General features: G+C 40.4%; 108 protein-coding genes and 2 tRNA genes (2 of these 110 only partly in view). 48 read left to right on the top strand and 62 right to left on the bottom strand.

Annotated elements, in window-relative coordinates; all coding sequences use genetic code 11:
- Positions 1-389, top strand: the 3' portion of a protein-coding gene (locus ACOV1Q_RS03535) for a polysaccharide deacetylase family protein (protein ID WP_424493055.1). 241 nt of this gene lie to the left of the window's left edge; the window shows 389 of its 630 coding nt (coding positions 242-630); its start codon lies off the left edge, out of view; it ends in the stop codon at positions 387-389.
- Positions 390-394: 5 nt separating this feature from the next.
- Here ACOV1Q_RS03535 and ACOV1Q_RS03530 read toward each other — a convergent pair whose 3' ends face one another.
- Together ACOV1Q_RS03530 and ACOV1Q_RS03525 are read right to left on the bottom strand one after the other, a co-directional pair.
- A complete protein-coding gene (locus ACOV1Q_RS03530; protein ID WP_424493054.1) occupies positions 395-691 on the bottom strand; it encodes a thioredoxin family protein in 297 nt (98 codons plus the stop codon).
- A gap of 86 nt (positions 692-777) precedes the next feature.
- Complete coding sequence (locus tag ACOV1Q_RS03525) at positions 778-2,007, bottom strand: metallophosphoesterase (protein WP_424493391.1); 1,230 nt, start codon at positions 2,005-2,007, stop codon at positions 778-780.
- A 166-nt stretch (positions 2,008-2,173) separates the two neighbouring features.
- Between ACOV1Q_RS03525 and ACOV1Q_RS03520 the strand changes: the two genes are divergently transcribed.
- The 3 genes from ACOV1Q_RS03520 (at position 2,174) to polA (ending at position 7,384) form a co-directional block, all read left to right on the top strand.
- Positions 2,174-3,145, top strand: coding sequence for an isoaspartyl peptidase/L-asparaginase family protein (locus ACOV1Q_RS03520; protein ID WP_424493053.1), 972 nt, complete (start codon positions 2,174-2,176; stop codon positions 3,143-3,145).
- Between the two features lie 6 nt (positions 3,146-3,151).
- The gene (locus tag ACOV1Q_RS03515; RefSeq protein ID WP_424493052.1) at positions 3,152-4,462 is read left to right on the top strand and encodes a sugar MFS transporter; all 1,311 of its coding nucleotides are present in this window, start codon (positions 3,152-3,154) and stop codon (positions 4,460-4,462) included.
- Positions 4,463-4,558: 96 nt separating this feature from the next.
- Positions 4,559-7,384: a DNA polymerase I gene (polA, locus tag ACOV1Q_RS03510; RefSeq protein WP_424493051.1), complete on the top strand. Its 2,826-nt coding sequence runs from the start codon at positions 4,559-4,561 to the stop codon at positions 7,382-7,384.
- A gap of 141 nt (positions 7,385-7,525) precedes the next feature.
- Here polA and ACOV1Q_RS03505 read toward each other — a convergent pair whose 3' ends face one another.
- A complete protein-coding gene (locus tag ACOV1Q_RS03505) occupies positions 7,526-8,140 on the bottom strand; it encodes a lipocalin-like domain-containing protein (RefSeq protein WP_424493050.1) in 615 nt (204 codons plus the stop codon).
- A gap of 398 nt (positions 8,141-8,538) precedes the next feature.
- Here ACOV1Q_RS03505 and rplM point away from each other — a divergent pair, with 398 nt between their 5' ends.
- The 4 genes from rplM (at position 8,539) to tsf (ending at position 11,374) form a co-directional block, all read left to right on the top strand.
- Positions 8,539-8,994, top strand: a complete 456-nt coding sequence (gene rplM, locus ACOV1Q_RS03500) for a 50S ribosomal protein L13 (RefSeq protein WP_424493049.1) — start codon at positions 8,539-8,541, stop codon at positions 8,992-8,994.
- Entirely contained in the window at positions 8,994-9,380 is a 387-nt protein-coding gene (rpsI, locus tag ACOV1Q_RS03495) for a 30S ribosomal protein S9 (protein WP_424493048.1), read from the top strand. Before rplM ends, rpsI begins: the two co-directional genes overlap by 1 nt.
- Positions 9,381-9,566: 186 nt before the next feature.
- Positions 9,567-10,457 carry a 30S ribosomal protein S2 gene (rpsB, locus tag ACOV1Q_RS03490; RefSeq protein WP_424493047.1) on the top strand — a complete coding sequence of 297 codons (891 nt, stop codon included), beginning with the start codon at positions 9,567-9,569 and terminating at the stop codon, positions 10,455-10,457.
- 92 nt (positions 10,458-10,549) lie between these two features.
- Complete coding sequence (gene tsf / locus ACOV1Q_RS03485; RefSeq protein ID WP_424493046.1) at positions 10,550-11,374, top strand: translation elongation factor Ts; 825 nt, start codon at positions 10,550-10,552, stop codon at positions 11,372-11,374.
- A gap of 103 nt (positions 11,375-11,477) precedes the next feature.
- Here the strand turns inward: tsf and ACOV1Q_RS03480 are convergent, their stop codons facing one another.
- Positions 11,478-11,876 carry a hypothetical protein gene (locus tag ACOV1Q_RS03480; protein WP_424493045.1) on the bottom strand — a complete coding sequence of 133 codons (399 nt, stop codon included), beginning with the start codon at positions 11,874-11,876 and terminating at the stop codon, positions 11,478-11,480.
- Positions 11,877-12,037: 161 nt separating this feature from the next.
- Between ACOV1Q_RS03480 and pyrH the strand changes: the two genes are divergently transcribed.
- The 6 genes from pyrH to ACOV1Q_RS03450 all read left to right on the top strand — a co-directional run bounded on the left by pyrH (position 12,038) and on the right by ACOV1Q_RS03450 (position 19,615).
- The gene (gene pyrH, locus ACOV1Q_RS03475) at positions 12,038-12,742 is read left to right on the top strand and encodes a UMP kinase (RefSeq protein ID WP_424493044.1); all 705 of its coding nucleotides are present in this window, start codon (positions 12,038-12,040) and stop codon (positions 12,740-12,742) included.
- A 50-nt stretch (positions 12,743-12,792) separates the two neighbouring features.
- Positions 12,793-13,347, top strand: coding sequence for a ribosome recycling factor (frr, locus tag ACOV1Q_RS03470; protein ID WP_424493043.1), 555 nt, complete (start codon positions 12,793-12,795; stop codon positions 13,345-13,347).
- Positions 13,348-13,498: 151 nt separating this feature from the next.
- Complete coding sequence (locus ACOV1Q_RS03465) at positions 13,499-15,913, top strand: efflux RND transporter permease subunit (RefSeq protein WP_424493042.1); 2,415 nt, start codon at positions 13,499-13,501, stop codon at positions 15,911-15,913.
- 105 nt (positions 15,914-16,018) lie between these two features.
- The gene (asnS, locus tag ACOV1Q_RS03460) at positions 16,019-17,461 is read left to right on the top strand and encodes an asparagine--tRNA ligase (protein WP_424493041.1); all 1,443 of its coding nucleotides are present in this window, start codon (positions 16,019-16,021) and stop codon (positions 17,459-17,461) included.
- 88 nt (positions 17,462-17,549) lie between these two features.
- Positions 17,550-19,010, top strand: coding sequence for an RNA polymerase factor sigma-54 (gene rpoN / locus ACOV1Q_RS03455; protein WP_424493040.1), 1,461 nt, complete (start codon positions 17,550-17,552; stop codon positions 19,008-19,010).
- A 125-nt stretch (positions 19,011-19,135) separates the two neighbouring features.
- Positions 19,136-19,615, top strand: a complete 480-nt coding sequence (locus ACOV1Q_RS03450; protein ID WP_424493039.1) for a hypothetical protein — start codon at positions 19,136-19,138, stop codon at positions 19,613-19,615.
- Here ACOV1Q_RS03450 and ACOV1Q_RS03445 read toward each other — a convergent pair.
- The 9 genes from ACOV1Q_RS03445 to ACOV1Q_RS03405 form a co-directional block, all read right to left on the bottom strand.
- Positions 19,610-20,323 (bottom strand): porin family protein, encoded by a 714-nt coding sequence (locus tag ACOV1Q_RS03445; protein ID WP_424493038.1) that lies wholly within the window; start codon positions 20,321-20,323, stop codon positions 19,610-19,612. The two genes, ACOV1Q_RS03450 and ACOV1Q_RS03445, sit on opposite strands and share 6 nt — an antisense overlap.
- 105 nt (positions 20,324-20,428) lie before the next feature.
- A complete protein-coding gene (locus ACOV1Q_RS03440) occupies positions 20,429-20,911 on the bottom strand; it encodes an ExbD/TolR family protein (RefSeq protein WP_424493037.1) in 483 nt (160 codons plus the stop codon).
- A 20-nt stretch (positions 20,912-20,931) separates the two neighbouring features.
- Positions 20,932-21,543: an ExbD/TolR family protein gene (locus ACOV1Q_RS03435; protein WP_424493036.1), complete on the bottom strand. Its 612-nt coding sequence runs from the start codon at positions 21,541-21,543 to the stop codon at positions 20,932-20,934.
- Positions 21,544-21,552: 9 nt separating this feature from the next.
- Positions 21,553-21,990, bottom strand: a complete 438-nt coding sequence (locus ACOV1Q_RS03430; RefSeq protein WP_424493035.1) for a hypothetical protein — start codon at positions 21,988-21,990, stop codon at positions 21,553-21,555.
- Between the two features lie 22 nt (positions 21,991-22,012).
- Positions 22,013-22,807: a MotA/TolQ/ExbB proton channel family protein gene (locus tag ACOV1Q_RS03425; RefSeq protein WP_424493034.1), complete on the bottom strand. Its 795-nt coding sequence runs from the start codon at positions 22,805-22,807 to the stop codon at positions 22,013-22,015.
- Positions 22,808-22,876: 69 nt separating this feature from the next.
- Positions 22,877-22,964 (bottom strand) — tRNA-Ser (locus ACOV1Q_RS03420).
- 83 nt (positions 22,965-23,047) lie between these two features.
- Positions 23,048-24,076, bottom strand: a complete 1,029-nt coding sequence (locus tag ACOV1Q_RS03415) for an asparaginase (RefSeq protein WP_424493033.1) — start codon at positions 24,074-24,076, stop codon at positions 23,048-23,050.
- Positions 24,060-25,202 carry a 1-acyl-sn-glycerol-3-phosphate acyltransferase gene (locus ACOV1Q_RS03410; RefSeq protein ID WP_424493390.1) on the bottom strand — a complete coding sequence of 381 codons (1,143 nt, stop codon included), beginning with the start codon at positions 25,200-25,202 and terminating at the stop codon, positions 24,060-24,062. Before ACOV1Q_RS03410 ends, ACOV1Q_RS03415 begins: the two co-directional genes overlap by 17 nt.
- A 55-nt stretch (positions 25,203-25,257) precedes the next feature.
- Positions 25,258-26,025 (bottom strand): TatD family hydrolase, encoded by a 768-nt coding sequence (locus ACOV1Q_RS03405; protein WP_424493032.1) that lies wholly within the window; start codon positions 26,023-26,025, stop codon positions 25,258-25,260.
- A 52-nt stretch (positions 26,026-26,077) separates the two neighbouring features.
- Here ACOV1Q_RS03405 and ACOV1Q_RS03400 point away from each other — a divergent pair, with 52 nt between their 5' ends.
- Complete coding sequence (locus tag ACOV1Q_RS03400; RefSeq protein WP_424493031.1) at positions 26,078-26,515, top strand: retropepsin-like aspartic protease; 438 nt, start codon at positions 26,078-26,080, stop codon at positions 26,513-26,515.
- A 266-nt stretch (positions 26,516-26,781) separates the two neighbouring features.
- Here the strand turns inward: ACOV1Q_RS03400 and odhB are convergent, their stop codons facing one another.
- A complete protein-coding gene (odhB, locus tag ACOV1Q_RS03395) occupies positions 26,782-28,077 on the bottom strand; it encodes a 2-oxoglutarate dehydrogenase complex dihydrolipoyllysine-residue succinyltransferase (protein ID WP_424493030.1) in 1,296 nt (431 codons plus the stop codon).
- Positions 28,078-28,151: 74 nt separating this feature from the next.
- Positions 28,152-30,923 carry a 2-oxoglutarate dehydrogenase E1 component gene (locus ACOV1Q_RS03390; RefSeq protein ID WP_424493029.1) on the bottom strand — a complete coding sequence of 924 codons (2,772 nt, stop codon included), beginning with the start codon at positions 30,921-30,923 and terminating at the stop codon, positions 28,152-28,154.
- Between the two features lie 110 nt (positions 30,924-31,033).
- Between ACOV1Q_RS03390 and ACOV1Q_RS03385 the strand changes: the two genes are divergently transcribed.
- Entirely contained in the window at positions 31,034-31,573 is a 540-nt protein-coding gene (locus ACOV1Q_RS03385; protein ID WP_424493028.1) for an alpha-ketoglutarate decarboxylase, read from the top strand.
- Positions 31,574-31,575: 2 nt separating this feature from the next.
- Here the strand turns inward: ACOV1Q_RS03385 and ACOV1Q_RS03380 are convergent, their stop codons facing one another.
- Complete coding sequence (locus tag ACOV1Q_RS03380; protein WP_424493027.1) at positions 31,576-32,550, bottom strand: polyprenyl synthetase family protein; 975 nt, start codon at positions 32,548-32,550, stop codon at positions 31,576-31,578.
- A gap of 143 nt (positions 32,551-32,693) precedes the next feature.
- On the opposite strand from ACOV1Q_RS03380, the gene ACOV1Q_RS03375 reads away from it, so the two are divergent.
- The 10 genes from ACOV1Q_RS03375 (at position 32,694) to ACOV1Q_RS03330 (ending at position 45,833) form a co-directional block, all read left to right on the top strand.
- Positions 32,694-33,296, top strand: a complete 603-nt coding sequence (locus tag ACOV1Q_RS03375; protein ID WP_424493026.1) for a TetR/AcrR family transcriptional regulator — start codon at positions 32,694-32,696, stop codon at positions 33,294-33,296.
- Entirely contained in the window at positions 33,289-34,668 is a 1,380-nt protein-coding gene (locus ACOV1Q_RS03370; RefSeq protein WP_424493025.1) for a TolC family protein, read from the top strand. The genes ACOV1Q_RS03375 and ACOV1Q_RS03370 overlap by 8 nt, the downstream gene beginning before the upstream one ends.
- Before the next feature lie 43 nt (positions 34,669-34,711).
- Positions 34,712-35,869, top strand: coding sequence for an efflux RND transporter periplasmic adaptor subunit (locus tag ACOV1Q_RS03365; RefSeq protein ID WP_424493024.1), 1,158 nt, complete (start codon positions 34,712-34,714; stop codon positions 35,867-35,869).
- A 24-nt stretch (positions 35,870-35,893) separates the two neighbouring features.
- Positions 35,894-39,364: an efflux RND transporter permease subunit gene (locus ACOV1Q_RS03360; protein WP_424493023.1), complete on the top strand. Its 3,471-nt coding sequence runs from the start codon at positions 35,894-35,896 to the stop codon at positions 39,362-39,364.
- Between the two features lie 110 nt (positions 39,365-39,474).
- Entirely contained in the window at positions 39,475-40,671 is a 1,197-nt protein-coding gene (locus tag ACOV1Q_RS03355; protein WP_424493022.1) for a glutamate-5-semialdehyde dehydrogenase, read from the top strand.
- Positions 40,672-40,696: 25 nt separating this feature from the next.
- Positions 40,697-41,476, top strand: coding sequence for a glutamate 5-kinase (gene proB / locus ACOV1Q_RS03350; RefSeq protein ID WP_424493389.1), 780 nt, complete (start codon positions 40,697-40,699; stop codon positions 41,474-41,476).
- A 220-nt stretch (positions 41,477-41,696) separates the two neighbouring features.
- The gene (gene aspS, locus ACOV1Q_RS03345; protein ID WP_424493021.1) at positions 41,697-43,448 is read left to right on the top strand and encodes an aspartate--tRNA ligase; all 1,752 of its coding nucleotides are present in this window, start codon (positions 41,697-41,699) and stop codon (positions 43,446-43,448) included.
- Between the two features lie 48 nt (positions 43,449-43,496).
- Complete coding sequence (locus ACOV1Q_RS03340) at positions 43,497-45,290, top strand: chloride channel protein (RefSeq protein ID WP_424493020.1); 1,794 nt, start codon at positions 43,497-43,499, stop codon at positions 45,288-45,290.
- 3 nt (positions 45,291-45,293) lie between these two features.
- The gene (locus tag ACOV1Q_RS03335; RefSeq protein WP_424493019.1) at positions 45,294-45,533 is read left to right on the top strand and encodes a hypothetical protein; all 240 of its coding nucleotides are present in this window, start codon (positions 45,294-45,296) and stop codon (positions 45,531-45,533) included.
- A 102-nt stretch (positions 45,534-45,635) separates the two neighbouring features.
- Positions 45,636-45,833 carry a cold-shock protein gene (locus ACOV1Q_RS03330; RefSeq protein WP_189602655.1) on the top strand — a complete coding sequence of 66 codons (198 nt, stop codon included), beginning with the start codon at positions 45,636-45,638 and terminating at the stop codon, positions 45,831-45,833.
- A gap of 71 nt (positions 45,834-45,904) precedes the next feature.
- Here ACOV1Q_RS03330 and ACOV1Q_RS03325 read toward each other — a convergent pair whose 3' ends face one another.
- Complete coding sequence (locus ACOV1Q_RS03325; protein WP_424493018.1) at positions 45,905-46,870, bottom strand: NAD-dependent epimerase/dehydratase family protein; 966 nt, start codon at positions 46,868-46,870, stop codon at positions 45,905-45,907.
- Positions 46,871-47,031: 161 nt separating this feature from the next.
- Here ACOV1Q_RS03325 and ACOV1Q_RS03320 point away from each other — a divergent pair, with 161 nt between their 5' ends.
- Positions 47,032-47,613 (top strand): hypothetical protein, encoded by a 582-nt coding sequence (locus tag ACOV1Q_RS03320; protein ID WP_424493017.1) that lies wholly within the window; start codon positions 47,032-47,034, stop codon positions 47,611-47,613.
- A 5-nt stretch (positions 47,614-47,618) separates the two neighbouring features.
- Here the strand turns inward: ACOV1Q_RS03320 and ACOV1Q_RS03315 are convergent, their stop codons facing one another.
- A complete protein-coding gene (locus ACOV1Q_RS03315) occupies positions 47,619-48,833 on the bottom strand; it encodes a cytochrome P450 (RefSeq protein ID WP_424493016.1) in 1,215 nt (404 codons plus the stop codon).
- Between the two features lie 111 nt (positions 48,834-48,944).
- Positions 48,945-49,310, bottom strand: coding sequence for a methylglyoxal synthase (locus ACOV1Q_RS03310; RefSeq protein ID WP_424493015.1), 366 nt, complete (start codon positions 49,308-49,310; stop codon positions 48,945-48,947).
- Positions 49,311-49,475: 165 nt separating this feature from the next.
- Between ACOV1Q_RS03310 and ACOV1Q_RS03305 the strand changes: the two genes are divergently transcribed.
- The 3 genes from ACOV1Q_RS03305 (at position 49,476) to ACOV1Q_RS03295 (ending at position 54,974) form a co-directional block, all read left to right on the top strand.
- The gene (locus ACOV1Q_RS03305) at positions 49,476-50,012 is read left to right on the top strand and encodes a nuclear transport factor 2 family protein (RefSeq protein WP_424493014.1); all 537 of its coding nucleotides are present in this window, start codon (positions 49,476-49,478) and stop codon (positions 50,010-50,012) included.
- A complete protein-coding gene (locus ACOV1Q_RS03300) occupies positions 50,013-52,838 on the top strand; it encodes a S9 family peptidase (RefSeq protein WP_424493013.1) in 2,826 nt (941 codons plus the stop codon).
- A 72-nt stretch (positions 52,839-52,910) separates the two neighbouring features.
- Positions 52,911-54,974, top strand: coding sequence for a M13 family metallopeptidase (locus ACOV1Q_RS03295; RefSeq protein WP_424493012.1), 2,064 nt, complete (start codon positions 52,911-52,913; stop codon positions 54,972-54,974).
- Between the two features lie 114 nt (positions 54,975-55,088).
- On the opposite strand, the gene ACOV1Q_RS03290 is transcribed toward ACOV1Q_RS03295, so the two are convergent.
- The 4 genes from ACOV1Q_RS03290 to ACOV1Q_RS03275 all read right to left on the bottom strand — a co-directional run bounded on the left by ACOV1Q_RS03290 (position 55,089) and on the right by ACOV1Q_RS03275 (position 59,402).
- On the bottom strand, positions 55,089-55,892 hold the full coding sequence (locus ACOV1Q_RS03290; protein WP_424493011.1) for an NAD(P)-binding domain-containing protein: 804 nt from the start codon (positions 55,890-55,892) through the stop codon (positions 55,089-55,091).
- Between the two features lie 99 nt (positions 55,893-55,991).
- Positions 55,992-56,381 carry a VOC family protein gene (locus ACOV1Q_RS03285; protein WP_424493010.1) on the bottom strand — a complete coding sequence of 130 codons (390 nt, stop codon included), beginning with the start codon at positions 56,379-56,381 and terminating at the stop codon, positions 55,992-55,994.
- A 78-nt stretch (positions 56,382-56,459) separates the two neighbouring features.
- On the bottom strand, positions 56,460-57,038 hold the full coding sequence (locus ACOV1Q_RS03280) for a Crp/Fnr family transcriptional regulator (RefSeq protein WP_424493009.1): 579 nt from the start codon (positions 57,036-57,038) through the stop codon (positions 56,460-56,462).
- 51 nt (positions 57,039-57,089) lie between these two features.
- Entirely contained in the window at positions 57,090-59,402 is a 2,313-nt protein-coding gene (locus ACOV1Q_RS03275; protein ID WP_424493008.1) for a M20/M25/M40 family metallo-hydrolase, read from the bottom strand.
- 138 nt (positions 59,403-59,540) lie between these two features.
- Between ACOV1Q_RS03275 and ACOV1Q_RS03270 the strand changes: the two genes are divergently transcribed.
- Complete coding sequence (locus ACOV1Q_RS03270) at positions 59,541-60,011, top strand: CBS domain-containing protein (protein ID WP_424493007.1); 471 nt, start codon at positions 59,541-59,543, stop codon at positions 60,009-60,011.
- 2 nt (positions 60,012-60,013) lie between these two features.
- Here ACOV1Q_RS03270 and ACOV1Q_RS03265 read toward each other — a convergent pair whose 3' ends face one another.
- The 5 genes from ACOV1Q_RS03265 to ACOV1Q_RS03245 form a co-directional block, all read right to left on the bottom strand.
- A complete protein-coding gene (locus tag ACOV1Q_RS03265) occupies positions 60,014-60,361 on the bottom strand; it encodes a hypothetical protein (protein ID WP_424493006.1) in 348 nt (115 codons plus the stop codon).
- A 17-nt stretch (positions 60,362-60,378) separates the two neighbouring features.
- Positions 60,379-60,906, bottom strand: a complete 528-nt coding sequence (locus ACOV1Q_RS03260; RefSeq protein ID WP_424493005.1) for a GNAT family N-acetyltransferase — start codon at positions 60,904-60,906, stop codon at positions 60,379-60,381.
- 4 nt (positions 60,907-60,910) lie between these two features.
- Complete coding sequence (locus ACOV1Q_RS03255; RefSeq protein WP_424493004.1) at positions 60,911-61,387, bottom strand: hypothetical protein; 477 nt, start codon at positions 61,385-61,387, stop codon at positions 60,911-60,913.
- Between the two features lie 101 nt (positions 61,388-61,488).
- Positions 61,489-62,757 carry a DUF389 domain-containing protein gene (locus tag ACOV1Q_RS03250; protein WP_424493003.1) on the bottom strand — a complete coding sequence of 423 codons (1,269 nt, stop codon included), beginning with the start codon at positions 62,755-62,757 and terminating at the stop codon, positions 61,489-61,491.
- A 283-nt stretch (positions 62,758-63,040) separates the two neighbouring features.
- On the bottom strand, positions 63,041-63,655 hold the full coding sequence (locus ACOV1Q_RS03245) for a DEAD/DEAH box helicase (protein WP_424493002.1): 615 nt from the start codon (positions 63,653-63,655) through the stop codon (positions 63,041-63,043).
- A gap of 246 nt (positions 63,656-63,901) precedes the next feature.
- Here ACOV1Q_RS03245 and ACOV1Q_RS03240 point away from each other — a divergent pair, with 246 nt between their 5' ends.
- Positions 63,902-64,234, top strand: coding sequence for a single-stranded DNA-binding protein (locus ACOV1Q_RS03240; RefSeq protein WP_424493001.1), 333 nt, complete (start codon positions 63,902-63,904; stop codon positions 64,232-64,234).
- Between the two features lie 116 nt (positions 64,235-64,350).
- Here ACOV1Q_RS03240 and ACOV1Q_RS03235 read toward each other — a convergent pair whose 3' ends face one another.
- From ACOV1Q_RS03235 to metG, 3 genes are all read right to left on the bottom strand, one after another.
- Complete coding sequence (locus ACOV1Q_RS03235) at positions 64,351-66,129, bottom strand: glycoside hydrolase family 9 protein (RefSeq protein WP_424493000.1); 1,779 nt, start codon at positions 66,127-66,129, stop codon at positions 64,351-64,353.
- A gap of 128 nt (positions 66,130-66,257) precedes the next feature.
- Complete coding sequence (locus ACOV1Q_RS03230) at positions 66,258-67,160, bottom strand: histone deacetylase family protein (RefSeq protein WP_424492999.1); 903 nt, start codon at positions 67,158-67,160, stop codon at positions 66,258-66,260.
- A gap of 49 nt (positions 67,161-67,209) precedes the next feature.
- Positions 67,210-69,276 (bottom strand): methionine--tRNA ligase, encoded by a 2,067-nt coding sequence (gene metG, locus ACOV1Q_RS03225; RefSeq protein WP_424492998.1) that lies wholly within the window; start codon positions 69,274-69,276, stop codon positions 67,210-67,212.
- Positions 69,277-69,398: 122 nt separating this feature from the next.
- On the opposite strand from metG, the gene ACOV1Q_RS03220 reads away from it, so the two are divergent.
- Together ACOV1Q_RS03220 and ACOV1Q_RS03215 are read left to right on the top strand one after the other, a co-directional pair.
- Complete coding sequence (locus ACOV1Q_RS03220; protein ID WP_424492997.1) at positions 69,399-69,980, top strand: hypothetical protein; 582 nt, start codon at positions 69,399-69,401, stop codon at positions 69,978-69,980.
- Positions 69,981-70,041: 61 nt separating this feature from the next.
- Positions 70,042-70,401, top strand: a complete 360-nt coding sequence (locus ACOV1Q_RS03215; protein WP_424492996.1) for a YraN family protein — start codon at positions 70,042-70,044, stop codon at positions 70,399-70,401.
- Positions 70,402-70,597: 196 nt separating this feature from the next.
- Here ACOV1Q_RS03215 and asnB read toward each other — a convergent pair whose 3' ends face one another.
- On the bottom strand, positions 70,598-72,292 hold the full coding sequence (asnB, locus tag ACOV1Q_RS03210; RefSeq protein WP_424492995.1) for an asparagine synthase B: 1,695 nt from the start codon (positions 72,290-72,292) through the stop codon (positions 70,598-70,600).
- 370 nt (positions 72,293-72,662) lie between these two features.
- On the opposite strand from asnB, the gene ACOV1Q_RS03205 reads away from it, so the two are divergent.
- Both ACOV1Q_RS03205 and ACOV1Q_RS03200 read left to right on the top strand, forming a co-directional pair.
- Positions 72,663-72,848: a hypothetical protein gene (locus ACOV1Q_RS03205; RefSeq protein WP_424492994.1), complete on the top strand. Its 186-nt coding sequence runs from the start codon at positions 72,663-72,665 to the stop codon at positions 72,846-72,848.
- A gap of 414 nt (positions 72,849-73,262) precedes the next feature.
- A complete protein-coding gene (locus ACOV1Q_RS03200) occupies positions 73,263-73,802 on the top strand; it encodes a hypothetical protein (protein WP_424492993.1) in 540 nt (179 codons plus the stop codon).
- A 93-nt stretch (positions 73,803-73,895) separates the two neighbouring features.
- Here ACOV1Q_RS03200 and mfd read toward each other — a convergent pair whose 3' ends face one another.
- From mfd to ACOV1Q_RS03175, 5 genes are all read right to left on the bottom strand, one after another.
- Entirely contained in the window at positions 73,896-77,279 is a 3,384-nt protein-coding gene (mfd, locus tag ACOV1Q_RS03195; protein WP_424492992.1) for a transcription-repair coupling factor, read from the bottom strand.
- Positions 77,280-77,406: 127 nt separating this feature from the next.
- Positions 77,407-78,045, bottom strand: a complete 639-nt coding sequence (gene pdeM, locus ACOV1Q_RS03190) for a ligase-associated DNA damage response endonuclease PdeM (protein ID WP_424492991.1) — start codon at positions 78,043-78,045, stop codon at positions 77,407-77,409.
- Between the two features lie 8 nt (positions 78,046-78,053).
- Positions 78,054-80,525 (bottom strand): ligase-associated DNA damage response DEXH box helicase, encoded by a 2,472-nt coding sequence (locus ACOV1Q_RS03185; RefSeq protein WP_424492990.1) that lies wholly within the window; start codon positions 80,523-80,525, stop codon positions 78,054-78,056.
- A 43-nt stretch (positions 80,526-80,568) separates the two neighbouring features.
- Positions 80,569-82,158, bottom strand: a complete 1,590-nt coding sequence (locus ACOV1Q_RS03180) for an ATP-dependent DNA ligase (RefSeq protein ID WP_424492989.1) — start codon at positions 82,156-82,158, stop codon at positions 80,569-80,571.
- Positions 82,159-82,280: 122 nt separating this feature from the next.
- Positions 82,281-83,300: a ligase-associated DNA damage response exonuclease gene (locus tag ACOV1Q_RS03175; protein WP_424492988.1), complete on the bottom strand. Its 1,020-nt coding sequence runs from the start codon at positions 83,298-83,300 to the stop codon at positions 82,281-82,283.
- A 248-nt stretch (positions 83,301-83,548) separates the two neighbouring features.
- Between ACOV1Q_RS03175 and ACOV1Q_RS03170 the strand changes: the two genes are divergently transcribed.
- A complete protein-coding gene (locus tag ACOV1Q_RS03170) occupies positions 83,549-83,977 on the top strand; it encodes a tellurite resistance TerB family protein (RefSeq protein WP_424492987.1) in 429 nt (142 codons plus the stop codon).
- 94 nt (positions 83,978-84,071) lie between these two features.
- Here ACOV1Q_RS03170 and fbp read toward each other — a convergent pair whose 3' ends face one another.
- Positions 84,072-85,073 (bottom strand): class 1 fructose-bisphosphatase, encoded by a 1,002-nt coding sequence (gene fbp / locus ACOV1Q_RS03165; protein ID WP_424492986.1) that lies wholly within the window; start codon positions 85,071-85,073, stop codon positions 84,072-84,074.
- Between the two features lie 117 nt (positions 85,074-85,190).
- Here fbp and ACOV1Q_RS03160 point away from each other — a divergent pair, with 117 nt between their 5' ends.
- The 5 genes from ACOV1Q_RS03160 (at position 85,191) to ACOV1Q_RS03140 (ending at position 89,734) form a co-directional block, all read left to right on the top strand.
- Positions 85,191-85,673 carry a GNAT family N-acetyltransferase gene (locus tag ACOV1Q_RS03160; RefSeq protein WP_424492985.1) on the top strand — a complete coding sequence of 161 codons (483 nt, stop codon included), beginning with the start codon at positions 85,191-85,193 and terminating at the stop codon, positions 85,671-85,673.
- Complete coding sequence (locus tag ACOV1Q_RS03155; protein WP_424492984.1) at positions 85,670-86,920, top strand: aspartate kinase; 1,251 nt, start codon at positions 85,670-85,672, stop codon at positions 86,918-86,920. The genes ACOV1Q_RS03160 and ACOV1Q_RS03155 overlap by 4 nt, the downstream gene beginning before the upstream one ends.
- A gap of 40 nt (positions 86,921-86,960) precedes the next feature.
- Positions 86,961-88,772, top strand: a complete 1,812-nt coding sequence (locus ACOV1Q_RS03150; protein ID WP_424492983.1) for a GNAT family N-acyltransferase — start codon at positions 86,961-86,963, stop codon at positions 88,770-88,772.
- Between the two features lie 100 nt (positions 88,773-88,872).
- Entirely contained in the window at positions 88,873-89,520 is a 648-nt protein-coding gene (locus tag ACOV1Q_RS03145) for an SDR family oxidoreductase (RefSeq protein WP_424492982.1), read from the top strand.
- Complete coding sequence (locus ACOV1Q_RS03140) at positions 89,501-89,734, top strand: YwbE family protein (protein ID WP_489686608.1); 234 nt, start codon at positions 89,501-89,503, stop codon at positions 89,732-89,734. The genes ACOV1Q_RS03145 and ACOV1Q_RS03140 overlap by 20 nt, the downstream gene beginning before the upstream one ends.
- A gap of 77 nt (positions 89,735-89,811) precedes the next feature.
- Here ACOV1Q_RS03140 and ACOV1Q_RS03135 read toward each other — a convergent pair whose 3' ends face one another.
- The 14 genes from ACOV1Q_RS03135 to ACOV1Q_RS03070 form a co-directional block, all read right to left on the bottom strand.
- Complete coding sequence (locus ACOV1Q_RS03135; RefSeq protein ID WP_424492981.1) at positions 89,812-91,005, bottom strand: MFS transporter; 1,194 nt, start codon at positions 91,003-91,005, stop codon at positions 89,812-89,814.
- A 132-nt stretch (positions 91,006-91,137) separates the two neighbouring features.
- Complete coding sequence (locus ACOV1Q_RS03130) at positions 91,138-91,524, bottom strand: VOC family protein (protein ID WP_424492980.1); 387 nt, start codon at positions 91,522-91,524, stop codon at positions 91,138-91,140.
- Between the two features lie 52 nt (positions 91,525-91,576).
- Positions 91,577-92,539, bottom strand: coding sequence for a 2-hydroxyacid dehydrogenase (locus ACOV1Q_RS03125; protein ID WP_424492979.1), 963 nt, complete (start codon positions 92,537-92,539; stop codon positions 91,577-91,579).
- A gap of 6 nt (positions 92,540-92,545) precedes the next feature.
- Positions 92,546-92,911, bottom strand: coding sequence for a cupin domain-containing protein (locus ACOV1Q_RS03120; RefSeq protein ID WP_424492978.1), 366 nt, complete (start codon positions 92,909-92,911; stop codon positions 92,546-92,548).
- A gap of 244 nt (positions 92,912-93,155) precedes the next feature.
- Positions 93,156-94,508 carry a magnesium transporter gene (gene mgtE, locus ACOV1Q_RS03115; RefSeq protein WP_424492977.1) on the bottom strand — a complete coding sequence of 451 codons (1,353 nt, stop codon included), beginning with the start codon at positions 94,506-94,508 and terminating at the stop codon, positions 93,156-93,158.
- The gene (gene rsmA, locus ACOV1Q_RS03110) at positions 94,489-95,325 is read right to left on the bottom strand and encodes a 16S rRNA (adenine(1518)-N(6)/adenine(1519)-N(6))-dimethyltransferase RsmA (protein ID WP_424492976.1); all 837 of its coding nucleotides are present in this window, start codon (positions 95,323-95,325) and stop codon (positions 94,489-94,491) included. The genes mgtE and rsmA overlap by 20 nt, the downstream gene beginning before the upstream one ends.
- Before the next feature lie 49 nt (positions 95,326-95,374).
- On the bottom strand, positions 95,375-95,683 hold the full coding sequence (locus tag ACOV1Q_RS03105) for a DUF4286 family protein (RefSeq protein ID WP_424492975.1): 309 nt from the start codon (positions 95,681-95,683) through the stop codon (positions 95,375-95,377).
- A 39-nt stretch (positions 95,684-95,722) separates the two neighbouring features.
- Positions 95,723-97,444: a tetratricopeptide repeat protein gene (locus ACOV1Q_RS03100; protein ID WP_424492974.1), complete on the bottom strand. Its 1,722-nt coding sequence runs from the start codon at positions 97,442-97,444 to the stop codon at positions 95,723-95,725.
- A gap of 218 nt (positions 97,445-97,662) precedes the next feature.
- Positions 97,663-98,934, bottom strand: coding sequence for a serine--tRNA ligase (serS, locus tag ACOV1Q_RS03095; RefSeq protein WP_424492973.1), 1,272 nt, complete (start codon positions 98,932-98,934; stop codon positions 97,663-97,665).
- Between the two features lie 78 nt (positions 98,935-99,012).
- Positions 99,013-100,329, bottom strand: a complete 1,317-nt coding sequence (locus ACOV1Q_RS03090; protein WP_424492972.1) for an HTTM domain-containing protein — start codon at positions 100,327-100,329, stop codon at positions 99,013-99,015.
- Positions 100,319-101,257, bottom strand: coding sequence for a bifunctional riboflavin kinase/FAD synthetase (locus ACOV1Q_RS03085; protein ID WP_424492971.1), 939 nt, complete (start codon positions 101,255-101,257; stop codon positions 100,319-100,321). The genes ACOV1Q_RS03090 and ACOV1Q_RS03085 overlap by 11 nt, the downstream gene beginning before the upstream one ends.
- 9 nt (positions 101,258-101,266) lie before the next feature.
- A complete protein-coding gene (gene pth / locus ACOV1Q_RS03080; RefSeq protein WP_424492970.1) occupies positions 101,267-101,893 on the bottom strand; it encodes an aminoacyl-tRNA hydrolase in 627 nt (208 codons plus the stop codon).
- Positions 101,894-101,968: 75 nt separating this feature from the next.
- Positions 101,969-102,604 (bottom strand): 50S ribosomal protein L25/general stress protein Ctc, encoded by a 636-nt coding sequence (locus ACOV1Q_RS03075; RefSeq protein WP_424492969.1) that lies wholly within the window; start codon positions 102,602-102,604, stop codon positions 101,969-101,971.
- A gap of 29 nt (positions 102,605-102,633) precedes the next feature.
- Positions 102,634-103,575 carry a ribose-phosphate pyrophosphokinase gene (locus ACOV1Q_RS03070; RefSeq protein ID WP_424492968.1) on the bottom strand — a complete coding sequence of 314 codons (942 nt, stop codon included), beginning with the start codon at positions 103,573-103,575 and terminating at the stop codon, positions 102,634-102,636.
- 143 nt (positions 103,576-103,718) lie between these two features.
- Between ACOV1Q_RS03070 and ACOV1Q_RS03065 the strand changes: the two genes are divergently transcribed.
- Positions 103,719-103,800: transfer RNA gene (locus tag ACOV1Q_RS03065), tRNA-Leu, on the top strand.
- Between the two features lie 234 nt (positions 103,801-104,034).
- Here the strand turns inward: ACOV1Q_RS03065 and ACOV1Q_RS03060 are convergent.
- Complete coding sequence (locus tag ACOV1Q_RS03060) at positions 104,035-104,751, bottom strand: TSUP family transporter (protein WP_424492967.1); 717 nt, start codon at positions 104,749-104,751, stop codon at positions 104,035-104,037.
- Positions 104,752-104,850: 99 nt separating this feature from the next.
- On the opposite strand from ACOV1Q_RS03060, the gene ACOV1Q_RS03055 reads away from it, so the two are divergent.
- On the top strand, positions 104,851-105,294 hold the full coding sequence (locus tag ACOV1Q_RS03055) for an Lrp/AsnC family transcriptional regulator (protein WP_424492966.1): 444 nt from the start codon (positions 104,851-104,853) through the stop codon (positions 105,292-105,294).
- A gap of 139 nt (positions 105,295-105,433) precedes the next feature.
- Here the strand turns inward: ACOV1Q_RS03055 and ACOV1Q_RS03050 are convergent, their stop codons facing one another.
- From ACOV1Q_RS03050 to ACOV1Q_RS03010, 9 genes are all read right to left on the bottom strand, one after another.
- Entirely contained in the window at positions 105,434-105,586 is a 153-nt protein-coding gene (locus ACOV1Q_RS03050; protein WP_424492965.1) for a hypothetical protein, read from the bottom strand.
- A 197-nt stretch (positions 105,587-105,783) separates the two neighbouring features.
- Positions 105,784-106,542, bottom strand: a complete 759-nt coding sequence (locus ACOV1Q_RS03045; protein ID WP_424492964.1) for an anti-sigma factor — start codon at positions 106,540-106,542, stop codon at positions 105,784-105,786.
- Positions 106,543-106,574: 32 nt separating this feature from the next.
- A complete protein-coding gene (locus ACOV1Q_RS03040; RefSeq protein ID WP_424492963.1) occupies positions 106,575-107,105 on the bottom strand; it encodes an RNA polymerase sigma factor in 531 nt (176 codons plus the stop codon).
- A 388-nt stretch (positions 107,106-107,493) separates the two neighbouring features.
- Entirely contained in the window at positions 107,494-107,775 is a 282-nt protein-coding gene (locus ACOV1Q_RS03035) for a Sec-independent protein translocase subunit TatA/TatB (RefSeq protein WP_424492962.1), read from the bottom strand.
- 88 nt (positions 107,776-107,863) lie between these two features.
- Positions 107,864-108,700 carry a twin-arginine translocase subunit TatC gene (tatC, locus tag ACOV1Q_RS03030; RefSeq protein WP_424492961.1) on the bottom strand — a complete coding sequence of 279 codons (837 nt, stop codon included), beginning with the start codon at positions 108,698-108,700 and terminating at the stop codon, positions 107,864-107,866.
- Positions 108,701-108,834: 134 nt separating this feature from the next.
- Positions 108,835-109,032 (bottom strand): Sec-independent protein translocase subunit TatA/TatB, encoded by a 198-nt coding sequence (locus tag ACOV1Q_RS03025; RefSeq protein ID WP_424492960.1) that lies wholly within the window; start codon positions 109,030-109,032, stop codon positions 108,835-108,837.
- A 112-nt stretch (positions 109,033-109,144) separates the two neighbouring features.
- On the bottom strand, positions 109,145-109,984 hold the full coding sequence (locus tag ACOV1Q_RS03020; protein WP_424492959.1) for a ferritin-like domain-containing protein: 840 nt from the start codon (positions 109,982-109,984) through the stop codon (positions 109,145-109,147).
- Between the two features lie 28 nt (positions 109,985-110,012).
- Positions 110,013-110,759: a ferritin-like domain-containing protein gene (locus tag ACOV1Q_RS03015; protein WP_424492958.1), complete on the bottom strand. Its 747-nt coding sequence runs from the start codon at positions 110,757-110,759 to the stop codon at positions 110,013-110,015.
- 1,735 nt (positions 110,760-112,494) lie between these two features.
- Positions 112,495-112,728, bottom strand: a complete 234-nt coding sequence (locus tag ACOV1Q_RS03010; RefSeq protein ID WP_424492957.1) for a hypothetical protein — start codon at positions 112,726-112,728, stop codon at positions 112,495-112,497.
- Positions 112,729-112,928: 200 nt separating this feature from the next.
- Between ACOV1Q_RS03010 and ACOV1Q_RS03005 the strand changes: the two genes are divergently transcribed.
- From ACOV1Q_RS03005 to ACOV1Q_RS02990, 4 genes are all read left to right on the top strand, one after another.
- The gene (locus ACOV1Q_RS03005) at positions 112,929-113,834 is read left to right on the top strand and encodes a hypothetical protein (protein WP_424492956.1); all 906 of its coding nucleotides are present in this window, start codon (positions 112,929-112,931) and stop codon (positions 113,832-113,834) included.
- Between the two features lie 86 nt (positions 113,835-113,920).
- The gene (locus ACOV1Q_RS03000) at positions 113,921-114,505 is read left to right on the top strand and encodes a HupE/UreJ family protein (RefSeq protein ID WP_424492955.1); all 585 of its coding nucleotides are present in this window, start codon (positions 113,921-113,923) and stop codon (positions 114,503-114,505) included.
- 96 nt (positions 114,506-114,601) lie between these two features.
- Positions 114,602-115,033: a deoxycytidylate deaminase gene (locus ACOV1Q_RS02995; protein WP_424492954.1), complete on the top strand. Its 432-nt coding sequence runs from the start codon at positions 114,602-114,604 to the stop codon at positions 115,031-115,033.
- Positions 115,030-115,343, top strand: the 5' end (the start) of a protein-coding gene (locus tag ACOV1Q_RS02990; protein WP_424492953.1) for a S41 family peptidase. 1,291 nt of this gene lie beyond the right edge of the window; the window shows 314 of its 1,605 coding nt (coding positions 1-314); the start codon lies at positions 115,030-115,032; its stop codon lies beyond the right edge, outside the window. Before ACOV1Q_RS02995 ends, ACOV1Q_RS02990 begins: the two co-directional genes overlap by 4 nt.

The raw sequence follows: 115,343 nt of genomic DNA, 5'->3' as shown, positions 1-115,343 counted from the left end.
GAAATCATACGCACAATCATTTGAACGGCTGGAAAACTTCAACAAACTACTATGTCAAAAATGTGCTTTTAGGAGAGGATTTCATTTCTGAAAAACGAGAACAGGAAGCTCCCCGATTATTTCGCCCGCCTTACGGCCGACTCACCAGAAAACAGTCAAAAATACTTCAGAAAAAAAATTTTAAGATCGTGATGTGGGATGTTTTGACTAAGGACTACGATCGTTCCTTAAGTGCCGAAAAATGCCTGAAAAACACCATCAAACATTCTCGTCCAGGGAGCATCATCGTATTCCATGACAGCATAAAGGCATCTGGGAACCTGAAGATTGTTTTACCCAAAGTGCTGGCGCATTTCAGCACGCAGGGTTATCGTTTTGAAAAGCTTTAAAGAGATCAAATATATTCCTGCATGAGGCCGATGAGCGTATTGGCATCCTGTTCGCCACTTTGCCTCCACTTCATTTCGCCTTCTTTGTAGATCATAAGCGTGGGAAGGCCCTTAACACGAAGGGCTTCGGCAAGTTCAGAGTTTTTATCAACATCAATTTTTATGACTTTTGCTTTATCTCCAAGAGCTGCCGCTACATCCTTCAAAACAGGATGCATGGCGATAGACGCATCATTCCATTCGGTATAGAAATCCAGTAAAACGGGAATGCGCAGGTCAATTAATTCACCAAATTTTGACATAGTCCGCGTTGATTATTTGCTTAGCATTTGCACAGAAAAAAACGTTCTTCTGCAACCTCTAAATCAAATATAGTGAATTTGCCGAATTACGCCGGCTTAGGACCTTTTCTTAGTTCAATAACAGATACTTCGGGCCAAATACCCACTCTTCCCGGGTAAGCAAGATATCCAAAGCCACGGTTCACATTGATGTAACGGCCAAATTCCTCGTAAATGCCCGCCCAGTTTTCATACCGGTACTGCACCGGACTCCATTTGAACCAGCCGGGAATTTCAATTCCAAACTGCATTCCATGGGTATGGCCGCTTAGGGTAAGGTGATAGTGCTTAGGGTCATTCTTAATTTTTTGCTGCCAGTAAGAAGGGTCATGAGAAAGAAGCACCTTAAAATCTTTATCATCAACTGCGGCTGCAGCAAGATCAAGATCCCCTGCCTGCTTGAAGCCACCCACTCCCCAGTTCTCTACTCCCACCAACGCAATTCGATCATTTTCTCGTTCCAAAAAAGCGTGTTCGTTAAGCATAAGATTCCAGCCCATTTCTGCGTGCACTTTTTTAAGTGCTTCCAGATTTGCCTTTTTTGCCTCTGGAGATTCCCAATTTACATAGTCGCCGTAATCATGATTCCCAAGCACAGAATAAACACCGTCTTCAGCTTCAATTTTCCCAAAAACTTCTTTCCAGGAATCCATTTCTGAAGCTTTATTATTCACAAGATCACCGGTAAAGAGAACGACATCGCTTTTTTGTTCATTCAAAAGGTCGATCCCATATTTGATTTTTTCAGGATTATCAAAACTCCCGCTATGTATATCGCTAATCTGAGCAATTCTGTACCCGTCAAAAGCTTTCGGCAAATCGTCAAAATAGAGCGTATATTTCAGTACTCTAAAGTTATACCTCCCCTGTACCATTCCGTATAAAAGTGAAGCAAAAGGTATGGCTGCAATTCCCAGCGCCAGCTGACTAATAAATTTTCTTCGTGAAGGAATTGCATCTTCCGAAGCATTATATGAGAAAAGCTTTCTCGCGCCACCAATAATGAGCCGCACGATATCTTCTCCAAAGAGTAGGAAAAAGAAAATAAGTTTAGGCACGAACAGCGCAAGAAAAAAGCCTACAGAGTAACTTCTTGCTCCGGCCCAGCCTTCTTTTTCCGGCACCATATTGAACTGGTAAAGCATAAAAGCCAAGGCGCCAAGGGAAAGTAAAAGGTAGATGTAATAAATCCAGTTATGCCTGCTAACCGTTTTAAAGGCCTGGAAAGCATAAATATCCAGCACCACGTAAATGATCACTAAAATAATCCAACGCATGTTTTCTATAAAATTAAAGGCCGAAGATAATTCATTTGCAGCCCTGTCTGATTTTTCTTTAAGTTTAATTCCAAAAATAAGTCGTAACAAACATTATTCCTTTCAATGCTTTTTTAACTTTACAGCCTAGACTGGCTCACCTAATTTTTTTTTATAACCAGAGCACATGAAAAGACGAAACTTTATCAAGAATACAACCCTTTCTGGGGTGGGGATTATGGCTATTCCTCCCCTTACAGGTTTCCAACTCTACAATCCTGATTTTATGCAAGAAAATTTTCCGTTGACCATCGCCACCTGGAACTTTCCAAACGCGAGTCTTCGTGCCGGTGAAATGTTAGAAAATGGAGCTACCGCACTTGATGCCGTAGAACAAGGCGTGATGATTGAAGAAGCCAATCTTAAAAACACTACTGTAGGTAAGGGTGGCGCACCAGATCGTGAAGGAAATGTCACTTTAGATGCCTGCATTATGTCGCCAAATGGCAATGCCGGTTCTGTGGTTTACCTTAAAAATAACACCCATGCAGTTTCTGTGGCGCGCAAGGTGATGGAAGAAACCCCACATGTTATGCTGGCAGGAGAGGGAGCCGATCAATTTGCACGGGAACATGGTTTTGAAAAAGAGAACCTCTTAACCCCTTCTTCCGAAGAAGCTTATAAAGAGTGGCTGAAAAAAAAGGAATATAAACCCATAATTAATATAGAAAACCACGACACGATTGGCATGTTGTGCATTGACAAAAATGGTGATTTGGCAGGTGCCTGCACCACTTCGGGCTTGTCCTATAAAATGAATGGCCGCGTGGGAGACTCTCCCATAATAGGTTCGGGATTATTTCTTGACAATGAAGTTGGAGGTGCCGTGGCCACGGGTATGGGCGAGGCGATCTTGAAAAACGTGAGCAGCTTTCTGGTCGTGGAATTAATGCGACAAGGCAAATCCCCTCAGGAAGCTTGCGAAACAGCCATTAAACGAATTATCGCCAATAGCCCAAATTATAAAGACTTCCAGGCGGCAATCATTGCCGTGAACAAAAAGGGGGAAGTTGGCTCCTATTGCATCCAGAAAGGTTTTTCATACATGAAATACCAGAACAATGAAAACACGAACATCAGCAGTAAATATTACATATAAATTCAAATGAACCAGAAAAAATCCTACCGTACCGCATTTATCTTTGTAACCATCCTTTTCTTCTTATGGGGTTTACTCACCGTTTTAGTAGATTCACTCATTCCGAGGCTTCGGGAAGTATTCACGCTTACCTACTTCCAGGCAGGAATGGTACAGTTCGCATTTTTTGGTGCTTATTTCCTGCTATCCATTCCTGCAGGTTATATCCTCTCGAAAATAGGATATAAGAAAGGAATTATTTTAGGGCTTTTCACCATGGCCGCGGGTTGCCTTTTATTCTGGCCTGCCGCCTCCTACAGGATCTTCGGAATTTTCATGCTGGGATATTTTATACTTGCAGGGGGAATTACCATTTTACAGGTAGCTGCGAATCCTTACGTAACGATCCTGGGTTCAGAAGAAACTGCCTCCAGCCGACTCAACCTTTCCCAGGCATTTAATTCCCTCGGAACTGCGATAGCACCGTTGCTGGGTGCGCTTTTCATTTTGAGCGATAAAGTAATGACTTCGGAAGAGATCGCTTTCATGACAGAAGCAGAACAAAGAGCATATTATGTTTCTGAAGCTTCTGCTGTCCAAATCCCATTTCTCGGGATTGCACTTTTTATCATTTTGATTGCAATGGTATTCATGTTTGTAAAACTTCCTACGGTGACAGATAAAGAAGCTTCCAACAACTACGGGGAAGTTCTGAAAAATAAAAATCTCGTTTTGGGTGCAATCGGACTCTTCTTTTACGTGGGAGCCGAAGTGGCGCTGGGAAGTTATATGGTAAACTACTTCCTAAGCCTTGATCTTGCCGCGACTATAAGGGAAACAGGATTTATGCGTACAATAGCCGGGTGGCTGCTCAATACAGGAGTTTCAGTCTCTACAGATATGGCCCTGGTGGGAGTATTCGTGACCTTTTACTGGACAGGAGCCATGATTGGAAGATTTATCGGTTCTTATCTCACTAAAATTATTAATCCGGCGAAAGTCCTTAGCTTTTTCGCTGTGTGTGCCATCGGTTTGATCGTTATTTCCAATTTATCCACCGGCTTAATTGCTATGTGGACGATCTTAGCTGTAGGTCTATTCAATTCGATTATGTTTCCAACGATTTTCAGTCTGGCACTGGACGGATTGGGCGATAACAAACCGCAGGGATCGGGAATTTTATGTACAATGATCGTAGGTGGCGCTATTATTCCACCGGCTTTTGGTTTTCTTACAGACAGCTTTAATTTCAACATCGCGCTTATTCTAGTAATGGGTTGTTATGCCTATATCCTCTTTTACGGGTACAGGCATAAGAAAACTGAAGTAAGTATCTAAAAATGCCATTTTTGAAACCTTTTTCAGAAGAAAAAAATGCAAAACATTTTTGATTAAAAACTTTGTAGCTTTATATTTTATACCAAACAATTACCCATGGCAGAACAAAAACGATTATTCCTTCTGGATGCTTACGCATTAATTTTCCGCGGATATTACGCCTTTATTAAAAACCCGCGAATAAATTCAAAAGGGCTGGATACTTCTGCCATTATGGGTTTTACTAATTCTCTTTTTGATGTCATTCGGCGGGAAAAACCAGATCATCTTGCCGTTTGTTTTGACAAAGAAGGAAGTGAAGCGAGAACAGAAATGTTTGAAGCTTACAAAGCGCATCGAGATGCGACGCCAGAACCTATTTTACAGGCAATCCCATATATCCAGAAGATTTTGGAGGCCATGCACATTCCGGTGGTGGTTTTGCCGGGCTGCGAAGCAGATGATATTATAGGAACCCTTGCAAAACAAGCTGAAAAAGAGGGTTACAAGGTTTTTATGGTCACTCCCGATAAAGATTTTGCGCAACTCGTGTCAGAAAACATTTTTATGTACCGCCCGGCAAGAATGGGTAACGGTATAGAGATTTGGGGGATTCCCGAAGTACAGAAGAAATTTGAAGTAGAGCGCCCAGAGCAGGTCATCGATTTCCTGGGAATGATGGGCGATGCCGTAGATAATATCCCGGGATTACCCGGCGTGGGAGAAAAAACCGCAAAAAAATTCCTGAAGCAGTTTGGCAGCATGGAAGCTTTGCTGGCAAATACAGACCAGCTTAAGGGAAAAATGAGGGAAAAAGTAGAAGCCAATGCAGAACTGGGTTTACTTTCAAAAAAACTGGCGGCTATCATGACAGATTGCAGCGTTACTTTTAACGCTGAAGATTATGAACTTTCAATGCCAGACGGAGAAAAAGTTCAGGAAATATTTGAAGAACTGGAATTCCGAAGATTAAAAGAGCAATTCTTAAAATTATTTTCGGGTGAAGAACAGGCCGGGCCGGCACCTACTGCTTATCCAAAAAAGGAAACCGGGGAAACTCCAACGGCAGGAGCCGGACAATTCTCCCTTTTTGGCGGGGAAGCCAAAGAAGGTGTAGAAGCTACCAGCGGCCGCAAAACCATAAAAGATGTGCCGCACGTTTACCAAAGCCTTTCCAGCGGGATGGCGATGGAGCTTTTCTTCAAGAACCTAATGAACCAGAAATGCGTATGCTTCGATATCATTTCTAACAGCAACAATCCTATTACCGCTGAGATTATTGGGATCTCCTTCTCCTGGGAATTAGGAAAAGGTTTCTATCTTCCGGTGCCTGAAGATGCTTCGGAAGCACAAGAGATAATGGAGGACGTAAAGCCCTTTTTTGAATCTTCAGAAATTGAAAAAGTAAGTCAGAATCTAAAGAGCGATATCAAAGTTCTGGCAAAATATGATGTGCAGGTAAACGCGCCGTTGTTCGACACGATGATTGCGCATTACCTTATCAATCCCGACATGCGTCATAGCCTTGATGTACTTTCGGAAACTTACCTCAATTACACGCCGGTTTTTGCAGAAGAAGTGCTGGGAAAAGGAAAGAACCAAAAATCTATGCGCAGCCTTCCGGTAATGGAACAGGCCGAATTTGGTGTGGAAGATGCCGATGTGATTCTGCAGCTAAAACAACATTTTTCGCCGGAACTAAAAGAGGCAAAGACAGAGAAACTGTTCAATGAAATTGAAATTCCGCTATTGCGGGTTCTGGCAGATATGGAACTGGAAGGAATAAAGCTGGATGTAGATTTCCTGAAGAGCCTTTCCGAAGAACTTAATAATGATATTGCCGCCCTGGAGATCGAGATATACAAAACCGCCGGCGAAGAATTCAATATAGGCTCTCCAAAACAGCTTGGAATCATCCTTTTTGAGAAACTTAAACTTGTAGATAAGCCGAAGAAAACGAAAACCGGCCAGTATACAACCAGTGAAGAAGTACTTTCCAACTTGGCACAGGACCATGAGATCGTGCGGCAGGTACTCGATTACCGCGGACTCGTAAAACTGAAAAATACTTACATAGATGCGCTCCCGCTGCAGGTAGAGATAACAACCGGTCGCGTGCATACAGATTATATGCAAACCGTTGCCGCCACAGGAAGGCTGAGCTCCAACAATCCTAACCTGCAGAACATACCAATTCGTACAGAACGCGGGAGACAGGTCAGAAAAGCATTTGTACCCCGCAATGAGGATTACATATTAATGGCTGCAGATTATTCCCAGATCGAATTGAGGATCATCGCAGCACTCAGTCAGGAAGACACCATGATGGAAGCGTTCAAACAAGGACAGGATATTCACGCTTCTACTGCTGCAAATGTTTTCAACGTTCCTTTAGAGGAAGTTACACGAGAACAAAGGAGCAATGCAAAAACCGTCAACTTTGGAATTGTGTACGGAGTTTCGGCTTTTGGGCTGAGCAATCAAACGAATTTGTCACGATCTGAATCGAAAGATTTGATCGAAACCTATTATAAGACCTACCCCAAACTGCGGAACTACATTAGCGAACAGGTAGATTTCGCCAGGGAGAATGGATATGTACAGACAGTCCTGGGCCGTAGACGTTATTTAAAAGATATTAATTCGCAGAACGCGGTAGTACGTGGTGCTGCGGAAAGAAATGCCGTGAATGCACCCATTCAGGGAAGTGCGGCAGATATTATTAAACTGGCGATGATCAATATTCATAAAAAATTAAAAGAAGGAAATTATAAGTCAAAAATGCTGCTGCAGGTACATGATGAACTGGTGTTTGATGTTTACAAACCTGAGCTGGAAGAACTAAAACCCCTCATAAAATCTGAAATGGAAAACGCCTATAAAATGGAAGTGCCGTTAGATGTTGACCTGGGCGTGGGACAGAATTGGCTGGAGGCACATTAATTATTAAGGTTCAGCTTCAGCTTCTTTTTCTAAAAGCAAAAACCCTCCAAAAAATGACATTTTGAAGGGTTTTTTAGTAGGGGGCAAAAAAGTAGGGGGACAATTTATGCTTTGGGGGGCATTAAATTGGGGGCAAAAAATTTATTGTTTCTTATAAACCATTTCAATTTTCTTGATATCTGAAGCAACAGTATTCCCTGGATCATTGTTCACGTATACCGCCGAATCTGTTTCCTGTTCTGTGAGGGTAACTGTTAAATATTCGGCACCGTCTTCGCTGTACCGATAAATGGTTTTCACCTGAGTATACTCTATCCCATCCGCAGTAAAAGTTACCGAAAGATCATTCCCGCTTATTTCATAACCTGCCGTGTATAATCCCGTACCCTGACATTCAAATTTACCGGTTGTGTTATCAAAGAAAAGTCTTGCCTGGTTTGTATACACCGTTCCATTACTTCTAAAATCAAAGGACATGATGTTAAAGCATGTAGACTCTTCCATTAAATCAAAGGTGAAATTGCCATCCTTATTAAAATCTACAGCTACTGCAGGATGCTCCTCATAAGCTACTGAAGTCATCGAAACAATTTTCCATTCTCCTACAAGGTCATTTATACTCAGATCCTGAGAACTCATAGTAGCAGAACTAGCATTTAAAGCAGACATCTCCTCATTTACACCTTCGGCAGAACAGGCTGCAAGAAGTGCTACACCCAATCCGCCAAACAACAATCTTTGCAATAATTTTTTCATTTCAATTTTTCTTTTTCTTTCTTCATTTATTCGGGCACAAATGTAAGATCAGAAAATCTATTTTAATAATTTTTTAACAAAAAAATTGTCCTTAATCGGTGATTGTGTGTAGTTTATCGATTATTTAAGTTTCAATACAGAAACTAAAAATTAGGGTCAGGCGAGCAAACAAAGGAGTTTTCAGCCAAACAATATATAGAAATGAGTAATTTTTTGTTCTTTTTGAAGAATTTCAAAATACAAGCTTTTGCAAAAAACAAATCCTCCTGAAAATCAGAAACTTCAAACCCAATAAATTAATGAAAATGGCATTTGTAATATAAATTTATAATTGTACATTTGCACCCCTGTTTTATGCAGGGAATGGAATGTTTAATTATTAAGTAAATTTAATTAGTGTGGACACATTAAGCTACAAAACGGTTTCTGCCAACAAAGCCACTGTCAATAAGGAGTGGGTTGTTGTAGACGCTGAAGGACAAGCCCTTGGTCGCCTTTCATCTATAGTTGCAAAACTATTGAGAGGAAAGTACAAGGCTATTTTCACCCCACACGTTGATTGCGGAGATAACGTAATTGTTATCAATGCTGAAAAGATCAACTTAACAGGAAAGAAATGGGACTCTAAAGAGTACATTCGCCACACCGGCTATCCTGGGGGTCAAAAAAGTTTAACTGCATCGGAATTATTCGGAAAAGGTCCTGAGAGACTTATCGAAAAAGCAGTTAAAGGAATGCTTCCAAAGAACAAACTTGGCGCAGACCTATTCCGAAATTTAAGAGTTTTTCCAGGATCTGAGCATGATCTTGAGGCGCAAAAACCAAAAACTATTAACTTAAACGATCTTAAGTAATGGAAGTTATTCACAAAATTGGTCGTAGAAAAACGGCAGTTGCACGTGTTTATGTTTCTACAGGAACTGGAAACATCACTGTTAACAAAAAAGATGTTCAGGATTACTTCTCTACAGGTACACTTCAGTACAAAGTAAGACAACCCCTTAACCTTACCGGAAACGGTGAGAACTTTGATATCAAAGTAAACGTTTATGGTGGCGGAATTACAGGACAGGCTGAAGCTATTCGTCTTGCCCTTTCAAGAGCGATGGTAGAGTTGGATGCAGAGAACAGAGGTACTCTTAAACCTGAAGGTTTACTAACAAGAGACCCAAGAATGGTAGAACGTAAGAAATTCGGTCAGAAGAAAGCCCGTAAGAAATTCCAGTTCTCTAAACGTTAATATTTATTTGATGCTCAAAGCATCAAAAAGTTCATTTAAAAAAAGATTTTTGTTGTTATTCCGATGTCACACTGCGCTTGTCGAAGTGTCGGGAGTTAGTTTAGCATCTAAACAGACAAGGCCGGATATATTTAGGTATCGCCACTTGCCTGTTGCTATCTCAACAGAACGTAAACTATTACAAAAATGGCAAACAAAGTAGAAGTAAAAGAATTACTTGATGCAGGTGTACACTTTGGTCACCTCACAAGAAGATGGAATCCAAACATGGCGCCTTACATATATATGGAGCGCAACGGGATTCACATCATCAACCTATACAAGAGTGCTGCTAAAATGCAGGAAGCCGGAGACGCGCTTAGCAAAATCGCAGCCAGTGGTAGAAAAATACTCTTCGTAGCTACCAAGAAACAAGCAAAAGAAATCGTTGCTGAACAAGCCGAAAGAGCTAACATGCCTTTCATCACAGAAAGATGGCCTGGTGGTATGTTAACCAACTTCGTTACTATTCGTAAAGCTGTTAAGAAAATGGCTTCTATTGATAGAATGAAGAAAGACGGCACTTTCAATACGCTTTCTAAAAAAGAACGCTTACAAGTAGATCGTTTAAGAGCTAAGTTAGATAAAAACTTAGGTTCTATTGCAGACATGAGCCGTCTTCCAGGCGCCTTGTTCGTAGTAGATATTACTCGTGAACACATCGCGGTTAAAGAAGCTCAAAAATTAAACATTCCAATTTTTGCAATGGTTGACACCAATTCAGATCCAAGAGATGTGGATTATGTGATTCCTGCAAATGATGATGCTTCAAAATCAATTAGTAAAGTAATTTCTTATGTTGCTGATTCTATTGTAGAAGGTCTTTCTGAAAGAAAAGCCGGAAAAGATTCTAAAGAAGAAGCTGGTGAAGAGAAGCCTAAAAAAGCACCAAAAGCTAAAACTCCAAAGTTAGAAACTGAAGTACCTTCAACAGATCCTCAGGATAAAAAAGACATGAAGGAAGCTCAGGAAGACGTGAAATTAGAGTCTAAAAAAGAGACTTTGGCAAAAGCACGTTCTAACGACGAGGAAGAATAGAAATAATTCAGAGTTAATTTATTGAGTCGTTTAGTTTCTTTCAACGCAAATTAGCTAAACGACTTATTCATTTAAATAAAAACTTTAAGACTATGGCAAAGATAACCGCCGCAGAAGTAAATAAATTGAGAAAAGCAACCGGTGCCGGAATGATGGATTGCAAAAAGGCGTTGGTAGAAGCTGAAGGAGATTACGATAAAGCGATCGAGGTGCTTCGTAAAAAAGGACAAAAAGTTGCTGCAAACCGTGCCGACAGAGAATCATCTGAAGGAGCTGTTATTGCAACCGTAAATGCCGATAACTCTAAAGGAGTAATTGTTTCTCTTAACTGTGAAACCGACTTCGTTGCTAAAAACGATTCTTTCGTACAATTGGCACAGGACTTTGCTCAACTAGCTTTAGATGTGAACTCTAAAGAAGAACTTTTAGCAAAGGACTACAAAGGTATCACTGTTGAAGAAAAACTTACTGAGCAAACAGGTGTTATTGGTGAGAAAATAGAGATTGGAGATTTCAGAACTTTAGAAGCTCCTTTCGTTGGATCTTACATCCACGCAGGTAACAAAATCGCTGTTCTTACAGGTCTTTCAGGAAAGTCTGAAAATGCTGAAGAAGTTGCAAAGAACGTTTCTATGCAGGCTGCTGCAATGAATCCTGTTGCATTGAATGAAGAAGGTGTTGACCAGACTGTGATCGATAAAGAAGTTGAGATCGCAAAAGATCAATTGAGACAGGAAGGAAAGCCTGAAGACATGCTTGATAACATCGCAAAAGGAAAAATCAAGCGCTTTTTCAAAGATAACACTCTTGTAAACCAGCCTTTCATTAAAGACAACAAACAAACTATTGCTGAGTATGTAAAGTCTGAAAACGCTGACTTGCAAGTAGTAAGTTTCGAAAGAGTAGCTTTAGGATAAGTATCCAAAATTGACATTTTTCGGAATTATTATTCTCCGGAAAAGAAAAAACCGCTTCAAAATTTGAAGCGGTTTTTTTATATCTTTCTATAGGAGGTAACTTTTATTCCAATCCAGGTGCATCGGAAATACTGCTGGCTCTTCTAAAGATCATAAATGTGGGTTGATTTTCAGGAATTTCCGGGTAGAGATTTCCAATCTGGAAGGCATCTTCATTAATCTGTCTAAAATACAACGAGGACGTACTGCCATTTTCTCTCTTCAAATAAATGGAGTCACCTTCGATAAAGTAGGTTCTATCCTGTTTTTCACCTGATCGATCAATGAAAACCTGGTCGTCTTTATAGAAGTAAAATTCGGTTCTGTTTTCGTCAGGAGATTCTTCAAGCCAGCTTCCATAGAGCAACATTTCATCATCAACATCTACAGAGCATCCAGCGGCAGTAAGAGCAATTAGGGCAGATACCACCCATTTTACAGTAAAAATCTTCTTTCCTTTCATGACATCTTATCTCATTTCTAACAAAAGTATTTAAAAAACGGCTTAAGACGATAATTATTACCTCAAAAACTAGATATCAATGCTTCACATAATTTTAGTTTTTAGGCATATCGTTCTCACAATTAATTTCCTTAGTTTTGCACAACCATCAAACATCCGGAATGCACTATAAAAGAATATTACTCAAATTATCAGGCGAAGCTTTAATGGGAACCCGTCAATACGGTATCGATCCTCAAAGACTGGCAGAATATGCTCAGGAAATCAAGGAGGTCACAGATACTGGTGTTGAAGTAGCCATAGTAATTGGAGGTGGTAATATTTTTAGAGGAGTTTCGGGTGCCAGCAAAGGGATGGACCGTGTAACCGGAGACCACATGGGAATGCTGGCCACTGTTATTAACGGGCTTGCATTACAAAGTGCACTTGAAGACGCCGGGATACAAACCAGGCTTCAGTCGGCAGTGAAAATAAATGAAGTAGCCGAACCTTTTATCCGAAGAAAAGCGATGCGCCATCTCGAAAAAGGACGCGTGGTTATTTTTGGAGGAGGAACGGGGAATCCATATTTCACTACAGATTCTGCAGCAGTTCTTCGTGCTATAGAAATTCATGCAGATGTGATCCTGAAAGGGACCAGAGTAGACGGCATTTACACTGCCGATCCCGAAAAAGATGCCAAGGCAACCAAATTTGATTTTATAAGTTTCGAGGATGTCCTTTTAAAGGGCCTCAAAGTAATGGATACCACTGCTTTTACCCTTAGCCAGGAAAATAAATTGCCCATCATTGTATTTGACATGAACAAACCCGGTAATTTAATGAAAGTGGTTACAGGCGAAAATGTAGGTACAAAGGTAAATTAGCCTTTCACGTAGATCTTGAAAAAGTTTTTTAAAAATTAAGTTGATAAAAAATGGACGACGAATTAGATTTTATTATTGACAGTGCAAAAGAGGCAATGGACAATGCCATTGTGCACCTTGAGAAACAACTGCTCAACATTCGTGCAGGAAAAGCAAGTCCTTCTATGTTAGGAAGTGTTAGGGTAGATTATTACGGAAGTCAGACGCCGCTCAATCAGGTGGCGAATGTGAACACTCCAGATGCCAGAACGCTTTCAATTCAACCTTTCGAAAAGTCCACGATCCCGGCTATTGTAAAGGGTGTAATGCAAGCTAATCTTGGCTTCAACCCAATGAATAATGGAGATAGCGTGATTATTAGTGTACCACCATTAACCGAAGAACGTCGTCGCGAGCTTGCAAAACAAGCCAAAGCTGAAGCAGAAGACGCAAAAATTGGTGTTCGAAATGACCGGCGAAATGCGAACCAGGAAATAAAGAATCTTGATCTGTCTGAAGACGTTCAAAAAGACGCTGAAGCAGAAATTCAAACTCTTACAGATGCGCACATTGAAAAGATCGAGAAGATCCTTGCGGTGAAAGAAAAAGAAATTATGACGGTTTAATCCAGATCACAAAATAAAATTTTAAGCGGCTCCAAAAAGCCGCTTTTTTTGTGCTTTTCCCACACCCAAACCCAATAGAGGATTTTCTCACAATAGTTAAAGGTTGTCTTCTACAGTTCTTTTGTACCTTTGCAGCCCTTAAAATTTCCGCATGTCTAAGTTTTTAAGTTTTGAATTCTGGAACACGGTTGCTCGTGTTATCCTGCGCAACAGGATATTCATCCTCTTCCTGATCCTAGGTTTTACAATTTTTCTCGGTTTGCAGTGGAAGAATATGCGCTTTTCATATACCGAAGCCAACCTGCTGCCAGATGATGACGAGATCAACATCAAGTATCAGGAATTCCTCGATAAGTTTGGGGAAGAAGGAAGCGTGATCGTTATGGCCGTGAATGATCCTTCCGTTTTTACTCCAGAAGTTTTTAACGCTTGGAATGCTCTGGCTAAACGTACTGAAGATTTTGAAGAAGTTGAATACGCGCTTTCGGTAGGAGACTTGCAGCAGCTTCAGAAGTTTGAAGATCCAAAGCGTTTTGAAATGGTCCCGCTGGTGACAGAAGATTCCCCCGATAGTCTTCAGGTTGAAAATTACCGGAAAGAACTTTTCAAAAATTTGCCATTTTACGAAGGTCTGGTATACAGCACAAAGAGCAACACCATCCAGACCGCTATATATCTTGATAAAGAAATTGTAAATACCGTAGCACGAAAAGATTTTATTGTACAGGATCTTATACCCCTCATCGAGAATTTTGAGAAAGATCACAATGTAAACGTCTATACCTCAGGCATGCCTTACATACGCACGCTTAATTCACAAAATATTATTGATGAGATAAGTTTGTTCATTGGTGCGGCATTGCTGGTGACTTCCCTTATTTTCTTCTTCTTTTTCAGGTCTATTCGGGCGACTGTTATTTCCATGATCACAGTGATCATTGGCGTAATGTGGGCTTTTGGATTTCTTGGTCTCTTACATTATGAGATCACTGTTCTCACCGCAATAATTCCGCCGTTGATCATTGTAATAGGAATACCCAACTGTATCTTTCTTATTAATAAATATCAGCAAGAGATTCAGAAGCATGGAAATCAGGCAAAATCTCTACAGCGTGTTATTACCAAAGTGGGAAATGCCACTTTAATGACCAATTTAACCACAGCTTTGGGATTTGCTACTTTTATTCTCACAGATAGTACCCTACTTAAAGAATTTGGCGTAGTAGCATCATTGAATATCATTGCCATTTTCATCCTTAGCCTGTTAATCATTCCCATAATTTACAGTTATATGTCTCCGCCAAGAGCGAAGCACCTGAAGCACCTTAACAAATCATGGATTGAAGGTTTCGTGAACTGGATGGAAAAAATGGTTAGACACAGGAGAATTACCATCTATATCACTTCCCTCGTGGTCCTGGTGGCAAGTATCATTGGATTGTATACCATCAAAGTTTCGGGAAGCCTCCTCGAAGATATGCCTAAAAAAGCCGGCTTTTTTCAGGATGTAATGTTCTTCGAGGTAGAATTTGAAGGAGTAATGCCATTAGAAATTCTTATTGACACGAAAAGAGAAAATGGAGTCATGAAGCTCTCCAATCTTAAGAGAATGGAAGAGCTGGAAGAACTTCTTGCCGAAGAAAAAGAGCTTTCGCAGCCATTATCTGTAGTACGATTGGTGAAATATGCAAAACAGGCTTATTATAACGGGAATCCGAAATATTTTCAACTACCCACATCTCAGGAACAAAATTTCATTCTCCCTTACACCCGAAATTTATCTTCAGGTGAAAACATTTTGCAGTCATATGTTGACAGCACCGGCCAGTTTGCTCGGGTGTCTGCTTTCATGCAGGATATTGGCACCGAAGAAATGGAAGAAATTGAAGAGGAGCTTTGGCCAAAGATTCATGAAATTTTTCCGGAGGAACGTTATGAAGTCACTATGACCGGCCGGGCACTCATCTTCCAAAAGGGTACAAATTATCTTGTCAAAAACCTAGTAATCTCCCTGGGACTGGCAATTTTTCTTATTGCCATCTTTATGGCCTGGATGTTCAAATCCCTTAGAATGATCTTTGTCTCTCTGGTCCCAAACCTGCTGCCGTTAGTAATTACTGCCGGATTAATGGGTTTCCTTGGAGTTCCCATAAAACCTTCCACAATCCTTGTTTTTAGCATCGCCTTTGGGATATCTGTAGATGACACTATTCATTTCCTCGCTAAGTATAGACAGGAACTTAAAGCCAACAACTGGAAGATCAAAAGATCTGTCTATGCGGCCCTTCGAGAGACCGGGGTAAGTATGTTTTATACCTCGATCGTCCTGTTCTTCGGATTTTCGGTGTTCATGATTAGTAGTTTTGGAGGTACAGTGGCTTTAGGAGGGCTTGTTTCTGCGACATTGCTCTTCGCGATGCTCTCCAATCTTCTTTTATTACCCTCCCTCCTGCTCGCTCTTGAAAAAAACATAGCCAACAAAGATATTTTGAAGGAGCCGGCAGTAAATATTCTTTCAGAATCTGAAGAGGAGGATGATGATAATAGAAACCGGAATGAAACCTGAAAAAACCTTTGACTTTTTTGCCATTTTTGGAACCCATTTTTTTTAAAAATGCGTTCTTGGTAAGCTTGCAGGGATAAATTATCTTTGTGTTCCAAATTCAATAAAATGATAAAAGGCAAAGTTGCTGAGCTTTTGAGCAGCACTCAATATTTACACGAAGTAGAGGTTAAAGGATGGGTTCGTTCTTTTAGAAGTAATCGCTTTATAGCACTAAATGACGGTTCTACCATCAACAATATTCAGTGTGTTATAAACTTTGAAAAAACTCCGGAAGAACTTCTAAAGCGCATCACTGTTGGTGCAGCCATTAAAGTTATTGGAACACTTCATGAAAGCCCCGGAAGCGGCCAAAAGGTGGAAATTCAGGCAACTTCTGTAGAAATTTTAGGTGATGCAGATCCTGAAGAAGTTAAACTCACCATTCTGTCTCCAAAGCGTCATAGCCTTGAAAAGCTGAGGGAGCAAGCTCATTTAAGAGTTCGCACCAATACTTTTGGAGCCGTTATGAGAGTTCGTTCAAAACTGTCTTTTGCCGTGCATAGCTATTTTCAGCAAAATGCCTTTCATTATGTCAATACTCCCATTATCACCGGAAGTGATGCCGAAGGGGCCGGAGAAATGTTCAGAGTAACTTCATTTGATCTTAAAGATGTTTCAAAGAACGAGGACGGCAGCATAAATTATAAAGAAGATTTCTTCGGAAAAGAAACTAATTTAACGGTCTCCGGTCAACTCGAAGGGGAAGCTTATGCCCTCGGACTGGGACAGATTTACACCTTCGGACCTACTTTTAGAGCCGAAAATTCCAATACCTCGCGCCATTTAGCTGAATTCTGGATGATAGAACCCGAAATGGCATTTTGCGATCTTGACGGAAACATGGATCTGGCTGAAGATTTTATCAAATTCGTGCTCAAATATGTCCTAGAAAATTGTGAGGACGATTTGGCATTTTTGAATGACCGGTTAGCTGGTGAAGAAAAAAGTAAACCGGAAGCAGAGCGCAGCCCCATGACCCTGCTAGAAAAACTGCGTTTTGTGGTTGACAACAACTTTAAGCGCGTAAGCTATACCGAAGCTATTGAGATCCTGAAGAACTCAAAGCCAAACAAAAAGAAAAAGTTCAATTATATCATAGAAGAATGGGGAGCAGATCTTCAAAGTGAGCACGAGCGTTATCTTGTTGAGAAACATTTTAAATGCCCTGTAATCCTTTTTGATTACCCGGCAGATATTAAAGCCTTTTACATGCGCCTCAATGAAGATGGAAAAACAGTTCGCGCAATGGATATCCTTTTCCCCGGAATTGGAGAAATTGTTGGAGGCTCACAGCGCGAAGAACGGCTTGATGTTTTAAAGAAAAAGATGGCAGAGCTAGGAATAGAGGAAGAAGAATTGTGGTGGTACCTAGATACACGCAAATTCGGAACCTGTGTTCATAGCGGATTTGGCCTTGGTTTTGAACGCCTTGTACAGTTTACCACAGGAATGTCAAACATTCGTGATGTGATTCCGTTCCCCCGAACTCCTCAAAATGCTGAATTTTAATATTCATTCATAAAGAAGTCTTAAAACAATCTTCATTCTTTCACGATTGGGGATTGTTTTTTTATTTTTATAGAAAGCCGAAACCTCTATGCTAAAACAGCAATTAAATTTTAAACTATCTCAAAAGCTCTCTCCGCAACAGATTCAGCTCATGAAGCTCATCCAGTTGCCAACGCAGGCATTTGAGCAAAGGCTTAAGCAGGAAATGGAGGAAAACCCTGCTCTTGAAGGCGGTAAAGAGGAGAAAGAGGAATATGAAGATGATTTCAGTAACGAGGAATACCAGGAAGAAGATCCAGGTAATGAAACCATCGAGACAGAAATTGACGTAGATGAATACCTGAGTGACGACGAAATTCCTAATTACAGGCTACAGGCCAATAATTACAGTGCAGATGATGAAGACAAGCATGTTCCTTATGCATCTGGAACTTCTTTCACGCAATTCCTGAAAACGCAGCTTAGCACCTTAAGACTTGATGATGATGAAAAAGAAATAGCAGAATTTTTAGTCGGAAGCGTGGATGAGAGTGGATATATCCGCCGCTCTGTACAGGATATTGTAGATGACCTGGCATTTACACAAAATGTTTACACCGAAGAAAAGACGGTTGAAAAAGTCCTGAAATATGTGCAGGAACTGGATCCGCCAGGAGTGGGAGCAAGATCTTTGCAGGAATGCCTTTTAATTCAGTTGGATCGTAAAGAGCCTACAAAGGCTGTAAGCCTGGCAGCAGACATTATGGAGCGGTCTTTTGATCAATTCAGCAAAAAGCATTACCAGAAGTTACTTTCCAAGCACGATATTTCCGAGGAGGAATTACGGGAAGCAATTGATGTCATTGAACATCTTAATCCCAAACCCGGTGGTGCTTACGCCGGAAATACAAGAATTGTAGAGCATGTAATCCCAGATTTCACCATCAAAATTGTTGATGGAGATTTGGAGCTTACCTTAAACGGAAGAAATGCTCCCGAAATGCACGTTTCCAAGGATTACAGTGAGATGCTAAAGGGGTACAAGGAATCCAAGGAAAAATCTAAAGCACAAAAGGATGCGGTAATGTTTATAAAGCAGAAGCTGGACGCGGCTAAATGGTTCATTGAAGCTATAAAACAGCGGCAAACTACTCTTTTTGTAACAATGAGTTCTATCATGAACTATCAAAAAGAGTATTTCTTGACCGGCGATGAACGTAACCTCAAGCCAATGATCTTAAAAGACATTGCAGACGAAATTGGCATGGACGTTTCTACAGTTTCCAGAGTTGCTAACAGCAAGTATGTTGATACTCCGTATGGTACAAAGTTGATCAAAGAGTTTTTTTCCGAATCCATGAAAAATGACCAGGGAGAAGATGTTTCCACTCGTGAGATTAAGAAGATCTTGGAGATGACGATAGAAGAGGAGAACAAAAGGAAACCTCTTACAGATGAAAAATTAGCAAAGATGCTGAAGGAGAAAGGTTACCCTATTGCACGAAGAACCGTAGCCAAATACCGAGAGCAGTTAGATATTCCGGTAGCCCGGTTACGTAAAGTAATTTAATGAACTTTTTGCTAAAGCTCTCCTCCTACCTTTTTCACCCACTTTGGATGCCTTTTGCAGGCACTTTACTCTATTTTCTAACAACACCTCGATTTTTTCCGGAGCCGGTCGTAAAAGCTAAATTGATGGCTATTTCAATTATGACCCTATTCATCCCGCTGGTCTTTCATTTTCTTTTGAAAACCCTTGGAATCGTTTCTTCCCCTTTTCTTAAAGAGGTTAGCGAGCGAAAGTGGCCACTGCTGTTTTACATCGCTATTATTTTGGTAACTCTTCGTTTCGTTCTTGATACTTATGATTACCCGGAGATTTATTATTATTTTGTGGGAATCTTATTTTCAACTTTAACGGCTCTACTTCTGGTATGGGCTAGTTTAAAGATAAGCCTGCACATGATGGGGCTGGCAGGACTCAGTATGTTCATTATTGCACTTAGTGCAAATTACCATCTTGATCTCATTTATATTATTAGTTTCCTTCTTGCCATAACGGGCCTCACAGCTACTTCAAGACTGCACTACAAAGCACACAACACCCTGGAATTAACATTAGGATATTTTGTTGGCCTCATACCTCAAATTATTGTATTAAGGTTCTGGTTATAAGATATAGAACATAAGCCCCACCTGGAAAGTCCTGAGATCAAAAGTTTCGCCATCAATTTGCGCAGCATCGCTAAAGAAAGAATTGAGACTGTAATAAAAATGAAAGTTGAAGGTATTATAGCCAAAGGTAAAGGTCGCTCCCAGCCGTAAACGATCTAATTCCGGCACATCTACCTGATTTACTGAATTACCGGGTTGCTCAAACGAAGAGTGAAAGTAATAGATATAACCCAGGCGCATACCAGTGTATACCCTCCAAAATTTATGGCTGAGTGCATTGGAAGTTCTCCACCTAAACTGCAATGGCAATTCTAAAGACTGTGTCGCAAACCTGTTCTTATCGTAATCAATTACATCTTCATCCATCACCTCAAAAACAGTCTCTTCAGACCCTGGTCCCTCCCCAATAAATAAATTTTGACCATAGGTATCAAGGGCCCAACCCAGGCCGGTACCAATTGCAACATTACGTTGTTGATTTAATGGCCAGTCACGAATAAAACCAATTTTAAATCCACCAGAAAAACCAGACTGCGAAATGTCATTTTCAGAACCTGCTAGAATGTTATAGGTAAATCCAAGATAGAACTGGTCTTCCCTGTACAGGCTATCCACTTCTGGTACTGTACCGAGTTCCACTTCCTGAGCGGCAGAGAGAAACGTACCTGAAAAAAACAGCAGAATAATAATAAAGTAGACCCTAGGCATACAGGAAGATTTTCAACAAATATAAATATTAATGCCTCAACTAATCGAATAAAAAAATCCCCTTTTGAAACTTCAAAAGGGGATTTTTTCAATATGATAAATTACTTACTGCAGGTTTTGGGAAGCGTCTCCCGTTCTCGTTGTATAGTTTATCTTTAGCGCTTCAGCCTTTCTAAGTTCCTGTTTTATATCGGAAACAAGCCCCATGTTTGTTTCCTCGTCCACCTTTAATGCAGTAGTCAAATAAGGAATCAATTCTTCCCTTTTTGACTCTCTTTCTGCAAAGATGAAAGGTTGTATGTCACTTATACTTGCAAAGTTATCATTTAACTGAATACGGGCTTCGGTACCCGCACTGCTTTGATAACGTGCACTGGGTTTTCCTGCGTAGATATACATCACCAAATCCTTTTTATCAAGCTTCTCAACCTGATCGGCATATGGTAAGGTATTCTGGATCTTCAGGGTATTTTGACGCATTACTGTCGCCACCATGAAGAAGAAAAGCAGCATAAAAACAATATCGGGTAACGATGCTGTATTCACCGCAGGTAATTCACCGCTCTTTTTCTTTTTAAATTTAGACATAGCTAAAAATTTTAGATTCCTTAATTACTCTTTGGCTCCGCTTCAGATAATTTCTGAGGCCACATATCCCTTATTTGCTCAATTTGTTCTTTAAGGGTCTCTTTATTGCCGTTATAATTGACATCGTCATAATCGGACTCCATCTTTTGAAATGATTTTCCAAATAAACGTTGTGCCGATCTATCTCGTAGATCATTGTAAGCAGCAACTAACTCGTTTTGTACAGCTATATACGTTCCATATTCTGTACCACGGTCATTTACCAACATTATAACAGCTTTCGTAGGATTATCGGAAGAGCTAGGACTTCCGGCTCCCTGGCAATAATTACAGGCTTCTTCTCCAACACCGCCACCGTTATCAAGAAATTCAATCGCAGCTTGTCTTAAAGTTCCAAGTTCCATCAACTCATCCTCAACCAGAAGCTGATTGTTTTTGTTGACGATAACCTGAAAGATGTTCTTATCTTTAATTACGGGTGGATCAACTTCATCTTCCTGCATTGGTGGTAACTTCCGGCTAATCCCACTATCGGTTTCGATAGTTGTGGTCACCAGGAAGAAAATCAAAAGCAGGAAAGCGATGTCGGCCATAGAACCCGCATTCACTTCAGGTGAAGATCGTCTAGGCATAATTTCGTTTTATTTAATTAATTTTTTCACTCCAGAAATCACCATTGCTCCAATTGCTATTGCAGCAAGAATGTAGAAGGTCCATAATCCGGCACCAATCCAGTGTACTTCGTTGGCAGTAATAACCTCTCCATCGTTGGTGATCACTTCAACCCCACTTGATAACAAGTAGGCGACAACTACAATTAGAGCAAATGCTCCCACTGAAATTAAAGTGTTCTTAATATTACCCCGGAATAATCCTTTAATAACGAAGAATACTACCAGTACAACAATAACAGCAAATACGAAGTAGGCTACAAACATTAATGGATTAACCACGCTCGCCTGTACATCAGCAGAGCTCTCTATAGCATCATCGCCTGTCATAATAAGCCTTCCCAAAAGGATGAGGCCAATTACGCCAATTACGATCGCTAAATATTTTAAAATTTTATGTATGGTCATAATCTAAGATGTTGTTCTTCTATTAAACTCTTCTTTTGTTCTTGTAGTCTACAAGCATATCGATCAAAGTAATGGAAGCATCTTCCATGTCATTTACAATACTGTCAATCTTAGCGATGATATAGTTGTAGAAGATCTGAAGAATAATAGCAACGATCAAACCAAATACCGTAGTAAGAAGTGCAACTTTAATACCACCTGCTACAAGTGAAGGCTGCATATCTCCAGCTGCTTCAATCCTGTCAAATGCCTTAATCATACCAATTACAGTTCCCATGAACCCAAGCATTGGAGCAAGAGCAATAAATAAAGAAACCCATGATACGTTCTTTTCAAGCTGTCCCATTTGCACACCTCCGTAAGCCACTACTGCTTTTTCAGCTGCTTCGGTACTTTCGTCTGCACGGTCAAGCCCCTGGTAATATATAGATGCAACAGGTCCTTTGGTGTTTCTACAAACTTCTTTAGCTGCTTCGATACCTCCACTATGAAGCGCATCTTCCACATCCTGAGCCAACCTTTTTGTATTGGTTGTAGAAAGGTTTAAATAAATGATTCTTTCAATAGCAATTGCCAAACCAAGGATCAAACATAGAAGTACAACTCCCATAAATCCTGCACCACCTTCTATGAACCTTCGTTTAAGCTCCTGATGAAAACCTACAGTTTCTTCCTCCTGTGCCGGAGCAGCCTCCTCATCCTGAACAAAATTCACGATATTATCAGGTAGGGCATTCACGCTATTTGTCGCATTTACGTTCAGGCCACCGAAGACCATAATTGTAGCGATCACCAAAGTTGAAAATAATCTTTTCATTACTGTTTTTCTTAATTTAATTAGTTAACGGGTTAAAGATATAAATATTTATTCAATAAAAACAACTTGCAGAGAGGAAGGGATTCGAACCCTCGATACGCTTTTGGCGTATACACACTTTCCAGGCGTGCGCCTTCGACCACTCGGCCACCTCTCTAAAATAAAAACTATAACATTGTTATAACGATGCGCCAAATAACGAAAAAATAATAAAACGGTCAAAATTATGCCCTTTTATTTTCACAACATCTCCCCTCTCAATGAGGTTTCGAAGATAGTTTTAAAGACCTTTGGAGATAAATCCTGGGCCAGCAAATACATTAGTTTAGCCACAGCAGCTTCTGTAGTAAGGTCTCTTCCAGAAACTACCCCAATTTTTTTTAGCTGACTACTAGTCTCATACTGCCCCATATTAATACTTCCACCTATACATTGGGTCACATTAACTATATATATGCCTTTATTGATAGTCTGCTTTAAAAGATTTATAAACCAATCTTCGGTAGGGGCATTTCCACTTCCATAAGTTTCCAAAATAACACCTTTCAAACCTTCGTATGACAAAATATGCTCCATGAGGGATTGATTTATCCCGGGAAAAATTTTCACCAATGCAATTTGGTCATTTATTCCGGTATGTAGTTTCATCTGCCTTCTCCTGTTCGGCTTCCATAGGGCTTCATGATTTACAGATAAATGCACACCAGATTCTACCAGCGGGGGATAATTAGGAGAATCAAACGCTTCAAAATGTTCAGCATTTACTTTTGTAGTCCTATTAGCCCGGTAAAGTTTGTACTCAAAATACAGGCATACCTCATTAATCACAGGAGTACCATGACGCTGCAACCCCGCAATTTGTATACTGGTAATGAGGTTTTCTTTCGCATCGGTTCGCAAATCTCCAATTGGAAGTTGAGAACCCGTGAAAATGATAGGCTTCGTCAGGTTTTCGAACATAAAGCTTAATGCCGATGCACTATAAGACATAGTATCACTACCGTGGAGCACCACGAATCCATCATATTCTTCGTAATTCCTTTCCACAATCCTGGCGATCTGTAACCAGAATTCTGGTTTCATGTTTGAAGAATCAATAGGACGCTCAAAGCTTACTGTATCAATGTTATTTTCAAGTAGTTTGATTTCCGGAATGTTCTGAAGCAATTCATCGAAATTAAAGGCTTTTAACGCGCCGGTTTCAAAATTCTTAATCATACCAATCGTTCCCCCGGTATAAATTAGAAGAATGTTAGCCTTTGTGGTCATAAAGTCCGTGCTGGTTTATTACAGGATTCGCATACATCAAAAGATAACTATTTATTGCCAGAGGATTTTTCACATCTACCCTTCTGGTAATACGACGTTCAAACTGTCGTTTTTCCTTGGAAGTATACATGTCTTCATATTTGGCAGTACTATTCAGCAGGTCAAAGGCAATATAATTTGATGGCCAGAGCTTATAACCTTTATGGATTTTTTTATCAATAAGCCCTGTCAATTGTTGTAGCTGATCGTTTACAGAGCCCGCCCGCTCTTCAATTTCAAAAAGCGTATCTAAACCTATCGGTTCTGAGGCATGTAGATGAATTCTCCCTTTGCTACCAATGGCACCTTTAAGAATGGATTTAAAATCTTCATTTGCAGATTTGATATAGATCTGCTCCATTCGCTTAGCTAGCAACTCAGGCATTTTTAATACATCAGTAGGATCAAATTCATAAGAAATTGCTACCGGCACAATTTTTAATTTGCTGAAATATTCAATAACAGAATCCTTGCCTTTAGCCATTGCGAGCATCTTGAGAACACCTTGCTGAGTATGATCGCTACCGTCTTTTGTTCTTCCTTCCCGCTGCGCCATCCATACAGATCTCTTCTCCTCCAGAAGCAGATGCCTAATATATTCTGAAAGATTTATAGAACTCTTCAGCATTTCTCTTGGACCTAATCCTCTCTTAACCAGGAAATTGCGATTCACCTTTGAAAGCATCATTAAAAATGGCTTTTGAACCAGATTATCCCCAATTGCCGAAGCCGTCATCACAAGACCGGTCTCGTAAAGAACAGAATTAAGCAGCGAAGTGTCAAGTACTATATCTCTGTGATTAGAGATATACATATAAGCCTCTTTAGGATTTAATTTGTCGAATCCAGAATATGTAAGCCCTTCAGAACTTTTATGGAGCACCTGCTGTACTGTTTGGTAAATAATATTGGCCTGGAAATCCCTTATGGAATGACAGGCCAGCACCTTTTCCTCAATTTCATTAAAATTATCTTCAGGAAAAGTAAACTGCAGCAACGCCTTGATCATGGGATGTCTCAGGTATTGCTGAAGCGCTTCCTGCACCTCGGCATCATTATAAAACCGAATATCTTCAAAGTTTGACACTGTTTTCATGGCTTATGGTTAGCAAAAGAACAAAATTTAATATAAATCCTCTCTTTTAAACATGAAATATATCTTTTGAATTTTTGGTAGTGATCTCAGCCACCTTTGCTTCCGAAACATTATAGATCTCCGCAATTTTTTCTAAAATGTTCTTTACATAAAGACTTTCATTCCGCTTTCCCCGGTATGGTGTAGGCGCAAGGTAAGGAGCATCGGTCTCCAACACGATTTCTGAAAGTGGTATCTCCTTAAGAAAGCGGTCAATTTTGCCATTTTTGAATGTTACAACTCCGCCAATTCCAAGTTTCATATTGTACGACATGGCTTGTTGTGCCTGTTCAAAGGTACCTGTAAAGCAGTGAAAAATTCCGAAGAGATTTTCCCCTTTTTCAGACTCCAGCACCTCAAAAACCTCATCAAAAGCTTCACGGCAATGAATAACAATAGGCAACTTATGTTTTTTTGCCAGGCGAATTTGTTGCCTGAATGCCTCCTGCTGAATTTGTAAGGTCGATTTATCCCAATAAAGATCAATTCCAATTTCCCCGACTGCATAATAGCGCCTTCGCAACAATTCTTCTTCCACAAAAGCCAGTTCTTCTTTATAATTCTCTTTTACATGAGTGGGATGAAGTCCGCTCATAAGAAAAATATTTTCAGGATATTTCTTTTCGAGGTCAAACATGCTTTTGGAATATGTGGAATCAATAGCAGGAATAAAGAACCTGCTTATACCGGCATCCAGGGCACGTTTTATCATGTCATCCCTGTCTTCATCGAATGCTTCACTGTATAAATGGGTGTGCGTATCTGTTATTGTCATATTTGCAAAAATAATTTATTTTGAAGACCTATCTTTGTCAAAAAGAAAAAGAATGTCCTCTCTAAAAAAGTTCCTGAAAGAAAAAGGCTATCAAAGAATTAAACTGAAATATACGGCCACGCAACATTTTGAGCTGAAGGCAAAGATCAATAATATTGAAGGAAGCTTTATCCTAGACACGGGGGCATCAAGTTCATGTGTTGGTTTTGAAGCAATTTCTCATTTTGATCTTTTGGCCGAAGAAAGTGATATTAAAGCAGCGGGCGCCGGCGCAACAGACATGCTAACGCAAATAGCTCAAAAGAACCGTATTGAAATAAAAGGCTGGAAAAAGAAAAAAGTAGACCTGGTTTTGTTCGACCTTACTCATGTCAACAACGCCCTGGTGAAACACAAAGCTGAAAAAGTTCATGGTATTATTGGTGCCGACATTCTTAAAAAGGGCAAAGCTGTAATTGATTATAAATCAAAGACTTTATTCCTTAAATAATCTTTAACTAAAATTATGGGGGTTTTTCCCCATTGTTTGAAATTACATAATTGCCCATTTTTATACTCCAAATCTGGCAGTTATGAATTTTTCATTTATTAAAGACAAATCCGTTGTTCCGGTAATTTTAGGCGCATTTATTATAGCAGTAATTCTTCTGAATATCTATTGTCTTGTGCTGACTATATAATCCGGAAAAACTTATAAAAATAAAAAAGGCAATGATCCATAAGATCATCGCCTTTTTCTATTCAAGTATTTATAAGTTAAAGCTCTAAAGCTCTCTTCACATCATTATCCATAAGTAACTCTTCCGGATTCTCAAGTGCTTCTTTAACCGCAACAAGGAAACCAACAGATTCCTTACCATCGATAATTCTGTGATCGTAAGATAAAGCTACATACATAATAGGTCTAATCTCCACATGTCCATCTATAGCCACAGGTCTTTCAACAATATTATGCATCCCCAAAATAGCACTTTGAGGAGGATTAATAATTGGAGTTGATAACATAGATCCAAAAACACCTCCATTTGTGATAGTAAAGGTACCTCCGGTCATTTCATCTACCGTGATCTTGCCATCACGTGCACGTAACGCAAGACGTTTTACATCATCTTCTGCAGCGCGAAAGCTCATATTTTCAGCATTTCGCATGACTGGCACCATAAGACCTTTTGGTCCTGAAACAGCTATACTAATATCTTTATAATCGTACTTCACCTGGAAATCCCCATCAATCATAGAATTAACATCTGGGTAAAGATCAAGTGCACGCACTACTGCAAGGGTGAAAAATGACATAAAGCCAAGACCTACTCCATGTTTATCTTTAAATTGCTCTTTGTACTGTTTTCTTAAAGAAAATATAGCAGACATATCTACTTCGTTAAAAGTAGTCAGCATAGCAGTATCGTTCTTAGCACTCACCAATCGTTCTGCCACTTTTCGACGAAGCATAGACATTTTTTTCCGATCTTCTCCTCTTTTACCCGGCCCCGGAGTTCCCATTGATGCTTTAGCATTCACGGCATCCTCTTTAGTGACCCTTCCATCACGACCGCTTCCTTTAACGTCCTTAGAATTCATCCCTTTTTCGTCGAGGATCTTTTTAGCTGCAGGAGATGGCGTACCGGTGGCATAGGTTTTATCCTGTTGCTGTTCTGGGGTGCTTGATTTGGAAGGAGTTTCGGTTTTAGCTTCAGCCTTATCAGGACCAGATTGGGAAGCCACCTCATCTTCAGAAGCGCTGGTAGTTTCTTTTCGCTCCTCAACTATTTCTTCAGCTTTTTCATCATTGCTGTCAGCTCCACCAGGTTTAGGGGCATCTGTGTCAATAAGACACACCACCTCTCCCACAGCGACTGCATCTCCTTCTTCAGCTTTAAGGGTAATAATACCACTTGCTTCGGCAGGTAATTCCAAAGTTGCTTTATCACTATCTACTTCAGCGATTGCCTGATCTTTTTCAACGTAATCTCCGTCTTCAACCAGCCATTGCGCGATTTCAACTTCTGTGATGGATTCTCCCGGAGATGGGACTTTCATTTCTAAAGCCATGTTTTCTATTTTTATTTTGTTCCGGTACCTGGCGGTTACTTGGAACGGTAAATTTAACTATTATCTAAATTATATTATTTGACGTATTCAATATCTTTATCGAACACCGTTGCAATTACTTTTTCGTGACGTTTCTTAAATCGAACCGAACTACCTGCAGCCGGGCTTCCATAAAATTTTCGACTACAAACTCTAAATGATTTCGCCTCTTCAAAATGGAGCAATAAGTGCGCATAAGCCCCCATATTTCTTGGTTCTTCCTGTGCCCATACTATATCATCTGCATTCTCATACCTTTTCATCACCTCTTTCATTCTCGCTGCAGGAAGTGGGAACAGCTGCTCAACTCTTACCAACGCCACGTCATCTCTCTCCAATTCCTCCCGTTTTTCCAGAAGATCATAATAGAACTTTCCTGTACAGAATACCAGAGTTTTTATTTTCTTTACATCCGCCCCGTGATCATCAATTAATGTTTGAAAACTTCCTGTAGCGAATTCTTCTTTTGTCGAAATTACCTTTGGATGACGCAGTAAACTTTTTGGAGTAAAAATAATTAAGGGCTTTCTGTAATTCACTTTCATTTGACGTCTTAGCAAATGAAACATGTTAGCAGGGGTGGTACAATCTGCCACGAACATATTATCTTTTGCACATAGCTGAAGATACCGCTCCATTCTTCCCGAAGAATGCTCTGCACCCTGACCTTCATATCCATGCGGAAGAAGCATTACAAGACCATTTTGTAATTTCCACTTATCTTCTGCAGCCGAAATATATTGGTCAATCATTATTTGAGCACCATTACTGAAGTCCCCGAATTGTGCTTCCCAAATGGTCAACGTTTTAGGACTTGCCATAGCATATCCATAATCGAAACCTACCACTCCGTATTCAGATAATAAGGAATTATAAATTCTAAATTGGCTTTTGGTATCCTTCAGGTTATTCAGAAGAATAATTTCTTCCTCACTTTCTTCAACTTTAAGTATCGCATGACGGTGTGAAAACGTTCCACGCTCCACATCCTGACCGCTCATACGCACATCATAACCTTCTTTTAAAAGGGTACCATAGGCAAGTAATTCTGCCATGGCCCAATCAAGCTTATTGGTTTCAAAGAACATTTTATGCCGCAATTCGACCAATTTTTTGATCTTACGCATAAATTTTTTCCCCTCAGGAATTCCCGAAATAACTTCGGCTATTTCAGCAAGATCATCTGGAGCTACGGTTGTATCAACTTCCGCCAGCATTTTGTCTTCGTCTGCATCTTCAAATCCACGCCATTCGTCCTTCATAAAAGGAGTAATCTTGGTGGTTTCTTCTTTCCTTGAATCCGCTAAATCCTCTTCCAGTTTGGTTTTATAATCATCCTCCAGTTTCTTAAGGAAGCCGTCGTCTATAATCCCATCAGACTTTAGTTTTTCTGCATAAAGATCCCTGGTGTTCTTATGATCCCCAATTGCCTTATAAAGTTTAGGTTGGGTAAAACGAGGTTCATCACCCTCGTTATGACCGTATTTTCTATACCCAAGAAGATCTATAAAAACATCTCTTCCAAACTCCATTCTAAAGTCGAGGGCAAACAGTACGGCATGCACCACCGCTTCGGGGTCATCTGCATTGACGTGAAGCACCGGCGATAATGTCACTTTTGCCACATCTGTACAATAGGTAGAGGAACGCCCGTCAAGATAATTCGTCGTAAACCCTATCTGGTTATTTACTACTATATGTATGGTACCACCGGTTTTGTAGCCTTCGAGTTGTGCCATTTGCACAACTTCATATACTACGCCCTGCCCTGAAATGGCTGCATCACCATGTACAATTATTGGCAGTACCTCTTTGATTCTATCTGGGTAGTGCCTGTCCTGCTTCCCCCTTGTGATTCCTTCAACTACTGGTCCTACGGTTTCAAGATGCGAAGGGTTTGGAGCAAGGTTTATATTTATTTCTTTTCCGCTATCGGTTTGCCTGCAGGAAGTCCAGCCCAGGTGGTATTTTACATCACCATCAAAAAATTCTTCATCGTAATCTTTCCCGTCAAACTCCGTAAAGATATCTTTTGCGCTTTTCCCGAAGATATTTGTCAAGGTGTTTAATCTACCACGGTGAGCCATGCCCATCACGAAATCTTTTACACCATAATCTGCAGCTTTTTCTATAATGGTATCAAGTGCAGGAATCAAACTTTCACCTCCTTCAAGGGAAAAACGTTTTTGACCTACGTACTTTGTATGTAAAAAAGCTTCAAAAGAAACAGCCTCGTTGAGCTTACGAAGAATATTTTTCTTTTCGCTAACATTGAATTTAGGTTGATTCTCATTGATGTTAAGCCTGTCTTGAATCCATTGAACCTCCTCAGGCTTTCGAATATACATATATTCCACACCTATTGAATCGCAGTAAACCTTTTCCAGGTGCACAACGATTTCTTTAAGTGTGGCAGGACCAATGCCTAGGATTTCCCCTGCATTAAAACAGGTATCAAGATCGCTTTGTTCAAGGCCAAAATTCTGAATATCCAGCGTAGGGGTATATTTTCTTCTCTCCCTTACAGGATTTGTTCTTGTAAAAAGGTGACCCCTGGTACGGTACCCATCAATTAATTTTACAACCTGAAATTCTTTTACTACAGATTGTGGTATTTCTATTGCTTCGCCATTTTGCGGGCTTTCAATAACATATTCTCCATTCCCGGAGTTCTCCACCCCAAAGTCAAAGCCCTGGAAAAATGCTCTCCAGCTTGGTTCTACACTATCGGGATATTGAAGATATTGATCATAAAGCTCAGCAAAGTAGGCTGTATGCGCGGCATTTAAAAATGAAAATTTATCCATAAGGTGAAACTACTGTTTCTATTTTGTAAAACTTTCCAAAAATACAATTTTTCAAAAAGATAGCCCGATGCAATTCATATATTTATATTTTGAATTATAAGAAGTTTAACATGACCTATCACATATTTGCTAAGAAACTATATCTTTTTATCTGCATCTCATTGATAATAAGCGTCTCTTCCTCTATTTTTGCGCAGAATTCCATTTCGGAAAAAGATGCATTTCTTGAGAACGTTCGCTACGGCGGAAGTTTTGGATTGAGCTTTAGCAACAACTTTTTCAATGCGAATCTTGCTCCAAAGGCAATTTATGACTTCAACAGGCTAGCTTCGGCAGGAGTGGGCTTACTAGGGTCATACACCAATGGATCATTTTATAGCGCCTATACTTTCGGCGGCAGCATGATTGGCATTCTACGGCCAGTACAACAACTGCAGCTTTCCGCAGAATTTGAAGAACTGAATGTCACCCGAATTCGCGAACTCGACGGTGGCAATAGGAAAGACTCCTACTGGTACCCGGCTCTTTTCCTAGGCGCAGGTTATACTACCGGACCTGTTACCGTAGGAGTTCGGTACGATGTTTTATTCAATGACGATAAAAGTATTTATGGAAATGCCCTTATGCCCTTTGTAAGCGTCTACTTTTAAACTTATACTTGGCGCTGCATCAAGTTTTCCCCAAATAAGCGCAGCATTGCTTTTTTATCTTCAGGAATGTCCATTTCCTCAAGTACCGAAAATGCCATTCTTGTATACTTTTCTATTTCTAGCTGGGTAAGTTCTGCCGCCCCGCTTGACAGGAACAGGTTTTTAACCGTTTCTACTTTCCCTGAAGTATCTTTTGGATTAATTGAATACAAATGTTCCAGCTGCAATGATTCCTTTTTTCCAGCCTTGTGCTTTGAGGTTAAATAAAGAAAGGTTTTCTTATTCTCAATAATATCACCTCCCACCTGCTTTCCAAAGGTTTCGGGATCACCAAACACATCCAGGTAATCGTCCTGAAGCTGAAAAGCCAGCCCAAGAAGTTTTCCGTATTCGTAAATTTGATTTCTACATTCTTCGGAAGCATTGGCCACAATCGCACCCATTTTTAAGGAAGCACCAACAAGGACAGCTGTCTTAAATTCTATCATTTTAAGATACTCCTGAATATGAACATCCTCACGGGCTTCAAAATCTATATCATACTGCTGCCCTTCACACACTTCTACGGCAGTTTTGCTGAATAATTTGGCCAGCTCCCTAAAAGTTTCCCCATCATAATTCTCAAAAAGCTGGTATGCATTAATTAACATGGCATCACCCGATAAAATTCCGGTATTAATATCCCATTTTTCATGCACCGTTTCCTCCCCTCTTCGAAGCGGGGCATCATCCATTATATCGTCATGAACCAGGGAAAAGTTATGAAAAACTTCAATGGCCAGGGCAGCATCCAGAGCTTTCCTATAATCTCCTCCGCAAATATCTGCAGCCATCAACACAAGTACCGGCCTTATTCGTTTGCCTCCCAATCCCAGTATATAGACGATGGGGTCATATAGATTTCTGGGTTCCTTGGTCTTTATTTTTTCAACGAGGTAAGCATCAAAGTCTTTCTTGTACCGCTCCATTTTTTGCATCTTCGGTGGAATTTGCAGCTAAATTACCAAAACCGCTGTGGATTTGGAATGTTACCCCCGTGTTAAATTTCAGAAAAAACTACGGAAACTTTTATTGTATTTAAAGTTTCCTTCTTACTTTTGCAGCTTCAAAATTCAAAATATTGAAAGACAAGATCTTAAAGAAGGCTGCTGAAAAGTTCCTCACCCTGGGTGTGAAGAACGTGACAATGGACGAAATTGCTGCAGATCTCGGAATTTCCAAAAAGACGATTTACACACATTTTTCTACAAAAATCAAACTCATTGAAGCCACAACATATCATGTTTATGAGAATATGGAAAAGGGGATCAAAGAAATAGGAAATCGGGATTTGAATGCTATTGAAGAACATTATGTCATTAAAGATTTCGCTTTAAGCTGTTTAAAAGATGAAAACTCTTCCCCCCAGTTTCAGCTTCAAAAATATTACCCAAAAATCTATTCTGAAATAAACAAGAAGCAAAAAAGTCTCATGGAAAATATGCTTCGTAAAAATTTAGAACGCGGGATGAAGCAGGGATTTTACCGGGAAGATATTCCGGTCAACTTTCTTTGCCGCATCTACTTTATCCAAATGCTGGGAATCAAGGACAGAGAACTCTTTCCTGAAACCGAATTTTCGACATCTCAACTTGTAGAAAACCAGCTGGAATATCATTTAAGAGCTATTGTAACAGAAAAAGGGCTCGAGACACTTAAAAGTTATATTCACAACAATGACTAAGGAAATGAAGAAATTAATGCTACTTGTTTTTGGTTTATTTTCGCTGTTTGCAACTGCACAAACTCAGGTCCGCGAAGAAAGCTACTCCCTTTCTTTAGAAGAGGCAGTCGCCTTGGGAATGGAAAATAATTACTCCTCCCAAATTTCAGAAAAAGACGTAGAAAAGGCACTCAAACAAAAATGGGAAATTATTTCACAGGGCTTACCACAAATTGCCGCCAATGTAGATTACCAGAATTACATTGAACAACCAGTGACTCTAATTCCCGGGGAAATTGCCGGCGGAGAGCCAGGTACTTTTTTCCCTGCAAGGTTTGGAACCAAACAAAACATGGCTGCCACGGCAACCTGGTCACAGCTCATTTTTGACGGCTCATATATTGTTGGGGTACAATCTGCCCGTACGCTACTTCAAATATCCAAAAATGCCAAAACCAAGACAGATCTTGAAGTAAGGAAAGCAGTCATTAATGCCTACGGAAATGTTTTGATGGCCGAAGAAAGCGTAGAGATCATCCGAAAAAACCTGAGAAACATCGAAAAGAACCTTAATGACACCAGGCAAATAGTTGCCAACGGTCTTGCTGAAGAAGAGGATGCAGAACAACTGAAGATTACTCAACTAAGCCTTCAGAATAATTTGAGCAGAAGTACACGTATGCTTGAAATTGCTTACCAAATGCTCAATATGGCCATGGGAATACCGGTCGAAACCCCTGTCACTTTAACTGAAAATCTTGATGCCCTGGCAGCAGAATTTATTGATTTGCAGCTCCTGGAAAAAGAGGTTCCCGTAGAAGAAAATATCGATTATCGCATTGCCGAAAATTCAGCAGAATCTGCCGCAATTTTTGTGAGGCTTGAAAAGGCAAAGGCACTTCCCACGCTTACCGGGTTCCTAAATATTGGTGCCACAGGAAACAGCGACAAATTCACCTTTTTAAGTGATGATCAAAAATATTACTCCCAGTCTATTTTAGGAATTAATCTTAGTGTCCCAATTTTCAGCAGTGGAATGCGAAGTGCACGTACTGCACAAAAAGAAATAGAATACGAACAGGCACTTTTGGAACTTGAAGAAACCCGAAATCGCATTTCCTTAGAAAAAGAATCTGCCAGAAGTGATTACAGGTTTAGCCTTGAAAATTTCCAAACAACCCAGGAAAGCCTGGAACTTGCCAGAAGAATTGAACGTAAAAACCAGGTGAAATTCTACGAAGGTCTTGCCAGCAGCTTTGAATTAAATGAAGCACAGCGACAACTGTATAATGCGCAGCAAAATTTGCTACAGGCAATGCTTGATGTTATCAATGCCAAAGTAGAACTAGAAAATATCCTCGCCACCACAACTTATGAAGAAATTAATGATTGATCTCAACCACATTAAAAGTCCAATACATGTCAACTTTAGAAATATGAAAAAATTAAGCTATTTAATCATTGTCCTGTTAACGGTTTATTCCTGCGGAAAATCAGAATCTGTAGAAGATGTGATACAGGAAGGAAATGCTTCAGATATAAGAGCCAAAAAAGCAGAACTCAGTTCTCAACAAAGTGAGATCAATGCAAAAATTGCTAAACTCGATGAAGCCCTGGCAAAAATGGATGTGAGTAATCGTTACGCCCTTGTCAACACAAAGCAGTTGGGAGACACTTTATTTAAGCATTATGTAGAGCTGCCGGGTGATGTAGATACAGATCAAAATATTATCATTTACCCTGAATATTCTGGAGTGCTCACTAATGTACTGGTAGAGGAAGGCCAGGAGGTTCAAAAAGGGCAAATTCTTGCTCGAATTGATGCGGGCGGACTGGAAAGCCAGCTTGCGCAAATGGAGGCACAGGCAGCTTTAGCCAAAACGACTTTTGAACGACAAGAAAGGCTTTGGGAACAGCAAATTGGTTCTGAGATCCAGTATCTCGAGGCACAAACAAATTATGAAGCACTGCAAAATTCGGTTTCGCAGCTAAAATCACAACTGGCAAAAACCGTGGTGAGGGCTCCCTTCAGCGGAACTATAGATGAAATCTTTACCGACCAGGGGGAAGTTGTTGGTCCTGGCCAAAACAGGTTGTTCAGGCTGGTCAACCTTTCCAACATGTATATAACAGCTTCGGTACCTGAATCATACCTGGGAGACATTCGAGTAGGAACCGGAGTTATCGTGGAGATTGGAGCTACCGGAATTGAATTTGAAAGTGAAGTGAGACAGGTGGCCAACTTTATCAATCCCAACAACAGGACCTTTGAAATCAAAGTAGCCGTTCCAGATGAGGTGAACCAGGTGAAACCGAACCAGATTGCTACTGTAAAAATAAACGACTACACTTCTGAAAATGCCGTCATAATACCAGAAAGCGTGGTACAACAAAATGCTGCAGGAGAAAATGTGGCTTTTGTAGTCGAAAGAACTACAGATTCCACCGGTATAGCAAGAAGAAGAGTGATTGAAACTGGATACAATTACGAAGAAAAGATTGAAGTATTGGAAGGAATTAAATCCAATGAAATCATCATCATTGACGGTGCACGTAATGTGCGCGATGGAGAGGAAGTAAAAATAAGAGGTTAAACCTCACAAGTAAGAACTACTTATATGAGCCAGAAAATAGACAAGGAATTCAAACTTTCCTCCTGGGCAATTGACAATAAGATGACGGTATATGTAATCATTGCCATCATTATGATTGGAGGGTTAATGTCCTACTACAGCATGCCGCGGGAGTCTTTTCCGGAAGTTATAGAAACCAAGATTTATGTGAGCAGTATGAATCCGGGAAACTCGGCTGAGGACGTTGAAAAATTCATCACCGAACCACTGGAAGAGGAATTCAACAACATTGCAGGAGTAAGTGACATTAGCTCTACCACGTTTCAGGATTATTCCCTGGTGATTGTAGAATTTGATGAAGACATTTCTGTAGAAGCTGCCAAGCAAAAAGTAAAAGATCGAGTTGACCAGGAAAAGGCAGCTACTACCTGGCCCACTCTGGACAATGGTGCCAAAGTGGAACCCAATGTTTTTGATTTAAATATTTCTGAAGAACAGCCCATTCTTAATGTGAACCTAACAGGTGACTATCCTGTACAGCAGCTTAAAGAATATGCTGAATACCTTCAGGAGAGGATAGAACTGCTTCCGCAAATTAAGGAAGCCTCCATTAGAGGTGCTGAAGAAATGGAAGTTGAGATTGCCGTAGATGTCAATAAAATGACGGCATCTAAGGTTAGTTTTGGTGATATTATAAGCTCGGTAAGCATGGAAAACCAAACCATTTCGGGAGGAAATATTATCACCGGCGGAGTGGAAAAAAACATCCGGATTATTGGGGAAATTACAGATCCTGAAGAGCTCGAAAATATCATTATCAAAAGAGATGAAGGAAATGTCTTTTTGAGAGACATCGCCCAGGTGAGGTTTCAGGAAAAAGAACCCACCACTTTTGCCCGCGAATATGGCCAGCCGGTTGTCATGCTGGATATCAAGAAGCGAAGCGGAAAGAACATGATCGAAGCAATTGAAGATATTAAATCTATAGTTGCAGCCGAGCAGGAAACTTACCTGCCAGATAATCTTCACATTTCTTTTTCCAACGACCAGTCTACCACTACAGAGAACATGGTGAACGACCTTGTGAACAACATCATCTTTGGGGTGATCCTGGTAGTTGTTGTACTCATGTTCTTCTTGGGTTTCAGAAATGCCCTTTTTGTAGGGTTTGCCATTCCACTTTCCATGTTCCTCTCTTTTATTATTTTATCCAGTATAGGCTTTACTCTGAATACCATGGTGCTTTTTGCGCTGGTAATGGGACTGGGAATGCTCGTGGACAATGGGATCGTAGTAGTCGAAAATGTGTACAGCCTTATGGACCAGGGAATGCCCCGGCTAAAAGCAGCCAAACAGGGACTGGGGGAAATCGCATGGCCCATTATTGCCTCTACAGCCACTACCCTGGCAGCATTTTTCCCGCTGGGATTATGGCCGGGAACTATTGGTAAGTTCATGATCTATTTCCCAATTACACTATCAATAGTACTGGGCTCGTCACTCTTTGTAGCCTTGATTATCAATTCAATGCTGACTTCGGAATTCATGAAGACCGAAGAAAAATCCTTATCCAAAAAGAAATTGATACGCTTTAGTGCCATTTTTGGAGGTGTAGGAATCCTGTTGGTTATTGCCGGTTACGTGCTAGATATCCCTGGCATGCGTGGAATAGGAAATTTATCCCTTTTGGCAGCTATTCTAATGTGGATCTACAAATATTTTCTTGTTCGCGGTGTGGATTATTTTCAATTTAAAGCTTTGAAAAAACTGGAGGCCAAGTACGAACAAACTTTAAGGTCTAGCTTGAGAGGGAAAAAGGCGTATATCATTTTCTTCGGAACTTTCCTCCTGTTGATACTATCTTTCTTTCTGGTAGCCGTGGTACAACCAAAGGTGTTGTTCTTCCCAGAGAATGAACCCAATCAAATCATCACGTATATAGAATATCCTGAAGGAACTGATATTCATAAGACCAATGAACTCACAAAAGATATTGAACAACAAATATTTGATGTCATTGAAAAGTATGAGGATGAAGACGGTTATAATTTCATGGTGGAATCTGCCATTTCTCAGGTAGGACAAGGTGCCGGAAACCCTCAAACAGACGGCGGACAACAAAATGACATGCCCCACAAGGCCAAAGTCACCCTTACCATGAGGGAGTTTAAAGATCGCCGCGGAGTGGAAAGTAGTCATGTGCTTTCTGAAGTTAGAGAAGCAGTGGGCGATGTTCCAGGTGCTTCGGTCATTGTGGAGAAAGATCCCGCAGGCCCTCCAACAGGTTATCCTATTAACATTGAAATAAAGGGTGAAGATTACGAGTTAATGCTGGCAGAAGCTGAAGAGCTTAGACAGTATATTCAGGAGCTAAATATCCCGGGAATTGAAGAACTCAATCTGGATGTAAATAAATCCAAACCCGAACTTGATGTGCAGGTAGACAGGGTGAAAGCAGGACAATTTGGTGTCTCTACAGCAACAGTAGGGCAAACCTTGCGACGTGCCATATATGGAGAAGAGATTTCTACTTATAAAGAAGGTGATGATGATTATGAGATCAATGTAAGGTTTAATGAAGATTTTAGGTATAATCAAAGTGCCTTGTTCAATCAACCCATCACTTTTAAAGATCAAAATACAGGAGAGATTGTACAGGTTCCTATTTCGGCAATAACAAGTTCAGAGCTTACCACCTCTTTTAGTTCCATTAAGAGAAAAGACCTTAAGAGAGTGATCACACTTTATTCTAATGTTCTGGAGGGCTATAATGGTAATGAGATCGTACAACAATTACAAATTGAATTGCAGAACTATGAACTGCCCGAGAACGTAAGCCTTCAGTTTACAGGGGAGCAGGAAAAACAACAGGAGAACATGAGCTTTTTATTAAAAGCCCTATTAATTGCTCTTGGAGGTATCCTTTTGATTCTGGTAGCTCAATTCAATTCCATCCCCAAACCCTTGATCATCTTAATGGCGGTATTCCTAAGTCTTGCGGGAGTTTTTCTGGGTCTTGTGGTTTTTCAAATGGATTTTATCATTATAATGACCATGATGGGAATTATCTCCCTGGCGGGAATTGTGGTGAACAATGCCATTGTTTTGGTTGATTATACACAAATCCTGATTGACCGTAAAAAAGAGGAACTTGGTCTTGAAGAAGATGATTTACTGACAAAACAACAATATTTTGAAATGATTGTGGCAGGTGGGAAATCGAGACTACGACCGGTGCTGTTAACTGCCATTACGACAGTTTTAGGTCTTATTCCGTTAGCAGTTGGTTTTAACATTGACTTTTTTTCACTGTTTACAGATTATGACCCACAAATTTATATAGGAGGAGATAATGTTATTTTCTGGGGGCCATTAGCATGGACTGTTATTTTTGGATTGGTCTTCGCAACCTTCCTCACTCTAGTGGTGGTACCGGTTATGTTTTACCTGGTGAACCGCGGAAGGTTAAGATTTTCTAATAAAAGAAAAGCCAGAAGAGAAGCTGGCACAGCTTAGAAAAGAAACCTCGGGAATAAAACCCGAGGTTTTTTTCTTAAATTAGACATTGGCAAAGTGTTTGTCCCAATACTAGAAGTTCAAATAATTTATTAATTAAAAATAAAAGAATGAATACTTTACTTACCATTGAAGAACGCAACGCAGTGCTACTTTCAATGGCAAATCTTGTAGAAAGTAGAAAAGAAGACATTTTAAAAGCCAATAAAATTGACCTGGATAGCTATTCGGGTGATGACTTAGCCATGGAAGACAGGCTAAAAGTGGATGATTCTAAAGTAGAAGGCATGATCCACTCTTTAAAACATTTAGCTTCCCAGGATGACCCTGTAGGTGTTGAAAGGTTCAGTTTTAAACATGAGAACGGAATGCAGGTATATAATAAAACTGCCTCTTTCGGGACTGTGATGATCATCTATGAATCCAGACCAGATGTTACAGTAGAAGCAGCAGGAATTGCTTTTAAATCTGGGAATAAGATATTACTGAAAGGCGGAAAAGAATCTCTTAATTCCAACCTCGCCATTGTAGATCTTTGGCATAAAGCGTTGGAAGAAAACAATGTTGCCACAGGATGGGTGGAATACCTAAACTTTGACAGGGCAAAAACCCAGGAATTCCTTAAAAATCCAGATCAAAGAGTAGATTTGATTGTACCTCGTGGTGGGGAGCGACTTATACAGTTCGTAAAAGAGAACTCTTCTGCACAGGTGATCGTGAGTGGACGTGGGAATAATTTTGTTTATGTGCATGAAAAAGCAGATACCAAGATCGCTCTTGATGTTATCCTCAACGGGAAGACTGGAAAAATTTCAGCCTGTAATGCAGTTGACAAGGTCTTAATAGACTCCAGATTGCCGAATAAAGATGAATTTTTGAAGGAACTTCTTTCTAAACTGAAAGAAAACAATGTAAGAATAATTGCAGATCGTTCGCTCGAAAATCTTGAAGATGTAAAACCACTTGAAAATGAAGACGAATGGTATCAGGAATTTTTAGATTACAAAGCGCTCATAGGAGAGGTTGATTCAGTTTCTGAAGCAATTGCAAAAATAAATAAATACTCTGGAGGGCATTCCGCTTCTATTATCTCCATAGATGACAAAGCAGCAAAGCAATTCATGGAAACTGTTGACAATGCCGCCGTTTATCACAACGCTTCCACAAGGTTTACAGATGGAGGACAGTTGGGACTAGGTGGTGAACTTGCAATTAGTACAGATAAGTTGCACCAGCGCGGACCAATAGGGCTGCAACATTTGGTAACCAACAAATGGTACATACATGGTAACGGACAAATTAGATAATATCTTAAACGAGAACAACATAGCAATGGAAACTCCAAAGAAGAAAAAAAGAATATTATTAAAATTAGGATCCAATACCCTAACCAGAGAAACCGACCAGATTTCAAGAGGGAAAATTGAAGATATTGCGAGACAAATCGCTGCTCTTAAAGACGAATATGAGTTTGTTATAATCAGTTCGGGAGCGGTCGCAGTGGCGAAGCAATTCGTAAATCTTGAAAAGAGTGGTGAAAACATAGACGTGAAACAGGCCCTGGCCTCCATTGGTCAACCGCACCTTATGCGAATTTTCCAGGAGAGTTTTAGAGAACTGGGATTATTGACTTCCCAGTGCCTATTGTCTCCTAACGACTTTAGCAGGGAAGATGCCAGGCAGAACATTATCAATACTGTAAATGTTTTGGTGGAGAACGATTACATTCCAATTATAAACGAGAATGACACCTCCTCTATTGATGCCATTCAGTTTGGTGACAATGACAATCTTGCAGCACAAACAGCAGCATTGTTAGATGTAGATCTTTTCATCATTGCTACAAATACACACGGTGTCTACAAAAAAGGTTCTATCACCGCAGAAACTCCGGAAACCATCCGAAATGTTAGTAACCTTGATGAGCTTGCGAAAGAAGTGGAGAGCGAAACGAAATCGGCTCATGGTACCGGAGGAATGAAATCTAAGGTTTCTGCCGCAGGAATTGCGCAGAAAGCAAAAATTGAAACCTGGATCGTAAATGGTTTGGATGAGAATTTTATGTTGGACGCCATTAACGACAAAGTACATTTTACTAAAATAGAACATTAATTAATTAGTTCTTGAACTGAAGAAGCTGTGTAAATTCTAATTTGCACAGCTTTTTTTTGGTTCCAAAAATGCCATTATGAAGAGGTATTCTTAACGGTTGAAAAAAGCTCATTCCCAAGTCTGTAAAAAAACATATCCTCCCTCCTGCTCTTTTGTTTTATATCTTACCAAGAAATCCCCAGTTCTTCTTACTTTTGCTGCATTAAAATTTGAGAATATTATGTACAGAAGTCATACCTGTGGAGAGCTTAGAATAGAGAACAAAAATGAGCAAGTTACTTTATCTGGCTGGGTTCAAAAGAGTAGAGATAAAGGGTTTATGGTTTGGGTAGATCTTAGGGATCGCTACGGAATTACCCAGCTTATCTTTGATGAAGAACGCACTCCTGCAGAGATGATGAAGAAGGCTTCGCAGCTTGGCCGGGAATTTGTAATTCAGATAACCGGAAAAGTGATTGAAAGAGAATCTAAAAATCCGAATCTTCCAACGGGAGAAATAGAAATTCTTGTTTCTGAGTTAACTATCCTCAATTCTTCACAAGTACCACCTTTTACGATAGAAGACGAAACCGATGGTGGTGAAGATCTTCGGATGAAGTACCGCTATCTGGATATTCGCCGGAATCCCGTGAAAAATAAACTGATGTTCCGTCACAAAGTAGGAATGCAGATAAGAAATTATCTTTCAGAAAAGGGTTTTGTAGAGGTAGAAACTCCTTATTTGATAAAATCTACGCCTGAAGGTGCCCGTGATTTCGTGGTGCCAAGCCGTATGAACGAGGGACAATTTTATGCACTTCCGCAGTCTCCGCAAACATTTAAGCAGCTTTTGATGGTAGGCGGAATGGATAAATATTTCCAGATCGTCAAATGTTTTAGAGATGAAGATCTACGAGCAGATCGCCAGCCTGAGTTTACGCAAATTGATTGTGAAATGGCATTTGTGGAGCAGGAAGATATCCTGAACATTTTTGAAGGCCTTACAAGACATCTTCTTAAAGAGATCAAAGGGGTAGAAGTTTCAGATTTTCCAAGAATGACCTATGCCGACGCCATGAGAAAATACGGTAACGACAAACCCGATATCCGATTCGGGATGGAGTTTGGAGAATTGAATGAGCTTGCAAAGAACAAAGGCTTTAATGTTTTTGATCAGCAGGAACTGGTGGTGGGAATCGCCGTGCCGGGTGCTGCTTCTTATACACGAAAAGAGATTGACAAACTCATCGAATGGGTAAAACGCCCTCAAATAGGTGCCAACGGACTCGTTTGGGTAAAATGTAATGAAGATGGAAGTTTCAAATCTTCAGTAGATAAATTTTATTCCGAAGAGGACCTGAAGAGTTGGGCTGAAAAAACGGACGCAAAAGCCGGAGACCTCATCCTTGTGATGGCTGGAGATACTACTAAAACCAGAACCCAGCTAAGTGCATTAAGGATGCACCTGGCAAACGAATTGGGATTAAGAAAGGCTACTGAGTTTGCACCTTTATGGGTTGTAGATTTTCCGCTTTTGGAATGGGATGAAGAGACGAATCGTTACCACGCCATGCACCACCCGTTCACCTCTCCAAAACCTGAAGATATGGAATTGCTGAAAACGAAGCCGGGAGAGGTTCGCGCCAATGCATATGACCTGGTACTAAACGGAAACGAAATTGGTGGTGGCTCCATAAGGATCCACGACAAAGCAACGCAGGCAGATATGTTCAACTATCTTGGATTTACTCCTGAGGAGGCAAAAGCACAGTTTGGTTTCCTGATGGATGCCTTTGAATATGGCGCTCCACCACACGGCGGAATTGCATTTGGTTTCGACCGACTGGTAGCTATTTTAGGAGGGCATGAAACCATTAGAGATTATATTGCTTTCCCAAAGAACAATGCCGGCCGCGATGTGATGATCGACGCCCCAGCAATAATTGACGAAGAACAACTTAAAGAACTACACCTAGAAGTTAAACTGAATTAGAATATCAATCCTGCTTAACCAGCAGGATTTTTTTATACATTACTCAATATGCCTGGTAAAAAAAGGAATCCGCTGTTTCTCAGGTTTTTGATCTGGAGGACCAAATATCTCACTCAGCAGCAATTTGTGATGATTTTGGCTGCTCTCATTGGTTTTACTGCAGGTTTGGGTGCTGTAGCAATTAAAAATCTTACTCATTTCATTCAGCTTTTGCTGGAAGGTGAGTTTGTGGTAAATTACCACCATGCATTCTATTTTGTCTTTCCACTAATAGGTTTGACTATTACCCTGCTCATCGTAAAGTATGGATTTCGGCATCCAATTGGACATGGGATCCCCTCTACCCTCTATGCAATTTCGAAGAAGAAAGGGTTGATGAGGCCGCTGCAAATGTATGCTTCCCTAATTACAGCTCCAATCACGGTAGGTTTTGGAGGTTCTGTCGGGCTGGAAGGACCAACAGTAGCCACGGGGGCTTCGTTGGGGTCGAATATCTCACGGCTTTTCAACATGAACCAGGCCACGAGAACCTTATTAATAGGTTGTGCAGCAGCAGGAGCTATGTCAAGTATATTTAAGGCACCTATTGCCGCTATCATTTTCGCCATTGAAGTTTTTAGCCTGGACCTCACCCTGGCTTCTCTACTTCCGCTTTTACTTGCTTCCGTTTCGGCAATTCTTACCTCCTACTTCTTTTTTGGCGCAGATATCATCCTGCCCTTTACATTAAGAGACAATTTCGAAATATCTGATGTTCCGTATTACATTCTCCTTGGTATTTTAGCTGCTCTTTGCTCCATCTACTTTACAAGAGTTTACTTTAAGATCAATGAATTATTTAAAAAACTCAAATCTCCTTTTCAACGACTTATAATTGGTGGTGGTGCTCTGGGAGTACTGGTTTACCTTATTCCTCCATTGTACGGTGAAGGCTACGATGTTATTAATAATCTTCTTCAGGAAAATTATCTTGAGGCCATGGGAAACACATTTTTCAATGACTATTTTGATAATTTTTGGGTGGTGATTACCTTATTGATCGGGCTGGTCATCTTTAAAATTGTTGCTACCTCTCTTACATTTAATGCCGGCGGCGTGGGCGGAATTTTCGCTCCTGTACTTTTCATGGGTAGCACTATGGGCCATTGCTTTGCTCTTATCATTAACCATTTGAACATTTTAAAAACCCCGCTTTCCACCAGTAATTTCACACTAGTGGGAATGGCCGGTTTGATGGCGGGAGTTCTTCAGGCGCCGTTAACAGCAATCTTCTTAATAGCTGAACTCACTCACGGATATGAATTGTTTGTACCTCTAATGATCACTGCAGCAATTTCATTTATGATCACCACTCAGTTTTTGCCACATTCGGTATATACGATGGAGCTTGCAGCCAGAGGAGAGCTAATTACACATAATAAAGACCAGGCCGTGCTTACCCTAATGGAAATTAATCAGGTCATTGAAAATAATTTTGTAAGGCTTAAAATTGGAATGACCCTTGGAGATATAATTCACAAGGGAGTAATTAAATCAAATCGCAATATCTTTCCGGTTGTAGATGATGAAAACAAATTTATGGGAATACTACTTTTAGACGATATAAGGCCCATTATGTTTGATAAGAACCTCTATGAAAGCGTTAAAATAGATGAGCTGATGCAAAGCGCACCCGATGTTATTGATGTCGATAAAGACGGAGTAAAGGAAATCATGAAAAAATTCCAGGATACTGAAGCCTGGAACCTACCCGTAATAGGTAAGGACAAATATTTAGGCTTTGTTTCCAAATCAAAATTACTCACGGCTTACAGGAAGAAATTAATTGAAGTAACTGTATAAAATATGAGCACCATTATAAAAATACTGGCAATTTTAATTGCACTTGCCATAGGAACGGGATTTTACTTTCGGCTGAACGATGAATTGTTACTGGGAGACAGGATTATCGGAATTTCTGTTTTGGCCAGCACATTTATTCTTCTGCCGCTGTTCTTATACCACAGGTGGAATGGAAAGAAATTAAAAGATTATACACTTTCTGAAGAAAACCTGAAAAAAATGCGGGAGCGCCAAAGGGACTAAGAATCAGTATCTAACATTTTTAGAAATAAATAACATTTTCGTTAAGTGCTGTTTCAAATAATACGTTATGTTTGTACTTTATTAATTATTATTTTTTTTACAATGGAAGGTACAGTTAAATTTTTCAATGAGTCTAAAGGTTACGGATTCATTACCAACGACGAAACAGGAAGAGACATCTTCGTTCATGTTACTGGTCTTAATGGGGAAACTCTAAACGAAGGTGACAAAGTAGAGTATGTTGAAGAAGAAGGAAGAAAAGGAATGACCGCAGCTCAAGTGCGTGTTATCAACGGATAATATATATTTCTATTTCGAATTTTGCAAAAACGTCCTGCCTCGCAGGACGTTTTCTTATTATAATATTTTCCCTATTCCTGTTTTTCTGCGGGATACATTTCCTTTAAGCCCTCGAGCATTTCTACTGTCATCTTTTCCAGGTCAAAATCATGTTGCCAGCCCCAATCTTCTCTTGCACGACTGTCGTCTATACTGCTGGGCCATGAATCTGCGATTGCCTGCCGAAAATCTGGTGCATAATCAATTTCAAATTCAGGAATGTGTTTCTTAATAGCTTCAGCCAAAATTTTTGGAGTAAAATTAAGCGCGGCTAAGTTGTAGGAAGATCTTATCTTCACATCTTCCGCAGGAACTGTCATCAGCTTTATTGTTGCTTTTATTGCGTCATCCATAAACATCATTGGCAGTTCGGTATCTTCTTTTAAAAAGGAAGTATATTTTCCCTTTTTTAAAGCTTCATGATAAATTTCAACTGCATAATCTGTAGTACCACCACCGGGAAGTGTTTTGTAGCTTATTAAACCTGGATACCTGATGCTTCTCACATCTACCCCAAATTTTTTATTGTAATATTCGCACCATCTTTCTCCAGCTTGTTTGCTAATTCCATAGACAGTAGAAGGTTCCATGATTGTAGTTTGTGCTGTATCATTTTTGGGAGTGGTAGGTCCAAAAACTGCAATACTTGAAGGCCAGAAGACCTTGGATATTTTTTTATCTTTTGCGAGGTTCAATACATGAAAAAGTGAATTCATATTGAGTTCCCAGCCTTTCATGGGAAACTTTTCCGCAGTAGCACTAAGCATAGCTGCCATAAGATACACCTCCTCAATTTCATGCTGAATCACAAGATTTTCAATGCTTTCAAAGCTGGTGGCATCTGCAATTTCAAAAGGGCCGCTTTCCATTAGCTCTCTGCTTCCTTCCCTAATATCACTGGCAATTACATTGCTACTTCCAACTTTTTTTCGCAAAGCCATGGTTAATTCGGTTCCAATTTGTCCGCATGCACCTATTATCAATATCTTTGAAGCCATAAAACTGTTTATCGTTTGTTCGGCAAAGATATCCAATTCACGAAAGAGGAAAAACCAGCCGGCATTAAATCTTTTGATAAGAATTCAAAAATGGTAATAAAATCTGTCATTTTTCGATAACCCATAATTTTAGGCAGTTTTTGTTTTTATATCTTTAAAAAATGAAAAAGTATCTTTCAATAATATGTTTTATTTTCTTCCTGGCGTGTGAGGAAAATGTAGAGCCGAAACAGGCTCCCCAACAGGATTCTCTGGAACTTTCGCAACCTATCTCCGTGGATACTAATCGCAAAGTAAGCTTGCTTGAAGATGCAAATGTGGCTGTAAGTGAATGGCTGGCGTATGCCATGGCTCAAAATGAGGTGGAAAACCTGCGAAGCCAGACAGGAAAAGAAATTATCCTGAATGCTGAACCCCTTCTGGAGATCATGGAAAACCTTAATAGTACCATTCCTGTTCCTCTGCAAACCCAGGCTGTACGCGCCCGCACCAATGTGCTCTATACCAAAGCTGGAATTCTTCACCAGTTATCAAACAAAAAAAATGAAAACGCCGATGAAATTTTTAATGCTGCAAATGAATTAATAATAGAATTCGACAATTTTAAAATCCAGCTTAACGAATTATACTTAAAAGCTCCCGAAGATTTTGAACTCGAACTCGACCGGCAGCTTGAGGAAAATCAACAGCAGGGAAATTTTCCTCCTGACACCCTGGATGAGCCGCAGGGTAGTTTAAGATAACTCCCTTAAGGAATAAGCTTTATTTTCTTTATTTTAAATCCGCTGGCCGGAAGCGCAGGCATTTTTGACAGATCAATTTTCACGTTTTGCTTCGGAACCGTGTAATCCATTTTTGCTAAAAGAAGAGCCAGTGCAGTTTTGGTAATGTTTATAGTGATCCATTCGCCGGCACAACGGTGGTTCTTATGATGGTCACCACCGCCCTGGGGAATAAAATCAAAAGGGTCTTTCTTCCAGCCATTAAAACGTTCCGGGGAGAATACTCCTGGCTTTTCCCAAATCCGCTCATCATGGTTGGTAGCATAAAGATCCAGCAGTACCCTCCTACCCTTCGGAAAAGTCACATCTTTAAACCTGAATTTCTTGCGCACCTTTGCCGCCACAAAAGGAAAGAACGGATAAAATCTACGTACCTCCTGTACAAAATTCTGAAGCAGCTTGCCATCATCTCTTTTGAGCTTTTGTCGGTATTCGGGATTTTCATGTAAGGCGACCGCCGCAAATACGATGTATCTGGAAATTGCAACAACAGGTCTTATCAGGTTTAATAATTCTACTGCTACTATCCTGGCATTTAAAAAATTCCCCTGACCAGTGCTGAACTTATAAATAATGGAATCTTCTGAAATTTGCAGCCTGTTTCCTCTAATTTCCGTCACCAGTTTTGCCAACCATTCTTCTGCTTCTTCGCGAGCTTTTCTTCCGCGAGAATGTTTTGGACCCACCGCAGCTGCCGAAGCTATTAGGAGGTCCATTTGCCTGGTTCTCTTCTCCACATCCTCTTCCGGAAGCGGGACTCCCGCCCATTCGCAAGCTGCCTTACAAAGAATTTTTTCAGCTTCAGAAAAAAGCACGATAGATTTTGCCTTTTTCCAGCCGGGAATAGATACTTTCCAATGTTTTATAAAAAGCTCCTGAAGTTTGTCTAATGAATCGCCGCCCATAAATTCCATGAACAACTTTTTCCTGTGCCGGTGAGCTTCACCATCAAGCCCCTGCACACCATCCACTCCAAAAAGCGTTTTTTGCAGGCGTTTTGGCGCTGCACCTTTTCTTTGAAAATATTCAGTGTCGTAGAAGAGCTTTGCAGCATCTTCTCCCTTCATTACAATGGCTTTCTTTAAAAGTATACGGGTTTTATAAATATCCTTCTGTTGTTTTCTGAACTTTTTCAGAAAATAAGGATATCCGGCACATGCAATTCCAAGAGTACTTTCCATTTGTGAAGAATTTGAAATGAAGGACTCCTGAAGATAAATAAAATATGCCTTCGGGTAAAATAAACAGGCGGTATTAATACCTTTTTAGGATATCCTGTACCTGTACATTTACTATTCCTCCAAAATAATCAGGTCGGCAGAAGCGCGATTCAATGCAATGGGAATATTGTTGATCACCGCGGTACGAATCAAAGTCTGGATGTCATGCTCATGCCCGTGAGGAGTTTCAGCATCAATGAAGAATATGATCTTATGCACTTCTCCCTTTAATATTTTAGCAGCTAAAAGAATATCGCCGCCGCTGGGACCATGACCAAAAGGCTGTACGTCCAGGTCCAGCATATCATTCAAAAGCTTAGAGGTATTGCTCGTACCTATTAACTGGTGCGGCAGTAGTAATTCACGGTGTTCCTTTGCCCAATTTAGAAGATCATTTTTTCGGCCATTGTGTGCAATAAGGGCAATAGTTGTTTCCATCTTTATAGCTTGGTTTTCAGAATTAAATCAATAATAAAGGTAAAGCTTTCCATAAAAAAAGATAGGTCTCATCTCTTTTTTTGGATGTTTTTGTGTTCTGTCATAAATAGTAACCTCCTTGACAGCTTCAGTCCTATTTGTGTATATTGCAAAATATTTATCCTTATGAACAAATTTTTCCCGGCTTTAATTGTATTTATGTTATTTTCCTGCGACGGAAAAACCTCACAAACAGAGACGGCACCTGCAGTTCAAATTTCATCAGAAGAAAGACAGGAAAACATCAATGAAGTCCTTGATGAATGGCACAAGGCTGCTGCGCAGGCCGATTTTGAAGCTTACTTCTCAAAAATGGCAGAAAATGCCATCTTTATTGGAACCGATCCTACCGAAAACTGGATGAAGCCCGATTTTAAAAACTGGGCCAAACCTTATTTTGACCGCGGAAAAGCCTGGGACTTCACCAGTCTTGAACGCAACATATTTTTTAGCGAAAACCAGCGTACCGCGTGGTTTGATGAGCTGCTGGAAACCCAAATGGGACTTTGCCGTGGATCTGGCGTGCTAACGTTGGAAAATGGGGAGTGGAAAATAAGGCAGTACGTGCTTTCAATTGCTGTTCCCAATGAAGAAGTTTCCAACCTAACCGAACTAAAGAACGATTTCGACCAACAATTAATTTTAAAGTTAAAAACCAGATAAATGTTCAAAAATGTCATTTTAGCCACCCTTTTTCTGGGGTTTGCATCAGCTGCTGCACAGGAGAAAAAAATTATCTCACATGAGGATTATGACCTGTGGAAGCGAATTGAAAACACACAACTTTCTAAAGACGGAGACCTTGTCGTCACCACAGTTTCCACTGCGACAGACCGTGGCGACGGGTACATTAAAATTTTCAATGCCGCTTCGGGGCGCTCATTCACATTTCAAAATGGGTATCGCACCAACATTTCAAGTGACGGGAAATATGTATTCTTTCTCCGGAAACCTGCATACGAGCTTACCAGGCAGGAAAAGAAGGAAGACGTAAAGGAAGAAAAACGAACAAAAGACGATTTTTTCATCTTTGACGTGCGAGAACACCGCCTACTGGATTCGGTAATGAGAGTCAAGAAATATGAAATTCCCGAAGAAACTACAGGCTGGGTGGTTTTGGAAAAACACCAGGACCTGAAACCAGAAAAAGACAGCACTGCTTCCAAAGAATCTGAAGAAAAAGACACTTTGGCGGGAAAGAAACCTGAAAATTTAGCTTTAGAAGCAGATTATGCTCTGGTCTACAATTTAAAGAAGCAAGCTGCCGATACCATTTTCAGAATAAAAGATTTTGAGCTTCCAAAAGAAGGAGACAAATTTATCTTTTCAACTACCAAAGGTAAGGACAAAGGAGATATTGGAGTTTTCCTATATGACGTGCGTCGCAATGAGAAAAAAGTTCTTGACAGCAGCCGCTATGCCTTTAGCCGACTCGCAATAGACAACGAAGCTGAACAGATGGCATTTCTCGCAGCTAAAGATTCCACCGAAACAGATTCTCTCAAATTTGAATTATTCTATACGCGCGGGGAACAAATCAAACAAATCACCGATACCCTGGGAAGAAATCTTCGGGAAAACTGGGAATTAAGTAATGCTCAAACTCCTTCATTTTCCGAAAATGGAAAGCGGCTTTTCTTTCATTCAAGACCGGTAAGAAAATTTAATACAGACACTACTTTATTAGATGATGAGGTGCCACAGGTAGACGTGTGGAGTTACCACGATAAGCTCATTCAGCCCGAACAAAAATCGAGGTTAAAGGAACTTGAAGACAAAGCCTATATCTCATTTTACAATACTGCAGATGATAATGTAATCCATTTACATGACGAGACTTTAGATTATGTTCTCTTCGACCAACAGCAGGAGCAGCGTTATGTGTTGGGATACACAAATGCAGCTTATGAGGTAGAACGCTCCTGGGAATACCCTTGGCTTAAAGATTTTTACATTGTAGATACACAAAATGGTGAAAAAAGGTTAGCCCTGGAAGGAATTTCTTCAAATCCTGATCTTTCACCAGATGGTGAACATGCAGTTTACTATGACCAGGAAAACCAAAGCTGGTGGTCACTAAATCTTAAAACAAATGCTAAGCAGAATCTAACAGGAAATCTTCCGGTGAATTTCTACAACGAAGAGAATGACGTTCCTGCCTCGCCACGGCCATATGGTTTCGGCGGATTCACCAAAGACGGAAAAGCTTTGTTCTATGATGAGTTTGATATTTGGAGCGCTTCTCTTTCAGGAGGAAAAGCACCTGTTAACATTACCCGCACAGGAAGAGAAAACAATATAAAATACAGAACCTTAAAGCTCGATAGAGAAAATCGCGATCTAGTCACCTCTTATGATGGTGATTTGCTGCTCACCGGCTTTAATGAAACTGATAAATCTGAATCTCTGTACAAGCTTAATCCGCGTAATTCCAGAATAAATGCCGTTGTTGAAAATAATGAATACAGCATTGGCAGCGTAGAAAAAGCTGAAGATGCAAACACGCTTGTTTTCACAAAGCAGAATTTTGAGACCTATCCCGATCTCCACCTTATTGAACGCCCAGGAAAACAGCCGGTAAAACTTACCGATGTAAACCCGCAGCAGTCTAATTTTAAATGGGGAACAGTAGAGCTTGTAAACTGGGAAGCCTATGACGGCACAGCGCTTGAAGGTTTGCTCTACAAGCCTGAAGACTTTGAGCCGAATAAGAAATACCCTTTGATCACCTATTTTTATGAAAAAAGAAGCGATAACCTTAACAGGTATTACAGTCCGTTGCCAAGTGCTTCTACGGTAAACATGACTTACCTGGTGAGCAACGATTACCTGGTTTTCGTGCCAGATATTGTTTACAAAGAAGGAAAGCCAGGCGAGAGCGCATATAATGCCATCGTTTCGGGAGTAGAAGCTTTAGAAGAATTTGACTATGTAGATTCTGAAAATATGGCGATCCAGGGCCAGAGCTGGGGTGGGTACCAGGTAGCACATCTGGTTACTGTTACCAATAAGTTTAAAGCTGCCATGGCAGGAGCACCGGTGAGCAACATGACCTCGGCTTATGGCGGAATACGCTGGCAAAGCGGATTGAGTCGTGCTTTCCAATATGAAAAGACGCAAAGCCGAATTGGAAAAAACCTGTGGGAAGGACTGGACCTATACCTTGAGAACTCACCACTTTTTGGAATTCCAAACATTGAAACTCCCTTATTGATGATGCACAACGATGCCGATGGTGCCGTACCTTATTACCAGGGAATTGAGATGTTCATGGGGATGCGAAGACTCAATAAACCGGTGTGGTTACTTGTATACAATGATGAAGCTCACAACCTGAGAAAAACGAAAAACCGCCAGGATCTTTCCATAAGAATGATGCAGTTCTTTGATCATTATTTGAAAGGGGAACCGGCGCCACTTTGGATGACAGAAGGTCTGCCGGCCATCATGAAAGGAAAAGATCTACGCTATGAGCTGGATCAAGAATAACTAAAGAGCGAAAGACAAGAATTCGATCCTTTTGCTATTTTAGCAATCCAATTATTAATATTAAACAATAAAATGAAGACAATAAAAAGTGTGATTTTATCATCTGTTCTTGCTTCGGCTGCTTTAACCGGCTGCGGAAATGACAAAGAAGCAGAAGTCCAGGAGGAAAGAGGAATTAACTTGGCGTACATGGACACTACCGTTGGGCCCGAAGAAGATTTCTTCCGGTATGTTAATGGAAGATGGCTGGATACCAATGAAATTCCCGATGACAAAACTACCTGGGGAAGTTTTCACGAGCTTCGTGAGAAAACAGATGCCGATGCCCTTGCCCTGCTTAAAAAAGCCTCTACAGATGAAAACCTGGACTCCAGCAGCGATCAGGCAAAAGCGGTTTACCTGTACCAGACGATCATGGATACCGTGGTAAGAAACCAGCAGGGAATAGATCCTGTAAAACCATACCTGGAGAAGATCAATAATATTCAGAATAAAGAAGACCTACAGGAATATCTTACCGAAATGCAGATGTACGGCGGCGGCGGATTTTTCTCCTTTGGAGTTCGTGCAGATGCAAAAAGCAGTAATGAAAATGCAGCCTATTTATATCCAGGTGGCCTAGGACTTCCAGATCGTGATTACTACGTAGCCGACGATACAGATTCAGAAGAAAAAAGGCAACTTTATAAGGAACATATCACAAGAATGCTCCAGTTCCTTGGAGATTCAGAAGAGGGAGCTACTCAAAGTGCAGAGAACATTCTTGCTTTTGAAACCAAAATGGCAGAACCTCGACTTGACAAGGTACAGCGACGCGATGCCCGTCTTTCCTACAACCCAATGAGCGTTGACGAACTAAAGAACACAGTTCCCGCAATCAACTGGAATGCTTATTTTGAAGAAATAGGTGCCGAAGGGGTAGATACTGTTATTGTTACACAACCAAAATACATGGAAAGTTTTCAGAATTTAATTTCTGAAGGAAGCGTGGAAGATTGGAAAGAATACCTGCGGTGGAATTTATTTAACGATGCTGCAGGAAGCCTTACTACCGAAATTGAAAGAGCCAACTGGGAATTTTACAACAAAACACTTCGTGGTGCCCAGGAGCAATTGCCACGTGATGAGCGCGCTCTTGCAACGATCAACGGTACGATTGGAGAAGCTTTGGGTAAATTATATGTAGAAGAGCATTTCCCTGCTGAAGCAAAGCAAAAAGCCGAAGAGATGATCTCAAATGTGGTGAAGGCTTTTGAAAACAGGATCAACAATCTTACCTGGATGAGCGACAGCACCAAAATAAAAGCCATTGAAAAACTCAACACCACCACTATTAAAGTAGGATATCCAGATGAGTGGAAAGACTACAGCAGCCTTGAAATTCAAAATCCAGAACAGGGTGGTTCATATTTCCAGAACATGCTGAATGCCGCAAAATGGAATGTTGAAGACAATATTTCAAAACTGGACGAGCCTGTAGATAAAAGTGAATGGTTCATGGCACCACAAATTGTGAATGCTTATTACAATCCAAGTTACAACGAGATTGTATTCCCTGCAGCTATCCTGCAGCCGCCTTTCTACGATTATAAAGCCGATGCTGCCGTAAACTATGGCGGAATTGGTGCTGTGATAGGTCACGAGATCTCTCACGGTTTTGATGACAGCGGTTCCCGTTTTGATGCCGAAGGAAACCTAAACAACTGGTGGACAGAAAAAGACCTGGAGCAATTTGAAGAGCTTGGAGGCGCTTTGGCAGATCAATACAGCGCTATTGAAGTTCTTGACAGCGTTTATATTAACGGGAAATTCACCCTTGGAGAAAACATTGGAGATCTTGGCGGGGTAAATGCCGCCTACGACGGACTCCAAATACACCTTAAGGAAAATGGAAATCCTGGAGAAATTGATGGTTTCACACCAGAGCAGCGTTTCTTCCTTTCCTGGGCTACCGTTTGGAGAACCAAGATGCGTGATGAGGCCCTTCAAAATCTTGTAAAGACAGATCCACACTCCCCGGGAATGTACCGTGCAGTTGTGCCACTGCAAAATATAGAAGCATTTTATGAGGCTTTTGATATTGAACCCGGCGACCCCATGTATGTTGAACCCGAAAACAGGGTTGCCATCTGGTAATTTTTCTTCGGAAAAAGAATTTGAAAAGCCCCTTTTTGGGGCTTTTTTGCTTTAAACTTTTGTCACACTAAGCTCGACCAGAGGGAGGAACAGTCGAAGTGTTTAATCGAAAAGTTAAATGCTTTTCTGAAACTTATAATCCAATCCCTTCTCTACTTTTACAGATTCTACAAGCTTTCCTTTTGACGTTGAATTCTCATCAAAATGAAGTGCCGCCAAATTCCTTTCTTCTGAAATCCTGGAATAATATTCCTTTTTTGAAGGATGCTGCGGATAAACAGCATTATATACTTCTCCAAAAAGCGCCTTTTCAATCACTGCGGAAATAATCCCAATGCAATCCTGCTGATGAATAAGATTTACGGGCGCCTGCGGATTCCGAATGTTCTTTCTGCCGGCTAAATATTTAACCGGATGCCGGTCAGCGCCAATGAGTCCGCCGAAGCGAATGACTGAAGTGTCAAAAAGGCTATTTTGCATCAACATTTTTTCAACGGCAATAAGCTGTTTCGAAGCTGCCGAAGTTCCGTTGGGAACATCTTCTTCAGTGTAAACAGGAATATCAGAAGTGTCTTCATAATCCGAGGTAGAACTGATAAAAAGCAGCTTTTTCACTTCGGAAACTTCTACTTCTTTCACCAATCGCTCCATTTTACCCTCAAAATCCACTTCAGGATCTTTACGCAAGCCCGGCGGAATATCCACGATCAAAACATCAGTTTTGGCCAGGAAATTTTGGATATCACCTGAAATTTTTTCCGAAGAAACAGTGATCAAATATGGGTTTATCCCTTCCGAAGCGAGCACAGTCAATTTTTCAGGAGATGTGGTGGAACCTTTTACAAAATGCCCTTTTTGGAGCAATTCTTTAGCCAGCGGTAACCCAAGCCAGCCGCATCCTAAAATGGATATTTTCATTCTTCCTAATTTGATCTTATGCGTGGTAAAGATACTTGATGGTTGTTTTAATTCCTGAAAATTTTTAAACTTAGAATTCTACGCGCTAGATATGCGTACTTACGATTCTGAATGGATCCCAAACATATTACCTTCGGTATCATAAGCTAAAACAATGAAACCGTACTCACCAATAGAATGTTTGGATTTTAAGATTTTTCCTCCCGCGTCTTCAATTTTTCCTTCTTCCACGGCAGCATCTTCACTTCTAAAATATACGATCGTGGAATTTCCTCCTGCCTTGAATCCTTCCATTTTTATCAAGGCACCACTAGCTCCATCTTCAGCCATTTCCATAGGAAAGGATATCATTTGCATTTCGTCCTGGATTTCACCCGGCGTAGGCATTTCATTTAATTCTAAATCAAGTACCTTTTCATAGAATTTCCTGGCTCTTTTTAGGTCGTCAACATAAATTTCAAACCAAACTACTGGATTTTGTGATTTCATCTTTTACTGTTTTTAGGATTGTGTTCTATAAAAATAAATGCCTTGACAGAAAATATTCCTGTCATATGACAGGAAAGATTAGGCTTTGAGAATTTCTTTTCTTATTCGGCTTAAAGAAGTATCGGTCACTCCTAAATAGGAAGCAATATATTTTATGGGTACTTTTTGAATGATCTCAGGTTTCTCCTGTATCAACAACAGGTACCTTTCCTTTGCAGTGTTCGTAAACATGGCAATAGAACGTTGTTTTGAAATAAATAACTGTCCTGCCATCCAGGCACGGCCCCATTCGCGAAATCCTTCTATCTTATGAAATAATTTCTGAAAAACTTCAAACTCAATTTTCCAGGCTTTTCCTTTGGTGAGTGCAACAATATTTTCATTGGTTGGCAGCCTTTGAAAAAGGGAAGAAACTTCAATTGCAATTTCACCTGTTCCGTGGAAATTGGTAGTGATCTCATTGCCATTATAGTCATGAACATACACCCGTAAAAGGCCTTTTTCAACGAGATAATATTCATTTGCCATTTTTCCGTTTTCCAGAAACACGTGCCCTTTTGGAAAAATGATTTCTTCATGGGCATCTATAATCTCTTCCAGATCGCATTTTTGAAGAAGTGCATGATCGTAAATACTTCGGAAATAATCTGGATTCATTTTAGACAAATTTCATTTCTACTGCGATTTTCGAAGGGAGACATTCTATTCCTAGTCTAAGGGAATTCTCCTTTTGATCACCACGGCATCGTTTAAAACAAACGGCCTGGGGATCATATCTTCAGCTCTTGGAGAAACATTTAAATCTGGGTTTCCCAGGAGCGTATGGCTGGCTTCATAGAAGGTAATTTCAGGTTTTTCATCTGACTTCAGCTTAAAATTTAGGCGTAAAGTGTCATTATTGACTGCGTAGTAGGTAAGCAATCTCTCCTTCCATCTGTTTTTAAAGACGTGATAACTTCCGCTTAAAGCTTCTACGGAATCAGCTTGCAATCCGTTCACTGTAAATTCTTCAAAATCCTGATCTCTGTCGGCAAAGAATTCCATTCTACTTACATTTCTGTTAGGAGCAATCTTTATTAAATATTCTGAAAATCCTTTCTCAGCATCCCCTTTTTGAACATCTAAATAAGCTTTTTGCAGTGGCACGACCGGTGCCTCGACGCTTTGAGTAAAACCCGAATTATATTTGCTACTGAACAAACCCTCTTTTTCACTGGCTTCAGCATCTTCATTAAAATAAGGTGCCGTCCAAGGGTCAATGATCTCATCATAGGTATTCCAGGACGCTGTTTGCGCATCGGCGTCATAAATATAAACCAGGCTATTCGGCTTTGGCCTTTCCTCATTAAAATCTGACTGAAAATGGGCAATAATAACGAGCACAAAGAAAGTTAGGAAGCTGAAAAAAGCCAGCGTTTTGATGCGGGTGTAGAACCCAAAAACCGGCCAGAGCAGCACCCATAGCAGTGCAGCCAGAACTGCTGCTACAAATACTATTTTTAAGCCCAGAGCGACCGGAAATGTCACCATGAACGGAAGTACTATAAAGATAGCCGGCAGACTTAAGAGTGCGAGAAATACGAGGTTTGGTTTCTTTTGCTTTAGCAGGAGGAACAATTGCAATAGTCCGAAAAAGACCGGGACAATAAAGTAAGCAGCTCCTTGGAGGAAAAATGCGGCAGCTGCACTTAAAAGGATCCAGAAAAACAGCGGAGCGATAAAAAGCTGGCGTGCATTATCTGGTTTTCGGAATTTAGCGTAAGTACCAAAACAAATCGCCAGCGCCAGGAAAATGAAGGCGCCAATGTAGTAATAGCCGTTGTAAGGGAAGCCATGTTCCATTTCTCCATACTGCGGATATATGAACTGAAAGAATTGCCAAAGCATGTAAGACACTAAACCCGCGCCAAAAACCGCAATCAACAGCGGGATAAATCCTCTCAAAATATTCATAAACCTTAACCGCTTTTTTAAGAACCCATAAATGATAAGGGCTACAAAGAGTAGCACAGCAAGAATTAATAAAGGAAAATTCCAGGAAAAGGGGTAGCTTACCATGTTGAGTACAGGCAGGTTGAAATAGATCAATTCTTCTTCAGCATCAAAATTTTCCAATGGATGGCTGCTAAAATAATTCAGCAGTGGCATTAGGTAACTGCCCTGATGTGCCAATGTATTTTTATCTAAATTCTCGGGCACATCTGTCGCGGTATGGTAATCAAAATGATCGTCAATGAATGCAAAATTAAATCCGGGGATATTTCCCTGCTCTCTAAGTACCGTAAGATCTGTATCGTTGGGCAGCATTTTATAGACGCTGTACGCCAGGGAATTGGTAACGGGATAATCTGGGGCGGCATTTATGAATTCTTTAATCAAAGCTGCATTACCGGTGTTGGTTTCCAGAAGCATAAAAGAATTTCCGCCGCTGCCTCGAGATTCGAAGTTAAAAGCCAGGCCAATGTCCGCTGCCCATTCGTGCTCATTTACAAAAGCTTCGGCACCGTTCAGCCCCACTTCTTCCCCATCAGTAAAAACAAGAATGATATCATTGGTGTGTTCTTTTCCTGAAGCTAAAAAAGCCCGCGCCCCTTCCAGAATGGTTGCCACTCCACTGGCAGCATCACTCGCTCCATAAGAAGAATGTACAGCACTGTCATAATGCGTGAGCAGCAAAAGCGCTTTTCCTGAACCGCTGCCTTCTATGCGGGCAATAATATTTTGGGGCCTGGTAATCGTACCGGTATTATTAAGGGAATAGGCCTCCTGCGTATGCACCAGCAAACCCATTTCCTGAAGTTGAGCAACAATATAGTTTCTTACGTTGCTGTGGGCTTCACTGCCAATGTAATGAGGTTGCTGTGCTATGGCTTCCACATGCGAAAAAGCACGTGTGGTAGAAAATTCTTCGGCAGGAATATCTTCTGAAGTAACGTTGTGCGGCATGGTTCCATACAAGCCCCAAAAAGCAGCCGCTGCAATGATCAAAAATGATAAAATGAACTGTAATTTTCTAGCCATGAACCAAATATATCTTATTTGACCTAAAATTTACCTATTGATTTCCCAATTTCATAATTTCTTCCCAATACTTCACTTAGATATTGGTACAAATCCTAAATTTTTATATTTTAATAACTCATTTTCAAATATTTAGATATGGGTATCAAAAGTTTTCAGGGAAGACAGGCTGAGCCGCAAAAGCCTCAAAGCGAATCGATGCTTGTATGCGATTACATGGCCAAGGATCTTATTACCTTTAAAAAAGACCAAAGCGTCTACACCGTCATGGAGACGCTTACGAAAAATAATATTTCCGGCGGATGTGTGGTAAATGAAAAAAATGAGCTACTTGGGATTATTTCTGAAGGGGATTGCATGAAGCACATTTCAGACAGTCAATATTACAACATGCCTATTGAAGATTATACTGTTGAGAAACATATGACCTGCAATGTCGCAACCATTGATGGCAACATGAACGTGCTGGATGCAGCCAAAAAATTCATTGAAAATAAAGTGAGGAGGTTTCCAATCGTTCAGGATGGAAAGCTGGTGGGCCAGATTAGCCAGAGAGATATTCTCAAAGCTGCCATGAACCTGAAAGGCCAAAATTGGGGAAATTCTTAAAATCAATTTCTTTTCACCAGCGCAAAATAATCTCCCTCTAACGGAAGATAACCCTGGTCATAAACAAAGTAATAAACTGTTCCTGTTTTCGTAGTATAAATACTCGTGAAGTATTCAAAGCTAAAGCCTTTTGCCTGTAGTTTTGAACGCGAGGTTTTGCTTTTCCCTTCGGGATTGAGTTCTTCTAAAATACGATAATTCTTACGAAGCTGGTTGTTCACATTGCGCAGCAAATTCTTGCTGTCTTTGTTGCGATTGTTGTTGTAAGCATTGCGGCAGTAATCGCCACAGAATTTCTTATCAACTCTGCCCACGATCTTTTCCCCACACTCTATACAGGCTTTTTGCATTTATTAAAGATAAAAAATTATTCGTTCTTCAATTTGGCGAACAGGTCCACACTAATAAAACTTCCGTTTTTCACTTCGGAATCAACCATCGTTCCTTCATGCCTGAAACCTTGTTTCTTCAATGCTTTTGCTGATGCTTTGTTTTCTGTCTCCACAAAAGCTTCGATCCTGTGAAGATTCATCTTTGTAAAGGCAAAGTCGCAAATTACCGGCAACACCTCCTGAATAATTCCCTTTCGCCAGAATTCCGGGAGCAGCCAGAATCCAATCTCTGCTTTTCGATGTTCTTTGCTTAGATCATTAAAACCTGCTGCTCCAAAAAAGGTCTCGGTTTCCGGAGAACAAATCGCCCACCAGGCTCCAGTCCCATTTTGCTCCAGCTCTTCAAACCACTTCATTTGTTCCCGGGTTTCATGAAGACTACTGAAATTTACCCCGTAATATTTAATAACTTCAGGATGGGAAAGGCCTTTAAAAACGTTCTCCAAATCATCATTTTTGAATCTCCTGAGCAGGAATCTTTCGGTTTTTAAATTCTCAATCATCGTTTCACCTGCTTAATTCTTCAAGTTCCATTTCAAAATCATACTGAAAATCTTCATGAAGAGATGCTAATTTCTTTTCTACCATAGCCCGCTGCCGGTCGTAGAGGTTTTGCAGGGTTTTGTTCCTGTGAATGGAAGGAGAAAAGCTATCCATCTTCAGGAGAAAATAGATCAACAGTTCCACTTCGGTTTCCTTTCTTCCGGAGTAGCGAATGTGCTTTTTGATATTCCGAAGGATCTTTCGAATGCTTTTTTTAACGTAGTAGTAATTATTGGTATTAATCTCCTTAAAATCTGCTTCCACTTCCTGCTTGACCCGCTCAATATACTCCGCCTCATTTGAAGATTCGAACAAAAGATACGTGAGCAATTCTTTATTCTCTTTTTTAAATTTTGAAAGCCGAAGACAGGTTTGCAGCAGCTCATCGTGAGAGCGATGTTTTAATTCATCTTTAAGCTGCTTGACGGTGGCAGGTTTCATATAGATCTTTATTGGCTATAAAGATAAAAGGAATATGGTTCAAAAATGGCAGTTTTACTTCTATTTCCACCGGCTTCAATCCTGGTCTAAGTCAGGGTTTGTCATTCCGCCACTACATGAATCTGGTAAACTTCATAAATATTGTCATAGGGATAAGACATATTCTCTTTTAGGTAATTGATGATGTTGGTTTTTAATTGCTCTTGTGGAATTACTGTATCCCGCAGCATTACTGTGGCCTCAAAACGGGCGATAGAACGGTTATTCTCGGTTTGTACGTTAGTAAAACTAACATTCTTGTTTAGAACTATTATATATTTTATCTCCTCAAGAGTAGTATTTAAAGCTTCTGCGAGTTCGGTATTCATTCCTGCCTTGCGAAGAATGGGCGGCCGACTAAACTGCCAGGCCATCATTCCTCCAATTCCCAGGATTACAATAATGGTGATAATAAGACCTTTCTTCTTGCTTCCTTTTAAAAATCTCACTCCGTTGGGCGTTACCTTCCCATAAAAGTAAAATACGAGCGTCGCAGCCAGGTGAATTCCCAGGAGTTGCAAAATAATTCTGAAAAGACTACTAAAAACCACCTGCCATTCCATCATGTAAAGACCTGCACCAATTAATCCCACAGGTGGCGCTAAAGAAGCCGCAACAAGAATACCTACGGCTGCTCCGGAAACCAGACTATCCCGTTCGGACTGGCAGATGTTAACCGCTCCTGCAAAACCCGATACCAGCGGAAGAAAAAGTGCAAATTTCGAAACCTGGCTTATTTCCTCCATCAAAGGTGTTAATATTTGCAGCGGAAATATCACCGAAAGCAGAAAACTCGCCACGATGCCGGTGAAAATGGCAATTCCATACCTGCTCAAACTGCTCTTTAAAAGCTTCATTTTACCCGCGGCAGTGGCCAGTGCGGCATTCATTGCAGGCCCTGCAAATGGGGCCACGAGCATTGCCGCTACCAAAAGATAAGTTGTGGTTGTAAAAAGCCCAATCCACACGATAATTCCAGCAACGAAAGAATACCCAATAAGCCCGAACATGGAGCCTACACTTTGAATTCCTCCTAAATAGATCTCCAGAGAACTCTTCGTCTGCACATCTGCCACCTGGTCGGGCGCATCAGAGGCCGGTGGATATAAGGAAATGATTCCGCGGGGAATGAGCGTTATTTCGGGTTTTTCAAATTCATCTACTTGTTTTAAAAAGTTATTGACCTTTTTGTTAGGTAGACTAACAAAGAAAACATCATGTTCCTGGTCACTTTCTGAAAGGCTAATGCTATTCTTCCCATCAAACTTTTCAACAAGCTCCTGCACCCTTTCTTTACTTCCTGAAGGAATCTTAAGTATTAGTTGACGCATATTCCTTTTTTCTTTTCAAATTATTTACCCGCAGAAGCTAACCACTCAAAAATGGCATTTTTGGCTGGCATTTTCTTGGGTTCTGTAAAACGAGAATCTCAGTTAATCAAGCTATTAAAAAAATAAGATTCTGCTGTACAGTTTATCACGATTTTAAGAAATTTGCAGACTAAAAATAGGCTGCATAAAGAATAGGAGCCTATGGAAACAACAACAATACTTCAGGACCTGCATGGCGAAATGTCTAAAGGAGAAAAAAGCTTATAAGTTAAAAAAAGGGGAGTTAGTCTACAATTACTACCTCCGAATGTGACATGAAAAAATCCTGAAGCCTTTTCACCTTTCCATCCAGCGCTTCTGAAAAGACCAGAAACTGGCATTTACTTACGTGTTCGGGAATTCCAATGAGATCATTGAAATCACTTGTTTTCACCAGGAAATCTGCATCCTCCACTGCAAGGATTTTCAATTCATTTAAATTGATGCCGCTGATCTTAAAGAGTTTTTTCAACTTTTTGGGAGTAGAAATAACGATGTCTACACCTTCATAGATCTCGTTTTTTTGGTTTTCTATATTGGGCTCATCAAAAGCCGAAAATATCCGTAAAGAAGTGTTTTTAAGAAAGATTTGAAATTTTTCTTCCAGCTCCAGCGCGGCTTCCTTGTCTTTCACAAAGATCAACGCCCTTGGAGCATCCTGAAATGCTTCGGCTTTAAGCTGCTGGATGGTGCCAATAATGAGGGCTGTTGTTTTCCCGGATCCTTCGGGAGCGATTCCAAAAACATTGGCGCCGCTTTTAATCCGCGGAATGATCTTCTTCTGAAAAGGAGTGGGATGTTCCATTTCTAGATGTGACAGGGTTTCCTTAATTGCAGGATTGAGTTTTTTAAAGGACATATAAGAAGCTCTTTTTTGAATGCAGGGAATAATTCATCTACTACGGCATTCAGGGGTAAAGGTACCACTGCTTTATAAAACAAGAGCGGAAATTTCTTCTTCTTTTTAAAGCCGTTTACAAACGTTTACAAACGAATCTAAACGAAAGCAATTAATTATCAACCGAATCAGGGGAAACTGCAGCTCTATATTTGTACCGTTGAAATGAACGAATGATTTTCAGCTAAACAGTAAAAACATATTATCATGAACGCACTAAGAAACAAAGTACAGCTAATTGGCCACGTAGGGAACGCACCAGAAATTGTAACGCTTGAATCGGGCAAAAAGCTCGCAAAATTTTCCATCGCCACCAATGAATCTTACAAAAACGCAAAAGGTGAGAAGATCACCGACACACAATGGCACAACATCGTCGCCTGGGGAAAAACCGCCGATCTTGTAGAGAATTATGTTCCAAAAGGCAAAGAAATAGGCATTGAAGGAAAATTAACCAGTCGCAGTTATGAAGACAAAGCCGGTCAAAAAAGGTACATCACCGAAATTGTTTGCAACGACCTGCTACTCTTAGGGAAATAACTTTCTTTCATCCAACTCTATTCTCCGGAAGTAAACAAAAAAAGACCTCAAAAAGGTCTTTTTTTTATGGAATTTATTTTAGTCCTCTCCGGTTGCCAAAAAAGAGAAATTCAGGGTTATCTTATGGCCTCTAGTGCATTTGCGAGGTATACAAAAGGCGCATTCCAGTTGATGGCAATCTCGTTGCTGGCATAGCTGCAGCGTTCATCAATATAAGAAGTGGCTGGATATTGATGCTTTTCTGTATAAAGATCACCGCAATTTTGTTTATCCTGTTGCCCGGGATTAGGCCCGCCGGCTAAAAGTCCGGGGACTGGATCTTCAACGCTATCTGCTTCCGAAGGCCTGTGATGTGGATCTTTGGTGGACTTTTCTCCAAAACCGGTCAAAAAGGAAAACCCGGTGGCATTTCTTCCTAAGAGATAATCGAGATTATCATTGGCTGCATTAAGGTATTCCTCATTTTTGGTAAGCAGGTAGGCATTCAACAGCAAAACTCCCTGGTTCGCCGCTTCAGAATTGCTTCCCCAGGCAAAATTCTTAGCACTTATTCCCATAGGAGTTCCGTAAGCCGATTCGCGTGAATGTGCTAACAACTCTTCGGCCATTTCAATTATTTTATTCTGCACTGCATCTATATCACTTTCATGTGTACCAGTATGCTTGTCCTTATGCCTTGCCAAAGAATATAAAGCAAGCGTATTCACGTTTGGCCATGAAGGAACGCTAAAATTTTCTTCTGAAGATTCCAGGGAACTCTCTATTCCTGCTTCTTCATAGTATTTTTCCTCTTCTGTAGAAAGGAACAATTCTGTAGCCGCCCACTGGAACTCATCTTCAAAATTCTCGTCACCATAAGCCCCGGTACTCACTGCAGGCTCTTTTAATTTCTTCTGATCATATACCATTTTTGGATTCTTTACTGCCCATCGATATGCTTTTTTACTCATTACCAGCAATGAATCTGAAAGGCCCGGTAATTCTTCTTCAAAATTCCTAAAGATCCTCGATGCCTGCGCAGTTACCGCGGCAAAATCTAAGGTCGCAGGAGTACTTTTTTGAACTACCCACCGCTGTAGGGTTGCATCTTTTGGTAATACAGCCCCGTGAAAATTAGCACTGGTCAATTTGTGATATACTCCTCCATCCTCGTCCTGCATGCTCATCATCCATCTTAAGTTATATAAGGTTTCGTCAAGGAAATCAGGAATGTTATTACGGCTTTCAGGAATATTAAGATGTAAAGTATCAAGATACTCCGGAAAATCTTCATAGAGTGAAAATAAAGTTCCCATCGTGATCCCGCTGTTTACGATGTATTTTCCATAGTCGCCGGCATCATTCCAGCCCCGCGGACTTGAGATCGTGCTGCCTGCAAGCCTGTTTTGCGTGGCAGCAGAATTGTGGATTTTCACTTCGGAATCCGGATGGCCGGCGTCCCTGGCCCACTTCCCGGCGTAGCTTTCAGGGAGGGCGGTTGAAGCCCGCTGAAAATAAAATGCTTTTATACTTGCTTTTGCGGGCTCAAAATGCACATTTTCTGATATTTCAAAAGGATAGCTCTCTCCCATCCCCGGCACCTTCAGAATATATTGTCCTGGTTCCCGAAACTCTGAGAAATCTGCCTTTTTTACATTTTCATTACTATGCGGCCAGTTTTTCGCCCCGGTTAATTTTCCCGAGAACACCTGTTTCTTTTCTCCTTTTTTAAATATCAGGAATTCAACGGCTTTAGAAGCTGCGATCACAGCTGTTTTTGGTCCTTCAGGATAAAACCCAATCTGGTTTAATTTAATTTTCTCAGAACCGGAAGTTTTTCCAGAAGTTTGACAATTGCCCGAAAAGGTGAGCAGGAAAGAAAAGAAACATACTACCCGGAAAATGAGGTTTTTCATAAATCTATTTTTAAAATTTGAAGAGAAAAGGTCATTTTTGAAGCCTAAGTTAAGATTATGAAGACATTTTCCTGTAGCAGTTAGAAATATTTTGCATATTTCCAGATACTCCACTCTAAAAAAGCCCATTAAAAATAAATCTCCTGCGCCAGCCTATAGGTGTTGGCATGTGCTTCAATGATGGTTTTAATATCTGTAGAATATCCCCCGCCCATACTGCATTCTACAGGAATTCCTGCATCGTGACAGGTTTGGAGCACAAACCTGTCCCGCTCCTTGCACCCCTTGACCGTACAACCTAATTTCCCCAGCTTATCGGTAGCAAGGATATCCACGCCACTTTGGTAAAAGATAAAATCTGGCCGTTCCTGATGAAGAAGTTCAGGAAGAATATCCTTTAATATTGTAAGGTATTCTTCGTCTTTTGTGCCATTTTCCAATCCAATATCTAAGCTGGAACTCTCCTTTTTAAAAGGATAATTTTTCTTTCCGTGCATTGAAAAAGTAAAGACGGAATCATCATTTTCAAATATCTCGGCAGTACCGTTTCCCTGGTGTACATCAAGATCTACGATCAATATCTTTTCTGCAAGTTTTCTCTTCTGAAGATGCCTTGCTGCCACCGCCTGATCGTTAAAAATACAAAAACCTTCGCCCCTGTTGCTGTAAGCATGATGCGTTCCACCGGCAATATTCATCGCGATCCCGTATTCCAGGGCAAATTCTGCAGCCATCATTGTACCGCAGGCAATGATCTGTTCGCGGTCAATCAATTCTTTAGAAAGCGGAAACCCAATCTTTATTGCTGCTCTTCTATCAAGACTTAACTCATCTAACTCCCTGAAATATGTCTTATCATGCACCGCTAAAATAGCAGCTTCCTCAGGGAAACCGGGTTTAAAGAAGTTTTCTTCACTGCAGGTACCTTCATACAAAAGTTGCCTGGGCAACAAATCATATTTTTCCATCGGGAAACGATGACCTTTTGGTAAGGGATGCGTATAGATTGGATGATTTGCTATTTTGAGCATGCCTGTATAGTAAACCTAACAGGTTTTAAAAACCTGTTAGGTTTAATTTCTAACTTATAATCGTCCCCGGCTTCACTCCTTCCTCATCTGGATTTACAAAAACCAGCTTGCCATCGGCATTTTCGGTCATGAGGATCATTCCTTCACTTTCTACACCGCGCAACTTTCTAGGTGCGAGGTTTACAAGTACAGTAACGTTCTTACCAATAATATCTTCCGGCTTGAAATGTTGTGCAATTCCCGATACGATCGTTCGAACATCAATTCCTGTATCAACTTTCAGTACAAGAAGTTTATTGGCTTTTGGCATTTTTTGAGCCTCTACGATCGTTCCAACCCGAAGATCCATTTTTGTAAAATCTTCAAAAGTGGCAATTTCCTTCTGCGGTTCTGCTTTTTGATTTTCGGCTTTATTTGCAGCCTTGGTAGCTTCCAGTTTATCCAATTGCGTCTGAATTTGTTCGTCTTCTATTTTTGAAAATAATAATTCCGCCTTTCCAATTTGATGTCCGGAAGCAAGTAATTGGTTGTCTTCTTCGGATATTTTATTCCATTCCGGTTTTTTTGAAGTATCGAGGTCCAGCATGTTTACTAATTTTTCCGAAGTAAACGGAAGGAAAGGCTCGCTCATGCTGGTGAGCGCCGAAGCGATTTGCAGTGCGACAAACATTACTGTTTTCACCCTTTCCTCATCAGTTTTTATAAGTTTCCAGGGTTCTTCATCTGCCAGGTATTTATTCCCAAGTCGGGCGACATTCATCAACTCTCCCTGGGCTTCCCTGAAACGATATTTTTCAATAGAACTTGCAATCACTGCAGGGTAGGCTCGAAGTTCTGCCAACACCTGTTTGTCCACTTCATTATAGTCATTGGGCTTAGGAACAATTCCGTTGTAATACTTATTCGTAAGTACCACCACCCTGTTGATAAAGTTTCCAAAAATGGCAACCAGTTCGTTATTATTTCTCGCCTGGAAATCTTTCCAGGTGAAATCATTGTCTTTGGCTTCCGGCGCATTTGCAGTTAAGACATATCTCAACACATCCTGCTGCCCGGGAAAATCTTTCAGGTATTCGTGCAGCCATACCGCCCAGTTCTTTGAAGTCGATAACTTTTGTCCTTCAAGATTTAAAAATTCATTCGCAGGCACATTTTCCGGAAGAATATAACTCCCTTCGGCCTTGAGCATGGCAGGAAAAATGATACAGTGAAAAACAATGTTGTCTTTCCCAATGAAATGCACCATTTTAGTATTTTCATCTTTCCAGTATGGCTCCCAGTCCTTTCCTTCCCTTTCTGCCCATTCTTTGGTGGAGGAGATGTAACCAATAGGCGCATCAAACCAAACGTAAAGCACTTTTCCTTCGGCACCTTCCACAGGAACCGGGATTCCCCAATCAAGATCACGCGTAACCGCCCTTGGCCGTAAACCGTCGTCTATCCAGGATTTCACCTGCCCGTAAACATTAGATTTCCAGTCTCTTTTATGCCCTTCCAGGATCCATTCTTTCAACCAGCTTTCATATTGATCTAAAGGCAGAAACCAGTGCCTGGTTTCTTTTAAAGTGGGCGTTGCACCGGTAATAGCCGACTTAGGATTAATCAAATCATTCGCGTTATGACTGGTACCGCATTTTTCACACTGGTCCCCATAACTTTCCTCAAAACCACATTTTGGGCAGGTTCCAACCACAAACCTATCTGCCAGGAATTGTTCGGCCTTCTCATCGTAGAATTGCTTACTGCTTTCCTCAATAAATTTTCCGGAATCGTATAACTTTCTAAAAAATTCTGAAGCAGTTTTATGATGAACTTCTGCCGAGGTGCGTGAATAGTTATTAAAAGAAACCCCGAATTCTTCAAAGGATTTTTTAATAATTCCGTGGTATTTATCTACAATATCCTGAGGAGTGACCCCTTCTTTTTTAGCTTTAATCGTAATGGGCACGCCGTGTTCATCACTTCCGCAAACAAAAGCCACATCGTGGCCCTGCAATCTCATAAAACGGGCGTAAATATCTGCAGGCACATATACGCCTGCGAGGTGGCCAATATGAATAGGGCCATTGGTATACGGCAAGGCCGCAGTTATAGTCAATCTCTTAGGTGATTCCATCAAAAATATTCGAATTTTAAAAGGTTGTAAAGTTAAGCAACTACAAGGGATTACAAGTTAAAATCTTGTAAAAGGGAATTGTTATGCGACAAATGTCATTACTTTTAACTTAAAATAAATCTATGCGCAAAATTCTTTTTATAAGTCTTGCCATCCTGCTAATGGCAGGATGTAAGAGCAGAAAATTAACAGTAGATTCTAACAGGTTCATCCTAGAGAATTTAGCACAAATTTCTTCTTCTCAAGATCTTAAAAGAATCTATCCTGAAGCATCTATTGAAGAAGGGAATGATGTTTTTGAAGAAGGGGTTATACAGCGGCCTTATAATATCCTTTTTCCCGGCACTGCAAATGAGGCCCTTCTCACCTGGAATGATGTAGAACGAACCCAGTTGCACCATATTCGTGTGGAAAACGCCGGCCGCTGGGAAACCAGACAGGGAATAAAAATAGGAACTACATACGAAGAACTTGAAGCTTTCAATGAAGGTCCGTTTGAATTCTATGGGTTTGGCTGGGACTACAGCGGTGCAGTAGACTGGCTTGACGGCAAACTGGCTGGCACAAACATAAGGGTGTTTTTGAAGCCGGAAGGAACTCCCCCAAATAAGTTCTACGGAGACCGGAAAATAGAAGCTTCCGAAGAAGAAATTGATGCACTTAATCTCAGTGTACAGGCGATCATGTACCAGGCGGAGGAATAGCTGGCAAAAAATCCTTCTAAATAGTGCTTTCCCATTGAATCTAAAATTCAATCTTAAGAAGATGGCTCAACATAATGATTTAGGGAAACAGGGAGAGGAACTGGCGGTTGCACACCTGCTTCAAAACGGCTACAAAATCGCGGCCCGGAATTTTCGGTATCAAAAAGCAGAGATCGACATCATTGCCCGCAAAAAAGATACTTTAGCTGTAGTAGAGGTGAAAACCCGCAGCACGCCAGACTTTGGTGATCCGCAGGATTTTGTGAAGCGAAAACAGATCCAGTCACTCGTGAAAGCCATTGATCATTTCGTCAACGAACATCAACTGGATGTAAATGTAAGGTTTGATATTATTGCCATCATAAAAAACAAAGCCGGCACCAGGATTGAACATCTGGAAGATGCCTTTGTATATTTTTAAGAATTTTAAATAAGAGCCCTGGAAAATAACAAATTAACGGGAGGAAAAAGTGATTTATTTCACGTCATGCTGAACTTGTTTCAACATCTATTGTTTTATAATCATCTACCAAACTAATGCAAAAAACCTCTTCAAAAATGTCATTTTGAAGAGGTTTTTTATTCTGAAATTTTCTGAAAAAAAATTTTGCAGCCTTTTAAGCTTCGGCAGCCTTTGCGTCTTTTTTATATGCTTCGGAATGTACATTTGCAACTGCCCTTCCTGAAGGATCGTTCATATTTCTAAATGATTCATCCCATTCCAGCGCGGTTGGTGTACTACAAGCCACAGATGGTACGGACGGCACCGAAAGTGCTGCCGCATCACTTGGGAAATGTTCAGAAAAAATTGATCTATAGAAGAATTCTTCCTTACTCTTTGGCGGCTGCACCGGGAATCTAAAGTGCGCGTGATCCAGTTGTTCATCGGTTACCTGTTCGTTCACCATTTCCTTTAGCGTATCGATCCAGCTGTAACCCACTCCGTCAGAAAATTGTTCCTTTTGTCTCCAGGCAACACTTTCGGGAAGGTAATCTTCAAAAGCCTTTCTCAAAACCCATTTTTCAATGCGCTCTCCCTGAACGATCATTTTATCTTTTGGATTTAAGCGCATGGCAACATCCATAAATTCTTTATCCAAAAATGGCACCCTACCTTCAATTCCCCAGGCGCAAAGCGATTTATTTGCTCTTAAGCAATCGTACTGGTGTAACTTGTCCAGTTTACGCACGGTTTCTTCGTGAAATTCTTTGGCATTTGGCGCTTTATGGAAGTACAGGTAACCACCAAAGATCTCGTCGGCTCCTTCGCCCGAAAGCACCATTTTTATTCCCATCGCTTTAATAGCTCTTGCCATTAAATACATAGGCGTAGAGGCTCTAATCGTGGTAACATCATAAGTTTCCAGCTGATAGATCACATCTTTGATCGCGTCTATTCCTTCCTGGATGGTGAATTTTATTTCGTGATGAACCGTATCCAAATGATCGGCTACTTTTCTCGCCGCAGCAAGATCTGGCGAACCTTCAAGGCCTATTGCGAATGAATGCAGGCGCGGCCACCAGGCAGCATCTGTATCATCACTTTCAATCCTTTTATCTGAATATTTCTTTGCCAAAGCAGAGGTGATTGAAGAATCCAATCCTCCGGAAAGCAACACGCCATAAGGCACATCACTCATTAATTGACGGTGAACCGCAGCTTCCAGCGCCTTCCGAAGATCTTCAATACTCGTTTCGTTATCTTTCACATTCTCATAGTCCATCCAGTCGCGCTGGTACCAACGTTGATATCCATCTTCTTTACTTGATAGATAATGTCCCGGAGGGAATAATTCAATTTTAGTACAATGACCTTCCAGCGCTTTTAATTCTGAAGCAACATAAAAAGTTCCATTTTTGTCCCAGCCAATGTACAGCGGAATGATTCCCATATGGTCGCGGGCGATCAAATACTCGTCCTTCTCTACATCGTAAATAGCAAAACCAAAAATCCCGTTTAATTCGTCAAGAAACTGCGATCCTTTCTCTTTATAAAGTGCAAGAATAACTTCACAGTCAGATTGTGTTTGAAAATTGTAATTGCCATTAAACTGATTTCGCAACTCCTTATGATTATAAATTTCCCCATTGGCAGCAAGCACCAAATTCTTGTCTTCGCTAAACAAAGGCTGTTTTCCCGAAGTAGGATCTACAATCGCCAGGCGCTCATGGGCTAAAATGGCTTTTTCGTTACTATAAATTCCGCTCCAGTCTGGGCCGCGGTGACGCAGGCATTTCGCCATGCTAAGTAACTGAGGTCGTAAAGTTTCAGAAGCTTCCTTTAACTCGAAAGCACATACAATTCCACACACAATACTTGATTTTTAAATGATTAAGATTAACAAATATCGCAGAAAATTTGAGACAGCCTCGCCCAAGAGCAGAAAAATTAAATTTTTTATTTTCTATTAAATATTCAGGAATTCCTGGTGAAAGCCGCTAATCTTAGAGATATTCACTTTTTTTAGATTATACTGTCAATTTCTCATTTAGAAGCTTCAGAATTTGCAATCTTTAAAAAATGAGGAATAGAAAAAGGTTTAAAAATTGCTATTTTTCGATATCCAGCACAACAAAATTTATCCCTTGCAGAAAAAACCCGTAATTATTGTACGGGATTTTTTCAGGCAGTAGTAATTAGGATAAGTAGTTTTGTTTTAACAATTGATTAACAACTAAAATATGAACAGCTTTCTAACTACCCTGGTAATTAAAGTTCTAGTTATAACAGGAATAAGCGATCCAACGCCAATGTCCGGACAGAAATCGGCAGATATTTTAAAGGCGACAGAAAAAGTACTACTTCTTGATAAATTTAGAGACTTGAATGCTGGGGAATTGCCATTTCAATGGAAAAAAGAAGAATAACAATATTCATTGTTTTCGGGGAAAAATTAAAGTTTCGAAAAATGGCATTTTTGAGAGGTTTTATTTCGGATTTTCTAACCAAGCGAATTTAAATTATAAAAACAAAACAGAAGAACAACATTATGTGACTGCCCACAGGAAATTGGCACATCAAGAAGAAGTCCTGAATAGTGAAGCAAAGTATAGTCATTCCTGCAAATTCAAAAACAGGGATATTTTCTGGCTATGACCGATTTGGAGGGAAAATATAAAACTGACTCTACAACTCGAATGCAACTAATACCATCTTTAATAATCTTGTGCCAATTCAAGCTGATAGAGATAGAATAAAAAACAGAACTTCGGCTGAGGCAGACAATGTGACTAATAATGGTATTTCACCTGCAGGAAAAAAGCCTGTTAAATCATTTTATTATGAAATTACTACTTTTATTAACAATTTTCAACCTCTCTACATGTAGAACAGAAAATGAAATCACCCCTTCCAAAGATATCTATCAAGTAATTGAAACTGTTCTTAATGAATATGAGGGTTTGGATTTTGTTTTATGCTCCAAACCATTGGACTACAACTTGAATTCAATAACAACGCAAGGGAAACCTTTAATTGAGGCTTTAGATCTTGATTTGATCGTAAATTTTCAAGAATGGACTCCTACAGGCGACGCTGTACGTATTAAAGATGTACTGACCAAGAAAGATTTGGAGTATATGAAAAGCCAAATTACAAGTGGCTTTAAATGGGACCAGGAAATATTTTCAGTTAAAATGATAAACTGTGAAAAACTCACGGACAATATCCGGCTGAAATTATCAAAACCTCTTTTTAATAAAGAAAAGAATTTAAGTTTAGTCTTTCTTGAACAAAGCTCTGTAGCAGATTACTCGAATTCTCTAATACTACTTCAAAAAGAGAATAACAACTGGAAAATAGAATGGTTTCTTAACATGTAAATAGATAAAGTGATAAGTTGAGACTTTATAAGTTTTAAAACCTATATTGACCGCGATCCAAATACCTCTCAAAAATGCCATTTTTGAGAGGTTTTATTTCTCTTCCACCTCGACCTTCGCCCTCACATCCAACGGCTGCAAAACCTTTAAAGCCCGGTCTACAGAAGTTACTTTCTCAAAGGTCAGCAGCAACCTCAACCCGCTCCGGGTTTTCTTTTCTTTCATGGTGCAAGACTGCGGATGTGTTTGCACATATTGCAATACTCTTGAAAAAGCTTTGGTCTGGTAGAAACCTGATTGCTGATCCGCAATAAAATACCCGATCATTTTGTTCTGTTTCATCACGATTTTCTCTAAACCAACACTTGCCGCGATCCATTTAATACGAACGCTGTTCAGCAGATCTTCTGCTTCGGAAGGAAGTTCTCCAAACCTGTCCACAAGTTCTGCCTCATATTTCTGAAGTTCTTCTTCATTCTTCAGATCATTGAGCTGTGTGTAAAGGTTCAGGCGTTCAGTAATGCTGTTAATGTAATCATCCGGGAAAAGCAGTTCAAAATCTGTATCAATCTGGGTTTCTTTTACGTATTGTTTATCTTCCGAAACCTGGTCTGCATAAAGATCTTTAAATTCATTTTCCTTCAGTTCTTCAATGGCTTCGTTGAGGATCTTTTGATAGGTATCAAATCCTATTTCATTAATGAATCCGCTTTGTTCGCCTCCTAAAAGGTCTCCTGCACCACGAATTTCAAGATCTTTCATCGCAATATTGAATCCGCTGCCAAGTTCGCTGAATTGTTCCAGGGCGGTCATTCGCTTCCGCGCCTCTTCGGTCATTGCGGAATATGGCGGAGTAATAAAATAACAAAATGCTTTTTTGTTGCTTCGACCAACTCTTCCCCGCATTTGGTGAAGATCTGAAAGCCCGAAGTTATTAGCGTTGTTGATGAAAATCGTATTGGCGTTAGAAACATCAAGTCCACTTTCAATGATGGTGGTGGAAACCAGCACATCAAATTCCCCATTCATAAACTTGAGCATCAAAGCTTCCAGTTTCTTACCTTCCATTTGCCCGTGACCGATCCCGATTTTTGCATCTGGTACCAATCTTTGTATCATTCCGGCGACTTCTTTAATATTTTCCACCCGGTTATGAATGAAAAACACCTGACCTCCACGCTGGATTTCATAAGAAACCGCATCGCGAATCGTCTCTTCTGAAAACCGGATCACGTGTGATTCTATGGGATACCTGTTTGGCGGCGGAGTCGTAATGGTAGATAAATCTCTCGCAGCCATTAAACTGAACTGCAGCGTACGCGGAATGGGCGTTGCTGTTAACGTTAGCGTATCTACATTTTCCTTGATGGTTTTCAGTTTATCTTTTACTGCCACCCCAAATTTTTGTTCTTCGTCAACGATCAAAAGTCCGAGATCTTTGAATTTCACCGCTTTGTTAACCAGCTGGTGTGTCCCAATGATGATGTCTACCTTCCCGTTTGCCAATTCCTCAAGCGTATCCCGCCGTTCTTTGGCAGTTCTAAAGCGATTCAGGTAATCTACCGTCACCGGAAAATCTTTTAATCTTTCAGAAAAAGTCTGGTGATGCTGAAACGCAAGAATAGTTGTTGGCACCAGCACTGCCACCTGTTTCCCGTTATCTACCGCCTTAAATGCGGCACGAATGGCAACCTCAGTTTTTCCGAAGCCAACGTCCCCGCACACGAGGCGGTCCATTGGGCGTTCATTTTCCATATCGGCTTTTACAGCTTCGGTTGCCGTACTTTGATCGGGCGTATCTTCGTAGATAAACGAAGCTTCCAGCTCGTGCTGCATGTAGGAATCAGGGCCAAATCCGAAGCCTTTTTGCAGCCTTCGCTTCGCGTACAACTCGATCAGGTTGTAAGCAATATGTTTTACCCGAGCTTTGGTCTTTTGTTTTAAATTCTTCCAGGCGTTGCTACCTAATTTATAGATCTTCGGTGGTTTTCCGTCTTTTCCGTTGTACTTGGAAATCTTGTGCAGCGAATGAATGCTGAGATATAAAATATCGCGCTCTCCGTAGATCAGCTTAATCGCTTCCTGCTTTCTGCCCTCCACATCAATTTTTTGCAGTCCGCCGAATTTTCCTATTCCGTGGTCAATATGCGTTACATAATCTCCAATCTCCAGACTGGTCAATTCCTTCAATGTGATCGCCTGCTTTTTTGCGTACCCGTTCTTTAAATGGAATTTGTGATAACGCTCAAAAATCTGATGATCTGTATAGCAAACCTGTTTGGTATCTTCATCTATAAAACCCTGGTATAATGAAAGCACCACCGTCTTGTAATGCACTTCCTGGTCTACATCATCAAAAATGTCATGAAAACGCTTTGCCTGCTGTTCACTTACGCAAAAAATATAATTGGTGTAACCTTCCTCATGATTTTCCCGCAGGTTTTCAATCAAAAGATCGAACTGCTTGTTGAAAGAAGGCTGGGGTTTGGTATGGAATTCTATAATTTCAGAAGCGGAAGACCCTGAAACAAGTTCAGGGTGACGTGCAGATAACTCTACCAATGAATATTGCTGCATTTGCTCCTGCAATAAAGCAGCATTGCAGAACAACTCCTCAGGTGTTCCATGCTTTACTTCTTCGGAAAGTTCTTTAAAAGCTTCTTCGGCTTTACTAAAGAGTTTGTCGATACGAGCAGAAAGCTGCTCCATATCTTTGGTAAAAATCACCGTTTTATCTGAAATATATTTCAAAAAACTCTCCCTAAGCTCTTCTGTCTTCTTATGCTCCACATTTGGAATGATGGTGATCTTCTTCACCTTATCTGTAGAAAGCTGCGTTTCCACATCAAAGGTGCGGATGCTTTCCACCTCATCGCCAAAAAATTCAATTCGGTAAGGCTCATCATTACTGAAAGAAAACACATCCAGGATTCCTCCTCGGACAGAAAATTCCCCGGGTTCTGTCACAAAATCAACTCTTTTGAATTTGTACTCGAACATCACCTCGTTCACAAAATCAATGGAAAGCTCATCATTTACTGAAATTTTCAGCGTGTTTTTTTCCAATTCTTTCCGGGTGACCACTTTTTCAAAAAGAGCATCGGGATAAGTGACAATAATTGCGGGTTTCTTCCGGGAATTGATCCGGTTTAAAACCTCTGCCCTCAAAAGCACATTTGCATTATCGGTTTCCTCTATCTGGTAAGGACGACGATAACTTCCGGGGTAAAAGAGCACATGTTTTTCTCCAACCAGCTGTTCCAGGTCGTTTAGGTAATAGGCCGCCTCTTCTTTATCGTTAAAGATCAGTAAAAAAGGCTTTTCTGAATCTTTAAAAGCATTAGAGATCACAAATGAAAGTGAAGACCCTACAAGACCTTTTAAATGAATTTTATTTTGCGGCAGGGCAAGGGCTTTCCCCAGATCCTGCTGTGCTGCAGACTGTGCAAAGCTTTGGGCAATAGAAGATTTACTCAATTAAGGCGAATTTTTTGCAAAGATAAGAACTTATGACTTTAGACTAAAGCAACAGGAATTAAGGGAAAGTTAAAAAGAGGCAAAACCGTTGCAATGACTCCTGCTCTCGATTTTAAAGTGAAGGTGTCTAAATATTGAGAGAAATCACCTCCTCCTTAGTCACCACATACACCTTATCTCCGTCTTTCGGCTCCAGAATATATTTGCCTGTGAATTCCCCAAAAGCGGGTAAAATCATCTGATTCTTTCTTCGGAAGAAACAAGGAAGCTTTAGTTGCTGTCTTGCAATTCCATTGATCTTTACCCCGGGGTGGATGTGTCCCGAAAAATTGAAAAAACCGGTTCTTTCCTCAGGATGGTGGGTGAACAGAAAATCACCATGAATTAGCTCCGGAATTACCTGCACACCCAGTTCTTCATATTTTAAAGGGGAAATTACATCATGATTCCCTTCTACGAGGATAACTTCCGCAGAAATACTTTGCATCCATTGGTCAAAATGCTGCCATTCGTTGTTGATATAGGAATGAAAAAGATCTCCCAAAAAAAGGATCTTTTCAGGATCAAAAAATGCCATTACAAGGTCAAGTTTTAGAAAATTCCCCTTAAGCGCCTGCTGCGGGATCGCACTGCCGTGTTTTCTAAAATGGGCAACCTTCCCCAAATGAACATCGCTTATCACCAGCAGGTTTTCCTCCTTCCAAAACATGGCTCCCGAAGGATGCAGGATGAAAATCTGCCCAAGAATTTCTATGTTTTTTGTCATTTTTGAAACTACAGGTCGCCCCATTGTGCCATCATTTTTTTAATCCTGTCCTCCAGTTTTTCTGAAGATAATTTTTCGCGCATTCGGTCTGTAATGATTGGAAATGCAAATGGAGTAGGTTTTTCACACTGTTTCCAGACCAATTTTTGTTCCGAAATTCGTTCCATGGCCAATATCAATCTACCTTCCTCCAGTTGATGCTCGAATGTCTCCCTAAACGCCTGCTGAAACAATAAATTGTTAGGTTCATAATCTCTGAAAACACTAAAAAGCAGCTGCGAATTGGATTGCAAATGCTTTGTTTTGATCATTTTATTTGGAAAACCGGTGAAAACCAATCCCGAGATAACTGCGATATCACGAAATTTTCGCCTTGCCATTTCGGTGGCGTTTAAACTCTTCTGAAGGTCATCCATTAAATATTCAGAAGAAAAAAGATCATTATCGAACACCTGCTGCATATCGATCTCCTGGTCGGAAAGTAGTTCAAAACCGTAATCGTTGAACGCCAGCGAAAAAGTTATGGGAGACAATAAACTAATGCGGTATGCCATTAAACTCGCCATCGCTTCGTGCACAAACCTGCCTTCAAAAGGGTAAAAAATGGCATGATAGCCTTCCCTTGTTTTAAAGGTTTCGATCAAAAACTCATCATTTTTGGGAATGATGCTTTCCTTTTTCTGTCGCTGAAAAATGTGATAAAGCGCCTGGATTTCAAGGGAAGGCTTTTTGTTGGAATCTGCTTCTGAAGCCACCAGCATCTCCTCACGAAGCAGTTCGCTCATTTGTGCCGAGAATGACATTCTTCCTCCTGCCCAGCTGGGAAAACGGGAATTCTTCACCTTTGATTTCTTCACGATCACCTGCATATTTTTGATTTGGTAAAGCTCCAGGTTTTTCCCTGCAAAAGTAAACACATCCCCCGGATTCAATTTCGAGATAAACCATTCTTCGATCGTGCCAATGTATCCGCCTTTCAAATATTTCACCGCCAGCACAGCATCGCTCACAATGGTACCAATTTGCAGCCGGTGCCGCATTGCAATAGCCCGGTTGTTTACCTTGAAAAGTCCGTTTTCCTCGATATCCACTTTTTTGTATTCGTCATATGCCTGCAGCGTCTGGCTTCCCTTCGTAATAAAATTCAGCAGCCACTCCCACTGTTCTTCGGAAAGCGCCTGGTAACAAAAAGTGGATTTCACTTCCGGAAAAATTTCCTTCGGAATAAATCCATTTGACACCGCCAAAGTTGTCAAATACTGCACCAGCACATCAAAACTTTGCAGGTAGGGAATCCTGTCTTCCACGGCAGTTGTCTTAGCCGCCTTTTGTAATGCCGAAGCTTCTATGAGTTCCATTGCGTGGGTGGGCAGAAAATAGATCACACTTTCTTTTCCCGGTTGGTGCCCGCTCCTTCCCGCACGTTGTAGAAATCTCGCGACTCCTTTAGGTCCTCCAATTTGGATGATGGTTTCAACCGGAGCGAAATCCACCCCGAGATCCAGACTGGAAGTGGCTACCACGGCTTTTAGCTGTTCATCCCTTATCGCCTGCTCTACCCAAAGTCTTGTTTCTTTGTTAATGCTGCCGTGATGCATTGCCAGTTCCCCTGCAAATTCGGGATATTTTTGAAGGATGCGTTGAAACCAGATTTCGCACTGGGAGCGGGTGTTCGTAAAAAGCAGTGTGGTTCGGCTTTTTCTGATAATAGGCACCACCTCATCCAGCAAATGCAAACCTAAATGCCCACGCCAGGGAAAAGTTTCCATTTTCTCCGGAATAATAGATTTGACGGTAATCTTCTTTTTAAGATCGGCTTTTATCAAAACTGAATTTTTAAATGCTTCAGAATCGGGACCCAGAAGCACTTCCCTCGCCTGCTGTAAATTTCCGATAGTTGCAGAAATCCCCCAGATCTTCATCTTTGGGGAAACACTTTTCAACCTGGAAAGTGCAAGCTCGATCTGCACGCCACGTTTGGTACCCAAGAGTTCGTGCCATTCGTCAATGACGATGGCGTTAAGGTTTTTGAAAGTTTTATCGTAACCTTTGGAGGATAGTAATAATTGAAGGCTTTCAGGAGTGGTGATCAACAAATCTGGCATTTTCTTTTTTTGAGCCGCACGAATCTTTTGAGGCGTATCTCCGGTTCGAATCCCCACGGTAAGTCCGCTGCCAATTTCTTCGGCAAACCTGTTCGCCGCCTGCTCGATCTCTACCGATAACGCCCGCAGCGGAGTGATCCAAATGGCTTTTAATCCCGATTTGTGTTTCGTTTTGTATTCGGGATTCTGTTTGATGTAATCCAGGACAATAGGAATCCAGAGCGCATAGGTTTTTCCACTTCCGGTAGGAGCATTCAGTAGGCCATTTTTCCCTTGTAAAAAGGCATTCCAGGTTTGTTTTTGAAAAGCAAAGGATTTCCAGTTTTGGGACTGAAACCAGGTTCCTGCTATATTGATGAGTTTGGTTTTATTCATAGGTTTAGCCTTGAGGGGCGTCCGGCAGAGCCGGACGGGGTCGCTATTTCGGCACGAGTGCTTTTAAATCCTCCAGTGTATTTGCTTCCTCTATTTTCTTGTCCTGGCGCCACCTTAAAATGCGTGGAAATCTCGTTGCAACTCCACTTTTATGGCGTTTTGATTCTGCTATTCCTTCAAATGCAATTTCAAAAACAAGGTCAGGTTTTACACTGCGCACGGGTCCGAAACGTTCGAGGGTGTTCTTTTTGATCCAGGCATCCACCTTGCGGAATTCTGCATCTGTGAGTCCGGAGTAGGCTTTGGCGAAGGTAACGAGTTCTTCGCCGTCCCAGAGTGCAAAAGTATAATCGGTAAAAAGGTTTGATCTTCGTCCATGCCCGCGCATCGCATAAGTGAGTACAGCATCAATTGTTAGCGGCTCCACTTTCCATTTCCACCAGTCGCCTTTTTTTCTTCCTACGAGATAAGGAGAATCCCAGCGCTTCAGCATCAACCCTTCACTTTTCACTTCCCTTGCACGCTCGCGTTCGGCAATGGCTTCCTCCCATTTGTTGAAGGAAATGGTTTCTGAAAGATGCAACGGAAAACCTTCTTTTCTCACTTCAAAATATAATTGCTCCAAAAGCTCCCGCCGTTCCCGAAAAGATTTTTGCCGAATGTCTTTTCCTTTCCACTCCAAAAGGTCATAAGCTTTTAAGATCACCGGCGTTTTCTTGAGAAGTGCTTTGGAAATATTCTTTCTCCCGATGCGGGTTTGCAGATCATTAAAAGCACCAATATCTCCTTCCTGAAAAGGTAAAAGCTCGCCGTCAATTACAGTTCCATTGGGAATAGTTCCAATGAAATCCTGAAACTCGGGATATTTATCTGTCACCAGTTCCTCGCCCCTGCTCCACACAAACAACTCATTATTGCGTACAATTACCTGTGACCTAATTCCATCCCACTTGTGTTCTGCGCTCCAGTGTGTGGGATCTCCCAGCTCTTCTATGGTATCTTCCAAGGCATAGGCCAGGTAAAAAGGATATGGTTTGGATAAATAATCCTCTTCATTCTCTTCCAAAATAAGCTTTTTGAACGAAATTTTTTGTGGGTCCCAGTTTCCCATTAATTTGTAAGCCAGCACATCTTCATCAATTTCGGTAGCTTTTGCAAGGGCTCGTGTCATCAGTTTTTGACTCACTCCAATCCTGAAACTTCCGGTGATAAGTTTGGTAAATACAAAGCGTTCATAATAATTCAGCTTCAGCCAGTTTTCGTTTAAATATTCCTTTTTTTCAGGTTCAGGTAGTTTTTTGAGTTCGATCATTTCCTCCACAAATTGATATAAGTTCTTTTCAGAATGCGCTTCGGAAGGTGGAATTACCAAAGCAATGGTTTCTGCTAAATCACCAACGATGTGGTAAGATTCTTCAAAGAGCCACAAGGGAATCTTGGCAATTTCACTAGCCCAGGTACGCAGCAGCGTTGTATTTACGGGCCGTGGCGGCCGGCGGTGGGAGAGTATGGCAATCGCCCAGACCTTATCTTTTTCTTCGGCATTTTTAAAATAATCTGTCAGGGCCGCCACTTTTACCGTGGTTTTGTTGGTACTGTCGAGTGCTTTTATAAGTTCTGCGAATTGTTTCATCCTTTACCCTGCCTTCTCCAAAAAGAGAAGGAGTTTGTTAATATTTCTTATTCTATTTTGTTTCACAACCTGCAGATCCTGAAATAAATTCAGGATGACGTGACCTGCGAGGGCTTTTAAAATTATTCTGTTTCTTCAATTTTTGCGTCCATTTCTGCAAGTTCGCCTTCGTACTGGGTTTCTGCAGTGCGGGCATCATAGCCCATTTCATTTAAAAACCTGCAGAAAATTTCGGTATAGCCGTGTGTACAAACTACTCTTTCACAGCCTGTGGCCTTAATGGAAGTTAATAATCCCTGCCAGTCACAATGATCTGAAAGAACAAAGCCTTTATCAATAGCGCGCCTTCGGCGAGCACCACGAAAAGCCATCCAGCCGCTGGCGTTTCCGGTTTCATAAGGCACCATCTTCTTGATCCATGTGCTGCCGTGGGCACTTGGTGGTGCCAGCACGATATTTCCTTTAATTTCCTCCTTTTTAATGTCTCGTGTTATTCTTGTGGTTGGCGGGAAATCTACCAGTGGCCGTAAAACATCTGTCATATTTTCAATCGCGCCGTGGGTATAGATTTTCCCAATAGATGTATCCAGGTGTTTTAGCAAACGTTGAGCTTTTCCTAAGGAATACCCAAAAAGCACAGAAGTTTTCCCGGCCTCCCTGTTTTGCTGCCACCAGCTATTAATATCATTCATTACCTGCTGCTGCGGAAGCCATTTAAAGGCCGGTAAACCAAAAGTGCATTCGGTAATGAAAGCGTCACATTTTACCGGCTCAAAGGGAACTGAAATCCCGTCGTCTTCCGTCTTGTAATCTCCTGTAAAAACCCAGACTTCTCCCTTGTGTTCAACCCGAATCTGCGAAGAACCAATGATATGTCCCGCAGGATGAAATGAGAATTTTACTCCGTTTATCGTGATCGTTTCATTATAATTCACTCCAGCAACCTCTATATCGCCTAACCGATGCTTTATAATAGGAACATTGGTATTATGGGTAATGTATTTTTTATGCCCCCAACGGGAATGATCTGCGTGACCGTGGGTGATAAAAGCTTTGTCCACAGGTTTCCACGGATCTAAATAAACATTTGCCTGGGCGCAGTAAATGCCTTTATGGTTAAAGGCTAATAAGGGTTCTTCCATCCCTGGGTTTTCTGGTTCTTCCTAAAGTTAAGAATTTTCATGCAGGGCTTTTCCTGCATTAGGAAAACATTAAAATTTTCCCCGCATTTGTGTAAGCGATTGTAGCGGTTAGCTCCCAATGACCGACAGGGAGTTGGGACTAAAAGCGGAAAGCGCGACCCCGACTTTAGGAGGGGATACACCCAAAAAATTATAAAAGTGTAAGAGTACTATGTATGATTATTTATATTTGGTTAAAAATTTATACTATGTCATTTTCAGATTTATTTGGGCACGGAGAGCATTTGCGTAACCTTAGCCATTTTGCTTCTATTGTTAATCTGGCTGCCGCCGACGGGGAGATTAATCCTCAGGAAGAGAAGCAACTAAAGCGGTTCGCTCAAAAACTGGATATTAGCGAAGATGAATATTTAAAAGTACTGGACAACCCAACAGCTTTTCCTCTTAGTCCTTATAACAGCTCCGAAAAAAGACTGGAGCGGCTGCATGATTTATTTAAGATCATCTTTTCTGACCACCAGATTGAACCGCAAGAAGAAGTATTAATCAAACGATATGCGATTGGATTGGGTTTTTCTGCAGAAGCTTCGGAAGGAATCATTAATAGATCTGTTCAAATCTTTAGCGGACAAATTGATTTCGACGATTACCTGTATTTATTGAATAAGGAAAAATAAGAGGTTGTAGAGGTTGAAAGTTAGAGGTTAGAGGTGGAGGTTTTCAAAAAAGCTGATACAAAACTCTACCTGCTAAAATCTGTAAATTTATTTGCTACCTAGCCATAAAATCTTCAACTTTTTCTACCATTTCACTATTTCCGCAGAAGAAAGGAACTCTTTGATGAAGTTCCTTAGGCTCAATATCCATTATTCGTCTAAAACCGTCACTGGCCTTGCCTCCTGCCTGCTCAGCGATATAAGCCATTGGATTACATTCGTACAACAAACGCAATTTTCCATCAGGTGCTTTTGAAGTGGTGGGATAGATGTATATTCCGCCTTTGATCATATTCCGGTGAAAATCTGAAACCAGCGAACCAATATATCTTGAAGTATACGGCCTCTCACCCTCTTCCTGCTGACAATATTTAATATAGTCTTTTACACCCTGTGGAAAATGCACATAATTCCCTTCATTTACCGAATAGATGCGCCCGTCTTCGGGAAATTTCATATCAGGATGTGACAAGTACCATGAGCCCAAAGCGGGGTTTAAGGTAAATCCATTCACGCCGTGTCCCGTTGTATAAACGAGCATGGTCGAAGTCCCATAAACCACGTACCCGGCAGCCACCTGTTTATGGCCCGGTTGTAAAAAATCTTCAAGTTGTACCGGTGTGCCAAGCGGTGTTACTCTCCTGTAGATAGAAAAAATAGTTCCCACAGAAACATTTACATCAATATTGGAACTGCCATCGAGTGGATCCATTAAAACCACATACTTATTCTGATGGTCATTTTTTTGGCCCGAAATTGTAATGAAATCATCATTTTCTTCGGAAGCGATTCCGCAAACAATCTCGCGGTTCGTCAATGTCTGAATGAATTTTTCATTAGCATAAACATCCAGCTTTTGCTGGTCTTCCCCCTGTATATTTGTTTCACCCGCAGCACCGGTAATATCAACCAGTCCGGCTTTATTGACTTCGTGGTTCACCACTTTTGCGGCCAGCCTTATGGAGTTAATCAGGCGGGAAAGTTCTCCTGAAGAAAAAGGAAATGCTGCCTGGTTTTCAATAATAAACTCTCCTAAAGTCTGGTTCTTTTTTGCCATTTTTGAAGCTCCATCTGGTTACGCGAACAAAACTAACCTAAATATTTTTACAGAACTACAACGATTTCGTGAATTTATTCTTAAAATCAATTTCTATTTTTGTCTCAAAGAAAACATATGGAATTCAAGATTAGGAAGGCCAACAAAGAAGATATGCCTGCTGTATTAGAATTGGTTGGAGAACTGGCAGCTTTTGAAAACGAACCCGATGCGGTTGAAATCACCGTTGAAACTCTTGAAAAAGAAGGTTTTGGCGATAATCCTCTCTTCACCTGTTTTGTTGCCGAAGTAGCAGGAAGAATTGAAGGAATGGCTTTGGTGTACTATAGATTTTCCACATGGAAAGGAAGAACGCTTCACCTCGAAGATCTCATTGTAAGAGAAGAAAAACGTGGAACCGGCCTTGGAAATGCCCTTTATAAGGAAGTAATATCTTTCGCCAAATCACAAGACCTTAAGAGGGTTGAATGGGTTGTACTGGATTGGAATCAACATGCCATTGATTTCTATGAGCGCAGCGGCGCAACTATCCTGAAAGACTGGTATACTGTCCAGATGGACAGCGAAGGCATCAGAAAATTCACAGAAAAAATTCAATGAGAATATTCAAATTTGGAGGTGCATCTGTCAAGGATGCCGGGGGCGTCAAAAATGTACTAAAGGTCCTGGAAACGGCAGGAAACGAGAATAAACTCATTGTTATTTCTGCCATGGGCAAAACCACAAATGCTCTGGAAACCGTTGTAGAAGATTACCTCTCTGGGAAACCTTTTCGAAGCAGTCTTCACCAGGTTAAAGAGTTTCATCATTCCATCCTGCTGGAGCTTTTTGAAAACAAGGAAGCTGTAATTTTCTCACAAATAAATGCCCTTTTTGACACACTGGAAAATTTTCTTGAACATAACAAATCCACCAAGTATGATTTTGTTTACGACCAGATAGTTTGTTACGGGGAATTGATTTCTACCAGAGTTGTAAGTGAATATCTTAAGTTTCAAGGTGTTCAAAATCAATGGCTGGATGCACGAAATCTTATTAAAACCGATAGTACCTACCGCGATGCACAGGTACAATGGGAAGAAACCCAGGAAGAGATAATTGCTGCCGTAAATCTTCAATCCCTCAGCATTACCCAGGGTTTTATTGGGGCAGACAGTAATAATTTCACCACCACTCTTGGAAGGGAGGGAAGTGATTATACTGCAGCCATTTTCGCATATTGCCTCAATGCACAAAGCGTTACCATTTGGAAAGATGTACCCGGTGTTCTAAATGCAGATCCACGCGTTTTTAAAAACCCTGCACTCCTTAACCAAATCTCGTATGAAGAAGCCATAGAACTCGCTTTTTACGGTGCTTCTGTAATTCACCCAAAGACGCTGCAACCCTTACAGCGCAAAGAAATTCCCTTGTATGTAAGGTCTTTTTTACATCCTGAAAAAGAGGGCACTGCCGTAAGTAAAGGTCAGGCGTTAATACCGCACATGCCGTGTTTTATTGTAAAGAGAAACCAGGTTTTAATTTCCTTGTCGGCGCTGGATTTTTCTTTTATGGTAGAGGAAAACATAAGTGAAATCTTCAGTTTATTTCATAAATATCAAATCAAGGTAGACCTCATCCAAAACTCTGCGATTAGTTTTTCTGTGTGTGTTGATAATAAATTTAATAACTTGGAAAAGTTAATCAACCATTTAAAAGCCAGATTTAAAGTAGAATACCTCACCGGCGTTTCTTTGTATACCATTCGGCATTTCGACGATGCCGCTATTAAAAGTCTTGAGAAAGACAAGGAAATTCTGTTGAAACAATTAGCCAAAGAAACCGTTCAGATAGTAACCAGAGGCTAGAATGTTCTTTTAATTCTGCTGAAAATAAATTAGATCACATATGGGTATTGTAAGTTCGAAAGAAGTTGCCAAAGTAATGAACCTGGATAAATATGGGTTTTTAGGAACTTCCATAGGATGGATGGTGCTTCAAAGCACCAAGCTTTCGGTTATCAATAAGGAATACGAAAAACGGAAAAATCTCTCCGGAACGCAATTTATAGATTCCATTTTGAAGGCTTTTGAAATTGATTTTGAAATTCCCGAAGAAGACCTTAAGAGAATACCCAAAAATGGTCCTTTTATTACCATTTCTAACCATCCGCTGGGTGGGATTGACGGCATGATCCTTATGAAATTGCTCCTTGCCAAAAGAGAAGATTATAAAGTGATCGCCAACTTTCTCCTGCACCGTATAGATCCGCTGAAGCCTTACATCATGCCGGTAAACCCTTTTGAAGAGCATAAAGATGCACAATCAAGTCTTGCCGGGATCAAAGATGCCATTGCACATTTACAGGAAGGAAAACCGCTGGGAATTTTCCCTGCAGGTGAAGTTTCAACATATCGGGATCATAGAATGATCGTAGACAGGCCTTGGGAACCATCGGCAATGAAATTGATCCAGAAGTCCAAGGTACCGGTGATCCCTATATACTTCCACGCCCGTAACAGCACTTTCTTTTATAGATTAGCTTCAGTAAATGACATTTTACGCACTGCAAAGCTACCCAGTGAAATGCTCTCCCAGAAAAAACGGAAAATTAAAGTACGTATAGGGAACGCGATTTCCCCGGAAGACCAACAGAATTTGCCCGACCTGGAAACTTACACTGCTTTTCTTCGCAGAAAGACCTATATGCTGGCAAATTCCTTTGAGAAAAAGAACTTTTTAAAAGGTATTCCGAAGAACCTCAAGAAACCAAAACCGCCCCAAAAGATCGTGGAAGAAACCAATGAGGAACTAATGAAAGCCGAAGTCCAAACCTGCCGGGTGTTAGATAAAAGGCTGCTGGAAAGCAAAAACTATGAAGTGTTTCTCGCGAAGAAAGAAGTCATTCCAAATATTCTTCAGGAAATAGGAAGACTAAGAGAAATTACTTTTCGGGAAATTGGGGAGGGAACAAATAAACCAATAGACCTGGACGAATTTGATGATTATTACTACCATATGTTCCTTTGGGATAATGACACAAATAAAATTGCCGGAGCTTACCGAATGGGAATGGGAGCTGAGATTTATGAAAAATACGGCATGAATGGATTCTACCTTCAGGATCTTTTCCGGTTTGACCAGGAGTTGCACGAGATGATGAGCCAGTCCATTGAAATGGGAAGAGCTTTCATTATAAAAGAATATCAAATGCGGCCAATGCCCCTTTTCCTTTTATGGAAAGGGATTGTTCATTGCACGCTTCGTTTCCCAACGCATAAATATTTGATTGGCGGCGTGAGCATCAGCAATAAGTTTTCAAATTTTTCAAAGTCACTGATGATCGAATTTATGAAGTCGCACTATTATGATCCTTACATTGCGCAATATGTTCGGCCAAAAAAGGAATTTAAGGTGAAACTGAAAGACGGGGACAAGGATTTCGTTTTTGATGCTACAAAAGCCGATCTTCAGAAGTTTGATAAGATCATCGACGAAATAGAGCCGGGAAGCCTTCGCCTGCCCGTTTTGATAAAAAAGTACGTCAAGCAAAACGCCAGGGTCATTGCTTTTAATGTAGACCCCTTATTTAACGATGTGGTGGATGGCTTGATGTATATAAAAATCTCCGATCTTCCTGAAAGTACTGTAAAGCCTGTTTTGGAAGAATTTCAAAAGGAATTGGAAAACAAAGTATCCAAAAATCAGACTTCAGTTTAAATTTCTTCCTGCTGAAACCGCGTTAATAATTTGTTATTAGAACCAAAGGGTTGGAAGTTCCTTTTTTGATTAGTATATTTCTATTTCAGAAAAGAAAATCATGGAAAAAATACTGATAGTAGGTGCGCACGGCAGCACCGGAAAACGAGTTATAGAGATACTCAACAATACACAAAGCTTTGAACCCATTGCGATGATTCGAAAGGAGGAGCAAAAATCCATTTTTGATGATATGGATGTGGAATCTGTCCTGGCAGATCTTGAGCAGGACGATCTTTCTCCTGCGCTAAAGGGAATTGACAAGGTGATTTTTGCAGCAGGTTCGGGAGGACACACCGGCCCCGAAAAAACTACCGCAGTAGATGAAGAAGGAGCTATTAAAGTTATTGATGCTGCCGTAAAGGCCAAAGTAAAGAAATTTGTGATGCTAAGCGCAATGAGCGCAGACGAACCTTCTTCGCATAAAGAACTTGAACATTACCTAAAAGCAAAGGCTGAAGCAGACAAATATCTACGCAACAGCGGACTCAACTATACCATTGTGCGTCCCGGGGCGCTTACAGATGACCTGGGAATGGGAAAAGTACAATTAGGCGAAAAAGTCGAACGCGGTGAAATTTCCCGAGATGATGTGGCTTTCCTTTTAGTGATGTCCCTTGCAGATCCATTGGCGAAAAATAAAACGTTTGAAGCGATTGAGGGAGACGAGCCCATAAAATCTGCTTTGATTGAGATTAGTCAGGGGTGATGTATTAAAGGAGGTCAAAATGATGAAACCACGACGTAAGGAGATTTCAGCCGGAATGGAAGTAAGTATTGTGCAAAAGCAGGATCAGCGTTCAGGGAAACTCACGGAAGGTGTGGTTCGTGATATTCTTACAAAATCTCCGTCACATCCTCACGGCATCAAAGTGCGTCTTGAAAGTGGGGAAGTGGGAAGAGTACAACATATTATCGCTTAGAATTTCTACAGATTATTTGAGATTCTGAAACAGGTTCAGAATCTCAAATTTTCAGTTTAATAAGCAATTAACTCTTCTTAATAAGCTCGAATCCGCTGGGAATTCAGAACAATTAGAAACATGGCTGCGGCAATCAACAGCATTATTGTACTAAAACTTATGCCCGCGTCAATTAAAAAGCCGATGATAAGAGGTCCTAAGGCGGTGCTAATGACCATAAACATGGTAAAGACACTTCGAATAGCTCCCATTTTTTCGGTTCCGTAGATCTCGGCAATCAAAGAAGTTTTTACGGTGCCGGCCACTCCTGTCGTAATTCCTGCCAGCACCAGGAAGATCAAAGCACCCATGATACTATCCATTAAGGCAAAAGGAATGAGCCCCAAAGTCATGGGTAGCAGGTAATATCGAAACAGCACTTTGGCCGTAAATTTATCTACCCATAATCCACCGAAAAGTGAGAAAAGGAAGCGGGTTGCGGCATAAATTGTAAAAAAGGTGGCATAAAGCTGAATGGACCAACCCTTATCTTCCACAAATACATATTGGTAAAAGAAGATGGCGGTACTGGAAAAGCCAAGGATAAAACTTGCCGGTACCATTACAGAAAACTTATTGTCAAACACGATTTCCTTGTAATTCCTCATGAGAGACAAAGTCGATGGCCTTCCTTCCCCGGTGAGTTGTTTATCAAAATGATCAAGTTTTGTAAATTTTAAACGTATTAGGTAGAGTAAAAGCGCCACACCACTTCCAATTGCTGCCATCCTCCAGTCAAACCAGCTAATGACAAGCGCAATAATGACCGGAAATACAGCCTCGCCCACAGAATATCCCAAAGAAGAAATACTCAGCGCCTTTCCCCTGTTCTTATCATAGTATTTGGAAATAATGGTCATGCTAATATGGCTTAGCAACCCTTGGCCTGTAAGCCTTAATCCAGTCAAAGCAATAAAAAGCAGCCCAATATGGTAAGAAAAACCTAATAATATGCACGAAAATGCCAGACATATAATCGTGTAGGCCGTGACCTTTTTTACAGATTTATGATCAACTGTATGTCCTACGGTAAGCATTATAAAAGAAGCCGCCAGCGTACAACTGGCATATATAGCGCCAAAAGAACCTTCAGAAATATTAAAAGCCCTAATGATTTCAGGAACGTATAGAGAAATTAGAAAAGTTTGACCAAAACTAGACAAAAAGGTAAGTAGCCAGCCAAAGCTCACCTGCCTAAAATTACCTTTTACAAAATAGAAGAAATCTTTCAAACCGGTTTTATTTATACATTAAAACCTGCAAAGGTAAGGCAGCGTCTTTTCTGAAAAAGATTAAAAGCTTATTTAAAAAAACTTTAGTATTTCACTGAAAACCAAAAGGCTGCATAGCCACTAAATTATCTACTATAAAAAAGCTTTATCGTTTGGTTCCCAAAGCTCAATTTTATTTCCTTCGGGATCCATGATCCAGCCGAATTTCCCCTCTTCAACCTTCTGGATCTCATCCATGACCTCAACTCCTTCTTCCTTCAAAACTTCCAGCAATTCCTCCAGGTTCTCCACCCGAAAGTTCATCATAAATTCCTTTTTTGAAGGTTCAAAATAAGTGGTATCTTCTTTAAACGGGCTCCATTGCGTAGAACATTTGTTCCCGTTTTCATCCTTCCACCAAAAGGTGCAGCCCCATTGATCTGTATTTAATCCTAGATGTTTATTATACCAGTCTTTTACTGCATTTGGATCTTTGGTCTTAAAAAAAATTCCACCAATTCCTGTTACCCTGTTTTTCATATCTTTTAAAGTTTCGTGACAGCTTATGCAACCGCAATGAATCGCGGTTTTACTACTTCTGGTTACTTAAGTCGGCACTTCCAAAGGCCTTGATGATCTTTTCTGCAATGGTGTTTGCCAGTTTTTGATGAGATTCTATTGTCCATCCTGCAACATGCGGACTTAAAATGACATTTTTCATCAGCAATAATTCCTGAAGTGCTTCCGGTAGCTCTTCTTCTGAAAAAAGGTTCTCAAAAGAGCTTTTTTCATACTCCAGCACATCGAGCCCTGCGCCCAGAATCTTTTTATTCTGAAGTGCTGTAACAAGATCGGCAGTTACGACGCTTTTTCCGCGGGCGGTATTGAGGAACCAAAATGGTTTTTTGAAGGAGTTTATGAAATCTTCATTGATCATTTTGTTGGTTTCTGAAGTCCTTGGTGTATGAAGGCTCAGGACATCTGTTTTCTTCTGAAGCTCCTGAAGGCTTACCTGCCGCGCATTTTCATCACCTATATTTTCTTTGATGTCATAGCACAAAACCTCTACATCAAAGCCACATAACTTTTTCGCAAAGGCTTTTCCCATATTTCCGTAGCCAATGATCCCCACGGTTTTTCCTTCCAGTTCCACACCGCGGTTTGCCTCGCGGTACCAGAAACCTTCCCTTACCTGGCGATCTGCCTGGTTTAATTTATTGAACAGAGAAAGCAACATTCCCAGGGCATGTTCCCCCACAGCATTTCTGTTTCCCTCAGGTGCCGAAAATAGCATTATTCCGCGCTTTTCTGCATAATCGACATCTATGCTTTCCAATCCCGCTCCTACTCTTGCAATGAATTTCAAGTTTGGCGCGGCATCCAAAAAATCTTTGCCAATCTTAAACCGACTTCTTATCACAATCCCGTCGTACAAATATTGATTTTCAAGGATTTCTTCAGGCGATTGATTGTAGGCTTCTATGTTGTGGTGACCGGCATCTTCCAGCTGCTTCATTAAAGTAGGATGATTGCTGTCTGCATGTAAAATGATCATAAAGAATCAGATTTTTGGATAGTCAGATTGGGTGAGGCTGTCCTGCACATTACCCGTGTGTTTTGTACTGAGTTTTTCAAAAAGCATGATATGCACTTCCTCTCCGTTTTTGGTTTTTGGGCAGTGTTTTAAGCCCTTCGGAACCACAATGATCTCGCCTTCTTTTACAACCTCTGTCCTGTCTTCAAACTGCATGTATAAAGTGCCTTTTTGCACCTGGAAAAGCTCATCTTCCTCTTCATGTTCATGCCACACGAATTCATCTTTAACTTTTGCAAGCAAAACCTGCATGTCATTCACCACCGCTATTTGATGCGGATGCCAATGCTGACTGAAACGGGTGAGTTTTTCTTTTGGATCTATAGATTTCATAGGGATAATGCCATTTTTGGATATTCTGCAGAAATGCTGCAATTACAAAGCTACTATAAAAAAGAAGAAAAAAACAGGTTTTTGAGTCCGGGGCAGGGATTGCAGCGGCACCCCCCGACGGCTCTTTTTTGCCGGCGGGGATACAGCGGAAAGCCCGGTGCGCAGCAGCCCCCAAAATACAATTGAAATTACTAGCACCCAATTCCAAAAGGTTTTCTACTGTGGAATTCCGGAAGTTCCTTTTTTAAAATCCCAGAATCAGTTTGGCGATGGAAAAGTAAATAAGGATCCCAAAAATGTCGTTACTGGTGGTAATAAATGGTCCTGTTGCCATGGCGGGATCGATCCCGAATCTATCCAGGACAATGGGTACAAAGGTCCCGATGAGTGAAGCGATGATGATCACCGACACCAGGGAGACACTTACGGTAAGACCAAACCAGAAGTCCAGCCCCAGGAAAATAAGTCCGCCCACGATAAGGAGAATTGCCAGCGCAAAGCCGTTAAGCAGACTTAATAAAACCTCCTTGACAAGACGTTTTAAAAGAGAGCCTCTGAGACTTTTATTCGCTAATCCCTGCAGCACGATCGCCGAGGATTGCACGCCAACATTACCCGCCATCGCCGCAATTAACGGAACAAAGAAAAATAATGCACCATGTTCCTGCATGGCAGAGTCAAAGGTTCCCAGCACCGTAACACTTATAAAGCCGCCGAACAGGGCCAAAATAAGCCAGGGCAAACGGGCACGGGTAAGGTGTAAAATTGAATCATCTGCTTCCACATCTTCAGAAATACCGGCCGCCATCTGGTAATCCCGTTCGGCTTCGTCACGCATAAAATCCATAATATCATCTACCGTAATACGTCCTACCAAACGCCCCATTTCATCAATCACAGGGATGGCCTCGAGATCATACTTTCGCATGACACGCGCCACTTCATGACCTTCGGTATGCACGTTCACGTAATCTACATTTTCAATATAAACATCGCTGATGTTGGCATTGCTGGGTGCCGTAAGTAAATCTTTTAGTGAAAGCCGTCCTTTCAATTTACCTTTATTGTCCACCACGTAAATAGAGTGTACACGGGTCACATTCTCGGCCTGGGCACGCATTTCGGTCATACAGCCCGTAACGCTCCAGTTCTCATTGACCTTCACCAGTTCCTTCGCCATCAAACCACCGGCAGAATCTTCATCATAGCGCAAAAGCTCCACAATGTGCTCGGCATGTTCCTCATCGGCAATTTGCTCGATCACCTCTTGTTTTCGCTCCTCAGAAAGCTCCGCGATGATATCGGCGGCATCATCGGTGTCCATATTCTCCAGCTCCTCGGCAATTTCCTTGGCCGAAAGGTTGTCGAGAATACGTTCCCGCACGTCTTCTTCCAGCTCCATAAGAGCTTCAGAAGTTTTTGTGCTGTCGAGTAATTTTATGATGTAGGTTGCCTGGTCGAGATCAAGCTCGTTCATGATCTCGGCAATATCGGCATGATGCACATCTTCAAGATAAACCAATAGTTCATCATCCCTGCCCTGCTCTATCAGGTTACAGATATGTTCAACTAATTCTTCACTTATTTGAAACTGCATGCGGCTCGATTTTTTGTGTCAATTCAATAAACTGGGCAGTGCTTAATTGTTCGGGACGTTTCCCAAAGATACTGTCTTCCCTTAGATCATCCGGCAGCTGAAAAATTTTTAAACTGTTACGCAAAGTTTTTCTACGCTGCTGAAAAGCGGTTTTTACTACTCTGAAGAAAAGCTTTTCATCACAGGCCAGGGAAAAATCCTCTTTTCGGGTTAGCCGAAGTACTCCGGAATCTACCTTTGGCGGCGGATTAAACACCGAAGGCGGTACGGTAAAAAGATATTCGGCTTCATAAAAGGCCTGTACCAGCACAGATAATATTCCGTAGGTCTTGCTGCCTTCCTTTTCACAAATGCGTTTTGCAACTTCCATCTGAAACATTCCCGAAAATTCGGGTATAAATTCCCGCAACTCCAGCATTTTGAAGACAATTTGAGAAGAAATATTGTACGGGAAATTTCCAATAATGGCGAACTGTTTTGTTCCGAAGATCTCGCTTACATCATACTTCAAAAAGTCTTTTTCGTGGATCTTTCCATGGAGTTTTGGATAATGTTCATTGAGATATTCCACACTTTCTGTATCGATCTCGATCACATGAACCTCAGCATCCTTTTGCAGTAGATATTTGGTCAAAACGCCCATCCCCGGCCCTATTTCCAGCACATAATCATAATCTTTATAGTGCAGCGTATCGGCAATCTTTGAGGCTACATTTTCATCTTTTAAAAAATGCTGACCCAAATGTTTTTTGGCACGTACATCACCTTCGGCCGGTCTCTCAAAATGCGTGTTTGGTCTTCTTGTTTTTTTTGACATGCATTGCGCGTTTTATCCTACTCCAAAAATGGCATTTTTGAAAGAAATTTTATTGTTCGCTTACCACTTCAAGCTCGGTCCTGAAGGACACGATCTTTCCTTCAAAGGCTTTGGTCTTTCCCCTTAATTCAGGGGCATTTTCTTCATAATATTTCTGAAGCTGCTCTTTACTCTCTGCAGAATATTGCACTGAATACGTGATGCCGCCCATTTCTTCTTTTACCAAAACCCTGGTCATGATGGCTTTTGTGAATTTCCCGGTATTGAGCATTTCCGGAATGTGTTCTTCCTTCATCCATTGCACCCATTTGTCGTGCACATCTTCCTGAACATTTGTTGTAACGTTATATATATACATTTGATTTTTATAATTGGTTATTAAACGAGGTATTGACTGTTATTCTACGGCATCTCCTCTTAAAGCACGGAATTTCCTGCGCGACTCCACAAAATAAATACTATCGGCGTAATTAAATACAATTTTTTCATAAAACTCCTTAGCCTTTTCGGGTTCGTTGAGGTCGTTGGCATATAATTCGGCCAGCCTGTAATGTGCATTATCTCCTAAAATGCCATTTTTGTGAAGCCTTATGATTTTAAGATAGTTTTCTTCGGCTTCCAATAAGTTACCGGTTTCTTCAAAAAGCTGTGCCTGTTTTAGCAGGGCTTCATCTTCTATCTCTTCAGCTTTATGATTTTGCAGTATCTCCTCCAGCATTTCTATGGCCTCCTGATTCTTATTCTGAAATGCCAGCAAATCGGCTTTTGCGAAAAGCTTCAATGCCGTTTGCAAACTGTCCTCTCCGGAATTATCACTAATCAACAGGCTCAATTCCATCGCGTCATTAGCGATCAATTGCGAAGTAGAAGATTTTAAAACATCCAGCTGTGTCGTAGCCCATTTAAAATCTCCTTTGTAGTAGCTGGTTTGAGCAACTTTGTAGCGTGCATTTTGCGCCATTACATCATTCTCCACAAGTTTTTGGACCTGTGAATAATAGATCAATGCCTGGTTGAACATCTCATCAAGCACCAGGATATCTGCCAAAGTCATTTTGACAGCCGCTTCTCGAAATTTTCCAAGATTTTGTTCCAGGAGTGCGTTTAACACTTCTGCACCCTGCTGCGGTTCATCTCTTTTAAAAGCCAGGAAACGTGCAAAATCCAGCTGAAGTTCCAGGGTTTGCAGCCCTTTCCCATACTTTTTAAAAAGTTCAAGATAAGCAGCTTCAATTGCATCATATCCCTGGAATTTTGATTCCTGCTGCAACACAGAGAGTTTCATTTGATGCGCCTGTAGCCTCAATTCTTCTGAAGGTCCTTTTTCAATAAGGAAATCCAAAATCTCGACCGCTGCTTCAGGATCTTCCTCCTTAGCCATAAAGGCCAACTGAATGATTCTTCCAATTTGTTCCCCACCGCTCCTCAAGTAAATAGCTTTCTCCTGTAAAAAGGCCTTTTTAAACTCCTTTTGCTGCATGAAAAGTCCGCTGAGCATTTCATTATATAAAGTATCAGGGTTTTCCCGAAGTTTTTTCAGCAGCAGTTTTCTGAAGAGCAGATTGGCTTCATTATTGGGATCTTCGGTAAGAAACTGCCCGTACATGCGGCGTACGGTTGGCAAAAAAGCGGGGTTTGTTCCCACGAGATCAATGTAATTGCTAAACATTTTCTCTACCTCCCCTTGTTCGCCATACAATCGCGCCAGCTGAATGTTATAATTAGTATCAGGGTTGAGACTCATGCCTTTTTCATAAGCTTTGATAGCCATTTCAAGCAGGCTGTATCGTTCAAAACTTTGAGCGATTGAAAATGCATAGTTAGGTCGTGATTCTATTGCATTGATCGCTTCCTCGTAGTAGCGTGCAGCTTTTTCGTCTTGTTCCTGAAGTTCATAATTATGGCCCAGCTCTACAAGTAAACCCGGTGCATTGGCGGTGTTGTTAAGCCTTTCCAGCAGCAATTTCTCGGCATCAGAAAAATTTTCAAGTTGCTGGTGCGACGAAATAACACCCATAAAATAGGTGGCATTATGCGGATTTTCAGCATATAATTTTTCATAACTGCTCAAGGATTTTTCATACTGCCCCTGTTCAAAATAATTCTTAGCCAATTCCACACTTTGGGAATGGCCAAAAAAGCTGAACAAAACAAGCAGCAGGCATAGAAAAAATTTCCGTAACGAATCCATGTTGTAAAGATAACAAAATGCCTTGCAGCTATTTGTCGCAGAATATCATATAATTGCATTGAAAAGAAAAACCTCACAGCTTCTCAAAGCAGTGAGGTTTCTTTCATTATAAAAAGGGATTCAAAAATACCTTTTTTCGATGTTCTTTAATTTATGATATCAAATCCTGTGTAAGGCACCAGTACTTCCGGGATCTTGATTCCTTCGGGTGTTTGGTAGTTTTCCAGGATTCCGGCGAGAACACGCGGTAAAGCCAGCGCGCTTCCATTAAGGGTATGTACGAGCTGCTTACTTCCGTCAGCAGATTTATACCTCAATTTCAACCTGTTGGCCTGAAAGGTTTCAAAATTAGAAACAGAGCTTATTTCCAGCCAGCGATCTTGTGCGGTGGAAAAAACTTCAAAATCATAGGTCAAAGCTGAAGTAAACCCTAAATCGCCACCACAAAGGCGCAAGATGCGATAAGGTAACTTCAAATCCCTTAGAATTTCCTTCACCTGCTCAACCATTCCGTCTAAGGCTGCATAAGAATTTTCAGGTTTTTCAATACGAACCAGCTCCACTTTGTCAAACTGGTGCAACCTGTTCAAACCTCTCACGTGGGCGCCGTAAGAACCCGCTTCCCTTCGGAAACAAGGAGTATATCCTGTACAGGCCACGGGAAGATCATTTTCAGAAAGCATTTCATCCCGAAACATGTTGGTCACAGGAACCTCGGCCGTAGGGATGAGATAAAGGTTATCTTCGGTCACATGGTACATCTGGCCTTCTTTATCTGGCAGCTGCCCTGTGCCATATCCCGAAGCCTCGTTTACCAGCAGCGGCATTTGATATTCAGTATAACCTGCACCTACATTCTTATCCAAAAAATAGGAAATCAACGCCCGTTGCAGTCGTGCTCCCTTTCCTTTATAAACCGGAAATCCGGCGCCGGTTATCTTGTTTCCCAGCTCAAAATCAATAATATCATATTTCTTTGCCAGTTCCCAGTGCGGCAATGCACCTTCGCTAAGTTGCGGAATCTCGCCTTCTTTAAAAACCTCCACGTTGTCATCTTCAGTAGCACCTGCAGGTACCAGATCATTCGGGATGTTTGGAATATTGTAAAGCTGCTTCGTTAATGCTTCTGAGGTTTCATTCAGCCTTTCTGAAAGCTCTTTTGATTTATCTTTCAAGCCGGCAGTTTTTTCCTTTAAAAGATTGGCTTTCTGGTGCTCCCCGTTCTTAAACATCAATCCAATTTCTTTGGAAAGCCGGTTAGATTCGGCCAAGGTTTCATCCAGTTCGGTTTGTGTGGAACGGCGGGTTTCGTCCAGCACAAGTACTTCAGAAAAGATTTCTTCAGCATCAAAATTTCTCTTTTTTAACGCCTGAATGTAGGCCTCTTTATTGGCTCTAATATTAGCTACCTGTAACATACCTTTTTTAATATTTTCTTAGTGCCAAAAAAATGCTTTTTTGGCTAGAAAAGCAAAAGTAACAAAAGCTTGTAAACATTATTCCTGCGAGGAAGGTAAAATCCAGGAATGATGGGAAAAATGTTGCCATTCTTCGGCTGCAAGATCTACTTTTGGATCTATAAAAGGCTGCGATGGCCTGCCGTTTACGCTTATCTCACTTTTCACATAAACTTCTATTTCTTTTCCCTTTTCTGCATATTCCTGCTCCAGTCGTTGCGCGAACTGCCATATAAGATCGGGCTTCGTAGATATTGCCCGCTGTTGTTTAGGACTTAAATATTTTCGCTTATCAACAAAAACGGTGTCTTGCGTAGCTTTATCGACCACCAGGAAAGTAGCTCTTCCCGCCTTAGACCTCAACATCATTCGCCAGCTTAGGCGATGCCCTTCTTCAGTCCACAAGACATCATCTTTGAAAAACCAGTGTCGCAACGGCAAAGAAATTTGTACTACGAACCATGCAACGAGAAAAACAAGTGAAGGTTTCCTGTACTTCGGAAGTTCAATTTCCTTAAGATCGTAAAATGGCTTTTTTGACAGGAATTTTTTATTGATCACTTCTGAAGGAAAAAAGAAAAGCAGAAAAGCCAGCGACAGGTAAGGAAAAATACCGATGTGAAAAACGAAACTATTGAAAAGATGAAAGAAAATAGCTGCTACAAAGGCGATCATCCTGGTTCTTTTCCAAAATAATAACGGAATAATCAGCAGGTCAAAGAAGAACCCGAAGTAAGAGATGGCGGCAGGAACCCATTCCCGCTGAAGGAAACTGCCTATCAACCATAGATCCTCTTTTGAAGACATGAGTAAAGCCGGAAATTTCCCATTCCACCAGTCGGGATAAAGTTTTGCAATGGCAGCGTAGGTGTAGACGATCCACAGTTGCAGCACCAGCAACAGCCAGCACCACTGTGGCATTGAAGTTCTTTTAAGCGACGGATTAAATTTTACATCCAGCGAAGCATACCTGTTTGCCGGAAGCAGGATCATCAAAAATGACAATAAAACCAGCAAATAATAATGGTTGTTGTAGGAGGTTTTCTGCATTAGGTAAACTCCGGCCCACATTAGGGTAAAAGCCAACATACTCCCCCGATAGCGAAAACCCAGCATTACCAGAATACCGAAAGTTCCCATTACTGCAAAATACCACAGCATTCCATTGCCGGGAAGCGGCTGCAGAAAATCAAAACCAATAAAATTAAAGGTGAATTGAGGTTCAATGAGCGTTCGCCTCACCCAACCGGTAAAAATGGCACCAAAAGATTCAATTGCGATCAATGCTCCAAAAAGGATTCGAAAAACAATGAGCGCGGAATTGTCTATCCTGGTAAAAAGCCATTTAACCACCATAATTATCCCTAATGTACTGCATCGAAAAAGCCTTGTCCTGCTTCATGGCAATCTTCAGCTTTTCTACGGAATCAAATTTTTTCTCATCTCGAATTCGGGTTAAAAGTTCAATGCTTAAATAAGTATCATACAAATCTTTCTGAAGATCAAAAAAGTGGGTTTCTATGGTTTGTTCTGTTCCGCCCACAGTAGGATTTGTTCCAATATTCATCATTCCGAAATAATTCTCTCCTCCAATTTCAGATTTTACCACGTAAACGCCATTTGCCGGTACAAGTTTATAATCTTCTTCTATATTAAGGTTAGCGGTAGGAACTCCAAATTCTCTCCCCAGGCCTTTCCCTTTCACCACAGTACCTGCGAGCGCAAAAGGATAACTGAGGTATCGATTTGCTTTTTCCACTCTTCCCGCCATTAAGGCCTTCCTGATCTTGGTGGAGCTTACCGCTACTTCCTCAACATCCTGCTTTGAAATCTCTTCCACTTCAAAATCATATTGTTCCCCAAACTTCCTAAGATCATTAATGTCTGCAGTTCGATTTCTGCCAAACCTGTGATCATAACCAATAATCACTTTTTTTGCCTTTAAGCGGTTCACCAGGATGTCACGCACAAATTCCTGCGCGCTTAATCTTGAAAACTGAACGGTAAACGGATGCACGATCAAATGATCTATACCAGATTTTTCGAGGATCTCTTTTCGCTCCTGAATGGTGTTGATCAATTTAATGTCGCTATCTTTTTGAAGCACCATTCTTGGGTGAGGGAAAAACGTAAGTATTGCCGATTCCAGATTTCCTGCTTTGGCAGAATTGACCAGTCGTTCAATAATTTTTTGATGCCCTACATGCACCCCGTCAAAAGTTCCTATAGTGACTACCGTGTGGTGCTCACTTTGAAATGCATGTGCTCCTTTATGTTCTTTCAAGTGTGAAAATTATTTTCCGTTAAAGGTATTCATTGTATTGTTAACTCCTGCCGTTCCAAAGGACCTAATAAGCTCTGCTGAAGTTTTAAGCCGCTCGGGCATTTTCTTCTCTTCCTCTTCCTCCCATTCGCCCAGCACGTAATCTACCTGCCGGCCCTTAGAGAATTCATCGCTAATCCCAAAGCGAAAGCGAGTGTATTTGGTAGTATTCAGCTGCGCCTGTATATCCTTAAGTCCATTATGTCCACCGTCACTTCCTTTGGTTTTCAACCTCAACGTACCAAATGGAAGATTAAGATCATCTGTCACTACCAGCAGGTTCTCCAGGGGCACTTTCTCCTTCTGAAGCCAGTAATTTACTGCCTTTCCACTTAAATTCATGTAAGTAGAAGGTTTTAGAAGTATAAAGGTTCTTCCCTTAAATTTATAGGTGGCCACATCGCCCAGTTTTGCAGGTTCAAAAGAAAGTGATTCCTCTTCTGCCAAATGGTCTAAAATTCGAAAACCAATATTGTGCCGGGTGTTATGATATTTGGGACCTATATTCCCCAACCCGACTACTAAAAATTTTTTCATAAGATCAACTTCTTCTTCCCGTGGTTTCTTGCCTAATAATCTTCCGAAGAAAGGAATCATTTATTTTAATTTTGGTAAAAATAAAAAAAGCATCCCGAAAACGGAATGCTTTTAATATTGAATAAAGACGAAAGCTTATTCCTTATCGCCCTCGCCTACTTCAGTTGCAGGTACTTCATCTGCTGCTGTTTCATCATCTTCGTCAAGATCATCTGCAGTAACAACGTTACGAGATGTTCTAACCTGGCAAACAACAGTGTTATCAGGATGCATGATCTTAAATTCTTCGCTCTTCAAAGCAGTAACATACAATTTGTTACCAATTTTAAGCGGAGTAACATCTGCCTCAATAAAATCGGGAAGATTTCCTGGCAATCCTTTTACACGCATTCTTCGTAGGTTAAATCTCAACACACCACCGTTTTTCACACCACGTGGCACTCCTACTGTATGAACAGGAATTTCCATAGAAATTTCCTTGTCTTCGTATATCTGGTAGAAATCGATATGCAAAATAGCATCGGTTACCGGGTGGAATTGAATATCCTGAAGAACAGCGTCTAACTTTTCTCCTCCTTCCAGTTCAATTACTACGGTATGCACATCTGGTGTATACACTAGGTCTTTGAACGCAATCTCATCTGCTGCAAAGTGTAATGGCTGCTCTCCCCCGTATAATACGCAAGGAACCTTACCAGCATTACGTAAGGCTTTTGTTGCTTTCTTGCCTACGCTTTCTCTTTTAGATCCATTGATCGTTAATGATTTCATTGTATGAAATTATAGTTAATAAAAATTGATTACATAATAAATTGTGAGCTAATGGAGCGGTTTTGATGAACTCTGCTCATCACATCCGCAAATAAATCTGCGCAACTCACTACACGGATTTTCCTGCTTTCTTCTCTTAGTGGAATAGAATCTGTTACGATCAATTCCAGCAACTTAGACTTTTCCACTTTATCGTATGCGTCTCCAGAAAGTACGGGATGTGTACAAATAGCACGTACGCTTTTTGCACCTCTTTCTATCATCAAGTCTGCAGCTTTGGTGAGCGTTCCGGCGGTATCTACCAAATCATCTACCAAAACCACATTTTTGTTAGTTACATCCCCAATAAGTTCCATGTGGGAAATCACATTTGCCTTAGCCCGTTGCTTATAACAAATCACTACATCACTTTCCAGCGCCTTCGAATAGGCGTAGGCTCTTTTAGAGCCACCCATATCTGGCGAGGCGATGGTAAGATTATCTAACCCTAATCCCTTTACATAAGGCATGAAAACAGTAGAAGCAAATAAATGATCTACCGGTTTTTCAAAAAACCCCTGGATTTGATCGGCATGCAAATCCATCGTAATGATTCTTGTTGCACCCGCTGTTTCCAGCATTTTTGCGATCAATTTTGCAGCAATTGGCACTCTTGGCTTGTCTTTTCTATCCTGTCTTGCCCAACCGTAATAAGGAATGACGGCTGTAATATGCCTTGCCGAAGCTCTTTTTGCTGCGTCAAGCATCAACAACATTTCCATTAGATTGTCTGAAGAAGGATGGGTGGAACCAATAATAAAAACTCTTGAACCTCTTATAGACTCTTCATAGGAGGGTTGAAATTCCCCGTCACTATAGGTAGATGTAATAACATTGCCCAATGGCGCTCCATAAGATTCGGCTATTTTTTTAGCCAGTGCGGTACTTTGATTGCAAGCAAATAATTTTGCTTCGGTAATCACATCAGGCATAAGAAACTAAATATTTGAGGGTTAGCAATGTTTCCATTTTAAAACGCTGCAAATTTAGAAATTTATTTCGTGTGTTAAAGATAATTATGTGTAAAATTCGATGAAGAATAAAAAATATTTTATAATTTTGCCGACCTATTCAAGCCTTGGTGGCGGAACTGGTAGACGCGCTGGATTCAAAATCCAGTGTCTTCGGACGTGCGGGTTCGATTCCCGCCCAAGGTACTAAAGGAAAAGCCGGGATTTCTCCCGGCTTTTTTATTACTCAGGTACAACATTTAAGAATTTTCAGGAAAAGATATAAATCAGTATCAGATAATACGATTTGTGTATTAAAGAAATGATTATGGTGCACATAAGGAATCGTTTCATAAAATTCATTTTGCAAATCTCTCTTTAAAAAAAGTAGTTTCTCTTATTCAATGCAGAAAGAAAGCTCACTTGAGTTAACCCTGGGGATCAAACGATCAATCCAATTCCGGAGAAGAAAAGCAGTACCAGCAAAAGTCTCTTAAAAAGAACTTCGTTGATCTTAGGAAACAGTAATGTGCCAAGATATTGCGCCAGGATAAAGATCGGAAGGATCATCAGGCTCGTTTTGACATGTTGAAAGGTGAGAGTTCCGCTTAGGGCTAATGCCGGCACTCGAACTATGGTTACTAATGCAAGAACGCCTATCATTGTGGCACGAAAGACTTTTATCTCCTCTACGGTATTTTTAATGCTTATAACATACAAGGGTCCTCCCGTAGAAAATACTCCTGAAAAGAATCCGCCTAGAGCTCCCAGGACCCAGTTAACTGTTTTATTCGTGTTTATTTCTTTTTGGCCTCTAAGCGCGTAAACGATGTAAAGAAGAATAAAAACTCCCAGGGCCTTTTGAAGCACTACCGGTTTACTGCATGTAAGCACGACGATCCCCAGAACAACTCCAATAACTGAGGCAAATGTTAACTTCAGAATTACGTTTTTGTTAATATTCTTCCATTCTTTTTTCACCAGGTAAGAACTGGAAAATAGGTAAAAAATAGAGACATAGGCTATGGCATCGGGCAACTTAATTGCGATTAGCAGGATTGGCAGAGCAACCAGCGAGCCGGCAAAGCCAACCAGAGTCTGCACAAAAAAGCCACAAAAAATAGCGATACCGAGAATTAGAAGAATTTCCAGATCCATAAACTTTTTTATAAGCCGCAAAATTAATTGCTACATTCGCTCCTACGAAGATGATTAAAGGGTGAAAAGCATAATTTTTGTATAGAAAAACGGATTTTTATGAACAATACCAACGAATCAATGCCTGACGAACTCGACAGGAAAATTTTGGAGTTACTTAAAAAAAATTCCCGGGCCTCCTTTGCAGAAATAAGCAAGAAAATATTTCTCTCTGCCTCGTCGGTAAGGGAAAGAATCAAAAGAATGGAAGACCTAGGTTTAATTCGGGCTTATAGTGTGGTACTGGATCAATCTCTTATGGGAAATACTCTGGAAGTGGTGATCATGCTAAAGATCTTCAGCGGAAAATTCCAGAGTGCCATTTCTGAAATTAATTCCTGTCCCGAAGTGATGGAGGCCTTTAGGATTACAGGGCAGCATAACATCCATATAAAAGTTGCGCTTCGGGATCAGCTTCATTTGCAGAGTTTCATCGACAAATTACTTGTTTTTGGAGAACCCACAACTTACCTAATCCTTTCAAACCTTAAAAAAGATTTATAAGTATCTAATAAAGAATTTATTTAACTTCTTTTTCAGACTAAGATATTAATTTTTCAGCCTTAACTACGCAGAGAAATTTCTTTCCTGCCCTTTATAGCACGTTAATTATTCTATAAGTAGGATTTATGGCACCTAAAAGTCATTCAAAATTGACTACGGCGTTGGTTTTTCCCGGTTTGTTTCTGTATTTAGGTATTACGATTTCAAAAGCAGTACCATTTTCTTTGCTGCTTTCCACACTCAGCCGGCCCTTGTGCGCCTTTACCAATTGGGTGAACTGCTTTTTTCTCAAAAATGTGAAAATAGGATATGCGGAAAGTTAAATTCGTTCAAAACATATCAAGGATAAAATTCCATACCACTGGGACTCCAATGTAAAGCTTCCGAAAAAAGTTTCCCTGAAAAATGTAAAAGCTGCTTCAGTCAAACCTATATCAAACAAAAAGGATCGCCTAGAAACTTCCTGGATGACACCATAAGTTTAAAAAGCTATGAGGATACGGGACCTAAGGTATACAATCTTTCCAGCGTAGGTTTTTCGCTTCCTCCTGCGGTTTCGAGTGTGATCGCAAATCCTTCGGAAAGATTTGGGTTTTCAAGTTTAAAGATCTTGTTCTCGTCCCTTTCAAACTCATCCAATAATCCTATACTGCTTGGAATAAGCGGATTCATTTTCAAGGACCATACCTGATAAACCATACCTTTGGGAGGTTCAGGAAGATCTTTGCCATCTATATAAGTTATATTTTCATCGTTATCCCAATATGCAGTGGCATAAGCTTGCGGAGCAAATTCCTGGCCATGGAGTGGAACTTTTATAATATTCCTATCCCTCAATGCACTTAAAAGCTCACGTGTTTTTTCAGTATCATTCCTTGCCTCTGCAATTTCTGTCTCTAGTTGTGAGTTTTCCAGCTGTAAGGCCTGCAGGGATTCCTGTAGTTCCCGATTTTTATCAAACATCAGGAATAGCCCAACTAAAAAGACTATACTGGCTGCCCATCCCAAGTATGCCGACCAATTGTTTCGTCTTCGTTCTACCGGTACCGTTTTGATTCTTTTTGAAAGTTTTTCTTTTATAGATTCCAGTAAAAATGCCGGATTAGAAGGTGCCGTAGCACTTGACAAAGTTATTAATGCTTCTTCTATTTCTTCTACCTCTGCTCTTACTTCAGGGTACTCCTTAAGCATTCTGGTCACTTCGGCACTTTCAGATTCCGATAGTGCACCGTAAACGTATAATTCCAAAATTCCGGATGATATGTACTCTTTTATATCCATTATCTTATTACACTAGATCTTAAGTTGTCAATACAAATCCTGTTTTTGGTTTTTACAGTTCCTAATGGAATTTGAAGTTTTTCTGCACTTTCTTTCTGTGTGAAACCTTGAAAGAATAAAAGATCAATTAATTTTTTGCAGATAGGTTCAAGTATATCTATATACTTCTGCAATCCAATAGCATCTATTTTTCCTGAAGTATTACTCCTGGCTTCCAAGATATCTACGAAATTATCACTCTTCACGTTTAATCCTATATCTTTGAAGTCTTTGGATCTCCTTTTATCAATAGAGGCATTTCTTGCAATATTTAAAATCCAGGTAAAAAATCGTCCTTTGTCTGAATTATAAGACGAGGCATTGTTCCATATTTTCAAGAATACATCCTGTAGAATTTCCTCAGAGATCTTTTCATCATGAATTATGCTATATATGATACCATAGATACTCTCTGAATAGAGTTCATAGATACGTTCAAAAGCCTTTTCGTTACCTAACTGAAGTTCAGCTATTAATTGGTCTTGTTGCATTGAATAGAATTATGATCTAAATTTAAAAAATAATAATTACGATCAACATCATCCTGAAAGAATAGATAAAAATGTTTCACATCTTATCGTCATTATCCTTAAAATTATTCATGATTATAAGAACCTGGTAAAAAAAGAAATCGCCTAAATTTTACCTTTAGCCGATTTTTTCATTTAAACCATTATATGGAATCAAGAAGCCATAAAATAATATCTGCAATAGTAAAGAGGCATTCCGAGCTCCTAAAGAATGGATCTTCAAAGCCCGGGGCAAGAATGGTCTTCCCATGAATAGACGCGTAGGATAGAAACCATCTCTTATACAAAGGTAAAGGATTACATTAAATATGAGGCTACTTTCAAGACAAGTATTAGAGGGTGTAAAATGTTACTTGCTGTTTATGGAATTGGTTATTCCCTTGATTTCCTCCTTAGTCTCGTCAACTTGTTTTTGAATATTTTCCTTTACTCCACCCGTCTCCTTCATTTGCTCATTAACATTACTCATTACCTCACTTTTAATATCGTTGGTAGCATTTTTTATACCTCGCAATCCTTTTCCAAGACCTTTGGCAAGGTCAGGAATTTTATCGGCACCAAAAACCATTATTAAAATGAAAAAAATGAAGGCTATTTCGGGACCGCTAAGAAATAAAGGAAGTGTTGTCATATAAAAGATTTATGAATTAATACTAAATTGAAATGGAGCAAGTGCAGAAGAGCAGACACAGAAAAACAGACTAAAAAAATTCTGTCATTTACGGTTGTTTTCCTGGAGAAACGTTTTCCTCGTTTCTAGTTACAATTCTGGCAATAACAATGCTTATCTCATACAGGACGAGTACAGGTATTGCTACTATCACCTGACTCAGAATATCTGGCGGCGTAATTATAGCAGAAAGAATTAAAACCCCTACAAGAGCAAATTTTCTATATTTCTTCAAAGAGGCAGGGGTGACAATTCCAATTTTTGTGAGAAAGTAAATAATAATGGGCAATTCAAAGATGAGTCCGCTAGCGACTACTGAAGATCTCACCAAACCAATATAACTGTCAATGTCAAATTCATTAAGCACCTGTCCACTCACCTGATATCTACCCAAAAAATTTATGGAAAGTGGTGTAATAAGATAATAGCCAAAAAGCACACCCAGGAAAAAGAGCATTGAGGAAATGAAGATAAAACCGCGGGCAGAATTACGCTCGTGATGCTGCATTGCCGGAGAAACAAATTTCCAAAACTCATAGATAATATAAGGAAAAGCAATAATGAAACCCGCTGTAATAGACGTCCAGATATGTGCTGAAAATTGCCCGCCCATTGTACGACTTTGTATACTGAAAGGCATTTCTCCCTGAAAACAAAAGCCTCCTTCAAATCCTATTGCAGTAGTGAGCCTGCATAATATCTCATAAGTAAAAAAATCAATATTACTGGGGCCAAAGAGCAGTACATCAAAAATGAAATTTTTTGCCAGGAATGCAACAAATCCAGCAATAAATACAGCCAAAGTGGCTCTAACCAAATGCCAGCGCAATTCCTCCAGGTGATCTAAAAAAGACATCTCCTGCGTATTCTCAGTATAATTCCCCATTAAAAAAAATTTATATTAGCATCCTTACAGCCAACTTGCCGTCGTAGTTTTCCCAATAGTATAGTTCCCATATTCTAATGCTTCTAAGACGAGCATTTTCTAATCTATTGGTTCAAATAATCAACAGATATTGATTAAGCTTCATTCTTTTTTGAGATTGATTCTTCTGGTGAATCCTTGTCATCCGAAGCATTTTTAAATTCTTTAATCCCGCTGCCCAAACCTTTCATTAGTTCGGGAATTTTTTTCCCGCCAAAGAGAAGAAGCACAACAATAACGATCATAATAATTTGGGTCGTACCAATCATTAAAGGGATAAATAGAGTATCCATAATTTTTTTTTTAATTATTCTGTTAATTTAGTCGATGCAGATTCTCAACTTTAAAAAGAGAAAAGACGGCGAATATTCTCGCCAATCTTTTCTAATTTCCAAGAATAGAACGCTATGCAATAAATAAGCCTGCAATAGTAGAAGCAGTTTCACCACTCATGGGTTCATCAAAAGATTGTGATACAGCTACAGCATCAAAATCGGTTGCATTAACAAGGTTTACCCCTCCCTGGGTTACATTCTCTTCTCCATTGTACACAGGCTGGGTTGCTTCAGGCATTCCTGGTCCTCTGTTATTAAGAGTTATCCAACCTAGGGCATTTTGATCCAAGCTGGATCCCATAACATCTGCTCTTAATCTCCTAATTTCAGAGGCATGACGAGCTTCTACAGAATGGATCTGCAAAGCCGGGGTTAAGAATTGTGTTCCCATTAAATTTCCTGCCTGTCCTTTGTATGCTCTTACACCAGTATCTTCAAAAGCCTGGGCCAGGGCTAGAAGTTGTGCGTAAGCCACTTCCTGACCGGTTCCTTTTTCATTAAAAGGATCAAATGTCCCTCCTGCGGTAAAATCAAATTCCGGGGATTCAATTGAATTTTCCCCCAGCCCAGATTTCAAAAATGCTACATGAGCAGATTCATGTTTTGAAATTTGCTGATAAACAGCTTCTGCCCTACCTCCTCCTGGCAAAACTCCAGATTCCAAAGCTTTAATATAAAATTCTGCTTCCAAATATTCCAGGGTCAGTGCTAATTGTAAAGCTCCAATGGCTGCATTTTGATCCTGTGCAGCATAAGCTTTACCAGAGGAAGCAGCTAAACCAAAAGGAATTGCGGCTAGCGCAGCTTTCTTTCCTAAAGAACCAAAAGTGCCAAAAGCATCTCTTCTTGAAGAAGTTTTATTCAAAAGGTTCTCTGATGTGAATTCGTCTAAAAATTTTATAATATTCATAATATTTTGTATATAGTTAAAAATTTGATTATCCGGTTGGTAACTGATTGGCCGTAAATTCTGTTTTCACGAATCCCGTTTGACCAACTGCCTTTAAAATTTCTGAAGGTGATTGGGCAACATCCAGTCCGTTTTCATCTACAACATCATCACCGGCAAAAGCTTTGGGATCATCCAAGAATATAGATCTGATAGCTGCAGCGTGCCGGGCCTCAACAGAGACAATTTTACCCGCGATCACCAAATAATCTGGAGTTTGAAGCAAACTTCCTGCTCCATTATAAGCCGCTACGCCCGTATCTTCCAATACTCTTGCTGTTCCTAAAACTGAAGATCTGTCCCCGAAATTGACTGATGAAAAATCAAATTCCAATTCCGGCAAAACCTGACTTGTGTCTCCATTAACAGCTCGGGTAATTGCGGCCTTAAAAAAATCACGGTGAATTACCTCATGATTGTACAGGTCTTCGAGGATTAATTTTTCTTCGGAAATGGCACTAGCCCAATAAGTTCCATCTAAGACTTTGGTGTAAAATGCCGCTTCAAGCTGTTCCAGAGCGTATGCATAATTCAATATTCCCACATCCCCACTTCCAAGATCGAATTTCATATCAGGATCAACAGGGTCTGTGAAATCGTCATCACTACTGCAAGAAAGCAAAAGCCCCGATCCTACTACCGCTATACTTCCCATCTTAAGGAATTGTCGACGGGAATTGTCTGTTCCATTTGGTGCAAACGCTTTTTGCTGCACTTTAATAATTGGTTTTTTCATAATTCAAGTTTGTTTAATTACATTAATACCTACGTAGCTAAACTTAATATGGTTTTCCTGACACAGTTAATGTATTGTTAACTAAACGAACTACTCTGCAATACAAGTGCAGAGGCTTCCTTCACCGGGTTTAAAAAGTTCCTAATCCAGTATAAAATTCTTTTTCTTTACAGCTTTCCTATTTTTATTTAGACATGCTGCCATGATTAAGATGCTGCTGGCCTTTCTGAATCATACCTCCACGATTTCACTTGCTCTTTGTATTGTCTCCCTGAGCATATAAAGAGCACCAACTCATAGAAACGAGAACAGAAATTGTATTTTTCTTATTATCGCTCTTTTCAAGATTTCCAATTAATAGCTTCACATCACATATTATGAAGTTTTAAAATTTACCACAGAACCGGAACGTATGACATCGATTGGCATATCATTTTCGTCCGCTGTTTTATTTATTTCCAGCTCATTATCTATTTTTTAATTAAGACGTTCTAAGACTTATCACAGTAATTCTGAACCAAGGGAAATTACTTTTTTCAATCCTGTTATTAGGAGCCCTAAGAAAAAGTAGGTATGATTGATTAGTAACAGCGGCCCAAGCAGAGAATAGTTCGTAGCAGAGAAAGAAGAGGTTCTTGCCCAGAGTTTCAACAATAGGATTTTAGCACAGGTACCCGTGTACTTAATTTTTGTTATGAGCTTAACTGAGAGCCTTATAGCTAAACCTTTTATAGGTTTAAGGAATGAACAAGCAATAATGGACAAATGATCGGTTGCAGCGAATTTGATGATAACATTGTTCCTAATAGTGGGAGTTGTTCCGGATGTTCTTGGGACAATTAACGTTTTGTCCGCCCCAATATCTACCAGAACTAACTTGCGCCAGATCCTATGCTGTTTTCATAGTGTACGGGAAGTTAAGCGTAAAGTAAAAACAGCATAGGGCGCACTTATGGTATGTTCTGGTTTAGCAGTTTATTTTATAAGCTCTTCTAATTTTGGATTTCAAAAGAAGTAACTACCGTTCACTTCCGTTTGTTCCTTATTCTTTATTTGATCCACCTCAATTTTCCATTCTTGGTTTCCTGTAATTCAAAAGCTAAAATGTCCGGTATTTCACTAAAGAGGCTGAGCTTATTGCTGCCCAAAAATCCAATTCAGCAGAAGTTCAGATATTTCGAATTCCAGTTCCAGCCAAATAATAAAGCCGATAAAAAACCCGAAAAAGATTAATAAAAACAATTCCCTTCCAATTCGTAATAAAGAAGTTTCTAATTCGCCGATGGTAATTTTTCGCAGATCCCCTGTCATATTTAAGATATTTAAAGAGCAGATGGAAAATAAGGGGGATTCTTTCCTACACTCAAAACCTCTCGCAATATGTTAATAATTAATGAATTAACTTAGATAAATTTTTGAAAATTTTTTGTTAAATTTTAAATAGTGTTAAAATTAAATCGTTTTTCAGTATTGAAAAAAGCTTATTTCCTCATGTAATTACCAAAAAAGCTAAGCAAACACAGGTGTTCCGCAGATCATTCAATGGAATTAAAAGCTTTCAGGAAAGACAGAAAAAGTTAAAACGCTTTAGTCCATATAATTACAATAGTTGACAGTATAATATTATTTTACAGATTATAGATCAGTTCTGACCAGAAGTTTCTGTTCCATAACCCCTAAAAAAGGCAATTTTATCGACAATTTACTTCTCAAAATAAAATCTCAGACTATGAGTTTACTTTTGCGGAATGATTTGAGCATACTTTTTTTTAACATTCCGGGAAATATATGTACTCAGCCCTTTACCTGCGATTGCCAACCTTTTCATTTCCAAAACATGTTTTTCCCCTGCGCTGGAAAAGGTGTATTTATAGATGTCTTGTTGATTGAATTCGACAAGGATAGCCTCCTCCTGAAACTCAAAACCTGAGACTCCCGAATTGCCGCTATAGTTCCTGTATTTTTGCATCCCTTCTTTTCATTTGATTATAATGTATTCTTAAAAATATACTGAAAATTCCAATTTCATCCCCACAAATCATACTTTAGCCCGTCGAAATTAATAAATAAAGACTGTAGCTATAATCTGGCAAAGAGGGCATTGATCTTCAGCAGAATCGAGTAAAAAGAAATTTTAATGGTATATTGTGTATACAATTCAAGCGTAGAATGAAAAGGTATTTAATATATGGGTTTCTTACAATTCTTATAATTACCCTCAATTTTGCTTTCATAATTGTTTTAATTACAGATGATGTAAGAATTAATTACAGAGTGCTCTTCCTGCTATGGGTGGTTGTTCTTATGGCTGCAGGAGGTTTAGCTTACCTTGAGAAAACCAGAAAAAAGAAGAAGAAAAGAGCCGCTGCAACTTCTAAAGCTGTTGTTAAGCCTCAAAAAATTAATGTGGAAGCTGAAGATAAGTTCAAAGCTTCTAATATTTATAAAAACAAGTGCATCAAAAAAACCAGGATTCAGCTACCCGAAAGTCTTACCAACAAAATAAAGCCGGGTTTCTTTGCAGGGTATGTTACTAATGAGGAATACGCCAACGAAACTGTACAGGCAGTTTATACTTCTGGGGATCAATTATTAGGCTATATCAACAAAAAGGATGAACAGTTGTGCGAAAACCTTGAGTTACTTTACAATGAACCTGTTCCCTGCTGGGGTATAATACAATGGGAAGATTATGAAAAAAGATTCTTTGCCAAAACCTATATTCCCGTACTATACAGTGAACCCGAAACCAATAAGTTCAGGAAGCTAGCTGCTCTAAAAGAAGAATTAATTGCACTCAAACCTGCCCCGGAAAAGACTTTATATCCAGAGTACCTTCAAAAAGTTGAAAATTTCTACTACCAGCAGCAGTCCTTCTCTGTGCCCGGCTCCCTCGAATATACTATTGATCCACAAGGATTGACAGTATCGACAAGGGAATTGAGCCAACATGAAAAATGGAAAGAATTGCGCCGCTTGAAAAAGTATCCCATCCTTCTAAGCCGATTAAAACATCCCGAAAAAAAAGAAATATTGTGTGCTATCCAAAATGCTGAAAACCACCTGCCAACCTAAACCGCAATAGGTTCGCTTTGTATATAGCCCTGTTTGTTGATTTCAGTTTAAATCGTACATTCGCTACTTCTCAAATTAACATAGCGATGTCCCAATTTTGGTTGTATTTTAATTTAGGTTTGGAGCATGTCCTGGACTGGCAAGCTTATGACCATGTTTTATTCATTACTGTACTTGTAGCTGCATATTCACTCACCGAATGGAAAAAGATTCTTTGGCTGGTAACCCTCTTTACTCTGGGCCATACGGTTTCTCTGGCTTTATCAACTTTTGAGATCGTAAAGGTGAAAAGTGAATTAATAGAATTTCTTATTCCTCTCACTATTTTACTCACTGCCATTTACAACCTCACAAAAGCAGGGAAGAAAGGAAAGAATAACAAAATACAGGTGCTGTATTTTGCAACCATCTTCTTCGGAATTATTCACGGACTCGGTTTTTCGACCTATTTTAAAATGATCTCGGGAAGTGCAACAAATAAAGCTTTACCATTACTGGAATTTGCACTGGGCATTGAAGCCGCACAAATCATTGTGGTCCTGGCAGTACTGCTTATCAGTTTCCTCTTCCAATACCTATTTAAGTTTACACATAGGGATTGGATTTTAGTGGTCTCCTCTATTGTTATAGGTTTTGCCATACCAATGCTCATCGAAAATATTTTTTGGTAAAAATTTACAAAGGATAAATTGGTTATAATGAGCACTTACAATAATTTAGTAAACAGGCTGTTATAAATATTTATCACTCAAAAGTTCGTAATATATATGTCTGATAAAAAACAGCTAAAATACGATAAAGCTTATTTGCGAATTGCGCAAGAATGGGGGAAACTTTCCCACTGTGAACGAAGGAAAGTTGGCGCGCTTATTGTGAAAAACAGAATGATAATTTCTGATGGCTACAATGGCACACCTACAGGATTTGAAAATTATTGTGAAGATGATGAGGGATACACTAAATGGTATGTGCTGCATGCAGAGGCGAATGCTATTCTGAAGGTAGCTGCTTCTACGCAGTCCTGCCAGGGAGCAACATTGTATATTACCATGTCCCCTTGTAAGGAATGCAGTAAGTTAATACACCAGTCAGGCATTAAACGCCTGGTGTATCACACAGCTTACAAAGACAATTCCGGTCTTGAATTCCTGGAAAAAGCAGGAGTTGAACTGGAACAAATACATGAACTGGACAGTTGAAAGGATACTCTAAAAAATATTTACCATTATTACTCGGCCTTGCCTGCGCCGTAGGAGTTATCCTTGGCGCAAAATTAAATTTCTCAAATTATTCATCCGGGCTGCTATCAGCTAATAAGAAGAAGGAAAAATTAACCCGACTTATAGATTATATCGAGTATGAATATGTAGATGATGTAAATGTTGACAGCGTGGTAGATGTAACCGTAAATGGCATTTTACGAAATCTTGATCCGCATTCTGTCTATATCCCTGAGCAGGAATATTCTGCCCTTACCGAACGAATGCAGGGCGATTTCGTGGGAATAGG

Source organism: Salinimicrobium maris (assembly GCF_049680855.1).
Lineage (GTDB): Bacteria > Bacteroidota > Bacteroidia > Flavobacteriales > Flavobacteriaceae > Salinimicrobium.
Note: the sequence above shows the minus strand (reverse complement) of the source record. Positions and strands in the feature narration are given on the sequence as shown.

Coding starts and splice junctions, on each gene's coding strand:
- ACOV1Q_RS03105 (WP_424492975.1), bottom strand. CDS start 95,683: ATGTATATATATAACGTTACAACAAATGTTCAGGAAGATGTGCACGAC.
- ACOV1Q_RS03215 (WP_424492996.1), top strand. CDS start 70,042: ATGGCTCAACATAATGATTTAGGGAAACAGGGAGAGGAACTGGCGGTT.
- ACOV1Q_RS03300 (WP_424493013.1), top strand. CDS start 50,013: ATGTTCAAAAATGTCATTTTAGCCACCCTTTTTCTGGGGTTTGCATCA.
- ACOV1Q_RS02995 (WP_424492954.1), top strand. CDS start 114,602: ATGTCTGATAAAAAACAGCTAAAATACGATAAAGCTTATTTGCGAATT.
- ACOV1Q_RS03255 (WP_424493004.1), bottom strand. CDS start 61,387: ATGAAACCTGCCACCGTCAAGCAGCTTAAAGATGAATTAAAACATCGC.
- ACOV1Q_RS03530 (WP_424493054.1), bottom strand. CDS start 691: ATGTCAAAATTTGGTGAATTAATTGACCTGCGCATTCCCGTTTTACTG.
- ACOV1Q_RS03330 (WP_189602655.1), top strand. CDS start 45,636: ATGGAAGGTACAGTTAAATTTTTCAATGAGTCTAAAGGTTACGGATTC.
- ACOV1Q_RS03075 (WP_424492969.1), bottom strand. CDS start 102,604: ATGAAATCATTAACGATCAATGGATCTAAAAGAGAAAGCGTAGGCAAG.
- ACOV1Q_RS03340 (WP_424493020.1), top strand. CDS start 43,497: ATGCCTGGTAAAAAAAGGAATCCGCTGTTTCTCAGGTTTTTGATCTGG.
- pdeM (WP_424492991.1), bottom strand. CDS start 78,045: ATGACAAAAAACATAGAAATTCTTGGGCAGATTTTCATCCTGCATCCT.
- ACOV1Q_RS03130 (WP_424492980.1), bottom strand. CDS start 91,524: ATGAAAAACAGGGTAACAGGAATTGGTGGAATTTTTTTTAAGACCAAA.
- ACOV1Q_RS03505 (WP_424493050.1), bottom strand. CDS start 8,140: ATGAAAAAATTATTGCAAAGATTGTTGTTTGGCGGATTGGGTGTAGCA.
- polA (WP_424493051.1), top strand. CDS start 4,559: ATGGCAGAACAAAAACGATTATTCCTTCTGGATGCTTACGCATTAATT.
- ACOV1Q_RS03385 (WP_424493028.1), top strand. CDS start 31,034: ATGACCTATCACATATTTGCTAAGAAACTATATCTTTTTATCTGCATC.
- ACOV1Q_RS03120 (WP_424492978.1), bottom strand. CDS start 92,911: ATGAAATCTATAGATCCAAAAGAAAAACTCACCCGTTTCAGTCAGCAT.
- proB (WP_424493389.1), top strand. CDS start 40,697: ATGGAAACTCCAAAGAAGAAAAAAAGAATATTATTAAAATTAGGATCC.
- ACOV1Q_RS03305 (WP_424493014.1), top strand. CDS start 49,476: ATGAACAAATTTTTCCCGGCTTTAATTGTATTTATGTTATTTTCCTGC.
- ACOV1Q_RS03405 (WP_424493032.1), bottom strand. CDS start 26,025: ATGACAATAACAGATACGCACACCCATTTATACAGTGAAGCATTCGAT.
- ACOV1Q_RS03440 (WP_424493037.1), bottom strand. CDS start 20,911: ATGTCTAAATTTAAAAAGAAAAAGAGCGGTGAATTACCTGCGGTGAAT.
- ACOV1Q_RS03380 (WP_424493027.1), bottom strand. CDS start 32,550: ATGCAAAAAATGGAGCGGTACAAGAAAGACTTTGATGCTTACCTCGTT.
- ACOV1Q_RS03145 (WP_424492982.1), top strand. CDS start 88,873: ATGGAAAAAATACTGATAGTAGGTGCGCACGGCAGCACCGGAAAACGA.
- ACOV1Q_RS03185 (WP_424492990.1), bottom strand. CDS start 80,525: ATGAATAAAACCAAACTCATCAATATAGCAGGAACCTGGTTTCAGTCC.
- pth (WP_424492970.1), bottom strand. CDS start 101,893: ATGATTCCTTTCTTCGGAAGATTATTAGGCAAGAAACCACGGGAAGAA.
- ACOV1Q_RS03400 (WP_424493031.1), top strand. CDS start 26,078: ATGTCCTCTCTAAAAAAGTTCCTGAAAGAAAAAGGCTATCAAAGAATT.
- rpsI (WP_424493048.1), top strand. CDS start 8,994: ATGGAAGTTATTCACAAAATTGGTCGTAGAAAAACGGCAGTTGCACGT.
- ACOV1Q_RS03265 (WP_424493006.1), bottom strand. CDS start 60,361: ATGCAAAAAGCCTGTATAGAGTGTGGGGAAAAGATCGTGGGCAGAGTT.
- ACOV1Q_RS03465 (WP_424493042.1), top strand. CDS start 13,499: ATGTCTAAGTTTTTAAGTTTTGAATTCTGGAACACGGTTGCTCGTGTT.
- ACOV1Q_RS03025 (WP_424492960.1), bottom strand. CDS start 109,032: ATGGATACTCTATTTATCCCTTTAATGATTGGTACGACCCAAATTATT.
- pyrH (WP_424493044.1), top strand. CDS start 12,038: ATGCACTATAAAAGAATATTACTCAAATTATCAGGCGAAGCTTTAATG.
- ACOV1Q_RS03325 (WP_424493018.1), bottom strand. CDS start 46,870: ATGGCTTCAAAGATATTGATAATAGGTGCATGCGGACAAATTGGAACC.
- ACOV1Q_RS03320 (WP_424493017.1), top strand. CDS start 47,032: ATGAAAAAGTATCTTTCAATAATATGTTTTATTTTCTTCCTGGCGTGT.
- ACOV1Q_RS03170 (WP_424492987.1), top strand. CDS start 83,549: ATGTCATTTTCAGATTTATTTGGGCACGGAGAGCATTTGCGTAACCTT.
- ACOV1Q_RS03415 (WP_424493033.1), bottom strand. CDS start 24,076: ATGACCACAAAGGCTAACATTCTTCTAATTTATACCGGGGGAACGATT.
- ACOV1Q_RS03275 (WP_424493008.1), bottom strand. CDS start 59,402: ATGGCTAGAAAATTACAGTTCATTTTATCATTTTTGATCATTGCAGCG.
- ACOV1Q_RS03015 (WP_424492958.1), bottom strand. CDS start 110,759: ATGAAAAAACCAATTATTAAAGTGCAGCAAAAAGCGTTTGCACCAAAT.
- ACOV1Q_RS03315 (WP_424493016.1), bottom strand. CDS start 48,833: ATGGAAAGTACTCTTGGAATTGCATGTGCCGGATATCCTTATTTTCTG.
- ACOV1Q_RS03250 (WP_424493003.1), bottom strand. CDS start 62,757: ATGCGTCAACTAATACTTAAGATTCCTTCAGGAAGTAAAGAAAGGGTG.
- metG (WP_424492998.1), bottom strand. CDS start 69,276: ATGGAATCACCTAAGAGATTGACTATAACTGCGGCCTTGCCGTATACC.
- ACOV1Q_RS03235 (WP_424493000.1), bottom strand. CDS start 66,129: ATGAAAAACCTCATTTTCCGGGTAGTATGTTTCTTTTCTTTCCTGCTC.
- ACOV1Q_RS03040 (WP_424492963.1), bottom strand. CDS start 107,105: ATGCAACAAGACCAATTAATAGCTGAACTTCAGTTAGGTAACGAAAAG.
- ACOV1Q_RS03390 (WP_424493029.1), bottom strand. CDS start 30,923: ATGGATAAATTTTCATTTTTAAATGCCGCGCATACAGCCTACTTTGCT.
- ACOV1Q_RS03295 (WP_424493012.1), top strand. CDS start 52,911: ATGAAGACAATAAAAAGTGTGATTTTATCATCTGTTCTTGCTTCGGCT.
- ACOV1Q_RS03205 (WP_424492994.1), top strand. CDS start 72,663: ATGAACAGCTTTCTAACTACCCTGGTAATTAAAGTTCTAGTTATAACA.
- ACOV1Q_RS03270 (WP_424493007.1), top strand. CDS start 59,541: ATGGGTATCAAAAGTTTTCAGGGAAGACAGGCTGAGCCGCAAAAGCCT.
- ACOV1Q_RS03175 (WP_424492988.1), bottom strand. CDS start 83,300: ATGGAAGAACCCTTATTAGCCTTTAACCATAAAGGCATTTACTGCGCC.
- ACOV1Q_RS03425 (WP_424493034.1), bottom strand. CDS start 22,807: ATGAAAAGATTATTTTCAACTTTGGTGATCGCTACAATTATGGTCTTC.
- tatC (WP_424492961.1), bottom strand. CDS start 108,700: ATGGGGAATTATACTGAGAATACGCAGGAGATGTCTTTTTTAGATCAC.
- ACOV1Q_RS03230 (WP_424492999.1), bottom strand. CDS start 67,160: ATGCTCAAAATAGCAAATCATCCAATCTATACGCATCCCTTACCAAAA.
- ACOV1Q_RS03090 (WP_424492972.1), bottom strand. CDS start 100,329: ATGGTGGTTAAATGGCTTTTTACCAGGATAGACAATTCCGCGCTCATT.
- ACOV1Q_RS03245 (WP_424493002.1), bottom strand. CDS start 63,655: ATGTCCTTTAAAAAACTCAATCCTGCAATTAAGGAAACCCTGTCACAT.
- ACOV1Q_RS03515 (WP_424493052.1), top strand. CDS start 3,152: ATGAACCAGAAAAAATCCTACCGTACCGCATTTATCTTTGTAACCATC.
- rsmA (WP_424492976.1), bottom strand. CDS start 95,325: ATGTCAAAAAAAACAAGAAGACCAAACACGCATTTTGAGAGACCGGCC.
- odhB (WP_424493030.1), bottom strand. CDS start 28,077: ATGGCTTTAGAAATGAAAGTCCCATCTCCGGGAGAATCCATCACAGAA.
- ACOV1Q_RS03450 (WP_424493039.1), top strand. CDS start 19,136: ATGGCTATTTCAATTATGACCCTATTCATCCCGCTGGTCTTTCATTTT.
- ACOV1Q_RS03335 (WP_424493019.1), top strand. CDS start 45,294: ATGAGCACCATTATAAAAATACTGGCAATTTTAATTGCACTTGCCATA.
- ACOV1Q_RS03060 (WP_424492967.1), bottom strand. CDS start 104,751: ATGGATCTGGAAATTCTTCTAATTCTCGGTATCGCTATTTTTTGTGGC.
- ACOV1Q_RS03525 (WP_424493391.1), bottom strand. CDS start 2,007: ATGCGTTGGATTATTTTAGTGATCATTTACGTGGTGCTGGATATTTAT.
- ACOV1Q_RS03055 (WP_424492966.1), top strand. CDS start 104,851: ATGAACAATACCAACGAATCAATGCCTGACGAACTCGACAGGAAAATT.
- ACOV1Q_RS03020 (WP_424492959.1), bottom strand. CDS start 109,984: ATGAATATTATAAAATTTTTAGACGAATTCACATCAGAGAACCTTTTG.
- ACOV1Q_RS03010 (WP_424492957.1), bottom strand. CDS start 112,728: ATGCAAAAATACAGGAACTATAGCGGCAATTCGGGAGTCTCAGGTTTT.
- ACOV1Q_RS03155 (WP_424492984.1), top strand. CDS start 85,670: ATGAGAATATTCAAATTTGGAGGTGCATCTGTCAAGGATGCCGGGGGC.
- ACOV1Q_RS03520 (WP_424493053.1), top strand. CDS start 2,174: ATGAAAAGACGAAACTTTATCAAGAATACAACCCTTTCTGGGGTGGGG.
- tsf (WP_424493046.1), top strand. CDS start 10,550: ATGGCAAAGATAACCGCCGCAGAAGTAAATAAATTGAGAAAAGCAACC.
- ACOV1Q_RS03360 (WP_424493023.1), top strand. CDS start 35,894: ATGAGCCAGAAAATAGACAAGGAATTCAAACTTTCCTCCTGGGCAATT.
- rpoN (WP_424493040.1), top strand. CDS start 17,550: ATGCTAAAACAGCAATTAAATTTTAAACTATCTCAAAAGCTCTCTCCG.
- ACOV1Q_RS03035 (WP_424492962.1), bottom strand. CDS start 107,775: ATGACAACACTTCCTTTATTTCTTAGCGGTCCCGAAATAGCCTTCATT.
- ACOV1Q_RS03200 (WP_424492993.1), top strand. CDS start 73,263: ATGAAATTACTACTTTTATTAACAATTTTCAACCTCTCTACATGTAGA.
- fbp (WP_424492986.1), bottom strand. CDS start 85,073: ATGGCAAAAAAGAACCAGACTTTAGGAGAGTTTATTATTGAAAACCAG.
- ACOV1Q_RS03005 (WP_424492956.1), top strand. CDS start 112,929: ATGAAAAGGTATTTAATATATGGGTTTCTTACAATTCTTATAATTACC.
- frr (WP_424493043.1), top strand. CDS start 12,793: ATGGACGACGAATTAGATTTTATTATTGACAGTGCAAAAGAGGCAATG.
- ACOV1Q_RS03240 (WP_424493001.1), top strand. CDS start 63,902: ATGAACGCACTAAGAAACAAAGTACAGCTAATTGGCCACGTAGGGAAC.
- ACOV1Q_RS03370 (WP_424493025.1), top strand. CDS start 33,289: ATGACTAAGGAAATGAAGAAATTAATGCTACTTGTTTTTGGTTTATTT.
- ACOV1Q_RS03365 (WP_424493024.1), top strand. CDS start 34,712: ATGAAAAAATTAAGCTATTTAATCATTGTCCTGTTAACGGTTTATTCC.
- ACOV1Q_RS03430 (WP_424493035.1), bottom strand. CDS start 21,990: ATGACCATACATAAAATTTTAAAATATTTAGCGATCGTAATTGGCGTA.
- mgtE (WP_424492977.1), bottom strand. CDS start 94,508: ATGCAGTTTCAAATAAGTGAAGAATTAGTTGAACATATCTGTAACCTG.
- ACOV1Q_RS03480 (WP_424493045.1), bottom strand. CDS start 11,876: ATGAAAGGAAAGAAGATTTTTACTGTAAAATGGGTGGTATCTGCCCTA.
- ACOV1Q_RS03310 (WP_424493015.1), bottom strand. CDS start 49,310: ATGGAAACAACTATTGCCCTTATTGCACACAATGGCCGAAAAAATGAT.
- ACOV1Q_RS03160 (WP_424492985.1), top strand. CDS start 85,191: ATGGAATTCAAGATTAGGAAGGCCAACAAAGAAGATATGCCTGCTGTA.
- rpsB (WP_424493047.1), top strand. CDS start 9,567: ATGGCAAACAAAGTAGAAGTAAAAGAATTACTTGATGCAGGTGTACAC.
- ACOV1Q_RS03150 (WP_424492983.1), top strand. CDS start 86,961: ATGGGTATTGTAAGTTCGAAAGAAGTTGCCAAAGTAATGAACCTGGAT.
- aspS (WP_424493021.1), top strand. CDS start 41,697: ATGTACAGAAGTCATACCTGTGGAGAGCTTAGAATAGAGAACAAAAAT.
- serS (WP_424492973.1), bottom strand. CDS start 98,934: ATGTTACAGGTAGCTAATATTAGAGCCAATAAAGAGGCCTACATTCAG.
- ACOV1Q_RS03280 (WP_424493009.1), bottom strand. CDS start 57,038: ATGAATCCAGATTATTTCCGAAGTATTTACGATCATGCACTTCTTCAA.
- ACOV1Q_RS03435 (WP_424493036.1), bottom strand. CDS start 21,543: ATGCCTAGACGATCTTCACCTGAAGTGAATGCGGGTTCTATGGCCGAC.
- ACOV1Q_RS03070 (WP_424492968.1), bottom strand. CDS start 103,575: ATGCCTGATGTGATTACCGAAGCAAAATTATTTGCTTGCAATCAAAGT.
- ACOV1Q_RS03125 (WP_424492979.1), bottom strand. CDS start 92,539: ATGATCATTTTACATGCAGACAGCAATCATCCTACTTTAATGAAGCAG.
- ACOV1Q_RS03180 (WP_424492989.1), bottom strand. CDS start 82,158: ATGAAACAATTCGCAGAACTTATAAAAGCACTCGACAGTACCAACAAA.
- ACOV1Q_RS03290 (WP_424493011.1), bottom strand. CDS start 55,892: ATGAAAATATCCATTTTAGGATGCGGCTGGCTTGGGTTACCGCTGGCT.
- asnS (WP_424493041.1), top strand. CDS start 16,019: ATGATAAAAGGCAAAGTTGCTGAGCTTTTGAGCAGCACTCAATATTTA.
- ACOV1Q_RS03355 (WP_424493022.1), top strand. CDS start 39,475: ATGAATACTTTACTTACCATTGAAGAACGCAACGCAGTGCTACTTTCA.
- ACOV1Q_RS03260 (WP_424493005.1), bottom strand. CDS start 60,906: ATGATTGAGAATTTAAAAACCGAAAGATTCCTGCTCAGGAGATTCAAA.
- ACOV1Q_RS03285 (WP_424493010.1), bottom strand. CDS start 56,381: ATGAAATCACAAAATCCAGTAGTTTGGTTTGAAATTTATGTTGACGAC.
- ACOV1Q_RS03220 (WP_424492997.1), top strand. CDS start 69,399: ATGCGCAAAATTCTTTTTATAAGTCTTGCCATCCTGCTAATGGCAGGA.
- ACOV1Q_RS03000 (WP_424492955.1), top strand. CDS start 113,921: ATGTCCCAATTTTGGTTGTATTTTAATTTAGGTTTGGAGCATGTCCTG.
- ACOV1Q_RS03445 (WP_424493038.1), bottom strand. CDS start 20,323: ATGCCTAGGGTCTACTTTATTATTATTCTGCTGTTTTTTTCAGGTACG.